Source organism: Roseburia sp. 831b (assembly GCF_001940165.2).
Taxonomy (GTDB): Bacteria; Bacillota; Clostridia; order Lachnospirales; family Lachnospiraceae; genus Roseburia.
On sequence record NZ_CP135162.1, the window covers coordinates 2,810,001 to 2,925,343 of the forward strand.

The 115,343-nt window shown below is 41.7% G+C and carries 113 protein-coding genes, 4 tRNA genes, 1 rRNA gene and 1 pseudogene (2 of these 119 cut by a window edge); 97 read left to right on the plus strand and 22 right to left on the minus strand.

What is annotated here, in order from left to right:
- The 7 genes from BIV16_RS12990 to BIV16_RS13020 all read left to right on the plus strand — a co-directional run.
- A 23S ribosomal RNA gene (locus BIV16_RS12990) occupies positions 1-1,096 on the plus strand; it begins 1,792 nt to the left of the window's first position.
- A gap of 67 nt (positions 1,097-1,163) precedes the next feature.
- Positions 1,164-1,236: transfer RNA gene (locus tag BIV16_RS12995), tRNA-Asn, on the plus strand.
- Between the two features lie 22 nt (positions 1,237-1,258).
- Positions 1,259-1,330: transfer RNA gene (locus BIV16_RS13000), tRNA-Glu, on the plus strand.
- An 11-nt stretch (positions 1,331-1,341) separates the two neighbouring features.
- Positions 1,342-1,412, plus strand: a tRNA-Cys gene (locus BIV16_RS13005).
- 315 nt (positions 1,413-1,727) lie between these two features.
- Positions 1,728-1,798, plus strand: a tRNA-Cys gene (locus tag BIV16_RS13010).
- A 388-nt stretch (positions 1,799-2,186) separates the two neighbouring features.
- Entirely contained in the window at positions 2,187-2,507 is a 321-nt protein-coding gene (locus tag BIV16_RS13015) for a PadR family transcriptional regulator (protein ID WP_075680250.1), read from the plus strand.
- A gap of 42 nt (positions 2,508-2,549) precedes the next feature.
- Positions 2,550-3,542, plus strand: coding sequence for a permease prefix domain 1-containing protein (locus BIV16_RS13020; protein WP_075680249.1), 993 nt, complete (start codon positions 2,550-2,552; stop codon positions 3,540-3,542).
- Between the two features lie 243 nt (positions 3,543-3,785).
- On the opposite strand, the gene BIV16_RS13025 is transcribed toward BIV16_RS13020, so the two are convergent.
- A complete protein-coding gene (locus tag BIV16_RS13025) occupies positions 3,786-4,418 on the minus strand; it encodes a hypothetical protein (RefSeq protein WP_075680248.1) in 633 nt (210 codons plus the stop codon).
- 314 nt (positions 4,419-4,732) lie between these two features.
- On the opposite strand from BIV16_RS13025, the gene nadA reads away from it, so the two are divergent.
- The 7 genes from nadA to trxA all read left to right on the plus strand — a co-directional run bounded on the left by nadA (position 4,733) and on the right by trxA (position 10,630).
- Positions 4,733-5,638: a quinolinate synthase NadA gene (gene nadA, locus BIV16_RS13030; RefSeq protein WP_075680247.1), complete on the plus strand. Its 906-nt coding sequence runs from the start codon at positions 4,733-4,735 to the stop codon at positions 5,636-5,638.
- 49 nt (positions 5,639-5,687) lie between these two features.
- Positions 5,688-6,989: an L-aspartate oxidase gene (locus tag BIV16_RS13035; RefSeq protein WP_075680246.1), complete on the plus strand. Its 1,302-nt coding sequence runs from the start codon at positions 5,688-5,690 to the stop codon at positions 6,987-6,989.
- 86 nt (positions 6,990-7,075) lie between these two features.
- Positions 7,076-7,930, plus strand: a complete 855-nt coding sequence (gene nadC, locus BIV16_RS13040) for a carboxylating nicotinate-nucleotide diphosphorylase (RefSeq protein WP_075680245.1) — start codon at positions 7,076-7,078, stop codon at positions 7,928-7,930.
- Positions 7,931-8,034: 104 nt separating this feature from the next.
- Complete coding sequence (locus BIV16_RS13045) at positions 8,035-8,586, plus strand: transcription repressor NadR (RefSeq protein ID WP_075680244.1); 552 nt, start codon at positions 8,035-8,037, stop codon at positions 8,584-8,586.
- A gap of 199 nt (positions 8,587-8,785) precedes the next feature.
- Positions 8,786-9,214 carry a MarR family winged helix-turn-helix transcriptional regulator gene (locus tag BIV16_RS13050; RefSeq protein ID WP_075680243.1) on the plus strand — a complete coding sequence of 143 codons (429 nt, stop codon included), beginning with the start codon at positions 8,786-8,788 and terminating at the stop codon, positions 9,212-9,214.
- Positions 9,215-9,355: 141 nt separating this feature from the next.
- Positions 9,356-10,231 (plus strand): NAD(P)/FAD-dependent oxidoreductase, encoded by an 876-nt coding sequence (locus BIV16_RS13055; protein ID WP_075680242.1) that lies wholly within the window; start codon positions 9,356-9,358, stop codon positions 10,229-10,231.
- Positions 10,232-10,321: 90 nt separating this feature from the next.
- Positions 10,322-10,630 (plus strand): thioredoxin, encoded by a 309-nt coding sequence (gene trxA / locus BIV16_RS13060; protein WP_075680241.1) that lies wholly within the window; start codon positions 10,322-10,324, stop codon positions 10,628-10,630.
- A 71-nt stretch (positions 10,631-10,701) separates the two neighbouring features.
- On the opposite strand, the gene BIV16_RS13065 is transcribed toward trxA, so the two are convergent.
- Positions 10,702-11,544: an AraC family transcriptional regulator gene (locus BIV16_RS13065; RefSeq protein WP_075680240.1), complete on the minus strand. Its 843-nt coding sequence runs from the start codon at positions 11,542-11,544 to the stop codon at positions 10,702-10,704.
- A 167-nt stretch (positions 11,545-11,711) separates the two neighbouring features.
- Here BIV16_RS13065 and BIV16_RS13070 point away from each other — a divergent pair, with 167 nt between their 5' ends.
- The 6 genes from BIV16_RS13070 to BIV16_RS13095 all read left to right on the plus strand — a co-directional run bounded on the left by BIV16_RS13070 (position 11,712) and on the right by BIV16_RS13095 (position 18,507).
- Entirely contained in the window at positions 11,712-13,484 is a 1,773-nt protein-coding gene (locus BIV16_RS13070) for an ABC transporter ATP-binding protein (RefSeq protein ID WP_075680239.1), read from the plus strand.
- Complete coding sequence (locus tag BIV16_RS13075) at positions 13,477-15,267, plus strand: ABC transporter ATP-binding protein (RefSeq protein WP_075680238.1); 1,791 nt, start codon at positions 13,477-13,479, stop codon at positions 15,265-15,267. Before BIV16_RS13070 ends, BIV16_RS13075 begins: the two co-directional genes overlap by 8 nt.
- A gap of 80 nt (positions 15,268-15,347) precedes the next feature.
- Positions 15,348-15,728 (plus strand): PadR family transcriptional regulator, encoded by a 381-nt coding sequence (locus tag BIV16_RS13080; RefSeq protein WP_075680237.1) that lies wholly within the window; start codon positions 15,348-15,350, stop codon positions 15,726-15,728.
- The gene (locus BIV16_RS13085) at positions 15,691-16,362 is read left to right on the plus strand and encodes a hypothetical protein (RefSeq protein ID WP_075680236.1); all 672 of its coding nucleotides are present in this window, start codon (positions 15,691-15,693) and stop codon (positions 16,360-16,362) included. The genes BIV16_RS13080 and BIV16_RS13085 overlap by 38 nt, the downstream gene beginning before the upstream one ends.
- A 247-nt stretch (positions 16,363-16,609) precedes the next feature.
- Positions 16,610-17,632 carry a DNA cytosine methyltransferase gene (locus BIV16_RS13090; RefSeq protein WP_075680235.1) on the plus strand — a complete coding sequence of 341 codons (1,023 nt, stop codon included), beginning with the start codon at positions 16,610-16,612 and terminating at the stop codon, positions 17,630-17,632.
- A complete protein-coding gene (locus BIV16_RS13095; protein WP_075680234.1) occupies positions 17,617-18,507 on the plus strand; it encodes an Eco47II family restriction endonuclease in 891 nt (296 codons plus the stop codon). The genes BIV16_RS13090 and BIV16_RS13095 overlap by 16 nt, the downstream gene beginning before the upstream one ends.
- A 64-nt stretch (positions 18,508-18,571) precedes the next feature.
- On the opposite strand, the gene tyrS is transcribed toward BIV16_RS13095, so the two are convergent.
- Positions 18,572-19,810, minus strand: coding sequence for a tyrosine--tRNA ligase (tyrS, locus tag BIV16_RS13100; RefSeq protein WP_075680233.1), 1,239 nt, complete (start codon positions 19,808-19,810; stop codon positions 18,572-18,574).
- A 914-nt stretch (positions 19,811-20,724) separates the two neighbouring features.
- Between tyrS and BIV16_RS13105 the strand changes: the two genes are divergently transcribed.
- From BIV16_RS13105 to BIV16_RS13140, 8 genes are all read left to right on the plus strand, one after another.
- Complete coding sequence (locus BIV16_RS13105; protein ID WP_075680232.1) at positions 20,725-21,609, plus strand: HAD family hydrolase; 885 nt, start codon at positions 20,725-20,727, stop codon at positions 21,607-21,609.
- Between the two features lie 211 nt (positions 21,610-21,820).
- Positions 21,821-22,969 carry an ABC transporter ATP-binding protein gene (locus BIV16_RS13110; RefSeq protein WP_075680231.1) on the plus strand — a complete coding sequence of 383 codons (1,149 nt, stop codon included), beginning with the start codon at positions 21,821-21,823 and terminating at the stop codon, positions 22,967-22,969.
- Positions 22,966-23,838, plus strand: coding sequence for a carbohydrate ABC transporter permease (locus BIV16_RS13115; protein WP_075680230.1), 873 nt, complete (start codon positions 22,966-22,968; stop codon positions 23,836-23,838). The genes BIV16_RS13110 and BIV16_RS13115 overlap by 4 nt, the downstream gene beginning before the upstream one ends.
- 83 nt (positions 23,839-23,921) lie before the next feature.
- Complete coding sequence (locus BIV16_RS13120; protein WP_242940362.1) at positions 23,922-24,761, plus strand: carbohydrate ABC transporter permease; 840 nt, start codon at positions 23,922-23,924, stop codon at positions 24,759-24,761.
- A gap of 49 nt (positions 24,762-24,810) precedes the next feature.
- Positions 24,811-26,229 carry an ABC transporter substrate-binding protein gene (locus BIV16_RS13125; protein ID WP_075680228.1) on the plus strand — a complete coding sequence of 473 codons (1,419 nt, stop codon included), beginning with the start codon at positions 24,811-24,813 and terminating at the stop codon, positions 26,227-26,229.
- Between the two features lie 290 nt (positions 26,230-26,519).
- The gene (locus BIV16_RS13130; RefSeq protein WP_075680227.1) at positions 26,520-27,569 is read left to right on the plus strand and encodes an alpha/beta fold hydrolase; all 1,050 of its coding nucleotides are present in this window, start codon (positions 26,520-26,522) and stop codon (positions 27,567-27,569) included.
- Complete coding sequence (locus BIV16_RS13135) at positions 27,523-28,821, plus strand: MFS transporter (protein WP_075680226.1); 1,299 nt, start codon at positions 27,523-27,525, stop codon at positions 28,819-28,821. The genes BIV16_RS13130 and BIV16_RS13135 overlap by 47 nt, the downstream gene beginning before the upstream one ends.
- 340 nt (positions 28,822-29,161) lie before the next feature.
- On the plus strand, positions 29,162-29,998 hold the full coding sequence (locus tag BIV16_RS13140) for an AIM24 family protein (protein WP_075680225.1): 837 nt from the start codon (positions 29,162-29,164) through the stop codon (positions 29,996-29,998).
- Between the two features lie 82 nt (positions 29,999-30,080).
- Here the strand turns inward: BIV16_RS13140 and BIV16_RS15775 are convergent, their stop codons facing one another.
- The gene (locus BIV16_RS15775) at positions 30,081-30,224 is read right to left on the minus strand and encodes a type II toxin-antitoxin system YoeB family toxin (RefSeq protein ID WP_278335603.1); all 144 of its coding nucleotides are present in this window, start codon (positions 30,222-30,224) and stop codon (positions 30,081-30,083) included.
- Between the two features lie 305 nt (positions 30,225-30,529).
- Here BIV16_RS15775 and BIV16_RS13145 point away from each other — a divergent pair, with 305 nt between their 5' ends.
- From BIV16_RS13145 to BIV16_RS13160, 4 genes are all read left to right on the plus strand, one after another.
- Entirely contained in the window at positions 30,530-31,498 is a 969-nt protein-coding gene (locus BIV16_RS13145; RefSeq protein WP_075680224.1) for an ion transporter, read from the plus strand.
- A 170-nt stretch (positions 31,499-31,668) separates the two neighbouring features.
- Positions 31,669-32,310 (plus strand): MerR family transcriptional regulator, encoded by a 642-nt coding sequence (locus tag BIV16_RS13150; protein WP_075680223.1) that lies wholly within the window; start codon positions 31,669-31,671, stop codon positions 32,308-32,310.
- Positions 32,291-32,614, plus strand: a complete 324-nt coding sequence (locus BIV16_RS13155; RefSeq protein WP_075680222.1) for a YbjQ family protein — start codon at positions 32,291-32,293, stop codon at positions 32,612-32,614. The genes BIV16_RS13150 and BIV16_RS13155 overlap by 20 nt, the downstream gene beginning before the upstream one ends.
- 246 nt (positions 32,615-32,860) lie before the next feature.
- Entirely contained in the window at positions 32,861-34,990 is a 2,130-nt protein-coding gene (locus BIV16_RS13160) for a hypothetical protein (protein WP_075680221.1), read from the plus strand.
- 71 nt (positions 34,991-35,061) lie between these two features.
- Here the strand turns inward: BIV16_RS13160 and BIV16_RS13165 are convergent, their stop codons facing one another.
- Both BIV16_RS13165 and BIV16_RS13170 read right to left on the minus strand, forming a co-directional pair.
- Positions 35,062-35,721, minus strand: a complete 660-nt coding sequence (locus tag BIV16_RS13165) for a phage head-tail adapter protein (protein WP_330546314.1) — start codon at positions 35,719-35,721, stop codon at positions 35,062-35,064.
- 55 nt (positions 35,722-35,776) lie between these two features.
- The gene (locus BIV16_RS13170; protein WP_075680220.1) at positions 35,777-36,223 is read right to left on the minus strand and encodes a GNAT family N-acetyltransferase; all 447 of its coding nucleotides are present in this window, start codon (positions 36,221-36,223) and stop codon (positions 35,777-35,779) included.
- A gap of 219 nt (positions 36,224-36,442) precedes the next feature.
- Between BIV16_RS13170 and BIV16_RS13175 the strand changes: the two genes are divergently transcribed.
- The 7 genes from BIV16_RS13175 (at position 36,443) to BIV16_RS13205 (ending at position 41,875) form a co-directional block, all read left to right on the plus strand.
- Positions 36,443-37,282, plus strand: a complete 840-nt coding sequence (locus BIV16_RS13175; RefSeq protein WP_143524730.1) for a hypothetical protein — start codon at positions 36,443-36,445, stop codon at positions 37,280-37,282.
- 7 nt (positions 37,283-37,289) lie between these two features.
- On the plus strand, positions 37,290-38,471 hold the full coding sequence (locus tag BIV16_RS13180; RefSeq protein ID WP_075680218.1) for an SLC13 family permease: 1,182 nt from the start codon (positions 37,290-37,292) through the stop codon (positions 38,469-38,471).
- Positions 38,472-38,572: 101 nt separating this feature from the next.
- Positions 38,573-39,370, plus strand: coding sequence for a glycerophosphodiester phosphodiesterase (locus tag BIV16_RS13185; protein WP_075680217.1), 798 nt, complete (start codon positions 38,573-38,575; stop codon positions 39,368-39,370).
- Positions 39,371-39,547: 177 nt separating this feature from the next.
- Positions 39,548-40,099: an NUDIX domain-containing protein gene (locus BIV16_RS13190; RefSeq protein WP_075680216.1), complete on the plus strand. Its 552-nt coding sequence runs from the start codon at positions 39,548-39,550 to the stop codon at positions 40,097-40,099.
- A complete protein-coding gene (locus BIV16_RS13195) occupies positions 40,096-40,530 on the plus strand; it encodes an N-acetyltransferase (protein WP_075680215.1) in 435 nt (144 codons plus the stop codon). The genes BIV16_RS13190 and BIV16_RS13195 overlap by 4 nt, the downstream gene beginning before the upstream one ends.
- Complete coding sequence (locus BIV16_RS13200) at positions 40,527-40,988, plus strand: GNAT family N-acetyltransferase (RefSeq protein WP_075680214.1); 462 nt, start codon at positions 40,527-40,529, stop codon at positions 40,986-40,988. Before BIV16_RS13195 ends, BIV16_RS13200 begins: the two co-directional genes overlap by 4 nt.
- A gap of 44 nt (positions 40,989-41,032) precedes the next feature.
- Entirely contained in the window at positions 41,033-41,875 is an 843-nt protein-coding gene (locus BIV16_RS13205; protein ID WP_075680213.1) for a M55 family metallopeptidase, read from the plus strand.
- A 70-nt stretch (positions 41,876-41,945) separates the two neighbouring features.
- Here the strand turns inward: BIV16_RS13205 and BIV16_RS13210 are convergent, their stop codons facing one another.
- Together BIV16_RS13210 and BIV16_RS13215 are read right to left on the minus strand one after the other, a co-directional pair.
- A complete protein-coding gene (locus BIV16_RS13210; RefSeq protein ID WP_075680212.1) occupies positions 41,946-43,055 on the minus strand; it encodes a serine/threonine-protein kinase in 1,110 nt (369 codons plus the stop codon).
- Positions 43,056-43,282: 227 nt separating this feature from the next.
- Complete coding sequence (locus tag BIV16_RS13215; RefSeq protein WP_075680211.1) at positions 43,283-44,557, minus strand: IS110 family transposase; 1,275 nt, start codon at positions 44,555-44,557, stop codon at positions 43,283-43,285.
- Positions 44,558-44,852: 295 nt separating this feature from the next.
- Here BIV16_RS13215 and BIV16_RS13220 point away from each other — a divergent pair, with 295 nt between their 5' ends.
- The 5 genes from BIV16_RS13220 to BIV16_RS13240 all read left to right on the plus strand — a co-directional run bounded on the left by BIV16_RS13220 (position 44,853) and on the right by BIV16_RS13240 (position 49,330).
- Positions 44,853-45,314 carry a hypothetical protein gene (locus BIV16_RS13220; RefSeq protein WP_075680210.1) on the plus strand — a complete coding sequence of 154 codons (462 nt, stop codon included), beginning with the start codon at positions 44,853-44,855 and terminating at the stop codon, positions 45,312-45,314.
- Between the two features lie 101 nt (positions 45,315-45,415).
- Entirely contained in the window at positions 45,416-46,345 is a 930-nt protein-coding gene (locus tag BIV16_RS13225) for a hypothetical protein (RefSeq protein ID WP_075680209.1), read from the plus strand.
- A 79-nt stretch (positions 46,346-46,424) separates the two neighbouring features.
- Positions 46,425-46,793: a hypothetical protein gene (locus tag BIV16_RS13230; protein ID WP_075680208.1), complete on the plus strand. Its 369-nt coding sequence runs from the start codon at positions 46,425-46,427 to the stop codon at positions 46,791-46,793.
- A gap of 312 nt (positions 46,794-47,105) precedes the next feature.
- The gene (locus BIV16_RS13235; RefSeq protein WP_075680207.1) at positions 47,106-47,630 is read left to right on the plus strand and encodes a GNAT family N-acetyltransferase; all 525 of its coding nucleotides are present in this window, start codon (positions 47,106-47,108) and stop codon (positions 47,628-47,630) included.
- A 125-nt stretch (positions 47,631-47,755) separates the two neighbouring features.
- Positions 47,756-49,330: an IS1182 family transposase gene (locus tag BIV16_RS13240; RefSeq protein WP_075679506.1), complete on the plus strand. Its 1,575-nt coding sequence runs from the start codon at positions 47,756-47,758 to the stop codon at positions 49,328-49,330.
- A 60-nt stretch (positions 49,331-49,390) separates the two neighbouring features.
- On the opposite strand, the gene BIV16_RS13245 is transcribed toward BIV16_RS13240, so the two are convergent.
- The gene (locus BIV16_RS13245) at positions 49,391-50,107 is read right to left on the minus strand and encodes a sugar O-acetyltransferase (protein ID WP_075680206.1); all 717 of its coding nucleotides are present in this window, start codon (positions 50,105-50,107) and stop codon (positions 49,391-49,393) included.
- Positions 50,108-50,354: 247 nt separating this feature from the next.
- On the opposite strand from BIV16_RS13245, the gene BIV16_RS13250 reads away from it, so the two are divergent.
- From BIV16_RS13250 to BIV16_RS13310, 13 genes are all read left to right on the plus strand, one after another.
- Positions 50,355-51,299: a substrate-binding domain-containing protein gene (locus tag BIV16_RS13250; protein ID WP_075680287.1), complete on the plus strand. Its 945-nt coding sequence runs from the start codon at positions 50,355-50,357 to the stop codon at positions 51,297-51,299.
- Positions 51,300-51,391: 92 nt separating this feature from the next.
- Positions 51,392-52,255, plus strand: coding sequence for a phosphate ABC transporter permease subunit PstC (gene pstC / locus BIV16_RS13255; protein WP_075680205.1), 864 nt, complete (start codon positions 51,392-51,394; stop codon positions 52,253-52,255).
- The gene (gene pstA, locus BIV16_RS13260; RefSeq protein ID WP_075680204.1) at positions 52,256-53,155 is read left to right on the plus strand and encodes a phosphate ABC transporter permease PstA; all 900 of its coding nucleotides are present in this window, start codon (positions 52,256-52,258) and stop codon (positions 53,153-53,155) included. It begins immediately after the preceding gene.
- A gap of 19 nt (positions 53,156-53,174) precedes the next feature.
- The gene (pstB, locus tag BIV16_RS13265; RefSeq protein WP_075680203.1) at positions 53,175-53,927 is read left to right on the plus strand and encodes a phosphate ABC transporter ATP-binding protein PstB; all 753 of its coding nucleotides are present in this window, start codon (positions 53,175-53,177) and stop codon (positions 53,925-53,927) included.
- A gap of 26 nt (positions 53,928-53,953) precedes the next feature.
- Positions 53,954-54,607, plus strand: a complete 654-nt coding sequence (gene phoU, locus BIV16_RS13270; protein WP_075680202.1) for a phosphate signaling complex protein PhoU — start codon at positions 53,954-53,956, stop codon at positions 54,605-54,607.
- A 211-nt stretch (positions 54,608-54,818) separates the two neighbouring features.
- Positions 54,819-56,579, plus strand: coding sequence for a Na/Pi cotransporter family protein (locus tag BIV16_RS13275; protein ID WP_075680201.1), 1,761 nt, complete (start codon positions 54,819-54,821; stop codon positions 56,577-56,579).
- Positions 56,580-56,656: 77 nt separating this feature from the next.
- Positions 56,657-57,331, plus strand: coding sequence for a response regulator transcription factor (locus tag BIV16_RS13280; RefSeq protein ID WP_075680200.1), 675 nt, complete (start codon positions 56,657-56,659; stop codon positions 57,329-57,331).
- Complete coding sequence (locus tag BIV16_RS13285) at positions 57,328-58,641, plus strand: sensor histidine kinase (RefSeq protein ID WP_075680199.1); 1,314 nt, start codon at positions 57,328-57,330, stop codon at positions 58,639-58,641. The genes BIV16_RS13280 and BIV16_RS13285 overlap by 4 nt, the downstream gene beginning before the upstream one ends.
- Before the next feature lie 265 nt (positions 58,642-58,906).
- Positions 58,907-62,203 (plus strand): DEAD/DEAH box helicase, encoded by a 3,297-nt coding sequence (locus tag BIV16_RS13290; RefSeq protein ID WP_075680198.1) that lies wholly within the window; start codon positions 58,907-58,909, stop codon positions 62,201-62,203.
- Positions 62,204-62,542: 339 nt separating this feature from the next.
- The gene (locus BIV16_RS13295) at positions 62,543-63,127 is read left to right on the plus strand and encodes a manganese efflux pump MntP (RefSeq protein ID WP_075680197.1); all 585 of its coding nucleotides are present in this window, start codon (positions 62,543-62,545) and stop codon (positions 63,125-63,127) included.
- Between the two features lie 11 nt (positions 63,128-63,138).
- Entirely contained in the window at positions 63,139-64,116 is a 978-nt protein-coding gene (locus BIV16_RS13300) for a calcium/sodium antiporter (protein ID WP_075680196.1), read from the plus strand.
- An 89-nt stretch (positions 64,117-64,205) separates the two neighbouring features.
- On the plus strand, positions 64,206-64,583 hold the full coding sequence (locus BIV16_RS13305) for a zinc ribbon domain-containing protein (RefSeq protein ID WP_075680195.1): 378 nt from the start codon (positions 64,206-64,208) through the stop codon (positions 64,581-64,583).
- Positions 64,584-64,972: 389 nt separating this feature from the next.
- The gene (locus tag BIV16_RS13310; protein ID WP_159435930.1) at positions 64,973-65,134 is read left to right on the plus strand and encodes a hypothetical protein; all 162 of its coding nucleotides are present in this window, start codon (positions 64,973-64,975) and stop codon (positions 65,132-65,134) included.
- A 26-nt stretch (positions 65,135-65,160) separates the two neighbouring features.
- Here the strand turns inward: BIV16_RS13310 and BIV16_RS13315 are convergent, their stop codons facing one another.
- From BIV16_RS13315 to BIV16_RS13335, 5 genes are all read right to left on the minus strand, one after another.
- Positions 65,161-66,672 (minus strand): recombinase family protein, encoded by a 1,512-nt coding sequence (locus BIV16_RS13315; protein WP_002575864.1) that lies wholly within the window; start codon positions 66,670-66,672, stop codon positions 65,161-65,163.
- Between the two features lie 94 nt (positions 66,673-66,766).
- Complete coding sequence (locus BIV16_RS13320) at positions 66,767-66,922, minus strand: hypothetical protein (protein ID WP_002575863.1); 156 nt, start codon at positions 66,920-66,922, stop codon at positions 66,767-66,769.
- Between the two features lie 40 nt (positions 66,923-66,962).
- Positions 66,963-67,907 (minus strand): MobV family relaxase, encoded by a 945-nt coding sequence (gene mobV, locus BIV16_RS13325; protein ID WP_002575862.1) that lies wholly within the window; start codon positions 67,905-67,907, stop codon positions 66,963-66,965.
- 173 nt (positions 67,908-68,080) lie between these two features.
- On the minus strand, positions 68,081-68,476 hold the full coding sequence (locus tag BIV16_RS13330) for a replication initiator protein A (RefSeq protein WP_002575861.1): 396 nt from the start codon (positions 68,474-68,476) through the stop codon (positions 68,081-68,083).
- Positions 68,477-68,587: 111 nt separating this feature from the next.
- Positions 68,588-69,001 carry a cysteine-rich VLP domain-containing protein gene (locus tag BIV16_RS13335; protein ID WP_002575860.1) on the minus strand — a complete coding sequence of 138 codons (414 nt, stop codon included), beginning with the start codon at positions 68,999-69,001 and terminating at the stop codon, positions 68,588-68,590.
- A gap of 228 nt (positions 69,002-69,229) precedes the next feature.
- Here BIV16_RS13335 and BIV16_RS13340 point away from each other — a divergent pair, with 228 nt between their 5' ends.
- Together BIV16_RS13340 and BIV16_RS13345 are read left to right on the plus strand one after the other, a co-directional pair.
- Positions 69,230-69,493, plus strand: a complete 264-nt coding sequence (locus tag BIV16_RS13340; RefSeq protein WP_075680194.1) for a hypothetical protein — start codon at positions 69,230-69,232, stop codon at positions 69,491-69,493.
- A 78-nt stretch (positions 69,494-69,571) separates the two neighbouring features.
- Positions 69,572-70,372, plus strand: coding sequence for a helix-turn-helix domain-containing protein (locus BIV16_RS13345; protein ID WP_002575858.1), 801 nt, complete (start codon positions 69,572-69,574; stop codon positions 70,370-70,372).
- Between the two features lie 80 nt (positions 70,373-70,452).
- Here BIV16_RS13345 and BIV16_RS13350 read toward each other — a convergent pair whose 3' ends face one another.
- A complete protein-coding gene (locus tag BIV16_RS13350; RefSeq protein WP_075680193.1) occupies positions 70,453-71,673 on the minus strand; it encodes an MFS transporter in 1,221 nt (406 codons plus the stop codon).
- A 1,272-nt stretch (positions 71,674-72,945) separates the two neighbouring features.
- Here BIV16_RS13350 and BIV16_RS13355 point away from each other — a divergent pair.
- The 7 genes from BIV16_RS13355 to BIV16_RS13385 all read left to right on the plus strand — a co-directional run bounded on the left by BIV16_RS13355 (position 72,946) and on the right by BIV16_RS13385 (position 78,397).
- A complete protein-coding gene (locus tag BIV16_RS13355) occupies positions 72,946-73,299 on the plus strand; it encodes a hypothetical protein (RefSeq protein WP_159435929.1) in 354 nt (117 codons plus the stop codon).
- A 7-nt stretch (positions 73,300-73,306) separates the two neighbouring features.
- Positions 73,307-74,326, plus strand: a complete 1,020-nt coding sequence (locus tag BIV16_RS13360) for an ATP-binding cassette domain-containing protein (RefSeq protein WP_075680190.1) — start codon at positions 73,307-73,309, stop codon at positions 74,324-74,326.
- Positions 74,327-74,580: 254 nt separating this feature from the next.
- On the plus strand, positions 74,581-74,799 hold the full coding sequence (locus tag BIV16_RS13365; protein ID WP_075680286.1) for a helix-turn-helix transcriptional regulator: 219 nt from the start codon (positions 74,581-74,583) through the stop codon (positions 74,797-74,799).
- Positions 74,796-75,602, plus strand: coding sequence for a DUF3169 family protein (locus BIV16_RS13370; protein ID WP_075680189.1), 807 nt, complete (start codon positions 74,796-74,798; stop codon positions 75,600-75,602). Before BIV16_RS13365 ends, BIV16_RS13370 begins: the two co-directional genes overlap by 4 nt.
- A 218-nt stretch (positions 75,603-75,820) precedes the next feature.
- Positions 75,821-76,645: a CPBP family intramembrane glutamic endopeptidase gene (locus tag BIV16_RS13375; RefSeq protein WP_075680188.1), complete on the plus strand. Its 825-nt coding sequence runs from the start codon at positions 75,821-75,823 to the stop codon at positions 76,643-76,645.
- Between the two features lie 124 nt (positions 76,646-76,769).
- Entirely contained in the window at positions 76,770-77,534 is a 765-nt protein-coding gene (locus BIV16_RS13380; protein ID WP_075680187.1) for a prolipoprotein diacylglyceryl transferase, read from the plus strand.
- 23 nt (positions 77,535-77,557) lie between these two features.
- Positions 77,558-78,397, plus strand: a complete 840-nt coding sequence (locus BIV16_RS13385; protein WP_075680186.1) for a DMT family transporter — start codon at positions 77,558-77,560, stop codon at positions 78,395-78,397.
- 1 nt (position 78,398) lies between these two features.
- Here BIV16_RS13385 and BIV16_RS13390 read toward each other — a convergent pair whose 3' ends face one another.
- A complete protein-coding gene (locus tag BIV16_RS13390; protein WP_075680185.1) occupies positions 78,399-78,845 on the minus strand; it encodes a metallophosphoesterase family protein in 447 nt (148 codons plus the stop codon).
- A gap of 492 nt (positions 78,846-79,337) precedes the next feature.
- On the opposite strand from BIV16_RS13390, the gene BIV16_RS13395 reads away from it, so the two are divergent.
- From BIV16_RS13395 to metG, 3 genes are read left to right on the plus strand one after another with little or no spacing between them, the layout of a single operon-like run.
- Positions 79,338-79,634 (plus strand): nucleotidyltransferase family protein, encoded by a 297-nt coding sequence (locus BIV16_RS13395; RefSeq protein ID WP_075680184.1) that lies wholly within the window; start codon positions 79,338-79,340, stop codon positions 79,632-79,634.
- A complete protein-coding gene (locus tag BIV16_RS13400) occupies positions 79,621-80,037 on the plus strand; it encodes an HI0074 family nucleotidyltransferase substrate-binding subunit (protein WP_075680183.1) in 417 nt (138 codons plus the stop codon). Before BIV16_RS13395 ends, BIV16_RS13400 begins: the two co-directional genes overlap by 14 nt.
- Before the next feature lie 30 nt (positions 80,038-80,067).
- Positions 80,068-82,068, plus strand: a complete 2,001-nt coding sequence (metG, locus tag BIV16_RS13405; protein WP_242940351.1) for a methionine--tRNA ligase — start codon at positions 80,068-80,070, stop codon at positions 82,066-82,068.
- Between the two features lie 162 nt (positions 82,069-82,230).
- Here the strand turns inward: metG and BIV16_RS13410 are convergent, their stop codons facing one another.
- Genes BIV16_RS13410 through BIV16_RS13420 form a run of 3 tightly spaced genes read right to left on the minus strand, consistent with a single transcriptional unit; the run spans position 82,231 to position 85,482 of the window.
- A complete protein-coding gene (locus BIV16_RS13410) occupies positions 82,231-83,394 on the minus strand; it encodes an ABC transporter permease (RefSeq protein WP_075680181.1) in 1,164 nt (387 codons plus the stop codon).
- On the minus strand, positions 83,381-84,529 hold the full coding sequence (locus BIV16_RS13415; RefSeq protein ID WP_075680180.1) for an ABC transporter permease: 1,149 nt from the start codon (positions 84,527-84,529) through the stop codon (positions 83,381-83,383). The genes BIV16_RS13410 and BIV16_RS13415 overlap by 14 nt, the downstream gene beginning before the upstream one ends.
- 11 nt (positions 84,530-84,540) lie before the next feature.
- Complete coding sequence (locus BIV16_RS13420) at positions 84,541-85,482, minus strand: ABC transporter ATP-binding protein (protein WP_075680179.1); 942 nt, start codon at positions 85,480-85,482, stop codon at positions 84,541-84,543.
- 235 nt (positions 85,483-85,717) lie between these two features.
- On the opposite strand from BIV16_RS13420, the gene BIV16_RS13425 reads away from it, so the two are divergent.
- From BIV16_RS13425 to BIV16_RS13435, 3 genes are read left to right on the plus strand one after another with little or no spacing between them, the layout of a single operon-like run.
- Entirely contained in the window at positions 85,718-86,803 is a 1,086-nt protein-coding gene (locus BIV16_RS13425; protein WP_075680178.1) for a sensor histidine kinase, read from the plus strand.
- Positions 86,784-87,416: a response regulator transcription factor gene (locus BIV16_RS13430; RefSeq protein WP_075680177.1), complete on the plus strand. Its 633-nt coding sequence runs from the start codon at positions 86,784-86,786 to the stop codon at positions 87,414-87,416. The genes BIV16_RS13425 and BIV16_RS13430 overlap by 20 nt, the downstream gene beginning before the upstream one ends.
- 8 nt (positions 87,417-87,424) lie before the next feature.
- Entirely contained in the window at positions 87,425-88,201 is a 777-nt protein-coding gene (locus BIV16_RS13435) for a TatD family hydrolase (protein ID WP_075680176.1), read from the plus strand.
- Here BIV16_RS13435 and BIV16_RS13440 read toward each other — a convergent pair.
- Together BIV16_RS13440 and BIV16_RS13445 are read right to left on the minus strand one after the other, a co-directional pair.
- On the minus strand, positions 88,181-89,011 hold the full coding sequence (locus tag BIV16_RS13440) for a TIGR03915 family putative DNA repair protein (RefSeq protein ID WP_075680175.1): 831 nt from the start codon (positions 89,009-89,011) through the stop codon (positions 88,181-88,183). The genes BIV16_RS13435 and BIV16_RS13440 overlap by 21 nt on opposite strands.
- Positions 88,969-90,309: a putative DNA modification/repair radical SAM protein gene (locus BIV16_RS13445; protein ID WP_075680174.1), complete on the minus strand. Its 1,341-nt coding sequence runs from the start codon at positions 90,307-90,309 to the stop codon at positions 88,969-88,971. Before BIV16_RS13445 ends, BIV16_RS13440 begins: the two co-directional genes overlap by 43 nt.
- Before the next feature lie 1,246 nt (positions 90,310-91,555).
- Here BIV16_RS13445 and fliB point away from each other — a divergent pair.
- The 19 genes and pseudogenes from fliB (at position 91,556) to BIV16_RS13540 (ending at position 109,518) form a co-directional block, all read left to right on the plus strand.
- Positions 91,556-92,827 (plus strand): flagellin lysine-N-methylase, encoded by a 1,272-nt coding sequence (gene fliB, locus BIV16_RS13450; protein ID WP_242940350.1) that lies wholly within the window; start codon positions 91,556-91,558, stop codon positions 92,825-92,827.
- A gap of 40 nt (positions 92,828-92,867) precedes the next feature.
- On the plus strand, positions 92,868-93,158 hold the full coding sequence (locus BIV16_RS13455) for a hypothetical protein (protein WP_330546318.1): 291 nt from the start codon (positions 92,868-92,870) through the stop codon (positions 93,156-93,158).
- Positions 93,159-93,307: 149 nt separating this feature from the next.
- Positions 93,308-94,030: pseudogene (locus tag BIV16_RS13460) on the plus strand (class I SAM-dependent methyltransferase).
- 120 nt (positions 94,031-94,150) lie between these two features.
- Positions 94,151-94,555: a serine/threonine protein phosphatase gene (locus BIV16_RS13465; protein WP_075680173.1), complete on the plus strand. Its 405-nt coding sequence runs from the start codon at positions 94,151-94,153 to the stop codon at positions 94,553-94,555.
- A gap of 14 nt (positions 94,556-94,569) precedes the next feature.
- Positions 94,570-95,442, plus strand: a complete 873-nt coding sequence (gene rsmA / locus BIV16_RS13470) for a 16S rRNA (adenine(1518)-N(6)/adenine(1519)-N(6))-dimethyltransferase RsmA (protein WP_075680172.1) — start codon at positions 94,570-94,572, stop codon at positions 95,440-95,442.
- Between the two features lie 51 nt (positions 95,443-95,493).
- Complete coding sequence (locus BIV16_RS13475) at positions 95,494-96,396, plus strand: hypothetical protein (RefSeq protein ID WP_075680171.1); 903 nt, start codon at positions 95,494-95,496, stop codon at positions 96,394-96,396.
- 197 nt (positions 96,397-96,593) lie between these two features.
- Positions 96,594-96,767: a helix-turn-helix domain-containing protein gene (locus BIV16_RS13480; protein ID WP_075680170.1), complete on the plus strand. Its 174-nt coding sequence runs from the start codon at positions 96,594-96,596 to the stop codon at positions 96,765-96,767.
- Positions 96,764-96,988, plus strand: coding sequence for a DUF3791 domain-containing protein (locus BIV16_RS13485; protein WP_075680169.1), 225 nt, complete (start codon positions 96,764-96,766; stop codon positions 96,986-96,988). The genes BIV16_RS13480 and BIV16_RS13485 overlap by 4 nt, the downstream gene beginning before the upstream one ends.
- Entirely contained in the window at positions 96,985-97,542 is a 558-nt protein-coding gene (locus BIV16_RS13490) for a DUF3990 domain-containing protein (protein WP_075680168.1), read from the plus strand. Before BIV16_RS13485 ends, BIV16_RS13490 begins: the two co-directional genes overlap by 4 nt.
- Complete coding sequence (locus tag BIV16_RS13495) at positions 97,542-97,781, plus strand: hypothetical protein (RefSeq protein ID WP_075680167.1); 240 nt, start codon at positions 97,542-97,544, stop codon at positions 97,779-97,781. The genes BIV16_RS13490 and BIV16_RS13495 overlap by 1 nt, the downstream gene beginning before the upstream one ends.
- Before the next feature lie 68 nt (positions 97,782-97,849).
- The gene (locus BIV16_RS13500; protein WP_075680166.1) at positions 97,850-98,863 is read left to right on the plus strand and encodes a SpoIID/LytB domain-containing protein; all 1,014 of its coding nucleotides are present in this window, start codon (positions 97,850-97,852) and stop codon (positions 98,861-98,863) included.
- Between the two features lie 91 nt (positions 98,864-98,954).
- Positions 98,955-99,716 carry a M23 family metallopeptidase gene (locus BIV16_RS13505; RefSeq protein WP_075680284.1) on the plus strand — a complete coding sequence of 254 codons (762 nt, stop codon included), beginning with the start codon at positions 98,955-98,957 and terminating at the stop codon, positions 99,714-99,716.
- A 129-nt stretch (positions 99,717-99,845) separates the two neighbouring features.
- Positions 99,846-101,471 (plus strand): tetratricopeptide repeat-containing diguanylate cyclase, encoded by a 1,626-nt coding sequence (locus BIV16_RS13510; protein WP_075680165.1) that lies wholly within the window; start codon positions 99,846-99,848, stop codon positions 101,469-101,471.
- Between the two features lie 287 nt (positions 101,472-101,758).
- The gene (locus BIV16_RS13515; protein ID WP_075680164.1) at positions 101,759-102,163 is read left to right on the plus strand and encodes a MerR family transcriptional regulator; all 405 of its coding nucleotides are present in this window, start codon (positions 101,759-101,761) and stop codon (positions 102,161-102,163) included.
- Complete coding sequence (locus tag BIV16_RS13520; RefSeq protein ID WP_159435928.1) at positions 102,072-102,572, plus strand: hypothetical protein; 501 nt, start codon at positions 102,072-102,074, stop codon at positions 102,570-102,572. The genes BIV16_RS13515 and BIV16_RS13520 overlap by 92 nt, the downstream gene beginning before the upstream one ends.
- 73 nt (positions 102,573-102,645) lie before the next feature.
- Positions 102,646-104,202: a methyl-accepting chemotaxis protein gene (locus tag BIV16_RS13525; protein WP_083625147.1), complete on the plus strand. Its 1,557-nt coding sequence runs from the start codon at positions 102,646-102,648 to the stop codon at positions 104,200-104,202.
- Between the two features lie 318 nt (positions 104,203-104,520).
- Positions 104,521-106,062, plus strand: coding sequence for a DEAD/DEAH box helicase (locus tag BIV16_RS13530; RefSeq protein ID WP_083625168.1), 1,542 nt, complete (start codon positions 104,521-104,523; stop codon positions 106,060-106,062).
- Positions 106,063-106,304: 242 nt separating this feature from the next.
- The gene (locus BIV16_RS13535) at positions 106,305-106,997 is read left to right on the plus strand and encodes a response regulator transcription factor (protein WP_075680160.1); all 693 of its coding nucleotides are present in this window, start codon (positions 106,305-106,307) and stop codon (positions 106,995-106,997) included.
- Positions 106,998-107,013: 16 nt separating this feature from the next.
- Complete coding sequence (locus tag BIV16_RS13540) at positions 107,014-109,518, plus strand: sensor histidine kinase (RefSeq protein WP_075680159.1); 2,505 nt, start codon at positions 107,014-107,016, stop codon at positions 109,516-109,518.
- Here the strand turns inward: BIV16_RS13540 and BIV16_RS13545 are convergent.
- Positions 109,511-110,350: a MerR family transcriptional regulator gene (locus BIV16_RS13545; RefSeq protein WP_075680158.1), complete on the minus strand. Its 840-nt coding sequence runs from the start codon at positions 110,348-110,350 to the stop codon at positions 109,511-109,513. The two genes, BIV16_RS13540 and BIV16_RS13545, sit on opposite strands and share 8 nt — an antisense overlap.
- A 337-nt stretch (positions 110,351-110,687) precedes the next feature.
- Here BIV16_RS13545 and BIV16_RS13550 point away from each other — a divergent pair, with 337 nt between their 5' ends.
- The 6 genes from BIV16_RS13550 to BIV16_RS13575 all read left to right on the plus strand — a co-directional run.
- Complete coding sequence (locus BIV16_RS13550) at positions 110,688-111,782, plus strand: ABC transporter substrate-binding protein (protein WP_075680157.1); 1,095 nt, start codon at positions 110,688-110,690, stop codon at positions 111,780-111,782.
- 21 nt (positions 111,783-111,803) lie between these two features.
- Positions 111,804-112,691, plus strand: a complete 888-nt coding sequence (locus tag BIV16_RS13555; protein ID WP_075680156.1) for an ABC transporter permease — start codon at positions 111,804-111,806, stop codon at positions 112,689-112,691.
- 13 nt (positions 112,692-112,704) lie between these two features.
- Positions 112,705-113,487 (plus strand): ABC transporter permease, encoded by a 783-nt coding sequence (locus tag BIV16_RS13560; RefSeq protein WP_075680155.1) that lies wholly within the window; start codon positions 112,705-112,707, stop codon positions 113,485-113,487.
- Positions 113,488-113,489: 2 nt separating this feature from the next.
- Entirely contained in the window at positions 113,490-114,548 is a 1,059-nt protein-coding gene (locus BIV16_RS13565; protein ID WP_075680154.1) for an ABC transporter ATP-binding protein, read from the plus strand.
- 66 nt (positions 114,549-114,614) lie between these two features.
- Entirely contained in the window at positions 114,615-114,962 is a 348-nt protein-coding gene (locus tag BIV16_RS13570) for a P-II family nitrogen regulator (RefSeq protein ID WP_075680153.1), read from the plus strand.
- Positions 114,963-114,981: 19 nt separating this feature from the next.
- Positions 114,982-115,343 carry the 5' portion of an ABC transporter ATP-binding protein gene (locus BIV16_RS13575; RefSeq protein ID WP_075680283.1) on the plus strand. It continues 766 nt past the right edge of the window, so only the first 362 of its 1,128 coding nucleotides appear in the window; the start codon lies at positions 114,982-114,984; its stop codon lies off the right edge, out of view.

Here is a 115,343-nt window from a genome sequence, read left to right on the forward strand (position 1 = left end):
CGAAACCGAAAGGTGATGTATATGGGCTGACGCCTGCCCGGTGCTGGAAGGTTAAGAGGAGAGGTTAGAGCAATCGAAGCTTTGAATTTAAGCCCCAGTAAACGGCGGCCGTAACTATAACGGTCCTAAGGTAGCGAAATTCCTTGTCGGGTAAGTTCCGACCCGCACGAAAGGCGTAATGATTTGAGCACTGTCTCGACAATACATCCGGTGAAATTGAAGTACCAGTGAAGATGCTGGTTACCCGCGCCAGGACGGAAAGACCCCATGGAGCTTTACTCCAGTTTGGTACTGGGATTCGGTACTGCATGTACAGGATAGGTGGGAGACTAAGAAACTTGAACGCCAGTTTGAGTGGAGTCGCTGTTGGGATACCACCCTTGCAGTATTGGGTTTCTAACCTGTCACCGTGATCCGGTGAAGGGACAATGCCAGGCGGGGAGTTTGACTGGGGCGGTCGCCTCCGAAAGGGTATCGGAGGCGCTCAAAGGTTCCCTCAGAATGGTCGGAAACCATTTTAAGAGTGCAAAGGCAGAAGGGAGCTTGACTGCGACACCGACGGGTGGAGCAGGTAGGAAACTAGGACTTAGTGATCCGGTGGCATAAAGTGGGATTGCCATCGCTCAACGGATAAAAGCTACCCTGGGGATAACAGGCTTATCACTCCCAAGAGTTCACATCGACGGAGTGGTTTGGCACCTCGATGTCGGCTCATCGCATCCTGGGGCTGTAGCAGGTCCCAAGGGTTGGGCTGTTCGCCCATTAAAGCGGTACGCGAGCTGGGTTCAGAACGTCGTGAGACAGTTCGGTCCCTATCCGGCGCGGGCGGAGGATATTTGAGAGGAGCTGTCCTTAGTACGAGAGGACCGGGATGGACGAACCACTGGTGTATCTGCTGTCGACCAACGGCATGGCAGAGTAGCCAAGTTCGGAAGGGATAAACGCTGAAGGCATCTAAGCGTGAAGCCCCCCTCAAGATGAGATATCCCTCCTTCGGGAGTAAGACCCCTTGAAGACTACAAGGTAGATAGGGCAGAGATGGAAGCATGGCAACATGTGCAGTTGACTGTCACTAATAGGTCGAGGGCTTGACCAAAAAGTTTCTTAGAAATCTGTATGAAGTTTTGAAGGTACAACAGAAATGTTGATTACTTTCAATTTATTCCTCGATAGCTCAGTTGGTAGAGCACGCGGCTGTTAACCGCGCTGTCGTAGGTTCGAGTCCTACTCGGGGAGTTTTTTTATGCTCAAAATTTATGGCTCCGTGGTCAAGCGGTTAAGACATCGCCCTTTCACGGCGGTAACACGGGTTCGATTCCCGTCGGAGTCACTTATATATATGGCGACATAGCCAAGTGGTAAGGCACGGGTCTGCAACACCCTTATCATCGGTTCAAATCCGATTGTCGCCTCTAGAAAGACTGAGTTTTAACTTGGTCTTTTTTTGTAATAGGAACAATATTTCCTATTGCGGAAAAAATGCTCTGCAATCATTCCACATATTTTAAGAAAAAGAGGTTATTATCCACATAAAAATTATGAAAAGTGGGAAAATGTGTGATAAAAGAAGTGTGATGTGCATATAATATCAAAGAAAAAAATTTGAAAGACGAGTTGAATGTACAATAAAAAATAAATTACAAAAAGAGTATTGACGAATAGAATACGTTTTGTTAGAATCATCTTTAGACAGTATATTTTATAAAATGATATACTAAAATGAATACGGCGACATAGCCAAGTGGTAAGGCACGGGTCTGCAACACCCTTATCATCGGTTCAAATCCGATTGTCGCCTCTGGAAAGACTGAGTTTGAACTCAGTCTTTTTTTGCTTTATAAAATGAACACTATAACAAAACGAAGATGCAAAGAGAAGAAGTTATGAGGATAATTTGCAAGGAAGATTTGTGATAATTGGCCGGCATATGATAAAAATATAGCGCTCACCGAATACAATTCATTTTCCGATGTGGGGGTGGAGTATTCAGGAAAGCGTGATTGCGTAGAACATGGTGCAATTTTGGAAAATGGATAACATGTCTGGAAAAAGTACTTGACCTGTCGTAGTAATTATGATATAACTACTACGACAGATGTAGTACGACAGTTGTTTTAAAAATTTATTTTTATATTGCACAGCGAAAGACTGGGTTTAGAATATCTAAGAAAAAGGAGGGAAAGGGTGTGTTAAGCAGCGACGTTATGCGTGGCTATAATGATCTTATGATTTTATCATTACTTATGGAAAAAGATTCCTACGGGTATGAAATTTCAAAGGAAATCCGAGATAAATCAGATGAAAAATATAGTATGAAAGAGACGACATTATATTCCGCTTTTTCCCGGTTAGAAAAAGCTGAGTACATTCAATCTTATTTTGGAACAGAAACAAATGGAAAAAGAAGAACATATTATTCGATTACACAAAATGGACGTGAATTTTTCAAAAGCAAATGTGAGGAGTGGAATTTGGTAAAGGAAATTGTTGATAGTTTTGTTTTGTAGATGAATGCGAAGAATGGGAATTGAAAAAAGGAGGAGTTTAGGATGGAGACAATATTCAATTATTTGGAAAATATGTTTTTGCAATTACCACAAACACCGGAAGTTTTGCGTGCAAAGCAGGAACTTGGTAACATGATGGAAGATAAGTTTCAGGAATTGATAGCGGAAGGCAGGAAAGAAAATGAAGCAGTCGGAATTGTGATTTCTGAATTTGGAAACCTTGAAGAATTAGCAGAAGAGTTGGGAATTTCACAGGTTGTAAATCATCAGAATGTAGAACGGGATACATCCCGTTATGTGGATAGGGAAGAGGCGGAAGCATTTATTGAAATGTCAAGGAGAACATCCATATGGGTATCATTTGGCGTTATGTTATGCATTTTGTCACCGTGTGCGCTTATTTATATAGGTACACTTCAGGATTATTCGAAAAATGGTATTTCAGATGGCATGATTGTTTTGTTTGGATTAATTCCGTTACTCCTACTCGTTGCAATTGCGGTTGTGATGTTTTGCTGGAATGGCATGAAGATGGAAAAATATGAATACATGAAAAAAGAAAACTTTCAGATGGATGCTGCTTTTAAAGAGGGTTTGAAACAAAGACAGGAGCAGGAGAAGCCAAAGGCAACCTTGAAACTTATTATTGGAATTTTACTTTGCATTTTTTCTGTAATGCCCTTCTTAGTTGTTGGAGCAATGTTTGATGATGATTTGTATGCTGCATATGCACTTATTTTTCTTTTGGTTATGGTTTCTGTTTCTATCTGGTTTTTCATTGCAGGTGGCAGTACCGTGAATTCGCTAAAGATATTACTTCAAGAAGAGGAGTTTTCAAAAGAAGGAAAAAAGAGTCAGAAATTAATGGATGTTATCGGTGGAATTTATTGGCCAATTGCAACCGTAATTTATTTGGGTTGGAGCTTTTGGACAATGGATTGGGGATTCACCTGGATTGTATGGCCGATTGCCGGAATTCTGTATGGCGTAATTGCATCTATCTGTAATATTGTTCAAAAGAGTGTGTCACAATAAAAGATAAATTATTTATCAAGATAGAAAAGAGGATAATCCTTTCTAAGGAAATCAAGTAACAGAAAAAATATTTTTATAAATAGGAGACAAAAAGTCCCCGATTTGTACTAGCAGCAATTGTTAGATGTCTAATCTAACTTTTTCTATGGCACGAATCGGGGACTTTTTTAAATCTGTGAATCTAAATCAGAATCAAATACGAAACTTGAATAAATGATTGAATCAGAATCTCTTTTAAATCAATTACTGATTCTGAGTAGGCTGCTGATTCTGGTCAGGCTGCTGATTCTGGTTAGGCTGTTGAGCCTGGTTAAAGTTGTTAGGCTGCTGGTTGAATCCCTGAGCCTGGTTAAAGTTGTTAGGCTGCTGGTTAAATCCCTGAGCCTGGTTAAAGTTGTTAGGCTGCTGGTTGAATCCCTGAGCCTGATTGAAGTTGTTAGGCTGCTGGTTGAATCCCTGAGCCTGATTAAAGTTTGGAGCCTGGTTTACAATACCAAGAGCCCAGTCAGCAAATTTTCCAGCGAGAGGAATATTTGCGTCGTTTCCCTTCATATTTGCAAACAAACCAACAAGACAGAAAATGAAAACAATTAAATCAATCAAAGAATTGATGATGTTTAAAATGGTGCTCCATACACTGCTGATAAATGGAATGTTATACGCAAAGTCTGTAATGTTTAAAATACTAGAAATGAAAGAAGCAATCAGACAAAGACAAAGAGCCTGAATAACCTGACGTGTTGCCCATTCATTTTTTTCTACGAGAAGCACGACACCTAACAGTAAAAATAACAGGGTGCTATATCCCATAAATGCAAGGATAAATCCAACAACTCCATAGAATGATACGCGTAAACCTAATTTTCCCTTTTCCATAACAAAATCCTCCTAAGTTTAAAATATTATAACTACAAATGTCAGCCTATCAGAAAAATTATATCGTTTTCAGATTATAAAAGCAAGCAATCTTTAAAAGTTTGTAAAAAACCGGGCATTTGTCAATGGAAGAAAGAGAAAAACCGATATATTTTTCATTGTAAAAGAAAACGGAAAATCCCACAAATCCAGAAGGAATGGATGTAATTTCAGACAAAATACAACTGATTTTACATGTGTCTTGTCACATGACAAGATAAGTGATATAATACAAAACATGTAATTTCAAAGGAACCATTTTGAGGAGAGAATGTATGACGATAGCAGAAGAAATACAGAAGTTGAAGAAAGAGAAAAATGCAGTAATTCTCGCACATTATTATGTGCCGGATGAGGTGCAGGAGATTGCAGATTATGTCGGGGATTCCTTTTATTTAAGCAAGGCTGCGACAGAGGTGTCAGCGGATACGCTTGTTTTTTGCGGGGTATCTTTTATGGGAGAGAGCGCAAAGATTTTAAATCCACAGAAGACAGTTCTAATGCCGGATGCAGCCGCAGATTGTGCGATGGCACATATGGTTGATGTGGAAAAGATTGAGAAGATGAGAGCGCAGTACGATGACCTTGCGGTTGTCTGTTATATCAATTCCACTGCCGAGATTAAGGTGCATGCGGATGTCTGTGTGACATCTTCTAATGCAGTGAAGATTGTGAAAAAACTGCCAAACAAAAATATTTTCTTTATTCCAGACGGAAATCTGGGACGTTACGTGGCAGAGCAGGTGCCGGAAAAAAATATTATGTTAAATGATGGTTACTGCCCAATTCACAATGCTATGACAAAGGAAGAGATTTTAAAGGCAAAAAAGGAACACCCAAATGCCAGTTTTCTGGTTCACCCGGAATGTACCAAAGATATTTTGGAAGAGGCTGATTATATTGGAAGTACAGCGGGGATTATTGACCACGCAACAAATGCGAAAGCGGAAGAATTTATCATTGGAACGGAGATTGGTGTTTTCTATGAATTAAAGAAAAAGAATCCGGAAAAAAAATTTTACACCATTTCTAACCACCAGATTTGTAACGATATGAAACTCGTTACCTTAGAAAAAGTAAAGGAAGTTCTAGAAACGGGAGCCAATGAGGTGAACGTATCCGAGGAGGTTCGCACAGCAGCGATGAAACCATTAGAGCGGATGCTAGAACTTGGAAAATAAATAAAAAGAGAAATGCTTTACCAAGAGTAAAGAAGAAAGTTGTGAGAATATGAAAACTGATATTTTAATCGTAGGAAGCGGATGCTCCGGTTTATATTGTGCATTACAGCTTCCAAGAGACAAACAAATTACCGTTATTACCAAAGCAGACCTAGAGAGCAATGATTCTTTTTTAGCGCAGGGCGGAATGTGTATGTTGAAAGATGAGTCCGACTATGACAGCTATTTTGAGGATACGATGAAGGCAGGTCATTATGAGAATGACAAAAAATCAGTTGAAATCATGATTCGTTCTTCCCAGGATGTCGTTCGTGATTTGTTATCCTATGGAGTTGATTTTAAAAGAGAGGAAAACGGTGAGTTAGCTTTTACCAGAGAGGGCGCTCACTCCCAGAAAAGAATTGTATTTCATGAGGATATTACAGGAAAAGAAATCACAAGCCATCTGTTAGAGCAGGTGAAAAAATTACCAAACGTCACATTAATGGAGTACACAACCTTATTGGATATTGTGGAAAAAGAGAACACCTGCTATGGTGCAGTGTTGAGAATGCAGGATGGAAGCATTGAATTAGTGGAAGCGGATGATACTGTACTTGCATCAGGTGGAATTGGCGGACTTTACAGACATTCTACGAATTTCCGCCATTTGACCGGGGATGCACTTGCGATTGCAGCACGTCATGGTGTAGAATTAAAAAATATCAATTATGTTCAGATTCATCCAACCACACTTTATTCAGAGAAAAAGGAAGATCGAAGCTTTTTGATTTCAGAATCTGTGCGTGGAGAAGGTGCGAAACTTTACGATAAAAATATGAATCGTTTCGTCAATGAACTTTTGCCAAGAGATCTTTTGACAGAGGCAATTCATGAGCAAATGAAAAAAGACCATACCGATTATGTATGGGAGGATTTGCGTACGATTCCAGCGGACGAACTGAAGAGTCATTTTCCTAACATTGTAGAACATTGCCGCGAGATGGGTTATGACGTGACAAAAGAGTGCATCCCGGTTGTTCCGGCACAGCATTATTTTATGGGTGGAATCAAGGTAAATCATCGCAGCAAGACAAGTATGAACCAGCTTTATGCAGTTGGTGAGACAGCATGCAACGGTGTACACGGACGAAACCGTCTGGCAAGCAATTCATTGCTGGAGAGCCTTGTTTTTGCAAAAAGAGCGGCACAGGACATGGTTGCAAAACAATCCGCCTGTCGCCATGACAGCAGTGTGTTTGAACAGGTTGATTTGAGTAAGTACCAGAATAAAGAAGAGCTGGCAAAAGAATACGAAAAGACAGTCTGGGATGAGATGGAGAAAGCGGAACAGCAGTCAAAATTAGCATAAATCTTGCATTTGATGACATGCATGAGATATGTGAAAGAAAGTGCTGAAATGAAAAATAAGAATATCAAATAGAAAGAGGAAACAGTATGTACGATCAGGTTACGTTAAAATTAAATGTAGATCCACTTATCATGAGTGCATTAAGAGAGGATATCACGAGCGAGGATGTCTCGACAAACAGTGTGATGCCGCATCCACAGGCAGGGGAAGTAGACCTTATCTGTAAGGAAGACGGAATCATTTGCGGTCTCCAGGTATTTGAGCGGGTGTTTACGCTGTTAGATGAGACGACAGAGGTAGAATTTTTTGTAAAAGATGGAGATGAGGTAAAAAAAGGACAGCTGATGGCAAAGGTACACGGTGACATCCGTACCCTTCTTTGCGGAGAGCGTACAGCCCTTAATTATTTACAGAGAATGAGCGGAATTGCAACCTATACACATTCTGTCGCTGCACTTTTAAAAGGAAGCAAGACAAAACTTTTAGATACCAGAAAAACAACGCCAAACAATCGTATTTTTGAAAAATATGCGGTTCGCATCGGTGGTGGAAACAATCATCGTTACAACCTTTCCGATGGTGTGTTGTTAAAGGATAACCACATCGGAGCTGCCGGTGGCGTGAAGGAAGCAGTCACAATGGCAAAAGAGTATGCACCTTTTGTCCGTAAAATCGAGGTCGAGGTTGAGACGCTTGAGATGGTAAAAGATGCAGTAGAAGCCGGTGCAGATATCATCATGTTAGATAACATGAGCCACGAGCAGATGCAGGAGGCGATGCACATCATTGATGGAAAAGCAGAAGTGGAAGTTTCCGGTAATGTCACAAAGGAAAATATCAGCCGCTTGACAGACCTTGGAGTGGACTTTATTTCAAGTGGAGCATTGACACATTCCGCACCGATTTTAGATATTTCCTTAAAAAATCTTCATGCAGTCTAGACGTTTTTGGAAGAGAGCGATATAGTATTATTTAGAGAGGTTTTAGGCGCGTAATGCTGAAAGCAGCATTACCAAGAGCATGAGAATAAAAGAAAGGAACAAACATGAGCGGGGAAACAAGAAGAAAGCAGATTGTGCAGTTACTTTCACAGAGTGAAAAACCGATTCCTGGTGTAACACTTGCTGAGAAATTTCAGGTCAGCAGACAGGTGATTGTACAGGACATCGCATTAATTCGTGCAAACGGCGTTGATATTTTTTCCACAAACAGAGGTTATCTGGTGCACCAGCAGACACAACAGGTCAGCCGTGTATTTAAAGTTATGCACGAGGATGAAGATGTGGAGGACGAACTGAGTACCATCGTAGATTATGGCGGACAGGTAAAAGATGTTTTTGTATACCATAAAGTGTATGGAGTTGTGCGCGCAGAACTGAATATCAAGTCGCGTATTGACATTGTCAATTATTTGAAAGAAATCAGATCCGGAAAATCTTCGTTGCTCAAAAATGTAACATCAGGGTATCATTACCATACGATTTTGGCGGAGACGGAGACTTTGCTGGATTTAATTCAGGAAAAATTACAAGAAAAAGGTTATCTGGCGAAATTGCAGGATTATGAGCCGGTTGATTTTTGGAGTAAGGCAGAATAGGGTAAGCGAGGCTTACCCTGTTTTTTGGACTTTATAGGATTTGGGGGCAAAAAGCAGCTTACAATTTTCTAATGTTCCCACAAAGTTACAAAAACAGTTGACAAAAGTAAGAGCATACGTTATTATGAATTCACAATCAATTGAGTTCAATTAAATTTAACACATTTAAAGTGAGAGATTCAAAAGGGAGGGGAAGAAGATGGATTCGTATGAGAAACTCAAATTAGAAAATCAGCTTTGTTTTCCATTTTACGCAATCTCGCGCGAAATTATCAAGAAATACAAGCCAGTGTTAGATCCATTTCACCTGACCTATACGCAATACATCACAATGCTGGTGCTTTGGGAGAAGGAAAGTATCACTTTCAAGGAACTGGGACAGAAATTGCATCTGGATTCCGGGACAATGACGCCGGTTGTGAAGAAGTTAGAACAGATGAAATTGATTCACAAATATAGAACCAGGGAAGATGACCGTGTTGTGATGGTAGAGCTGACCGAGCAGGGACGCAGTCTAAAAGAAGAAATTGTAAAAGTTCCAGAGGCAATGTCCTGTCAGATGCAGCTAGAACCGGAGGAAGCATTACAGTTAAGGAAATTGCTGGATAAGATGTTGCAGCAGTTTTGAGAAAAAGAAGTGGGAAATTCGAAAAGTGGATTTCCTTTTTCTGGGAAAAATCGGTTGAGTTCAATTAAATTTATGTAAATTTGAAGATAGCTGGTATCTTTTTTATAAAAATAGGAATGATACAAACAGGAGGAATGCGAAATGGGTGAGCGTTATGATATTGCAATTATTGGAACCGGACCGGCTGGATTATCAGCAGCTATCACAGCGAAAATTCGAAACAAGAAGATTTTGCTGATTGGAAGTAAGGATTTGAGCCCGAAAGTGCAGAAGGCACATACCATTAAAAATTATCTCGGCCTGCCGGATATTGGCGGTGAGGAGTTGGGAAAGCGTTTTGCGGAACATCTGGAAAACATGCAGATTGAAATCATGGATGAGATGGTGACGGCGATTTACCAGATGGGAGATTCCTATCAGCTTCAGATTGCCGGGAATTTTTATGAAACTACATCTGTAATTCTGGCAACCGGTGTCAATTTTGGAAAGCCGTATCCGGGTGAAAATGAACTCTTAGGAAGAGGGGTCAGCTATTGCGCAACCTGTGATGCGCCGTTATATAAAGGAAAAACGGCAGCAGTGGTCGGTTTTTCCGCAAAGGAAGAGGCAGAAGCAGCGTTTCTTGCTGAGGTGGCGGATAAGGTTTATTACCTGCCGATGTATAATGGGGAGGTAAAGTTACCGGGAAATATTGAGGTGCTTCATGAGAAGCCGCTTGAAATCAAAGGTGGCATGAAGGTGGAGGCATTTGTGACCGAGCAGCAGGAGTTAGCAGTTGACGGAGTGTTTTTGCTGCGTGAATGTGTTTCACCGGACAAGCTGGTTCCGGGATTAAAGCTAGATGGCAATCATGTCGAAGTAGATAGAAAGATGGCATGCAATTTAAAAGGATGTTTTGCATGCGGAGACATCACAGGTGCGCCGTACCAGTACATCAAGGCAGCAGGCGAAGGAAATGTGGCAGCACTTTCTGCAGTGGCATATGTGAGTGAATGCAAACGAGAGAGTGCAGACTAGAGCAGCAATGAAAAAGGATATCGTGTGAAAAATTCACATGTTGTATACCAATTTGATATGCGCAAAGAAGCGCAGGAATGGAGGATTATTATGGTAAAGAAAGTAAACGAAGCAGAATTTAAGGCAGAAGCATTAACAGGTACAACAGTAGTTGATTTTTCGGCAACATGGTGTGGACCATGCCAGATGTTAGCACCGGTGTTAGAGGAAATATCCGACAGCCAGGGCGATGTGAAGTTCTACAACATTGATGTAGACCAGAATCCGGGAATCACCCGCGAGTACGGCATCATGAACATCCCGGCAGTGTACTTACTGAAAGACGGACAGGTTGTCGATAAGCAGATTGGTTTCCTGCCAAAAGAGCAGTTAGAAGCATGGATTAATCAGGCAAAATAGGAAGAATCCCCGCACAATTTTTCACGGAATCCTGCGTGAACCGGATGTGAAAGTTGTGCGGGGATTTTTTGTTACACTTCCTTTTTAATCTTCGATGGGGAAACCCCATATTTTTTCTTAAAAAGCTTGCTGAAATGGTAGACGTCATCGTAGCCAACGGAGGATGCGACTTCCTGGATGCTGCCGTTCCAGCCGTTTTCTAACAGTTCTTTCGCTTTTTCCAGCCGGATGTTGATTAAGTGGCGGATTGGGGTATCGCCGGTCTCGCTTTTAAATATCTTTGAGATGTAAAACGGGCTTAGATACATATTCTCTGCGATGCGGTCTAAGGAAATTTTTTCTGCGTAATGATCCTCAAAATAATTGACAATCTGCTCGACCACGTATTTTTTGTTGGTGGAGTCGAAGGAACATCCGGGAGCGGAGCCTTCCGGTTTAAACTGTTCGCGCAGGATGATGAGCAGCATCTGCATGAGGTAGGACTGCAGCATAAAGTAGCGTCCTTCCTGATAAGTCATGTTCTCTAAGGACATGGAAGTGCAGATTTTAAAAAGCTTCTGGCGGAGTTCACCGGTCGTGTGCAGGATGAAATTGCCCGATGGGAGCGGAATCATATTTTTCTCATACCCGCGGAACTGCACATCGGAAAATCCCACGAAAAACTCAGTGGCGGGATGTCCCGGCGAGGTGACGAGAGACTGGTGTTTGCAGCCGGGATTTAAAATAATCAAATCGCCTTCGCTGACCTCATAATAGTTATCGTCAATCAGGTAAGTACCATTTCCCGATAAAATAAAATCCATCTCAATATGGTCGTGGCTGTGATAAGACAGCTCATCGTGCGTCCTCGTCGCAGACCAGATAAATAGAAAGGTTGGATTAAAGTTCTCAATTAAATCATTCCGACAGCGCATAGTGGCGTCCTTTCCAAGTAAAAATTCTAATTCTATTGTATCTTTTTCCAAAAGAAAAGTAAAACAAAATGTGACATCAAAGGGGCAAGATAGTACATTTCTTTTTTGGCAAAACATTTTATACTAGGGTACACAACAAAATTTGGTGCGAACGAGGAGGTATGAAAATGACACCAATGAAATGGTTTTTTTCTTTTTTGAAAAAATACAGAGGGTTGATGGTTCTGGGAATGGTTTTGACTACAATATTAGCTGTATTGTTGGTTGTCAATCCATATTTGTCCGGACAGATTGTCGATCAGGTTATTCAGGGGCAAAATTATGACCTGCTGATGCCGATGGTTGCCTGTCTGTTGGGCGTGACGATTGTGCTCGGAATCTTACGTTTCTTCTATCAGCTTGTCTTTGAGACAGCGTCACAGGGCGTGCTCTACGATATGCGTGACAAAGTCTACCGGAAGCTGTTAGAGGAGGATTTCGCATTTTACAACAAAAAGCGGACGGGTGATCTGATGAGCCGTCAGACAGGGGACATGGACGCTATCCGGCATTTTGTGGCGTATGTTATTTATAATGTCTATCAGTATTCGTTGATGTTTTTGTTTGCGCTCATCATGATTTTTACGGTGAATGTGAAGCTTGCGCTCTGCATGGTGGCGGTGCTTCCGTTTACGGCGCTGTGCACGTATTTTCAGTCGAAGGATGTTTATCCGGCGTTCCAGCGCAACCGGGACTGCTTTTCGTCCCTGAATGCGTTTGTGCAGGAAAATGTCAGCGGAAACCGCGTGGTAAAGGCATTTGCGAGTGAACAGTATGAGATTGAGCGTTTTGAAAAAGAAAATGATAAATTCCGCGATGCGCAGGTGGCGGCATCGAGAGTTTGGATGAAATATGTGCCGATTTTTGAAGTGCTTTCCTATGCGCTGACGGTGATTCTGATTTTATACGGCGGCTACATGGTGATTCAGGGCGAGATTACATTGGGACAGCTTGTAACGGTCAACGGTTATCTCTGGATGCTGAATACGCCGCTCCGTATGGCGGGATGGCTGGTCAATGACATCGGCAATTTTGTGACCTCGGTTGAAAAAATCTACCATACATACAGCGAGGAACCGGATGTCAAAACACCGGTGCGTGAACACAAACGGCAGCAGTTAAAGGGTGCCGTTGAGTTTCGGGATGTTTCGTACCGTGCGGATGATGAGGACATCATTCAGGATATTAATTTTAAAGTAGAGCCGGGAGAAACGGTAGGAATTATCGGTTCCACCGGAGCAGGAAAATCTACGGTGATGAATCTGCTCTGCCGTTTTTATGATGCAACGGAGGGGCAGGTATTGGTGGATGGCACGGATGTGCGGGAGATGGATTTGTATGCACTTCGCGATAATATTGGAATGGCGATGCAGGATGTGTTCCTTTTCTCGGACACAATCGAGGGAAATATCGCATACGGAAGGTCGGACAGCAGCTTTGAGGAGGTGCGCCAGGCAGCCATCAAGGCGGACGCAAACCACTTTATCAAGCAGCTCCCGGAAGGGTACGATACGATTGTCGGCGAGCGTGGCGTTGGTCTTTCCGGTGGACAGAAACAGCGTATTTCGCTGGCGCGTGCTCTTTTGAAAAATCCATCCATCTTAATTTTGGATGATACGACTTCGGCGGTGGATATGGAGACGGAGAGCTACATTCAGGAGCAGCTTGGCAGAATTGAAAAGGATTGTACGATTTTCATTATTGCATACCGGATTTCTTCTATTAAAGATGCAGATAAAATACTCGTGATGGACAACGGCAGAATCGTGGAGCAGGGAACGCACGAGGAGCTTGTAAAAGCGAACGGTTACTATGCTTCGGCGTTCCATCACCAGTATGGAGAAGTGCCGGAGGAAATCAAGAACGGAAGTTACAAGAAAGGGGGAAAACAGAATGGCTAGAAACCGTTATGATGTGGACGAAGTATTAGAGGACAGCTTCGACATCAACCAGTTAAAACGCTTAGCGTCCTACATTGCGCCCTACAAAAAGAAAATGGCAGGCGTTATTGTTCTGATGCTTCTTTCCTCGGCAGCGACAATGCTGATACCGATTTTTTTACAGAATGTAATGGATACCTGTATCCCGGAAAAAGATATGAAAATGATTGTAGTTTATAGCCTGCTGACGCTGCTCATCGCGTTTTTCTCTGCATGGGCATTGCGCATAAAAATAAAGACAATGAGCGTGGTGGGACAGGATATTGTTCACCAGATTCGTTCCGATATTTTTGCACACTTGCAGGAACTGCCGTTTTCTTACTACGATGACCGCCCACATGGCAAGATTCAGGTGCGTGTCGTCAACTACGTCAATAGTTTAAGCGACCTGCTCAGCAACGGTATTGTAAATACTTTTACCGATATGTGTAACCTTGTTTTCATTCTGATATTCATGCTGTATTTAGACCCAAGGCTCACGTTAATCTGCCTTTGCGGTCTGCCGTTTCTTGTGCTTGTCATTGTCTTCATCAAGAAAAAACAGCGTGTGGCATGGCAGATTCAGAGCAATAAGCAGTCAAACTTAAATGCCTACATCGCCGAGAGTATCAACGGAATCCAGGTAACGCAGTCTTTTGTGCGTGAGGAGGAGAATACCGGAATTTTCAACCATTTGAGTAAAAATTACCGGAAATCCTGGATGCGTGCGGTTACATACAATTTTACAATGGGACCGAGCGTGGATATTATTTCCACATTAACTACAATCGCAGTTTATATTCTTGGTGTGCGCTGGATTTTAGCACCGGACGGAAACCTGACCGTCGGTGTGCTGGTAGCGTTTACAGCATACATTGGAAGATTCTGGACACCGATTAACACATTGGCGGGATTTTATAATACGCTTTTGACCGCAATCTCTTATTTGGAGCGAATCTTTGAGACGATTGATGAGCCTGTTCTGGTAAAAGATGCACCGGACGCAAAAGAAATGCCGGAAATTAAAGGAGAAGTCCGGTTTGAGCATGTGACATTCGGCTACGAAGAGGGGCAGAGTATTTTAAAAGACATCAATTTTACGGCGGAAGCAGGAAAAACCTACGCGATTGTCGGACCGACCGGAGCAGGAAAGACCACGATTGTCAATCTGATAAGCCGGTTTTACAACGTAAACAGTGGAAAAATCCTCATCGACGGAGTGGATATTGCAGGCGTCACGCTTCATTCACTCAGAACCCAGATGGGAATTATGATGCAGGACAGCTTCATTTTCTCCGGAACCATATTAGACAATATCCGTTATGGAAAACAGGATGCCACGGAGGAAGAAGTGATTGCAGCAGCAAAAACGGTGTGTGCCCACGATTTTATCATGAGCATGGAGAATGGTTACCACACGCAGGTCAACGAGCGTGGAAGCCGTCTGTCCGCCGGACAAAGACAGTTAATCTCGTTTGCGAGAGCATTGCTTGCCGACCCGAAAATCCTGATTTTAGATGAGGCGACTTCAAGTATCGATACGGAGACGGAACTTCTTTTACAGAAAGGATTAAACGAGTTGTTGAAGGGAAGAACTTCTTTTATCATCGCGCATCGTCTTTCCACGATTCGCAACGCGGATTGCATCATGTACGTGGATAAAGGCAGCATCTTAGAGCGCGGAAATCATGATGAGCTGATTGAGAAAAAGGGCGAATATTATGACCTCTATATGTCACAGTTTGATTTTCTGGCTGCGGAGTAAAAATAGATTGACAAATTCACTATCTTGCAATACAATATAGCAAAAGCTACTTTGTATTGCAAGATAGAGGAGGAAGAAACGTGATACCATCACAAATGCTGAAAGGGACACTGGAAGGCTGCATTTTAAAGGTTATCAGCGAGAAGGAGACATACGGATACGAGATATCTGAAAAGCTGCGTGCATACGGTTTTTCGGACATTTCGGAGGGAACGATTTACCCGCTTTTGCTCCGGCTTGAGAAAAATGGGTTGATTACGGCGGAGCACCGCCAGTCACCAGTTGGACCGAAGCGCAAATATTTTTCTATTTCCCCGGAGGGAAAAGTGGAATTGGAACAGTTTTATGTGAGCTGGCAGGAGCTGTCCGGAGCAATCAATCGTATTTTTACAGAAACAAAGATGGAATTGGAGGGCATGGAACATGATGCGAAAAACAAGAATGTTACAGAAGGAAAATAATCGTCTGGATGAGCAGATTTTAGAAGAGAACCAGGAAAAATTTACAGATATGATCTGTTATCTGAGGGGGTCTGATTTAACCGATTATGATGTGGAATCGGTTCGTCATGACCTGACAGAGATGGTGCTGGCGGCGCAGGAGCGCGGCGAGGGAATTGATGCAGTAATTGGAGAGGATTATAAGGAATTTTGTGACAGTGTGATTGAGACACTTCCGAAGAAGACACCGAAGCAGAAACTGGTGGAAAAATTGGATATGATTTGTCTATGCCTTTCTATTTTGTTTGCGATTAATATTGTGCTGTCGAGAGATACTATTGAGATGATAAAAAATGCAATCGTGGGCGGGCAGGTCAATCTGAATATTGCCATCAGTGCTTGGACGGCGTTATCAATTGTAGTGATTATCTTGGTGGCAAATTTGATTGTAAATACGATTGTAAAAAATGCCATGGAAAAGGAGAAGATGCAAAAAAGAGGTGCGGAAATAGCGGGTGTTATCGTGGTCACACTTTTACTTTTCGTATTTGCGTGGGTTGGAAAAGGAACTTTGTTTACGGTGAATATCTTTGTGGCGTGTGCGGTGACGGTTGCGCTGTTTGGGCTGCATAAGGGGTTGGAGAATATTGTATAGAAACATCCTAAGAAGTTTTAAAGCATAGGAAGATAAAGGAAAATTCCATATCTTCCTTTTTTAGTGGAAAAACAAAATGGATAATCATACTTTTTTATGATATTCTATAATAGGATTGACATTTTTTAATTTGTTAAGATAGAAAGGTGTTCATAATGACGGTTAATTATGAAAAAAAACGAGTCCTAAAAAACGGACACCCTAAAAGATATAATGAAAAGACAATAGGCAGAAAAAGAGGTATATTATGTTTACGACAATTGAATTATTTGCAGGTGCCGGAGGCTTGGCATTGGGTGTTGAAAAAGCAGGATTTCATACGATTGGACTGATTGAATTTGATAAGGATGCGTGCGATACATTGCGTACGAATAGACCTGAATGGAATGTAATATGTGATGATATTGCAAACATTTCTGGGCAGAATCTGGAAAAATTATTTAACATAAAAAAAGGAGAATTAGATCTTCTGTCAGGCGGAGCACCATGTCAGGCTTTTTCCTATGCAGGTAAAAGACTTGGACTTGAAGATGCAAGAGGAACACTATTTTATCATTATGCGGTTTTTCTTGAAAAGCTACAACCGAAGATGTTTTTATTTGAAAATGTAAGAGGATTACTCACTCATGATGGTGGAAAGACTTACAGCACCATTCTAGATATTTTTGAAAAAGCAGGATATGAAATTCAAAAGGAAGTCTTAAATGCTTGGAACTATGGTGTAGCGCAGAAAAGAGAACGATTAATGACAGTTGGCATTCGAAAGGATCTTGCTGGTAAAATAAAATACTCGTTTCCAACGCCACATGAGTACAAGCCAATACTAAGGGATATTTTGCAGGATGTTCCTGAAAGTGTAGGTGTTCCATATGGTGAGAGTAAAAGAAAAATATTTGAATTAGTACCACCAGGGGGATATTGGAGAGACATTGATCCGGAAATTGCAAAATCATATATGAAGAGCTGTTGGGATATGCAAGGTGGCAGAACAGGAATATTGAGGAGAATGAGCATGGATGAGCCTTCGCTGACGGTATTGACATCTCCATCCCAAAAGCAGACAGAACGTTGTCATCCATTGGAAGCAAGACCATTTACAGTAAGAGAAAATGCGAGATGTCAAAGCTTTCCGGATGATTGGCAATTCTGCGGAAAGGTTATGTCACAGTATAAGCAGGTAGGAAATGCGGTACCGGTTAATTTGGCATATGAAGTTGCAAAGGAAATTTACAATGCACTGGAGGAAGGAAAGGAATGGATTGGAAAATAAAATTTATAACGGAAGAAGACTTTATAGAACACGTTAGGGCAACTATTGAGAAGTATGGAGATAAACTGGAGTCATTTGATATTAAGCGCTTTAATAAGAATATCATTGATCCAATTAAATTAATTTTTGATAAAACAGTATATCGTTCAACATGGGATGAGATTGTAAGTAATGAAATTTTTAGACAAAGAGATAAGGCAAATAATAATGATATTGGGTATTTTCATCAAAGAATATTCCAGTATATTGCAAACTGCCACGTTCCCGAAAATGGAAAAGAAGGTGGATGGGATGTAATATACAACAATCCAGATGGAATTAAGCTGCCAGATGGAGATGTGGTTCATAATGTTTATGTTGAAATGAAGAATAAGCATAATACAATGAATTCTGCATCCGCAGGTAAAACGTATATAAAGATGCAGAATCAGTTACTGAAAGATGATGATTGTGCCTGCTTTCTTGTAGAAGCAATTGCTCAAAAATCGCAGAATATCAAATGGGAAACAACGGTTGACAAAAATAAGGTTTCTCATAGACGAATAAGACGAGTAAGTTTAGATCAGTTTTATGCGATAGTAACTGGTGAGGAAGATGCATTCTATCAAATTTGTATGGTGTTGCCTGAAATCATTGAAAATGTAGTCAATAGTGGAGAAGGTATTAAGGTTCCAGAAGATACAGTATTAGATGAACTTAAGAATATTGCTATTCAGATTGGAGAAGACTCTGAGAAGATGACAATGGCTATGGCTGTATACATGTTAGGATTTAATACATATAACGGATTTAGGGATTATCTGAAAGAAGAATCAAGTGTTGAGAGTGATGCACTTAAAAGACTATATATGTATGCGAAAATGGTGAATAAATAAAAATTGAATTAACAAAAGAGCAGCTACTTTTTTATAACTGCTCTTTTCCTATTTTTAATCGAACCTATTTCACAAGAATCTTCACAAATTTCTTCTTACCACGTTTTAAGACAAGACCTTCGCCTGCAAAATCAGATGCAGTGTAGGATGCTTTTACGTCGGTTACTTTTTCATCGGCGAGGGAAACACCGCCCTGTTCTACGGCACGGCGTGCATCGGAACGGGAAGGAGCCAGCTCGGTTTTTACTAATAAAGCAAGGATGTCAAGGGAACCTGCAACCGGGCTGTCTGCAAAGTCAGCTTCGGTAAGCTCTACGGTTGGCATGTTGGAGGAATCTCCGCCACCTGCAAATAAAGCGTGGGAAGCTTCTTTTGCTTTTTCCGCTTCTTCTTCGCCGTGAACCATCTTGGTCAGTTCATATGCTAAGATTTCTTTTGCCTGATTCAGCTGTGCGCCTTCCCAGTTTTCCATAGCATCGATTTCTTCTAATGGAAGGAAGGTGAGCATACGGATACATTTTAAAACGTCTGCGTCGGCAACATTTCTCCAGTACTGGAAGAACTCGAATGGGGAAGTCTTGTTCGGGTCAAGCCAAACAGCGTTTCCGGCAGTTTTTCCCATTTTCTTGCCCTGGGAGTCTGTTAAAAGTGTGATGGTCATTGCATGCGCATCTTTTCCGAGTTTTCTACGAATCAATTCGGTACCGCCGAGCATGTTGCTCCACTGGTCATCTCCACCGAACTCCATGTTACAGCCGTATTTCTGGTATAACATGTAGAAGTCGTAACTCTGCATAATCATGTAGTTGAATTCAAGGAAGGAAAGACCTTTTTCCATTCTCTGTTTGTAACATTCTGCACGAAGCATGTTGTTGACACTGAAGCAGGCACCTACTTCGCGGAGTAATTCCACATAGTTGAGTTTTAACAGCCAGTCAGCGTTGTTGACCATAAGAGCCTTGTCATCGCTAAAGTCGATGAAACGCTCCATCTGGCGTTTGAAACATTCTGCGTTGTGGTCGATGTCTTCTTTTGTCAGCATTTTTCTCATGTCGGTTCTTCCGGATGGGTCACCAATCATGGTTGTTCCGCCACCAATCAAAGCAATTGGTTTGTTGCCTGCCATCTGAAGACGCTTCATTAAAGTGAGCGCCATAAAATGTCCGGCAGTCAAAGAATCAGCGGTACAGTCAAAACCAATGTAGAAAGTAGCTTTTCCTGCGTTAATCATGTTCTTGATTTCTTCTTCGTTTGTCACCTGGGCAATCAGGCCACGGGCAACTAATTCATCGTATAATGTCATTGTAGTTCTCCTTTATATAAATGATTTTAAAATGTTTTCGTAGTTGTCATTTTGAGAGGATGCAAAAGTCTTTTGCAAATCGTATCATGGGAATCGCCTTTGTATCCATCAAAAAAACCCCCGTCCTTCTATCAAAACGATAGAAAAGGACGAGGGTATAAACTCGTGTTACCACCTTTATTCGCAGACCATTCACACAATCTGCCTCATTGAGTGTCTGTCAACACTCCAGCGCTCATAACGTGCGCCACTCCGTTGCAGCCTACTTACTCCATACATCTAACTACAAATGTAAAAGAATGTTCGGTACAAAGCTCAGGGATGTATTCACGATAAGTTTCCCATGCACCTCTCATCAGCCGGTTGCTTTCTGTCTGTTTCACTTATTGCTACTTTTTCCCGTCAAAGCTGTTTCGCATATAGCAGTCATGACTTAAAGACATTATAAGCATCTGAAAAATCATTTGTCAAGGAAAAGTTCTGGAGAGTGGGACAATTCTGTCGGGTGATGCCGGTAGTAAAAGAGTGTGCAAAGTTTATTTAATTAACAAATTATATAAAGCTAAGGCTATTTTGTTCCGATGTACGAATATAAGAAAATCTAAGTATGCCTTATAAAGGTATTTTGAAGTGACGTGAACGGCGTTCAACGAGTCGTCCATGACTCGTGAAGCCTTGTTCTGCCGTCCGTGGCAGAACAGCACTGAAAATTGATAGGCATACTAAGATTTTTTAATATTCTCCCAAAGTTACAAAAATAACCTTATCTTTATGTAATTTGTCATTTACAAAACTCCAAGCAATCTTTTACCACCGGCATCACCCGGCAGAATTGTCACCTTTCGCAATCTGAAATTGTGTCTTTACGTTTTCTGTGTTACGATATAGGAAGACTTTGGAAAGGATATAGAAAAATGAAGGTAGTATTTTTAGATATAGACGGAACATTGGTGGATTACAACGGAAATGTGCCGGAGTCCACAAAGAAGGCGATTTTGCAGGCAAAGGCAAATGGACATAAAATGGTGCTTTGTACCGGACGAAGCAGATTTCAGATTCCAAAGAAATTATGGGATCTTGGAATGGATGGTGTGATTGCAGGCGCAGGAGCATTTGTAGAGGTATTTGACAGTGCAGCAGAAAAAGGAATTTCTGCAACTGATGAAACTGTCCCAAATGATTCAAAAATTACAACAACAGGCACAATTCTTTGTCAGATGGTGATAGATGCCGAGCATGCCAAAAGTTCTTACGATTATTTAGAGGGAAACGGCGTCCTCTACTGCTATCAGGGCGAGGATGGAATCGTTTTAAATCAACGCAGCTACGACGGAATGATGGAGATTGACCGTTTGAATGGAATGAGCGAGGAGATGATGGAGAGTCTGCATGGCGTGATTCATCTGACAGAGACACCGTGGGATGTTCCGAATCTGGAGAAAATCATTTTTTATGATGCACCGTTTACATTGGAACAGGTAAAAGCGGACATGCTGCCATATTTTGATACGGTTGCGCTAAGCCTGAGCGGTACCGAGGGTGTGTGCGGTGAGATTGGACTTAACAATATCCACAAAGCGACTGGAATCAAACTTTTCTTAGAGCATGTAGGAGTTGGACGTGAAGATTCCATCGCCATCGGGGACGGACCAAACGATCTTCAGATGATGGAGTACGCCGGAGTCGGTGTTGCAATGGGGAATGCAAAAGAAGAGGTAAAAAAATTAGCTGATATGGTGACAACGGATGTGACGGATGACGGAATCTATCATGCTTTTGAGAAATTAGGATTGTTGTAAAAAATAAGAAAGTGTCGGAGTGCCCGGCTGTGGTTTGAAAAGAAACTGCAGCCGGGCTTTTTTGTTTTATAAGAACTGCTTTTGCCACCCAATTCCTTATACAGAACCATACAAAACATTTACATCCATTTTACGGACAAATGTGGTGTATTTTACAGAGAGAGGGTAAAGTAGGGTTCATGTTTGAGAGATAGATTTGGAGGAAAAAGAATTGGCAGAACTGACCTTACATAATGTTTGTAAAAAGTATCAAGCGGATGCCTATGCAGTGGAAGATTTTTCTTTAGAGACAAAAGGAAAAGAATTTATTGTGTTTGTGGGTCCATCGGGATGTGGAAAATCAACGGTACTTCGCATGATAGCAGGACTGGAAGATATCACAAGCGGGGAGCTTTGGATGAATGGAAATCTGATGAACTATACCGAGCCAAAAGAGCGTAACGTTTCTATGGTTTTTCAGAATTATGCGTTGTATCCGAATATGACCGTGTATGACAACATGGCGTTTTCCTTACAGATACGGGGTGAAAAGAAAAAAGAAATCCGCGGCAAAGTCCTTGAAGTGGCAAAAATGTTAGAGATTGATGGACTTTTAGAGCGAAGACCAGCAGCACTTTCGGGCGGACAGAAGCAAAGAGTCGCAATCGGAAGCGCTATTTTGCGGGAGCCGGACTTTTTCCTGATGGATGAGCCGCTGTCAAATCTGGATGCAAAATTAAGAACACAGATGAGGACAGAGATTGCAAAGCTTTATCACAAATTGAATGCAAGCGTGATTTATGTGACGCATGACCAGACGGAGGCGATGACGCTTGGAACCAAAATTGTGGTGCTAAAGGATGGAAAAATCTTGCAGGTGGATACGCCAAAGAATCTGTATGAACACCCGGCAAATCGTTTTGTTGCGGGGTTCATTGGTTCCCCATCTATGAATTTTGCAAAAGTTCAGGTTGCGCTTCATGATAATGCAATTTACATCGATGCGGATGGTTTTCAAATTCCAACAGGTGAAAAATTAGCGGAGTATTTCAGGAGAATTGGGTATTGGGGAGAGTACGTGACGCTTGGAATCCGCCCGGAATGTATTCATCTGTGGGAGAAGACATTAGAAGAAATGGGAGAAGGTAAGGACGGTCTTTATACCGAGCCATTTGAGGTGGAGGTAGAAGCAACCGAGCTTCTTGGCTCTGAGCAGAATGTTTTTTTCCGGATGGGACAAGAAAAATGGTGCGCAAGAATGGATGCAGCGCGAACTTTTTTAAAGGGAGAAAAAATCAAAATCTGTCTGGAACGGGAAAAAATGCAGTTCTTTGATTTGAATACAGAGAAAAATATTTTGCAGGAGGGAAATGTGAGATGAATCGTAGAAAAAAAGGAGCTGGATTCTGGCAGGGATACCTGTTTTTGTTACCGAGTTTGATTATTTTTGGCGTGTTTTTATTCTATCCGTTTGTAAAAACCATCTACTTAAGTCTTTTTAAGACGAATAAAATGGGGCAGGCAAAATTATTTGTCGGATTTGGAAATTACGCGGAGCTATTGACGTCAAAGTCGTTTTACAACAGCCTGTTTGTGACGGTGGAATTTGTAGCAATTGTTGTAATCGGAAGTATGTTATTAGGACTTTTAGGGGCAATGTTGTGTAACAAAGCGTTTCCGGGAATCCGCGTTTTCTCGACGGCTTACGCACTGCCAATGGCAATCGCATCCAGTTCTGCAGCCATGATTTTTAAAATTATGTTAGACCCGACGATTGGAATTGTAAATAAGCTGTTAAAGCTGAACATCAACTGGATTCAGGACCCGAAATATGCGCTGATTTGTGTGGCGGTACTGACGGCATGGTTAAACAGCGGGATTAATTTTTTATACTTTTCAGCAGGACTTAGCAACATCGATGAGAGCATTTACGAAAGAGCCGCCGTGGATGGGGCAAACAGCGCGCAGATGTTTTTCCGATTGACACTGCCGGGACTTGGACCAATCCTTTTTTATACGATTGTGGTCAATATTATTCAGGCATTCCAGTCCTTCGGACAGGTCAAGATTTTGACGCAGGGCGGACCGGGAGAATCTACAAATCTGATTGTCTATTCGATTTACCGCGATGCCTTTTTCAATTACCGGTTTGGAAGTGCAGCAGCACAGTCAGTCGTTTTATTTATCATCATTATGATACTGACGCTCATCATGTTCCGAATTGAGAAGAAGGGAGTTTCGTATTCATGAGTACAGTGACATTAGATTGGAAAAAAACGGGCATCGCCATGCAGGAGCTATCCCCGGAAGAATTAAAAGATTTGCACCGGGCGATGAGTAAAATGGGCGAGCGAAAAAGAGTACGCCGAAAAGCCATTCTGCTTTGTGCGAATCTTGTGGTGGCATTTGTCATACTTTTGCCGCTCCTGTACGCAGTAAGCGTCGCTTTTATGCCCTCCTCGGATTTGTATACCATGGAAATGAACCTGATACCGTCGCATCCGACGCTTGAAAATTTCAGACAGGCATTGACGAAAATACCGTTGCTGCGGTTTGTCGTGAATTCCTTTTTGGTAGCTGGACTTATCACCGTGGGACAGATTATTTCATGTTCGCTGGCAGCGTTTGCATTTTCGTTCTTGGATTTTAAGGGAAAAAATGTACTTTTCATGCTGGTTATGGCGACGATGATGATTCCGGGAGAGGCAACGATTATCTCAAATTATCTGACGGTCAGCAGCTGGGGCTGGCTGGATTCCTATAAGGTTTTGATTATTCCGTATCTGACAAGTGCGATGGGAATTTTCTTATTCCGGCAGTTTTATCTGAGTTTTCCAAAATCGTTATATGAAGCAGCGAAGTTAGACGGCTGCGGAAATATCCGATTTATTCTTACGATTTTGATGCCGCTTACCAAATCCGGTATCGGTGCCATGGTAGTTTACACATTTATCAACGCATGGAATATGTACATGTGGCCGCTTTTAGTAAACGGCTCGAATGAAATGCGGACCGTGCAAATCGGAATCAGCATGTTAAACAGCGTGGACGCACAGTCCATCACGATGATGATTGCGGGAGTTGTAATGATTATCCTGCCGTCCATCTCAATTTTTATTATCGGACAGAAACAGTTAATTCGTGGTATGTTCTCCGGTGCGGTAAAAGGTTAGCACCAGAGTTTCATATAAAAAACAGTACTCAAAAAAAGGAGAGAACAAAATGAAAAAGAAAGTGGTTTCCGTAATGCTTACAGTAGCTATGGCAGCGTCCATGCTTGTAGGTTGTGGTAGCACAGGAACAACAGACACAGGAGCAGTTGACAACGCAGCAGGAGAGGAGACAGATGCAGGAGTCTCTGAGAATGAAAAAAATCCGACAGCACAGCCGTTAGACACATCTAACTTAGACGGAACAACGATTACATTCTGGCATTCTATGGGCGGTGTCAATGGAGAGGCATTACAGACACTTGTAGATAAGTTCAATGCAGAAAATGAATATGGAATTACCGTAGATGCACAGTATCAGGGCGAATATGATGATACGATTAACAAATTAAAAAGTGCACAGATTGGAAATATGGGAGCAGACCTGGTACAGATTTATGATATCGGAACACGTTTCATGATTGATTCCGGCTGGATTGTTCCGATGCAGGAATTGATGGATCAGGCAGGATTTGACAGTTCCGTCATCGAGCCAAACATCGCAGCATACTACACCGTAGATGACGAGCTTTACTCTATGCCATTTAACTCTTCCACACCAATCATGTATTACAACAAGGATATGTTTGACGCAGCAGGCATCACAGAGATTCCGACAAGCTTAGAGCAGATTGCCAAAATCAGCGACAAACTGACAACAGACGGTGGCGCAGAAGAGACGATTTCTCTTGGCATCTACGGCTGGTTCTTTGAGCAGTTTGTATGCAAACAGGGCGCAGCTTACGTTGACAATGGAAACGGACGTGAAGCAGCAGCAACCGCAGTAGATTTTGATAAAAACGGTTCCGCACTTGCGATTGCAAAAGAATGGAAAGCCTTAAGTGATGCAGGCGTTGCACCAAACGTAGGACGTGGCGGTGACAGCGGCATCACAGATTTTACAGCAGGAAAATCAGCCATTACATTAGGCTCTACTGCATCTTTGAAACAGATTTTAGAGGATGTAAACGGCAGTTTTGAAGTCGGAACAGCTTACTTCCCAAGCGTAACCGACAGTGACAAAGGCGGTGTATCCATTGGTGGTGCTTCCCTTTGGGCATTGAACAACAATGATGCAACAAAACAGGCAGCAACCTGGTTATTTGTACAGTACTTAGTATCCCCGGAATCTCAGGCATACTGGAACGCACAGACAGGTTACTTCCCGGTTACGACAGAAGCAGCATCCGAAGATGTTTATATCGAAAATATGAAACAGTATCCACAGTTCCAGACCGCGATTGACCAGCTTCATGATTCCGCACCGGAATACGCAGGTGCATTACTCAGTGTTTTCCCGGAGGCAAGACAGATTGTGGAGACAGAAATTGAAAACATGGTAAACGGCCAGCAGACACCGGAAGAAGCAGTGGATGCGATGGCAAAACAGATTAATTCTTCCATCGAAGATTACAATTTATTAAACGAATAAGCTTCCTCCAAAAGAGGCTGTTGCACTCTGATGCGCAGTCTCTTTTTTTGTATGAAATAGTCATAAGATAGTTAATCCTTGATTTATTGCAAAATGGAACAAAAGCAGGACCATTTTGTGCCATCTTAATCTTCATACAAAAAAATTACCCGCATTTTACAAACGCACGAGTCAGATTTTACAGGCAAAAAGTAAAGTAAAAGTGTTCTTGGATGAGGAAGAACTTCTTTATATGAGAAAACAGATGATGGTTGGAAACAAATGAATCATGATGTGAAAGCAGGGAAAACATGGACGAAAAATTCGCAGAGAATTGTAAAGTTAAAACAGGAATTTTCCGGAATGCAGCAGGCGGACTGAATTATTACTGTTCTTATATTCCGAAAAATCCAATCGCAAATGTAGTGATTTGCCACGGCTTTTGCGAGTTCGCGGAAAAATATGACGAAGTGGTGGAAGCTTTTTTGAAAAAAGGATATGCCGTCTACTTACCGGAACATCGTGGACACGGATATTCACAGAGGGAATGTAGCGACTGGGATAAGGTGTATATTCGTTCCTACGATGATTATGTGCAGGATTTGTATTGTTTCATTCAAAGAAAAGTTGTGCTGAAACAACGCAAAACCTTTTTGTTTGCACATTCCATGGGCGGCGCCATCGGGGCACTTTTTTTAGAAAAATATCCGACGATTTTTGATGCGGCGGTTTTTTCTGCTCCAATGTTTGGAATACGGACCGGAAAATGTCCGCAGCCGATTGCACACCTGATTGCAAGGATGGCATGCCTTGTGGGACAGGGGACAGCGTATGCAGCAGGGCAGCATGGTTTTGATGGAAAAGAAGATTTCAAAAACAGCAGTTGTACATCCGAGGAAAGCTATCAGCGTATTTTTAAATTGCGAAAAGAATGCGTGGCATATCAGACGTATGGTGGAACTTATCAATGGCTGTTGGCTGGAATACTTGCCACGAAACAGTTGTTAAAGCGGAAAAATATGAAGAAAATACGGATTCCGGTACTGATTTTTCAGGCAGAGTGGGATCACATGGTAAAAAATCGTGCGCATCTGAAATTTCTAATCGGAACAAAACAGACTTCGTTATTGCGCATAGAGGGAAGCAAACATGAAATTTTTCACGCAGGCGAAGCGCAAAGAAAGGTTTATTACGAGCAAATGTTTTCCTTCTGGGATGAGCAGCTTCGGGAGGAAACAGCCGTAATGACGGAGCCATCTTTGGAATGGCAGAAAAAGAATGATAGGGTGATAACAAGAAAGGTATGGCAGAGAAATGAAACAAAAATTAACGAAACTCGAAAAGTATTGGATCTTATATGATGTTGGAAATTCCGCATTCACATTGCTGGTTTCAACGATAATTCCAATTTATTTTAAAAATATGGCATCGGCAGCAGGTGTATCTGCCGCAAATTCAACCGCATATTTAAGTTATGCAATCTCAATTTCCACCATGATTGTCGCAGTGTTAGGACCGATTTTAGGAACGCTCGGCGACAATAAAAACCACAAGAAACCATTATTTACATTTTTCTTTATGATGGGTGTGCTTGGCTGTGCATCTCTTTCGATTCCGAAGGCATGGCTGGCATTTTTGGTGCTGTTTGTTCTTGCAAAAGTCGGATTCTCCGGCAGCCTGATTTTCTACGACGCAATGCTTGTGGATGTTACCACGGAGGAACGCATGGATGAAGTGTCCTCCCACGGTTTTGCATGGGGCTATATCGGAAGCTGTGTGCCGTTTGTGATAAGTCTGGTGTTTGTCTTAGAGTCTGATAAAATCGGCATTTCCGGTAGTCTTGCGATGACGATTGCATTTCTTGTCAATGCGCTTTGGTGGGGACTTGTGACGATTCCACTTTTGAAACATTATGAACAGAAATTTTATGTGGAAAATTCGAAAGCAGAAAAAGAGAGCCTGGCAAAGAAATTAGGGGAAGCCGGCGCCCGTCTGTTTGGTGTTTTCGGTGAGTTGAAGGAAAATAAAAAGGTATTATTGTTCTTATGTTCCTTTTTCTTCTATATAGATGGAGTTTACACCATCATCGAGATGGCAACATCTTATGGAAAAGATGTGGGAATCAATGACACCAGTCTTTTGCTTGCACTGCTCTTGACACAGATTGTAGCGTTTCCTTGTGCTATTCTTTTTGGAAAACTGACACAGAAATTTGAGACATCCCGTCTTATTATGGTTTGCATCATTGCATATTTTGCAGTTGCAGTTTATGCCATTCAGTTAGATGCCGCATGGAAATTCTGGATGATGGCAACTTTTGTAGGTGTGTTCCAGGGCGCAATCCAGGCATTATCCCGCTCCTATTATGCGAAAATTGTGCCAAAGGAAAAATCGACAGAATATTTTGGAATCTTCGATATTTTTGGAAAAGGAGCTTCCTTCATGGGAACGATGATGATGGGTGTTACCACACAGATTTTCCATACTTCAAAAGCAGGTGTTATCGCGATTGCGGCAATGTTTGTGGTAGGTCTTGTGCTATTCATTGCGCAGGTAAAACAGGAAGATGTGGTTGACATAAAATGTGGCATGATGGGAAGTGCCAATGAATAGGTTTATTCGAAAAGTTATGAAAATTGGATATAAAATGAAGTAGCGGAAAAGCAGCTTACATTTTTCTTGCTGGCAAATTGTACAAAGTCACAGAAAGAGACTTGCCTTTGTGCAATTTGCCAGTAACTAATTTGTGGGCTGCCTTTTGACACCCCAATCTTTATAGGAAATTGCTGTGCAGGATTCTTTTTTCAGTTACCAGGAAATGATTTTGAAAAATACTCAACTACATTTATAGTTATAAGTGCAGCAGTTATGCGCAGGAACCTTGAAGAGAAAAGATGACTTATGTTATAGTAAAGGGAGTTACGAAAATTAATTTTTATTGGGAGGGAATAAGATGAAAATCTTAAATTTACAGAATGAAAACAGAAAATTTGTGAAATCCGTGGGGAATTTTCATGTTCTTGAGTATATGCAGGATGCCAGTGTATCGATTGCAAATGCTCAGACAGAGTATTATATGAGTCAAATGAACATCAGAAGACGCCAGATTGTAATTGATATCGACAAGGATCACCCGGCAATTATTCAATCCGGCGCAATGCAGTGGATGGGCGGCAATGTGCAGGCAACATCCGGTGTAAAAGGGGTAGGAGATTTTCTTGGAAAAGCGATAAAGGGTGCAATGACAAAAGAAACAGCTGTAAAACCGGAATATGTCGGAGAGGGATGCCTGGTTTTAGAACCTACCTATAAATATATTGTTCTGGCAGATGTATCGCAATGGGGACCTGCCGGTATGACAATTGAGGATGGAATGTTTCTTGCATGCGACGGAAATGTAAAAAATAAAGTTGTAACCAGAAAAAATCTCTCTTCCACAATGCTTGGAGGGGAAGGATTTTTTAACCTTAGCCTGTATGGCAACGGTGTGGTAGCATTGGAATCTAATGTTCCGGAAGAGGAATTAATTGAGGTTGTATTGGAAAATGATGAATTGAAGATTGATGGAAACCTTGCAGTATGCTGGTCTTCAAATCTGGAATTCACGGTAGAGAGAACGACAAAAACGCTGGTAGGTTCCGCTGTGAGTGGAGAAGGGCTTGTCAATGTTTACCGTGGAACAGGAAGAGTTTTGATGTGTCCAGTAGCGTCCACAGCATCTTATTTTGAAGCAACAAATAATATGGAAGCAAAAGCTGCGGCTCGAACCAGCAATACGTTGGGCAAGTAGAATTTTTACCAGGAAAATGAAAAAATATGAGTAATGATAAACTTGAGAAAAAGTTATTTTATGGAATTGTTATATACAAATTCTAATCTTCATAGTGATACATGCAAGAATATATAATGGGATTCTGGTTAGTATCATAATTATAGGTAAGCCGGTGTTCCTCTGTGATGCGCCGGCTGCATACCTTTCTATGTTTCAACGGTTCAGGTTTACCAATTTTGGTCAAATATAAGCGCCAAATGGAAAATTGTCCAATCTACTAAGAAAAATAGGATGTTATGTAAACTAAAATTGAAAGTTTGGGCAAATGGAAACAGAAAGTTTATGATTACCCAATATAGGAAAGAAAAACGCCTAAAATTGTATAAATTTTTTTAAAATAAGTTATAATTATCCAAATACATATTTATGTAAACCAGATTCGAGAGGATTTCGCGTGATTTTGGATAAGAAATGAAAAATGAATCTTTAATTATCCAATATGATATGGCAAATTAAGAAATCAAGAACAACCGTGGAAAGGTAGAAAATATGCAGTCCGTTGACAGTCATAAAACTTTAAAAGAAAGAATATTCAACATCATTCAGATTGGGGACAAGAGCAACCGGATCAGCCGGGGGTTTGATATTTTTATTACGATTACGATTTTATTGAATATTGCCGTCACATTTTTGCAGACGTTTGAGCAGTTAAGTAATTTAAGAGGATTCTTTGACGTGGTGGAATATGTGACGATTCTTATTTTCTGCGGAGAATATCTGCTCCGTATCTGGACGGCGGATTATCTTTATCCAGAGAAAAGAAAAACGTGCGCAAGGCTTCGTTTCCTGATTTCCTTTGACGGAGTTGTAGATTTTTTAACAATTGTGCCTGTTTTCTTTTTGTCCGGTTTTGTCATTTTCCGCATGCTTCGCGTGGCACGAATTTTTCATTTGTTCCGGCTCAATGCGAAGTACGATTCGTTTAATGTCATTACGACCGTTCTTTATGAAAAAAGAAATCAGATTATTTCCTCAGTTTTCATTGTTGTAATTTTAATGCTGGCGAGCAGCCTTTGCATGTACAGCGTAGAGCATGATGCGCAGCCGGATGTTTTTCGAAATGCATTCAGCGGTATCTGGTGGAGTATGTCGACGCTGCTTACGGTTGGCTACGGGGATATTTATCCAATTACAACATTAGGCAGAATTATGGCAATCTGCATCGCATATCTTGGCGTCGGAGCGGTGGCAATCCCGACCGGTATCATCAGTGCAGGTTTTGTGGAGCAGTATCAGCGAAAAAGTAATCTTTCCAATTTAAGAGAGACGGACATCAAAGAGGTTGCAGAAATTTTTGTAGACAAGCGTTACGCGGCGAAAACGGTGGAAGAGGTCGAAGAGAACGAGCAGCTTACCATCTTTTTGATTTTGCGGGATGATCTTTCGATTTTGCCACAGAAGGACACGGTTTTAAAACTAAACGACATCATTGTGATTCGTGGAGAGAACGAAAATTAAATTTTTTCAGGCTTCATGGGGTGAAGTTGGAACTTTTTTCAAAAATTTTCACTTTTTCCTTGACCTTCCACCTTGTGGAAGCTGTATAAACAAGGTACATCGAAACGCAGGACACGCAAATTTGATGAAGCAAGTCAGAAAAGTTTGCAGCGTAAAAATGGAGGAGTAACATGAAAATCAAGCAGGTGGAAGAGCTGGTTGGTATCACCAGCAAAAACATTCGATTTTACGAAAGCCAGGGGCTTCTCACACCGGAGCGTGCGGAGAACGGATATCGTGAATATCATCAGAAAAACATCGATACCTTAAAAAAGATTAAGCTTTTGCGAAAGCTGGGTGTGTCGGTGGAAGAAATCAAGGCGGTATTAGATTATGATATGTCGCTTGACGAATGTTTAGAGAGGCACAAGGATACCTTAAAAAAAGAATGTGCGAATTTGGCCAACATGCAGAAACTTGCAGATGCAATCCTTCAGAATCAGAATACGCTCGACAAGTTAAACACAGATGAGTGGCTTGATGAGATGGAAAAAATGGAGAAGGAAGGAGTGGATTTTGTGAACGTAAGCAAAATTGACGTACACAGAAAGAAAAAGCTGGGTGCTGCAATCGGTGGAATTTTCATGATTGTTTTAATGGCATTTGTCATGGGAATTTTGCTGTGGGGCAATAGCCAGGAACCAATTCCCACCGCATTGCTTGTGTTACTGATTGGATTCCCAATTCTATTTATCATTTGCACGGTGGTTGCGTTGAGAAGCAGATTAAAAGAAATCGAAGGAGGAGAAGAAGATGAAGCTGCTAAGTATTGAATATATTCCAGGAAAGGAAATTGAAGCATTAGGAATGGTAAAAGGAACGGTCGTGCAGACTAAAAACATCGGCCGTGATTTTATGGCAGGTATGAAAACACTGGTAGGTGGGGAGATTGTAGGTTATACCGAGATGTTAAACGAAGCCCGCCAGATTGCCGTAAAGCGCATGGTTGACGAGGCAAAAGAGCTCGGGGCGGACGCCGTTATCGGTGTAATGTACGGTTCTTCCCAGGTGATGTCCGGGGCTGCAGAGGTGATTGCATACGGTACCGCAGTCAAAATCCTAGGAGACGCAAAATAGAATATGTCAGGATGCCAATCGGATAATCTTAGCTTAAATAACAGGTGGGATGAAAGGATATAGAATATTCTTTTATCCCATCTGTTATTTAAAGAGTAAGTTGTCCGATTGACCTCCTAACATTTACACAAAATACAGACCACATTCAAAAAACCATCACATAAGCCTTGTATCTTATAGCCATAAGATAAATAAAAACAGCCGGCAACAAATCCGGCAGGTTTGGAAAGGCAAGGATTATGAATTATGAAGAATAAGATCATTATGGGAATGCTTACCGTTGCTGTTACAACAGCAAGTTTTAATCTGGTAGCATGTGGTACGACAGAAGAAAGTACAAACGTAGTTACATTAAAAGATACAGAAGTGGTTGGTACGGTTGAAAGTGTAGATGACGATACCATCACATTGACATTAGGAAGTGTCGTAGAAATGAATAACGCCGGTATGGGAGGCGGAATGGGCGGTGGCCAGGATATGGGCAACCCGCCGGATATGCCAGGTGGCGACTCATCAGGTAATACAAATGGTGGAGATACACAAAATAGTGATGCATCCGGTCAGGCATCGGATAGTGATACACAAAATAGTGATTCTTTAGACCAAGGTGCACCAAGTGGTGGAGCACCGAGTGGAGAGGCACCAAGCGGAGAAGCACCGAGTGGAAATGCACCAGGTGGAGAAGCACCAAGTGGAAATGCACCAGGTCAGGATGCATCATCCGATGAGAATACAGACAGTACAGAAGATGGCAATACACAAAGCGATAGCACAGAAAGTGACAATACAGAAAACGCATCTGGGCAGGACAAGGGAAGTACATCCGATGACAATACAGATAACTCCGTATTTGTGGCATCCGAGACAACAGCAACTTTTACAGTAAGCGACACCTCTGTATTAGAGGACACCAGCATGGATGATATTTCAGAAGGAACTATTCTGGAAGTAACATTAGATGAAAACGGAGAGATTGAAAGTATTTCCGTCTTAGATATTTCGGAATACGGTGCAGCTTCCCAGGATGGTCAAATGGCAAACGGAGCACCGGGCAGCAGTTCGGCATCCGATATTACATACACTGCGGTCAATGAGATTACAGAAGATACACAGTTAGACGGTGAAACCATTTCTTCCGATGGAACCGATGAAAGTGCTGTTTTAGTATCAGATGGCGCAACAGCAACACTTAGCAATCTGACGGTTGACCGGACATCATCGGACAGTACCGGTGGTGATAATTCCAGCTTTTACGGAGTTGGTGCAGCACTTCTTACCACAAATGGAACTACATATGTAAATAAATCTACAATCACAACAGATTCGGCAGGTGGCGCAGGTGTTTTTTCCTACGGTGATGGTGTAACTTATGTGGCAGACAGCACTATCACCACAAAACAGGATACGTCTGGTGGTATTCATGCAGCAGGTGGAGGAACACTCTACGCAAGGGATTTGAATGTTGAGACAAATGGCGAATCTTCCGCAGCAATCCGAAGCGACCGTGGTGGCGGAACCATGGTAGTAGATGGCGGAAGCTATACTTCAAACGGAACAGGTTCTCCGGCAGTTTATTGTACCGCAGACATTACCGTAAATGACGCCAAGTTAAATGCGACAAATTCCGAAGGAATCTGTATTGAAGGTTTGAATACGTTACGTTTGTTTGGATGTGACCTGACATCTAATATGCCGGATAACGAGCAGAACGATAACACCTGGTCTGTTATTTTATACCAGAGTATGTCAGGCGATTCCGAGGTCGGAAACAGTGAATTTTATATGGTAGGCGGAACACTTACATCTCAGAATGGAGGACTGTTCTACACGACAAATACGGGAAGCAGTATTTTATTGTCCGATGTCGATATCAACTACTCCGATGACGATGATTTCTTTTTACAGGTAACCGGGAACACGAATCAGAGAGGCTGGGGAACTGCCGGAGAAAACGGTGCGCAGTGCATTTTTACCGGAGATAATCAGGAAATGCAAGGAACCATTGTTTACGACAGTATCAGTACCCTTGATTTCTATATGACAAACGGAAGCACCCTCACAGGTAACTTTGTCGATGACGAAACTTATGCCGGAAATGGCGGAGACGGATACTGTAACGTATATCTCAGTGATGATTCCACCTGGGTTGTAACTGCGGATTCTGAAATTGATGATTTATACAATGCAGGAACTATTGTGGATGAAAATGGTGATACTGTTTCAATTGTAGGAACAGATGGAACAGTATATGTAAAAGGAACAAGTTCCTACACTATTACCGTAAAATCCTATTCTACCGAGGATAAGAGCAGTGAGGCACTGCAGACACCATCTTACGGTGACTACGAGGTGGATAAACCATCTGAATTGGTTTAAGCAGAGGAAAATGAAAACGCATGGATGTATCGTTGAAAGGTACATCCATGCGTTTTCTCATCCCCTAAATTTTATAAATGTATCCTATTTTTTATCCGAATACACGCTTCGGTATGCATAATCCAGTGTCTTGAAAAAGGCATTTGAATTAATCCGCGAATATCCTTATTACACCAATAATCAATCAGCCAGATTGCATTTTCGTCTGTGCTTACAACATGCAAAGATTTTAAAAGTTCTTTTTTCTCATCCGATATGTTCTGCTTCAGGTCGTTGTAAGATAATCCCCGAAGAATCCGCTCCGTGCTATTTTTTACATCAAAAATATACGAATAGAGTTCCTGTAAATCAAGCTGTTTGGAAAAATCTGCAATCTGCTGTTTTACAAGTTCGTTTCCGGTTGTAATGATAGGAGAATGGATGCGTTCCTGATAATTGCCAGAAAAAAATACCTGCTCGTCTCCGCTTATCAAGGTATGTGCAACAATATCTTCTATGCGGAAAATATGCCAGATGGAATAAGCAATCGTTTTGCAATGATAACCGTTTGCATTTATAAAAGGAATTGCATGAAATTCTTCCCGACATAGCTCATCATGAAAAGATACCAAGGTTGCCATCAATTCGTTTCGCAAATCAAATAAGGTATGGATGCCATCTTCGAAAGTGTCTTTCCTTTTCAGCTGTGTTTGCATTGTCTTGTTAAGTGCAGACCATTCTTTGTTCATCATCAAATCCCCCTGCTAAACCTTGATTTTTCTATTTCCCCACTTAGGAGGAAAAATGTTACCGTCTTAATTTGACGATATATTCCGTCGTGCCTTCCTCGAATTCCTTTTCCCCGGTCAGACAAAAGCCATGTCTCTGGTAAAAAGCGATGGCGCGTGTGTTCTTTTCCAGTGCCCATAAGTGGTCAGCGCCAAATTCCCGGATGGCATAAGTAATGAGTTCATGGCCAATGCCCTCGCTCTGGAAACAAGGTTCCACATATAATTTACAGATTTCGGTGCCCTGTATCTGCAGAAAGCCCTTTATCAGACCATCATCGAAAACGTAAAGTTGATTTAAAATTTCCTCTTTTTTCAAATAATGATCGATGAGGGAAACAACCTGCAATTCCCCAAAAGAAAAAGATGGATCCTTGAAAATTGGAAAATAATTGATTCTGTTGTTAAAAATATAGATTTCTGCGATTCTGGATAAATCCGTGGTGGCTGCTTTTCGAATGTTCATTTTGGTCTCCGTTCTGTGTGCATGATGTATGAAAAATATCGAAATTGTGTAGTTTTTTGATTTTATGATAATAAAGCAGCTGCTTGCCTGTCAATCATTATTTCTTGCACCGCACATAGGACACAAAAAATTAAGAGAATCTTTCTTGTACAAACAAAGCAGAAATGATACCATTTGTAGAGATAGGTGAATGTGTCAAAAGAAAGGCATGGTAAAAAAATGAAGAACGCAAAATTATATCGTGCAGGCGCTGTATGCTTACTGATTGCAGTGCTGGCAGGAAGTATCATAAACCAGAATCTGAAAAAGGAGAGACAGATTGCCCGGATTACAGCGGCAGTGGATGAAATTGGAACCTTAATCAACATTTGTTATGAGACAAAGATTACAGACGAGAGTGAGACCGATGGAAAAACGGGGATTGACACAGAAGTCTGGGCAGATTTTGAAAGTGGAAAATGGGTTGCTGTCTACGCAAAAGAGGATGCGGATACCAAGGAAATCTATCAGTCCAGGCTGTATGATGGAACGAACAGCTATTCGACGACAGAAAAAAATAGTGGATGGGAAAAAGAGGAAACGGCAGCAGAGACGACACCGAATCTGTCTAATTTAAAAGAATTTTATTTTAATGAAGATGACTTAACCAACGTAAAAGTAAAAAAAGAAGACGGACTTACCACGATTCAGGCATCCCTGACGGAAAAAGCATTGGAAGATGCTTACCAGAGCGGGATTTCTTCGGCAGAACAAAGTTATAAATATTATGTAAACCAAGACGCAGATTCCAAGGATGCAGCAGCATTATTGGTGGAATCGGCAAAACAGACGCAGATGTTGGGCATTGATGTGACTTATACCATCGACGCAAATGGTGTGCTGGTTCAAAGCATACTGACGCAGCAGTATCAAAGTCCTGAAATTTTAAGCAACGACGGAGAACATTCCTTAGGAGCGTTGACATCACATACGGTAACATATGAGAAAAGAGTGTTAAGCTACAACAGTTCCGATGCGGCTCAAACGATAAAGGACTACATAAAATCGTTAGAGGATTAAAAGGAACATGAAACAGGCAGTTTTTACGTTTATCAAAAAAGAGACCGTGCTGGTGGTTGCGACAATACTAGCAATTATTTCAGCATTTTGGGTAAGACCGGATAAAGCATATTTTTCTTATATTGACTGGAGAGTACTTGGCATTTTATTAAGCCTGATGTATATTATGGCAGGCTTTCAAAAGCATGGTGTTTTTCAAAAAATTGGGAAATGGTTATTGCAAAAGACAAGAAATACAGTGCAACTTGCCGCAGTTCTGGTATTTCTTTGCTTTTTCTTTAGCATGTTTATCACAAATGATGTGGCATTACTGACATTTGTTCCGTTTGCGATGCTGATTTTAAAAAGTTGTAAGCAGGAAAAATTGTTAATACCGGTGATTGTATTGCAGACCCTTGCAGCAAATCTTGGAAGCATGTTAACGCCGATTGGAAATCCGCAAAATCTGTATTTGTACCAGTTTGGCGGTTTTTCCGTAGGGGAATTTGTGCAGGTGATGCTGCCCTATACGGTAACATCCGGGATTTTACTTTTGGCAGGCGTGTTATTGCTGGGGCGCCAGAAAGAAACAATTACAGTTGTAATTGAAAATGAGGAAGAGGTATCTCAGAAAAAAGAGTTACAAGGAAAGCAGTTCATGACAGGAGGCAAATCACAGAGGATATCTTCTAAATGCAAGATAACGATTTACACGATTTTTTTCCTGCTAAGCCTTCTTGTGGTGGGAAGAATGATTCCATGGTATCTGGTTTTGGCACTCATTTTTCTTGCGGTGCTTGTACTCGACCGGGATGTGCTAAAGAACGTGGACTATTGCTTGTTGCTGACGTTTATCAGCTTTTTCATTTTTACAGGAAACATGGGAAGGATTCCGTCCATCCAGAGTGGGTTGCAGCAGATGGTGGCAGGACACGAGCAGTTGATAGGCATTCTGGCAAGCCAGGTCATCAGTAATGTGCCAGCAACGTTGTTGCTATCAGGATTTACCGACAATCTGAAAGGGCTTTTGGTGGGGGTCAATCTTGGCGGACTTGGCACACTGATTGCATCGATGGCAAGTCTGATTTCCTATAAAATCTATGCGCATCAGTATAATGAGAAAAAGGAACGCTATTTTCTTTGGTTTACAGTGGCAAATATTATTTTCCTGTTGGTGCTTTTGCTGGCAGCATTTATATTGTCCCGATAAGTTTTACCTATTCTTTACAAAACCTTTTCCAATTATTTTACATAGAAACGTTATGATAATGCAGTAAATAGCGTAAAGTATAAAAAAAGGTGGAAGAAAAAATGGAGAGAACATTAGTTTGGGCACACCGTGGAGCAAGCGGATATGCCCCGGAAAATACAATGGAAGCCTTTCGAAAGGCTTACGAAATGGAAGCAGACGGCATCGAGTTAGATGTTCAGATGACAAAAGATGGTGAACTGGTCGTAATCCATGACGAGACAATTGATCGTGTCAGCAACGGAACCGGCTGGGTGAAAGATTATACATTTGCAAAATTGCGTAAATTTAATTTCAATAAGACACATCCGGAATATATTCATGCGGAGATACCAACATTAGAAGAAGTTTATGAGTGGATAAAGACGACAAATATGACCATCAATGTGGAAATCAAGAGCGGTGTTGTCTTTTACCCGGAGATTGAGGAACGAGTGCTCGATTTGACAGAGCGAATGGGATTAAAAGACCGCGTGATTTATTCTTCGTTCAATCACTATACGGTACAGAAAATCAAGGAATTAGACCAAACCGCAGAGACCGGAATGCTTTACAGTGATGGAATTATTTCGCCAATCAGCTACTGTTCCTATGTAGTTGGTGCAGATGCTCTCCATCCGGCGCTTTACAACCTGCAATATCCAAATTTTATCCAGGATTGTAAAAAGGCCAAAAAGAAACTTCATGTCTGGACAGTAAATGAGGAAAAATACATGCGGATGCTCTGCGAGAACCAGGTAGAAGCCATGATTACCAACTACCCGGACCGTGGAATCGAGATTGCAAAAGAATACCGCAATGGGAAAATTCTACCAGAACTCATCCGTGTGCTGGAGCGTGAAAAAGCAGCAAATGAATAAATAAGAAGAAATAGGAAAAAGAAGGGACAACAAGCTATGTCGTTTGGAATAAGAACGACATGACAGCGTTGTCCCTTTTTTCGTTAAGGTCTGGATAGGTTGAGGTTATAGGAAAAAACAGATATAATAAAACTATAATGGAAAAAAAAGTTTGCAAAATTAAGGGAGCAGCGAAAAATGAGCAGGAACGCAGAACTAAGATTAGACTTAAAGGATACGCAGTGGGACTATGAATATACAGACAACGATAGAAATATCGCGCGGGCAATTGTATATGACGAAGATGGCTGGTTTTATTTTGTAAGAGTCCAGAGAGATGATGATTTTGGAAAAGCTACTTTAATTGAAACATCAGGCGGAGGAGTCGAGGCCGGTGAGGATTTGAACTCTGCGATTAAGCGTGAGCTAAAGGAAGAACTAGGTGTACAAGTGGAAGTAATCTGTAAAATCGGGGTAGTCAGTGATTACTATAACCGGATTCACAGACACAACATCAACAATTATTTCTTATGCAAAATTCAATCATTTGGGGAGAAAAATCTGACAGAGGACGAAATCCAGCGTTTTCATTTATCAACATTAAAGCTGACATATGAGCAAGCTGTCCACGAATATAAAATGAGGTCAAACACGAGACTTGGAACGCTTATTGCAAACAGAGAACTACCGGTGTTGCAGCGTGCAAAAGAAATCATGGATATGAAAATAGAAAATGGATGTTTATTATGATTAGAAAATTACAGAAAACGGATATAGATAGGGTCGCGGCAATATGGCTGGACAGCAATCTAAAAGCGCACGATTTCATTCCGGCGCAATATTGGAAAGATAATTTTGAACTGGTAAAAGAACTATTGTTGCAGGCAGAGGTTTATGTGTATGAGAGCGGGCAGGAAATACAGGGCTTCATAGGCTTAAGTGAAGAATACATAGAAGGCATTTTTGTTGCAGGCGAGGTACAGTCGCAGGGAATCGGAAAATGTTTGCTCGATTTTATAAAAGATAAAAAAGAAACGTTATGTTTAAATGTGTACCAGAAAAATATGCGTGCAATACGTTTTTACCAAAGAGAAGGTTTTGAAATTCAAGGTGAAAGCCTCGACGAGGATACGAATGAAAAAGACTATGTCATGATATGGGAAGGAAAAAGGAACGCATGAATATAAAAATACGACCGGTAAAACGGCAGGATTACGATAGATTTTCAAATATTATGGATCAGGTTCAGCAGCTTCACGTGAATTGGAGACCGGATGTATACAAGCCAGCGAATCCATTGATTACAAAAGAAATGTTTGAAGAGATTTTAAAAGAGGATAACTGGTATGTGGCGGAAGATAGCGAACGTGTGGTAGGTGTCCTGGAAGTGCTAAGACGCCATGTGGAGAGTCCTTCGCAGGTAACAAAAGATGTTCTGTTTATCAGTACAATGGCAGTGGATGAAGCTTACCGTGGAAAAGGTATTGGGCATAAATTTTTCGAGAAGGTGAAGCAACTCAAAGAAGAAAAAGGCTGTGATACGATTGAATTACAGGTAAATGCCAGGAATCAAAGAGCGTATGAAATGTATAAGAAATATGGTTTTACGGAGAAGTCAATCAATATGGAATTGAAATAAACATGTTATGAAGTAACGATGTGATGCAGATGAAGGAGTAAAAGATGAGACAGTTGATTGTAATTGCAGATATGGAGGGGGCAAGCGGAATTTTTGAGTCAAACAAAGAAGCTTGTCTGCATGAGGAAATATATCCACAAAACACATTGTGGCGTTCTTATGGAAGGGCGTGTATTACGAGTGATGTTCTGGCGGTGTGTAAGGCTGCCATGGAAATGGGAATAGATGACATACTGTTATATGATATGCATTTTGCGGGATGCGGCGAATTCAATGTTGAGTTGGAAAAGCTGCCATCCATTGTCCGTGTTTTTGACCTTCCTGACAGAGAAATGCATTGGCACAGAATCAGAGGGCAAGCAGGGATAGAACCATACGGAATTGTGACCGTTGGACAGCATGCCAGAAATGGTGAAAAAAATGCATATTTTCCACATACCATTCATACGCCACCGCTGGAATCATTTTATGTAAACGGTATTCACATTGCGGAAATCGGGGAGAGCGTCATGTGTTTTTCTGGTGTTCCGTATATCGCCAATATTGGATGTGCGGCATCACACAAAGAGGCACGGGAACTGTCGCCAAATGTGTCATGCATAACGGTAAAAGATAAAGCAAAAAATTGGGAACCGGAAAAAGAAGAAACGTTTCCTATTATCTATGATGGCATGATAAATGCTTTTCGCGATTATCAAAATAAAACAGCTTATCCGTATGCAGACCATTACAGTTGCGAACTCAATTTAACAGAGGGATATTTCTTTGAGGCACCTGCTGATTTCCCGTGGAAAGGTACTTTTCAGAAAAGAAGTGCAAAATGGGAGGCACATGATATTCTAACAGCGCTAAGTCTGTTCTGGGAGGTTCATGCGTATATAAGGTAAAAAAAATCCATATTCTCACCAAAGCGGTGGGAACATGGATTTTTTTTGTGTGTTATGATAAAGTTGTATTTTAACCTGGAAAGCAGACTGACTCGATAATAAAGAGCAGAATCATAAGTAAAAACATGCCTGCGATATCGAGTAAGATAATACCAAGATAATGTATGATAGGCTGCTTACTTTTACATAAAGGAAAAATATTCTGGATATTCAGATAATTAAATCCACAAAAAACAGGGAACATAAAAACAAGAAACATAAATATTCTGTTCAGCCAAAGCAATGTACCGTATGTATTTTCAACCTCTACAGATGAGCATATAAATATCATGAAAAGATATACCATGGAAGAAAGAACCATTTTCCAAGGCGTCATAGAACGAAAGCCGGGCGGAAGAAATCTTGATTTGTCAACAGGCAGAACTTTTTTAGACAATTCGCTACTAATGATGGAACGTTTATGTTCTGTATAGGGAAGAACAGATTTTTTACCCGTCATTTCCAGAATTGCTTTTTTTAGTTCTGCAACTGACTGATATCTTGCAGCTGGAGACAGCTGTGTGCATCGATTAATAATTAACTGGTAAACATTGATAAAACTACTGTTTGCGCCGGAAAGACTTTCCATCATTTCCTTTAATACAATTCCAAGGGAATAAATATCAGTCAGTGGAGAGGAGGAACCGAACCCGTATTGTTCTGGAGCAGCATAGCCTGGAGTGCCAAGAAGGACCGTGTCGGATGGAGCATCACTAGAAAACTGTTTTGCAGCATTAAAATCTAAAAGTACAGCATAATTATAACTTGTAATTATAATATTGGATGGTTTTATGTCACGATGGATAATAGGTGGATTCATAGCGTGCAAAGATTCTAGAATGTTGAACAGCATGAGCATATAATCTTTGATATCCGATATAAAAAGATCGGAGTGATCTATTTTTTCCTGTAGGGAGGTTCCGCTGATGTATTCTTCGATGACGACAAGTGTGTTGTTTTGCTCGTAAAAGTCGATAATGCGGGGAATACCGGCGATAGGATTCTGATATAGATGCTCGTAGACGTGAATATTGTAGACGTCCAGAATTTTTTGTACATAAACCTGGTTGGTAAATTCGGATTGTACGAGATATACTTTATGTTCTTCGTTTAAGGTGGAGATAATTTTGTAATCGTCCATGGTTTGCTTGCAGCCCTTTCGTGAAAATATATCGTTACGTGCTTGAAATAGCACAATAAATTTTAGTTATCAATACTAGTATAACAGAATGGAGACCAGCGCGCAAAAACAGCGCAAGATAGGAGCATAGTGTGAAAGAAAGTAGAGGACAGCCATAAATGGGCGCACTTTACTAAGCTGTCTAAATCAGGCAACTTTTTAGAGTGTTATAGATATAGTGAATTAGATTAAGAAGCTAATGGTTCATCAGGAGGAAGTATTCCCTCCCGTTGCAATAGTTTCTTGGCTTGCTTGATAGCTTTTGCCTTTTGTTTTTCAACAAGAGCTACAGGCATATCGATTTTGTAAAGATCGCTCGGATTCCACTGCTCACCAGTAGACAGCATCTGGTAGATGGCAGTAAGAATCATACGGGCAATAGCGATAATGGCTCTTTTCTTGCCACGACGTTTAACAAGTGATTCATATTTCTTTTTGTAGTAAGGAGATTTGTCAGATTTTACGGCTGCATGAGCACACTGTACTAATGCAGGTTTGAGGTAGACACCGGCACGTGTAATCCGAACAGATTTCTTCTTACCAGCAGATTCATTGCTGCCTGGTGTAAGACCAGCCCAGCAACATAAACGTTTGGAACTTGAGAACTGAGACATATCAGTACCGATTTCGGAGATGATAGTGATTGCACTATCACGTTTGACACCCGGAATGGTACAGAGGAACTGGACAGCATTTTCAAAATCAGGATTAGAAGAAATCATATTTTCTATCATTTTATCAACATCGTTGATTTCTGCTGTGATATAATCCATATGTGTGCGGACGAGGCGCACACGGTATTTTTGGGCATCAGTCATCTGATATCCTTCGACGGATTCTATAACAGCATCTTCTTTGGATTTGAGGCTCCGAAGAAGCTTAGATGCGATTTCTTCGTGGTTAATGGATGTACCCGATTGTTCAAGCAGATAGTCGATAATGGACATGGATGACTTCCCAAAGATATCGGAAACAACAGAATCTAATGCAACATTACAGACAGTAAGAGCATTCTGATATCGATTCTTTTCACTTGAACGGCAGGAAACAAGCTTGTAACGATAGCGAGTGTATTCCCTGAGAATACGGACTATCTTACAAGGGATATAGCTGCCTTTGACAAGTCCGAGACGGAATAAATCCCCAATCCATTTAGAATCTTTGGTATCATCTTTGTTGCCTTTCACAGCCTTTACCCACTTGGGATTGGCAATGACAACATTGATCTCATCTTCCAGAAGATTAAAGACAGGAACCCAGTATTTACCTGTGGATTCCATACAGACATCATGGCAATCATTGTCGAGAAGCCATTGCTTGAATTCAAGAATTGAATTGTTAAAGGTGGAAAAGCGCTTCTTTTGGTAAGAAGGCTCAATGCCACCAGTGGTTTTTACAATTGTGGCAACGAGAAAAGATTTGTGAACATCGATACCACAACAGGTTTGATAAGTAACTTTCATAGTCAGACTCCTTTCGTGAATGATAAGAAGCCATTGACTGAACTGCCACACAATTAAACTAAGGTGCTTAAACAATTCTTAGTGTACGGATTCATGATGCCACTTATTTGTGCTTGAAAAGGCAGAACTTACACTGATTATTATGCTGTCTAAAACGAAGAAAGTTATTACAACTCCTCCTCCCGTGCTTTGTAGTGTAGCTTCTTGCAAACTATTTTACAGCACAGTGTAGAGAGTTGGAACACTTTCATTACTATTTGTGCCGCCAGCCGAAGGCGGCGGAATGGAGATTATTATGAATGAAAAAAAGACAAAAGAGCTTGTAGATATTCTTGGAAAGACACATATTTCAGAATTTGATAAATATTGCAGAGAGCAAAAAGACAGTATTCTTCCAGAGGAGCAGGCATTTGGCAAATACATAAAGGGATTGCTCAAGGAAAGAAAACTCACACAACAAATTGTGTTTTTAAAAGCTGACATACCGGAAAAATATGGTTATAAACTTCTGTCCGGGGAAAAGCACACAAACAAAAGAGATATTATTTTGAGAATCTGTTATGCGGCAGAATTAACGTTAGAGGAGACACAGAGAGCATTGGAAAAATATAAAATGCCACAGCTTTATGCGAAAATTCCAAGAGATGCATTGCTGATGCTCATTTTTCAGGAACGCCCAGGTGGAATCATTGAGGTAAATGAGTTGTTGATGGAAAAGGGAATGAACATGTTACAAACAAGTGGTGTACAAGAGTAAAAAATTCAAAATTTCTTGCAAATTCACCCCTTTGCGGGGGCAACGGTGAATAAAATGCAATGCTATAATAGTCCTACAAATAACAGAGGAGGACTTAGTATATGAAAAAAAGAACAAAGTTATTGGCACTTGTACTTAGCGTTGTGACCATGTCGTCGATGCTGTTTGGCTGTGGGACAAGTGCCACCCCAAAAAAGAATATTGTTGCAGGGGGAGATACAACAGAGACCGGAGAAGCCAAAACAGAGGGAAGCACGGGCAGTGATACTGACGCTGTGCAGACTTCATCGGATGTGAGCATAGAAGAGAAGGTACTTGTTGATCAGGATGGTATCAAGATTACGGCTACCGAGTATGTGACAGACGGCATCATGGGTGATGGAATTAAATTACTTGTTGAGAATAACTCTGATACGGATTATACAATCGGGTGTGATGCACTTATTGTAAATGATTACATGATAACAGATTTATTCAGTGCAGATGTGGCAGCAGGAAAAAAATCAAATGAAATTATGTACCTTTCCTCATCAGAGTTAAAAGCGGCAGGAATTGATACCGTTGGAAAGGTGGAAATGTATTTCCATGCTTATGATTCCAATTGGGACAATCTTTTCCAAAATGTTTACGCTGAGATTGAAACGTCAGAATTTGCCAACATGGATACTACACCTAATGATGAAGGTATGGAACTATACAATGAAAATGGAGTTCGAATTGTAGGAAAAACGGTAGATGAGAATTCATTTTGGGGAACTGCATTTTTGCTTTATATTGAAAACACATCTGGAAAAAATGTAGGCATTAGCGTAGATAATATGTCTGTCAATGGGTACATGATGACACCATATTTTTCTACAACTGTGTATGACGGAAAGAAAGCCATAGACGATATTACGATTTTGTCTAGTGAATTAGAGGATAATGGAATTGAATCGATTGATCAGGTAGAACTCAAATTCCACATTTACAATGCGGATAGTTATGATACCATTGCGGATTCTGACACGATTACATTTTCAGCAAAGTAGTGTAAATATTGTTTGCATATAGATATCGTGTTTATGCGCAAATTTGAACTATAAAAATAGCACGAGAAAGGAATTTAATATGAAAGTTTGGAAATTAGTTTCAGGTATATTATCAATTATCTTATTTGTTATTGTCACATTTCAGTCATGTGCAGCAGGTCTATCAAATGCATTGGAAGCCAATGGAGAGGTTTCCGGAACAGCAGGAGTCATGGTAGCGGTTCTAATGTTAGCAGGTGGTATCGTTTCCATTGCATCGCGAAAAGCGAAAGGAAAAGGTGGAAATATTGCACTGATTGTTCTTTTTGGTCTGGCAGCACTGGTTGGATTTGCCAATTATGGAAGTTACTCAGATTTAGCAGTTTGGTCAGGATGGTGTCTGATAAATGCAGTTCTTGCAGTAGTAGCAATTCTGACAGGAAAGAAAAACAATAAGGATGAAGAGTAAGAGATTCATTACAATACATAATAGAATGACAAAATCATAAAATCACAATATAACACTTCACATGGTCGTAGTATGGTAACAAAACCAAAGGCTGCCATGGTGGAGTGTTTTTTATTTTATAGGATTCAGGTGTCAAAATGGCACATGATATTTTGGGGCAAATGTATACCAGAGAAGTGAATATTTTTCAAAAACTTTCGGTATGATGTAGCCATGCTACAAGATTAGGGATGGTAAATACAGAGATGTTAGTGTATATTGGAAGCAGTACGATTTTTAGTGAAAAAAGAAGCGCGAAGAAGGGAGCCTGGAATGAACATCGAATTAGTAAAATTAACACCAGAGTACAAGACGCAATTATTTGATATGTTAACAGAATGGAAAGCAGATATCGAGCAAAATCACACCAATCAGTCGCCATGGATGATTTTTCGGAATGATTTTCATGATTTTGATTATTATCTTGAAAATTTGGAGATAAAAGAAGGCGCAGCGAACGGCTGGGTGCCGGACACCACACTTTTTTGCCTGGATAAAGACCGGAATATATTTGTTGGCGCAGTCAATATTCGTCATTATTTAAATGAGGGACTTTTAAGAAGTGGTGGACACATCGGAGATGGCATCCGCCCAAGCGAAAGAAGAAAAGGATATGCGACGGCAATGATTGGTCTTGCGCTAAAGGAATGTAAAAAGTTAGGAATTGATAGAGTTTTAATGTGTTGTGACAAAGAAAATGTCGGTTCCGCAAAATCCATTCAGAAAAATGGCGGAGTCCTCGAAAATGAGATTGAAGAGGACGGAACCATTGAACAACGGTATTGGATTCAGCTATAACAAGAAATGAAAACAGAAAATATAAGAGAAGGGGCTGTGAAAAAAGAATAGTCCCGCATAAAAAAGAAAGACCAAGAGTTTTGCAATGAACTCAAGGTCTTTCTTTGTGTTATAATTAACTTACCATGAAAATTAATAACATAATCTATTCTAACCCAAAACAGGCAGTTTTGCCAATACTAATTCAAGATTATCTGGACATTTGTGATCCGGTGCTGACATTTGACAGATTTATGGGAGAAATCGAACTGGAGAAATATCTGAAAAATATTCCGCAACATCATACAGGAAGACTCAGATATGACCCGGTCAGCATGCTGAAGACAGTTTTGTTCGGATTTATGGAGAACGGCTATATATCATTGCGTGAGCTGGAGGATCAGTGCAAAGTCAATCTCCGCTTCATGTATCTCATGGATCATCAAACACCTTCTTACCGCACCTTCGGCTACTTCATTAACGAAGTAATTGCTGATTCCATTGAAGATATATTTCAGGACATAAACAAAAAAATCTTCGAGACAGAACATGTGGACCTCCAACATCTATATATCGATGGCTCCAAATTTGAAGCAAATGCGAATAAATACTCCTGGGTATGGAAAAAATCAACAGAAAAATCCAGATACCGCCTCTTTGATAAAATCACAACACTCTTTCAGGAAATCAATGAGGAACTGTCATGTACCGGTATAAAGTTTTGTATCAATAGTGAATATGCACCAGAGTATCTGAAAGAAGCCGCAGAACAGTATGCAAAAGCCTGGCAGATGGATAAAACGATGTTTGTTCATGGCAGGGGACATCGAAAAACCACGCAGCAGCGCCATTATGAGAAACTCAGTGAGTATGCTGCCAAGCTGGAAGAATACGTGGAAAAAATCAGGATCTGTGGAGAAGACCGCAACAGCTACTCAAAAACAGATCATTCGGCTACTTTTATGCGAATCAAGACAGACTACATGGGAAATGACCAGCTGCTTCCGGCTTATAATGTACAGGTCGGTGTTGCAGATGAGTACATTGCTGTTGTTGATGTAAATCAGTACCGCTCAGATATGGATTGTTTTGTTCCGCTGATGAACAAATTTTATACTACATATGGCTTCTATCCGAAGTATCCAGTAGCGGATGCCGGATATGGTTCTTACAACAATTACATCTTTTGTGAGCAGCATGGAATGGAAAAATATATGAAGTTTCCCATGTTCAAGAAAGAGACTACTGACAAAAAGTATCAAGAAGATCCATTTCGTGCAGTAAATTTCCCAATCGGGAAAGACGGAATCATGCGTTGCCCAAATGGGAAAAAATTTTATCTTCAGTACCGTAAAAACGTAAAGGGAAACAAGTATGGACGCCAGGAAGAAATATACCAGTGTGAAGACTGTTCTGGATGTCCATACGCTGAACACTGTAAAAAGACAGATAAAAACCGCACCGTTCGGATTAACCGTGAACTTACAGCGATGCATCAGGAAGTGATTGGAAATCTCGAAAGTATCCAGGGAGCACTTCTGAGGATGAACAGATCCATCCAGGCAGAGGGCACATTTGGTATCATAAAAAACGACCGTTGGTACAAAAGAATTGTCCGAAGAGGAATAAAATCTGTCCTGCTTGAAGTATTTCTTGTTTCTATTGGACACAATCTTTATAAATATCACAATAAACATGAAAAAAATGTAACAGCCGCATAGGATTCCATAATAGCCTTTCTTATGGGGTAAGGGGAATTATACACGTTTTATGAAATATAACTACTGTTGTATCCATAATAAAAAGGACGCATGAAAAAACTTTCGTTTTTTCACACGCCCTTTTCTTGCCGAAAGAGGCATTTCATTTTTTACATAAGTATCCCACACATGCATGCGGTCATTCTCGTCAATTTCGCGAAGCACTTTTGCTGGAACACCGGCCACAATACTGTTTGGTGGAACATCGCGGTTTACGACCGCACCAGCGGCTACGATGCTGTTTTTTCCAATGGTGACGCCACCACAAATTGTGACACTCGAACAAATCCAGCAGCCATCTTCGATGGTGATAGGAGCGGAATACTCCAAATCGTGATTACCGTCCGGGTAATCGGCAGGAAGACGTTCCTCGGAGAGAAACGGATGGTTCGGGGTTGCAAGCGTTACGTTAGCGCCAATCCAGACACCATTTCCAAGCGTAATCGGTGCCACATCAAGAAAAGTACAATTGTAGTTAACAAAACACCCCTTACCTACAAAGATATTGACGCCATATTCACAGTAAAATGGCGCAAAAACCCCCAGTTCTTTTCCTTTAGCGGACGGTATCAATTTTTCCAAAGCACGCTGCTTTGATTTCGTACGCTTTACAGGAATTCGATTAAACCGGTCACAGCGGGACATTCCGGCTAGATGCTGCTTTACAATATCTGCACTGCCTGCATTGTAAAGCTTTCCGGCTATCATACGGTCCCAATCACTTATATTCTGATACATTTCAATACATCCATTTTTCTATGATTATAAGGGGTGAAAGCAAAAGTTTCAACCAATATCCTGCAAATAAAAATGCGTATTCCTCCCAATCTTTACTTTCATTTTACAAATATTTTACCAAGCCGCATATTTGAATTTTACATGGCACCGCTAAAGTGTATCTTGTCAAAAGGAAAACAAATTGTCGTAAAGAAAACGGGCGGAAGTGTCCGTGTTGAGGAGACAGAATTTGGAGGATGAAAAGAGAATGAAAAAATTAATGTGTATGTTAGTGACAGGAATGTTGGCAGTCGGAATGTTGACTGGATGCGGCTCAAGTGCAGCAGATACAACAACAGACAAGCAGACAGAAGCTGCAGCAACAGATGCAGGTACAGATGAAAAAGACGCAGCAAGCGATTTTGATGCAGACGAGTACATTAGTGTAGTATCCAGAGAAGATGGTTCCGGTACAAGAGGAGCATTCATCGAACTTTTCGGAGTAGAAGAAAAAGACGCTGATGGAAATAAAATTGATAACACAACAGAGGAAGCAAATATTACAAACAGTACAGAAGTAATGCTTACAACAGTAGCTGGAAATGATTACGCAATCGGATATGTTTCCCTTGGTTCTTTAAACGACACTGTAAAAGCAGTTAAGATTGACGGTGCAGAAGCTTCCGTTGAGAACATCAAAAACGGTTCCTACACCATCCAGAGACCATTTAACATTGCAACAAACGGAAAAGTAAGCGACGTTGCACAGGACTTCATCAATTACATCATGAGTGCAGATGGACAGAAAGTAATCGAAGATAACGGATACATCTCCGTAGATGATTCAGCAGCAGCATTTGAGACATCCGGTGCAGAAGGAAAAATTGTCATTGCTGGTTCTTCTTCCGTAACACCTGTTATGGAAAAATTAGTAGAAGCTTACAAGAAAGTAAACACAGGTGCTGATATTGAGATTCAGGAAAGTGATTCTACAACAGGTATGACAGCAGCAATCGACGGAACATGTGACATCGGAATGGCTTCCCGTGAATTAAAAGATTCTGAAACAGAAGCTGGTCTTACAGCAACATCTATCGCATTAGACGGAATCGCAGTTATCGTAAACCAGAACAACCCAGTGGAAGACCTTTCCAGCGATACTGTAAAAGGAATCTATGTAGGCGACATCACAGAATGGTCAGCAGTACAGTAAAGAAAAAAGTAAAAAATAAATGTTAACACTGCGAGGAAAACCGGAGAAAATCTCTCCGGTACTTCGCAGTCATACGCATATTTGGAGAATATATGAAACGAAACAGTATAAAAGAAAAATTAATGGAAATTGTCTTTCTATTGACAGCTGTAGTTTCCATTGTGGCAGTAGGATTAATTTGTTTCTTCCTATTTATAAATGGATTCCCGGCATTCAAAGAAATTGGTGTCTGGAAGTTCCTGTCGGGAACAAAATGGAAACCAACAAATGGTATCTTTGGAATTTTTCCAATGATTTTAGGAAGCATTTACGTGACAGGCGGTGCGTTGATCATCGGTGTTCCGATTGGGATTTTGATGGCAATCTTTTTAGCACGTTTTTGTCCGAAAAAACTGTATAAAATTTTGAAACCGGTCGTAGATCTTTTGGCAGGAATTCCATCCATTGTATATGGATTCTTTGGATTGATTGTGTTAGTACCGTTCATCAGAGAACATTTCAAAGGAGATGGAAACAGCATTTTAACGGCCTCTATTCTGCTTGGAATCATGATTCTTCCAACCATTATCGGAGTGTCGGAATCCGCAATCCGCGCCGTAGAAAATACCTATTACGAAGGTGCACTTGCATTAGGAGCAACGCATGAGAGAAGCGTTTTCACCGTCATTGTTCCGGCAGCAAAATCAGGAATTATGGCAGCGGTTGTGCTTGGCATCGGACGTGCAATCGGTGAGACGATGGCAGTTATGATGGTAGCCGGAAACCAGGCGCGTGTGCCGGACAGCATTTTCAAGGGAGTTCGAACTCTAACTACAAACATAGTTATGGAAATGGGATATGCGACAGATTTACATAGACAGGCGTTGATTGCAACCGGTGTTGTGCTCTTTGTCTTTATTTTAATCATTAATATTTCATTCTCTGTTTTAAAAAGAAGAGGAAAGGAGGGAAATTAAATGTCAGTGAAAAGTGGAAAAACAAAAGAAAATCATGCAATTAATAAAGTGACATTAAAAGATCGTTTGTCTGCATACCGCAAACATCCGGGTTCCTTCCTTCTTTTAATATTGGTACTGCTCGCAGCAGTATTGACCGTTGGCGTGTTATTTTACCTGGTCGGTTATATTTTGATTCATGGAATTCCATACCTTTCACCGAAGCTTTTTGCATGGGAATACAATTCCGAAAACGTATCCATGCTGCCGGCGATGATTAATACATTGACGATGACATTCTTTGCGTTGCTTCTCTCTGTTCCATTTGGTGTCGGAGCAGCAATTTACCTCGTGGAATATGCAAAAAAGGGAAACAAGTTAGTCAACATTGTGCGTGTCACAGCAGAAACACTTTCCGGTATACCATCTATCATCTACGGATTGTTCGGAATGTTGTTCTTCGTAACAGCCTTAAAGTGGGGCTATTCCATGATTGCAGGTGCAGCAACGCTCGCCATTATGGTATTGCCAACCGTGATGAGGACAACCGAGGAAGCACTTCTTTGTGTGCCAGATTCTTTCCGGGAAGGAAGTTTTGGACTTGGAGCCGGAAAACTTCGTACCATTTTTAAAATTGTACTTCCGGCAGCCGTTCCGGGAATTCTCTCCGGTATCATTCTTGCAATCGGACGTATTGTAGGAGAGACAGCAGCATTGATTTACACATCAGGAACCGTCGCAAATGTTGCGGGTCTTTTGGATTCCGGTAGAACGTTATCCGTACATATGTACTCTCTTTCCAGAGAGGGTATGCATACGAATGAAGCAAATGCAACCGCAGTGGTATTACTGATTATCGTATTCCTGATTAATGGTCTGTCTTCTTTGATTGCAAAGAAGTTTGAGGCACCAAGGCAGTAAAAAGAAAGGTAAGAATTATATGTCAGAGAAATTTAAAATATCAAACTTAGATCTCTATTATAGTGATTTTCATGCGCTAAAAGGAATCAACATGAGTATTCCATCCAATGAGATTACAGCGTTTATCGGATCATCCGGCTGCGGAAAGTCCACATTTTTAAAAAGTTTAAACCGTATGAATGATTTGGTTGAAGGATGCCGCATCACAGGCGAAGTACTTTTGGATGGCGAGGACATTTACAAAGGAATGGATGTTAACCTTCTTCGAAAAAGAGTCGGCATGGTATTCCAGAAACCGAACCCATTCCCAATGAGCATTTACGATAATATTGCCTACGGTCCAAGAACACACGGAATCCGTTCCAAGGCAAAACTGGATGAAATTGTAGAAAAATCACTTCGTGATGCCGCTATCTGGGATGAGGTGAAGGATCGTTTGAAAAAGAGTGCGCTTGGAATGTCCGGTGGACAGCAGCAGCGTCTTTGTATTGCGAGAGCGCTTGCAGTAGAACCGGAAGTGATTCTGATGGATGAGCCGACATCCGCACTTGACCCGATTTCAACTTCGAAAATCGAGGATCTGGCAATTGAGCTTAAGAAAAAATATACCATCATTATGGTAACGCACAACATGCAGCAGGCAGTCCGTGTGTCCGACCAGACCGTCTTTTTCCTGTTAGGAGAGGTAATCGAGAGTGGAAAGACAGAGAAGCTGTTCTCCATTCCACAGGATAAACGGACAGAAGATTATATTACAGGTCGTTTTGGTTGATAATAATGGAAGAGAGGAAAAAGAGTATGAGAAATCGATTTGACAGACAGCTCGCAGAGCTGAACAATGAATTGATTGAGATGGGAAGTCTGATTGAACAGGCGATTGAGATGGGAATTTCCGCACTGGTAAAGCAGGATGTGGAAAAGGCAAAGAAAGCAATCGCATTTGACAATGAGATTGACCATCAGGAAAAAGAGATTGAAAATCTTTGCATGAAACTGCTGTTGCAGCAGCAGCCGGTTGCAAAAGACCTTCGTCTGATTTCCGCAGCATTAAAAATGATTACTGACATGGAGCGAATCGGCGACCATGCGGCTGATATTTCAGAGATGACGATTCTGATGGCAGATGCAACCTACGATGCAGCAAGCCTTGATATGAGTGTCATCAAGGAAATGGCAAAAGAGACGACAAACATGGTAATCAAAAGTGTCGAGGCGTTCGTCAACAAGGACTTAGACCTTGCAAGATACGTGCTTGGCCGTGACGATATCGTAGATGATTTGTTCATTCAGTTCAAACATCACTTAATCCAGATGATCAATGAGAATGTCAAAAATGGAGAGCAGGCAACAGATATGTTGATGGTTGCAAAATATTTTGAACGAATCGGTGACCATGCGACCAACATTGCAGAATGGGTCATTTACTCCATTACAGGCGAGCATGAGGACTAAAGAAAAACAATTTTTCCATCCTGGTTTCTCTTTTAAAAAGAAACAATTTGTTGTTTTGTAAAATGGATTTTACATAGATTTTACATAAAATTCTTATTTCTTTTACATAGTCTCAGTATAGTAAATTGCAAAGTGAGAAAAAATGCGGTATAACGGTTATAGAAGCTTTTTTTCACGATGACCAGTTGATTGTATGTAAAAGGAGAACAGGATGGATATTTTTGGAATACTGACACTTGTAGGTGGACTTGCGCTGTTTCTATATGGAATGAGCGTGATGGGTGCTGGACTTGAGAAAATGTCAGGAGGAAAGCTAGAGCGTATTCTAGAGCAGCTTACTTCGAACCCGCTCAAGGCAGTATTGCTTGGAGCAGGTGTAACCGCGGTGATTCAGTCATCATCTGCGACAACGGTTATGGTAGTTGGTTTTGTAAATTCCGGCATCATGAAATTGTCACAGGCGATTGGAATTATTATGGGTGCCAATGTTGGTACAACCGTAACGTCATGGTTGTTAAGCCTTACCGGTATTCAAAGCAGCAGTGTATGGATTAGTCTGTTGAAGCCATCCTCTTTTTCTCCGGTTTTGGCGATGATTGGTGTCATCCTATATATGTCCGGCAAAAGCGACAAGAAAAAGGATATCGGTGAGATTTTAGTCGGTTTTGCTGTCTTGATGTTTGGTATGGAGACGATGAGTGGAGCGGTAGAGCCTCTTGCAGATGTACCGGAATTCACGAACCTGTTATTAATGTTCAATAACCCAATTTTAGGTATTCTGGCAGGTGCCGCATTAACCGCCATCATCCAGAGTTCCTCAGCATCCGTTGGTATCTTGCAGGCATTGTCCGTGACAGGCGGATTCACATACGGATCTGTCATTCCGATTATTTTAGGACAGAACATCGGAACCTGTGTGACAGCGATGATTTCCGCAATCGGTGCAAATAAAGGAGCAAAGCGTACAGCATTTGTACATTTATATTTTAACCTGATTGGTACGGTTATTTTCCTGACCTTATTCTACTTAGGAAATGCCATTTTTAATTTCGCATTTACCAGCGAAGTGGTCGGTGTGACCGGAATCGCATTGGTTCATAGTGTATTTAACTTATTTACAACCGTAGTTTTATTGCCGTTTACAAAGGGACTCGAAAAATTAGCTTACTTGACGATTCCAGAGACCGAAGAAGAAAAGAAACAGTCGAACGATGTATTTGATGTGTTAGATGACAGATTCCTGACATCACCGGCGTTTGGAATTGAACAGTGCCGCACACTGGTGGTGCAGATGGCACAGCTAACCAGGGACAGTTTTTTACAGGCGATGGACGTGCTTGCTTCCTACGATGAAAATAAGGCACAGGAGGTTGCAGAAAAAGAGACAAGGGTGGATACTTATGATGATAAGGTAAGTGCCTACCTGACAAGATTAAGCAGCGAAAATCTTTCTTACGAGGACAGTCTGCGTGTGACAACACTGATGCACTGTATCACAGATTTTGAGCGTATTTCCGACCATGCCTTAAATGTGGTGGAAAGCGCAAAACAGATGAAAAAGGACGACAGCGCTTTTTCGAAGAAGGCAAGAGAAGAAATGAAAGTGTACTGTGCTGCAATTGAGGACATCCTGACCCGCACGACAAAGGCATTTGAGACAAATGATGAGACACTTGCGCGTACCGTTGAACCGCTTGAGGAAGTCATTGACCGTCTGAATAAGAAAGTGAAAAAGCATCATATGAAACGTCTCCGCAAAGGAAAATGTACGATTGAACTTGGTCTGGTGTTGTCGGATGTTGCAATGAATTTTGAGAGAGTGGCAGACCATTGTTCCAATATTGCGGTATGTCTGATTCAGCTTCGGGATACGCAGGTTGAGCAGCATAGTTTTACGGAGCAGCTTGGAGAGGAGGAGTCTGAGCAGTTTGCCCTGCAGGTAAAAGCATTCAAAAAGAAATATGATTTATAAGAAATAGATGGAGAGAGGGTTGTTACAGAAGTGGCAATCCTTTTTCTGAAATAAAGTCAGAAAGAGAGGGAGAGACAGTGGCAGATATTTTTGTGGTAGAGGATGATGTCAACATCCGGGAGATAGAGCGCTACGCATTGAAGAACAGTGGCTATGAAGTGGAAGAGTTTGAGTGTGGAGCGACATTGTTTGAACGTCTGGAGCAAAAAGTACCGGATCTTATGATTTTAGATATCATGCTGCCGGGTGAGGATGGTTTGGAAATCCTGACAAAAGTGCGTGCAAATGAGCGTACGGCGCAGGTTCCGATTATCATGGTAACAGCAAAAACTTCCGAATTAGATAAGGTAAAAGGCTTAGACCTTGGAGCGGATGATTATCTGACAAAGCCGTTCGGTGTGATGGAGCTGATTTCAAGAGTGCGTGCCTTGCTTCGCCGTGCACAGGCAAAACCACAGGTGGCATCCAAACTTACATATGGGGATATCGTTGTGGATAACGATCGCCATGCAGCGTATGTTTGTGGAGAAGTCTGTGAGCTGACGTACAAAGAATTTGAACTTTTAAAATATCTGATTTTAAACAAGGGAATTGTGTTATCCAGAAATAAGATTATGGATCAGGTATGGGGATTTGATTACGAAGGAGAAAGCCGTACGGTCGACATGCATATTAAGACGCTCCGTCAGAAGCTAGGCGAGAGTGGAAGCTGTATCAAAACCGTCCGTAACGTAGGGTATATGATATCATGAAAAAAAGACTAAACCAAAGATTTGTCATCATAGCTGCAACTGCAATTGTAGTTACGGCGGTGTGTGCGATGTTTCTGTTTTTTCATTTTCTGACGGAACAGATTTATGAAGATTTAAGGGCGAATGCGCATGTAATTGAGACGTTCGAGCCAGAACAGCTTGAGCAGAAACTGAATTATGATTTGAGTGAAGATGGACTGCGCATCACGATTGTAGCATCGGACGGAAGTGTTGACTATGACAGTGCCCAGGATGCTGCAACGATGGAAAATCACGCCAAAAGACCAGAGATTAAGGAGGCGTTGCAAAACGGTGAGGGAACTTCCATGCGCCGCTCAAAGACTTCTTCCGTGCATACATTTTACTATGCGACGAAAATGGATAACGGCGAGGTACTTCGAATCGGAAAAGAAAGCGGAAGCATTTACCGTTATCTGACAAGCTTGCTGATTTTGATTGTGATTATAAGTATTCTGATTTTGCTGGTATGTATCTGGTTTTCCCATATCCTGACAAGAAGGCTGGTGGAGCCGATTGAAAAGTTAGCAGACAATCTTGTTATGGTAGACGACAGTGCAGTCTATGAGGAGATGCGCCCGTTTATTTCCACCATCAAAAAGCAGCATATGGATATTTTAAATCATGCGAGAATGCGCCAGGAATTTACCGCCAATGTATCGCATGAGCTAAAAACGCCGCTTACGGCAATTTCCGGTTATGCGGAACTGATTGAAAGCGGGATGACGAATGAGGAGGACACCAGACATTTTGCAGGAGAGATTCATCAAAGTGCAGAACGTCTTCAGGTGTTAATCAATGATACGATTAAGCTTTCTGAGTTAGACGACTCTAACTTAGAGCTGGAGTTAGAGCCGGTTGATTTGTATGAATGTGCAAAAAAATGCTTAGAATCGCTTAAGATTCCGGCTTCCAAAAATGAGGTTGAACTGATACAAGAGGGTACCTCCGTGCCAATGAGTGCAAATAAGACGTTGATTGACGAGCTTTTATACAACCTTTGCAGCAACGCCATACGCTATAACAAAAAAGGTGGAAAGGTGACGGTGACGACGGCGGTTGAGGACGGCAGACCAATGCTTTTGGTGGCAGATACCGGAATCGGAATTCCAAAAGAACATCAGAGCCGTGTGTTTGAACGCTTTTACCGGGTGGATAAGAGCCGTTCGAAATCGACCGGAGGAACCGGACTTGGTCTTGCGATTGTCAAACATATCGTGGCGCAGCACGGAGCCCAGATTAGCTTGACGAGTGAAGAGGGCGTGGGAACCGAAGTAAAAGTAGTGTTCTAGTACGAAAGAATGAGTTTTTGTCTCACTTTTCTTTGGAAATTGTCGGAATTTGTCAAATTGTACAAAAAATTTAGAAAAAAGGAATGGGATTTTTCCGCGTTGAATGGAAAAATTCCATTCCTTTTTGCAGTTTCTGTGTTAAAATTGAAAGATAGCCTATTTCGACGATTAAGGGTGAGAGAAATGGGAAAAAGAGATTGAGTATATACTTCCATGCTGTGGAAATTATATGGTATTACAACGAATGAAGGAGGATTGGGTGACGATGTTTAGTTTATCGGACATCCGGGAGGAAGCCTTTCCGGCAACTTTTCGAAAAGGCAAAGATTATTATGAAAAAGGCGCAGTAAGGGAATTTTCCTATGAGATTTATACGGTGGAAGATTTGCCTGTGGCAGATTTGACAGCACGCGTAGATGGAAGTACAGGGAACAGTTATCAGGTAAATGCAACCGTGGATGAGGAGTTTGGCGATATTCAGTCGTTTTCCTGCGAATGTGATGCATTTTATCATTATAATGGGTTGTGTAAACATTGCGTTGCGGCGTTAATCATGTATATCAACAGACGTACGCCAAAAGATATTTTAATGGCACGTGGCGCAAAATCACTCAGTGAAAGAGAAGAAAGCGGTGAGATTGATGCACCGCATGAGACCACAAATGGTTTGAAAAATGTGCTGAATCAGTATGCACTCCGGGCAAATACGGTTTACCTTTTGCCAGAGACCATTTATGGAAAGGTGGAGGTAGAACCGTATTTTGAGATGGATTACGGTTATGCCAGAGTAGAATTTAAGGTTGGAATTGACCACAAATATGTGTTGAAAAATATATCGTCCTTTTTGCAGTCCATTCACCAGAACGAGAGAGTTCATTATGGCAAAAAACTAGACTTTTATCACAATATGCATGCATTTTCAAAGCAGGCGCAGAAGGTCATTTCCTTTTTAAAACAGATGGATGACGATAAGAAACGTCAGAGCCAGTATCATGCGTATTATGCGTATTCCGGCGGCTACGAGAGAACCATGGAGTTGGATGCACTGGGGATTGACCGCTTTTTTGCAGCGATGGGAACGGAACCATTTTTTGCAACGCTAGGTTCCTGTCCGGAGGAGCGTTATCAGATTTCGGAGGAGTACAGAGTGCCGAAGCTCACACTCCGTGGTGGAAGTGACGGAGCGTATGTCATTTTGGAGGATTTGAATCTGATTAACGGTCAGGAGCATTACTATTTTTATGAGGATGGCATCATTTATCGAAGCAAACCAGAATTAAAAGGAAAAGTTTCGGATTTCTTCGACTTTTTAACCAGACAGATTGGAAATGAGTGCTTCATCGGAACAGAAGAACTTCCAATGTTCTGCCGTGATTTACTGCCATTGGTTCGTGAAACTTTTGACGTAAATGCAGAAGGTTTTGATGAAAGTCTTTATGTTCCGCCGAAGCCGGAATTTGAGCTTTACTTAGACCGCAAGAAAAATGACCTTGTCGGCGCAAAACTCATGGCGGTTTACGGTGATTCCAAGTACAATGTACTGCTGAAAATCCAGCCGGGCGAGGTGCGCGATGTCTCTGAGGAACTCCGCATGAAAAGTCTGGTAGAGCCATATTTCAATCAGATGGATCAAAACCAGAGCCTGTTTATGCTGGCAAAAGACGAGGATATGCTTTACCAGCTTGTCTCCGGGGGGCTGCAGCGTCTCAGCCGATACATGACAATCTATACGTCACAGGGATTCCAGGCACTTAAGGTGGTTGGTTCTCCAAGCGTTTCCGTTGGCGTCAACTTAAAGAGCGACCTTCTGGAGCTAAACATTGAATCCGGGGAAATGTCAAGCGACGAGCTTGCCTATCTTTTGTCCAAATATGACCGGAAAAAGAAATATATCCGCCTGAAAAACGGCGATTTCTTAGATGTGGCAGAGGACGGTGTCAGTCTTCTTGCTGAGATTAGCGAAGATTTGCACCTAAGCGAGACGAATCTGAAAAAAGGAAAAGTGATTGTACCAAAATACCGCGCGATGTATCTTGACGCGTCATTAAAGAACATGAATCTTCTGACAGTTGAAAAGAATAAGGAGTTTAAGGCGATGGTCCGCAACATGAAAACCATCGAGGACAGTGATTACGAGGTGTCAGATTCCTTAAAAGGCATTATGCGAAGCTATCAGAAAAATGGTTTTATGTGGTTAAAGACGCTGCGTGAAAACGGTTTTGGCGGAATCTTAGCCGATGATATGGGTCTTGGTAAGACCTTGCAGGTCATCAGTCTTCTTTTGGCGGAGGAGGAAGAGTACAAGGCGGGGGAAAAAGAGAAGAAACGTTCGTTGATTGTCTGCCCGGCATCTCTTGTATACAACTGGCAGAAAGAGGTTGAGCGGTTTGCACCGTCTTTGGAGACAGTCATGGTAACCGGCAGCGCAAGCGAGCGAAAAGACATTATTAAAGGCACAAAAGAGGGACAGGTGTTAATTACATCCTATGACCTTTTAAAACGTGATGTAGAGCATTATAAGGATCTTGTTTTTGCAATTCAGGTTATCGATGAGGCACAGTACATCAAGAATGCAGGCACACAGGCTGCCAAAGGCGTCAAACAGATTACCGCAGCATTTAAGCTGGCATTGACCGGAACACCGATTGAGAACCGCTTAAGTGAGCTTTGGAGTATTTTTGATTACTTAATGCCAGGATTTTTATATACGTACCAGAAGTTTAGGGAAGAGATTGAGATTCCGATTATGACGAATCAGGATGAAAATAAGATGGAGCGTTTGCAGCGTATGATTCGTCCGTTTATCCTGCGCCGTCTCAAAGGTGATGTATTAAAAGACCTTCCTGAGAAGCTGGAAGAAAATGTATTCGCAAAACTCGAAGGTGAGCAGAAAGAACTTTACCAGGCACACGTACAGCATATGCACCAGATGCTCGACAATAAATCGGATGCAGAATTTAAGTCCGAGAAGTTCCAGATTCTTGCAGAACTTACCAAGCTTCGCCAGCTTTGCTGTGACCCGGCATTGCTGTTTGAAGACTACCCGGGTGGGTCCGCAAAGAGCGATATGTGTATGGAATTAATTGAAAACGCTGTCAATGGTGGTCATAAGGTATTGCTGTTCTCACAGTTTACGACGATGTTAGACCGTCTGTGTGACCGCTTAGGAAAATCAGGAATTTCTTATTACAAACTGACAGGTTCTGTCAACAAAGAGAAACGTATGCAGATGGTAGAGAACTTTAACAAAGATGATACATCTGTATTCTGTATCTCCCTAAAAGCAGGAGGAACCGGTTTGAATCTGACGGCAGCAGACATTGTCATTCACTATGATCCATGGTGGAACGTTGCAGTCCAGAACCAGGCGACAGACCGTGCACACCGAATCGGACAAAAGAACATTGTCACTGTATATAAGCTCGTTTCCGAGGGAACGATAGAAGAGAAGATTGTTCAGATTCAGGAAAAGAAAAAACATCTTGCCGAGCAGGTCTTAGAGGGCGATGGGATGGATTCCGTATCCTTCACAAAAGAAGAGATTATGCAGCTCCTTGGATAAATTTTTGCAGAAGTAAGATTGTGCAAAAAAAGATACAAAAAGATGGCAGAATTTAATTGACAATGATTCTCAAATAACGTATAGTTAAGAAACATTGAATATACACCTGTGGGTGTATACAAAAGCTGCCACATGGCTGGCAGCCATCATATTCCGTGAGGGAGTAGTTCGCGTAAAACGTGATTTGTCAACATACCGGCGACCGATGGAAGTTTCTATCAGGGGACCTGGCAAATCTTAAAGAATGAGACTCATGTATGCATTGAGGACAGGGAGACTGGATTTTTTGCATACATCGAGTCTCTTTTTTCATGTAGACAAAGGAAAAGGAGAAAAAATATGTCGCTATTTATTGTATTATTTTTAATGGGAGTCGGGCTTTCCATGGACGCATTTGCGGTATCCGTCTGTAAGGGCCTTGCGATGCGCAAGGTAAACAAAAAACAGGCAATTGTCATCGGTTTATTTTTCGGAGGATTTCAGGCATTGATGCCACTGCTTGGCTGGTCACTGGGCATTCAGTTTGAGCAGTATATCACAAGTATTGACCATTGGATTGCCTTTATTTTACTTGGATTTATTGGTGGAAAAATGATTGTGGAAGCAGTAAAACCAGATGATGAATCCGTAGAAGTAAAAGAGATGGACCCACCACTCAACATCAAGGAAATGTTTGTGCTTGCGATTGCAACCAGCATTGATGCGCTGGCGGTTGGTATTACATTTGCATTTTTGGATTACCCAATTGTGGAATCAATTATTATTATCGGCATAACTACATTTGTAATTTCAATCATCGGTGTTTATATTGGTAACTTCTTCGGCAGCAAATATAAGCAGAAAGCGGAACTTGCCGGCGGTATCATTTTAGTACTGCTCGGTGTTAAAATTTTATTAGAGCATCTTGGTGTGCTCGCATTTTAGGAGGAAAGACGATGTTACAAATTGGAAAAGCAATTCTTTTTTTGGTAATCGGATTTGTATTTTTGATTAAGGGAGCAGACTTTTTCGTGGAAGGAAGTTCTTCTGTTGCAAAGAAGCTGCGCGTGCCATCCATTATTATCGGTCTTACGATTGTGGCAATGGGGACAAGCCTGCCGGAATGTGCGGTCAGTGTGACGGCTTCCATCACCAACAACAATTCACTGGCAATCAGTAATGCGGTTGGCTCTAATATTTTTAACCTGATGGTGGTATGTGGGTTCTGTGCCGTGTTTACGCCACTTACCGTTACTGCAAGCACAATGAAAAAAGAATTTCCATTTTCCGTCATCTGTGCGTTGCTGTTATTGGTTCTTGGATTCTTTGGAATGACGCTGGGACATATCGATGGTGTGATTCTGATTGTATTCTTCGCAGGATTTTTATTCTGGATGATTAAATCTGCACAAAAAGCCCGCTCTATTAACCCGGAAGCGGAATTGGATGACGAAATTGTTGTGGATGAAGCAGAAGATATCAAAATTCTTCCGGTTTGGCGCTGCATCATTTACATTATCGGTGGAGCAATTGCGATTGCAATCGGTGGAGATCTGGTTGTCGACGGCGCATCTGTTGTGGCAGCAGCATTAGGACTCAGCCAGACCTTGATTGGGCTTACCGTCGTTGCACTCGGAACCAGCCTGCCAGAGCTTGTAACCTCCATCGTCGCTGCAAAGAAAGATGAAGTCGATATGGCGCTTGGTAATGTGATCGGTTCCAATATCTTTAATATTCTTTTTGTGCTCGGTATTGCGGCGACAATCAGTCCGGTCGAATTCATCACAGAAAATATCATTGATATTGTGATTCTGGTTGCCATGAGCATTCTCGTCTGGCTTTTCGCATGGTCCAAAAAGAAAATTGTGCGCTGGGAAGGCGTCACCATGCTTGCAATTTATGCCGCTTATGTGGTTTATATTTGTATTCGTTAGGAAAAAGCGGTAAAATAGATAGGTAAACAATTGTTATGCGCCACAAAATGGCGCACCGGGGAATTGAAGTTGATAAGGAGGAAATTAAAATGTCAGTATTGGATGATGTAAAAGATTCTTTATTTACAGCGGGAAAAGAGGTTTCCCAGAAAGCAAAAGATGTTTCGGAAATTGCGAAACTTCGTCTCGACTTAAAGTCCAAACAGGATTTCGTAGAAAATCAGTACAAAGAACTGGGAAGAGCTTATTACCAGGCACATAAAGATGCAGAGGAAATGAGCCCGCAGGAGGCAGAACAGTTTGCAAACATCACAGAGGCATTAGAGGAAATTAACAGAATGCACGCAGAGATTTTAGCAATCAAAGGTGCATTAGAATGTCCAAAGTGCGGCAACAAGATGCCAGAAGGAGCTACATTTTGCAGCAAATGCGGTACAAAATTAGACGATATGTTTGAAGAAGAATAAAGTCTTTTGGGCGTAGGATTCGAGAAAGAAGCGCATACGCCCAAAATGAAGAGATATAACATGAATTATGTAAACTAAATGGGCGTGGGAGATTGCGACGTAATCCTCCACGCCCCGTTTTTTGCGTATAGAGGGGCGTAGCAAGGAGTTGGACAAGGGCTGCGCCCATAATTGAAAGTGGGATGAAAAATATGGGGTGGGACTTACAAGAGTTTTGCATATAGTGGTAAAAGTGTACGGAACACGCATTGTAAACCATTAAGAAGGGTGGTAAAATAGTAAGGTTATATAAAAATTTACTAAAAAAATATTTGCATAATAACATTTAAATTACAAAGGCCGGGTAATATTTTGGAAAAAATAAGTATTTATGATGGAAGGAAGAAGAGATGGTAGAACAATCAATTTTTATCAATAATAATGAGCTGAGAAATTGGATAAATAATGCATATGATTTAGGGATAGATAAAGTTGAAAAAACGGAATTAGGAAGTGCAAATTGTTATTATTTATATTCGAAAGTACAGTTTACAAGGGACTACACAGGGTAGGTATCTGACGGGAGGGGTGCCGCCAGTCAGATTTTCCATGTGATGTTCAAGCTGTCGCTTGTGGCGGCTATGGTGGTGATCATCAAATCCACCACACGCCGCTTGTCATCAAAAGATACATTCTCCCAGGTATCGAGGTAGCCGGAAATCTGGCTGACCTGTTCCGGGCTGATGGCCTCCACAGTCAACTCCGCTATCCTTGCCAGAAGTTCCTGCTTGCGCCCGTCCAGTTCCGCTATCTTCACATTCACATAGGAGAACAGGACATTGTTTGCCCCCGTCAGACTGTCCACCAGCTTTTCAATCTCGCTGTCTACATGGGCAAGTTCCACTTGCAGGGCGGTGATTTTCGGGTTTGCCTTTGCCGCTTTCTTTTTTCCTGTCAGCGTCTTGTAGCTTGCCAGCTTCTTTACCATCTGCTGATAAACAACCGCTTCCAGTTCCGAAGTGATGATTTTCCCACAGCCAGGACAGCTTTTATTGTCCAGCCGTTTCGTGCAGCGGAGATACTGTTTGCCGGAGGGATTGTAGATACTCATAAGAGCATACCCGCAATTCCCGCACTTGATTTTTCCTGCCAGCCATGTGTGGGTGGCTTTCCGGGCAGACTGGATTTTCATGTTGTTCATCAGCTTCTTGCGGCAGGTCAGCCAGGTGTCGGAGGGGACGATACCCTCATGGGGAGCCAGTACCAGCATTTGGTCTTTTAAGTCGTTTTTCTTGCTGGCCTTTACATCTCGCCCTTGATACAGATAGCAGCCGTTCATGCCCGTAAAATCGGCAACGTCATTGACAATGACTGTACCTTGACTTTTGAAAAATTCGTACACATCAAGGTCTGCCTGCACATAGACAGGATTGCGTAACATCTGCGCCAGCGTGGGGCGTATCAGCTCTTTGCCATGGAACAAAATCCCCTGTTCGGCAAAGTACCGGGTAATGTCCCCGTAGGAAGTTGTGGGCTGGGCGTACATCTCAAACATCAGCCGGATATTGGCCGCTTCCTCCGGGTTTACCACCAGCTTCTTTGTGTTGATACCGTCCATCTTGATAGGCTCCGTATGGAAGCCGTAAGGGGCTTTCCCGCCCATCTTAAAGCCCCGCTGACTGCGGGAGTAGTAAGCGTCCGTTACCCGCTTCTGTATCGTTTCCCGTTCAAGCTGGGCGAACACGATACAGATATTCAGCATGGCCCGTCCCATCGGCGTGGAGGTATCAAACTTTTCCGTAGAGGACACAAACTCCACATTGTACTGCTGGAACAGCTCCATCATGTTGGCAAAGTCCAGAATGGAACGGCTGATACGGTCGAGCTTGTAAACCACGACCTTTGCAATCAAGCCCCGCTTGATGTCCCGCACCAGTTCTTGAAACTTCGGACGGTCTGTGTTCTTGCCGCTGTACCCTTTGTCTGTGTATTCCTTGCAGTTACCGCCTTTCAACTCGTATTTGCAAAATTCAATCTGGCTTTCAATGGAAATGCTGTCCTTTTTGTCTACCGATTGTCTTGCATAGATTGCGTCTATCCGATTGTTCATATTGTCGCTCCTTTTCTTAAAAAAGAAACGGAGCTGCTGACAGTTCTATTATACCGCCAGCAGCCCCGCAAATCAATGATGGGTTTGGAAAACCTTATGTCCCGGCTTCCTCACTCTCCCGCTTGTCGGCGTACTTGCGGAACACCTCATAAAGCTGCTGTTCCAGTTCCCGGCGTTTGGCTGCTTCCTGTTCCGGCGTGAACACCGGGGAGAGATTTTCCAGTGTGATTTCCTTTCCCTGAAAAGTCACGATTTCGATTTCCTTTTTGTATCTGATATTACTTATAAGATCACCTTTCCTTTCCATGCTGCCGCTGTTGCCGTTTCAGTTCCGCTAAAATCTCCGGCGGGATACGGTCAACCAGCCGCCGCATATCGTCCAGTTCGCTTTTTAACTTCGCCCGTTCCATCGTGTCATTCATCTTGCCTTTTTCGCTGGCCTTTGCCCTGACTTCCAGCTTTTCATTTTCCGCTAACAAGTCATTGATTGTGACCTTGTATTTTTTCAGTTGCCCGGAGAAGTTCTCCATCTGCGGAAACCACTTTTTCAGCATGGAGAGGGCTTCCTCTTTCTTCTTTCCGGCGTTCAGCGGGGTAATGCCGGAGAGAACCGCTTCAATGGCCCTCGCCTGTTTGGAGAGGTTGACCGCCTGTTTGAACAGCCGGGTGGGGATATGCTTCCGGCCCGTCTTGCTGGCGCTTTCCCCACGCTCCAGGTCGGGGTACTGCTCCACCATACAGGCGTGAAAATCGTCCTGCCACTTCGTCAGATTGGCCCGGTTGCCGATAATTTCTTTGGCGCACAGGCGGTTGTCCTTTGTCAGCGGCACAAAGACCAAGTGCAGATGGGGCGTTTTTTCATCCATGTGTACCATAGCCGAAACGATGTTCTCCCGGCCCACCCGGTCAATGAGGAAGTCCGCCGCCCTCTGGAAGTAGGCCGCTATCTCCTTTGGGGACTTGCCCTTGAAAAACTCCGGGCTGGCGGTAATCAGCGTGTCCACAAACCGAGTGCTGTCCTTGCGGGTGCGGCATCTGGCCTGCTCGATGCGGCTCTGAATGAAATGGTAGTAGCGGCCATCCGGCTTGACGATGTGGAAATTGTACTTGCTCCGGCTGGTGTCAATGTCCGGGTTGCTGGCGTACTGCTCCTTTTTCCGTTCATGGTGGGCTTCCAGCGGCCCCGCCGGGTGGCCCTTGTGCTTCTCAAATCGCAAAATTGCGTGTTGTGCCATTGAACTCCTTTCCCCATTCCATTCCTTTCCGGCGGGTTTTCCCGCCGAAAATATCTCTGATAGGATTGGAATGGAATGAATGTAAATAGATGGTTTTAATCTCTGTATTTCTATATACCGTCAGATTTCCGTACTTCAAGAGGATTGATTTTCGTACTCGCCAAGTACGGTTTTCAGCCCTCCGGCGTACCATAACCGGATTTCTTGAAGTCGGTGTTTGGAACCGCTTCATAGGATTTCGGGTAAATGCGGTTGGGTTTTCCACAGCCCTGTTTCTGGATTTCCACCAGCCCCGCATACTGCAACTCCCGCAGGGTGTTGACCGCTTTCTGCCGCCCGCAGCGGAGCAAAGCGACCACCTCGCAGATGGGGTAGTACAGGTAGACCCGCCCGTACTCGTCCGCCCAGCCGTTCTTCCGGGACAACTCCGCCCGGCGCAGGACAAAGGCATACAGCACCTTCGCTTCGTTGCTCAAGGGCTGGAATGTGGGTGCTTCAAAAAGGAAATTGGGGAGCCGGGTGAAACTGAACGCCTTTTCCGGCTGGTGAATATAAATCGTGTTTGTCATAGCGTGTTTTGTGGACGGTTAGAGGCCCGTTTTCCGGGGCGAATGATAAATGATACCAGCCGCCCCGGTTGAGGGCTTGCGGAGCCTTGCAAATCAAGGCTTTTCCCGCTCTTAACTGTCCACAGCAGACCTCCTTTTCCGTTCACTTTCTGTTTTCTGCCGCCTGTGAACTCTGGCGGCGCAGTCCGGGCAGTATTTGCCCCGGTTGGACTTCGGGACGAACACACCGCCGCACTCCGCACAGCGTTTCAAGTCCCTGTCCCGGTAAATCTCCGCTTCCAGCGTCCTGTCCAGCGGCAAGACCGCCCAGCGGAACCACTTGCAGCAGACGGAGAACGAAATCATCTGCGGACAGGCGCAGGTGTCGCCATCGTCCAGCGCAAGGCAGTTTCCGTCCTCGCAGTTGCAGCACTCCCGGCGTATCAGGCCGCTGGCTCGTCTCTTCTGGGGCGGGGTTATGCGGTAGGGGGAGCCGTCCGGCCTGTGTTCCAGCGGCGGCAGGTGTTGATAGGGTCTTTTGCTCATGCGTCCCTCCGTTTTCTTTGGCGTGTTCTGTTTCCAAGGTGCTTGTCCATCGATGAACTATCCCAAGTCTACACCTTTTTGACCGCCTGTGCCGTATATCCAAGAGGTAGGAAATCAGCCTGAAAAACTCCCTATTTCCACGCTCTCGGATTTGTGATATAATCAAAAAAAGATAAAAGACAAATTCAGGTTTCTGGTCTTCTTGCACAAAATAAAGGAGGAGCTATTATGCAAATTGTTTATATTCCAAGCGAATCAATGTCTGTTCAAGGTAAAAAAGATGAAATCTATAAAAGTTATGGGAAAGACTGGAATATTAGAGAACAGGGAGGAGGTAACGGAAATTGGTTGTTGACCAGAAAAAGTGATGTGCTTGTAGATGGAAAAAGTTATCGTACTTTTGTACTTGAACACTACGGTAAATCCAAGCTGACAGCGAAGCTTGTTGATAAATTTCGTGAAGATGTAGCAAATGGTAAAATAAAACTGTAAATGCCTATGCCGTTATGCTATGAGCATAGTACATAGCATAACGGCTTCTCTTTCGTTGAGCTAGCAAGGAGGGTGAATATGTCTTTATCCATACAAGAGCGATTAAAAGACCTACGTGTGGAGCGTGGCTTGACGCTGGGGCAGCTTGCGGAGCAGACCGGGCTTTCCAAGTCTGCGCTGGGCAGTTACGAAACGGAAGACTTCAAGGACATCAGCCACTATGCCCTTATCCGGCTGGCGAAGTTTTACGGTGTGACCGCTGATTATCTGCTGGGGCTGTCTGAAATGAAAAATCACCCAAACGCCGATCTTGCAGACCTGCGTTTGAGTGATGAAATGATTGACCTGCTGAAAAGCGGGAGGATAGACAATACCCTGCTGTGTGAGCTGGCGGCGCACCCGGATTTCCCCCGGCTGATGGCTGACCTTGAAATCTATGTGAACGGAACGGCACTGAAACAGGCGCAGGGTGCAAACGCCATAGTGGACACGATGAGCGCAACTGTTATAAAAAAGCATAATCCTGGCATGAGTGATACGCAGTTAAGACAGCTTATCACCGCCCATATTGATGAGGACGAGTTTTGCCGCTATGTGATACAACGGGACATAAACGGGATTGCCCTTGCTCTGCGGGAAACACACAAGGACGATTTTTTCAGCGTCCCAGAGGATAACCCGCTAAAAGAAATGCTGGAAACTGCTGGTGAAATCGTCAGCCAGGACAGCGACACGGAACAAGCGTACTTGGCGTTTATCTGCAAACGGCTCAAGCTGAATTTTAGGAAGCTGTCAGTAGAAGAACGGAAGTGGCTGAAAAAGATTGCGGAAAAATCCGACTTGCTGAAGAATCCAAAACCGCAGAGAGGACGAAGATAAAAAATGCCTGAACGGCGGTTCTGGTTTTTCAGAACCACCATCCAGGCATTTTGTTTAGTAATAGAAAAAGGTGCAGTTGATTATTGCGTATTGTCAATCTCTCTCAAACCGGGTAGTAAAAATACGGCAAGCGCAACGATGATAATGCCAATTCCGCAAATGACAAACCATTTCTCAACTCCCAGCCGCTCCGCCAGAGGCCCGGAAATGACAAGGCCAAACGGCATGGCGAGGGAAGCGGCGCTTGTCAGTAGAGAAAAAACTCTCCCCAGATATTCTGGTTTGACCGTTTCTTGAAAAATCGCATTTTGCACACCGTAAAATGGAGCGGAAATTCCCATAACAGTACAGCACACAACAAAGACAAGAAATGCGTCTGGCGGCAAAAGCCCGGAGAGCATAATGCTAACGCCCATCAGGAGAACGGAAAGACCGATGGTGTACCGCCGTTTCTTAAAACCGCCCCAAATGCTCAGAATGACTCCGCCAAGCAGCATACCAACCGCAAAAGCAATTTCAGCGGCAGAGGCATGGGCCGGTGTTCCTTTGAAGTATGACATACAGATGAGAGGAAAAAGCGTACTGATTGGCATATAAAAGAACATATAAATTACACCAATCCAGAGCAGAGCAAAGAGGCCCCTGTTTTGCTTTAATACCACATACCCCTCTTTCATATCCTGTAAAAACTGTTGTCTTTTCGTTTCTGGACATAGTTCAGGCGTTGGTATGGACGAAATCGCAACAGTCACACAGGCAAGGATTGCACCCACAATATCTAACAATATAATTGCATTAAGAGGCCAAACAGCATATAAAAACGCTGCGGCAGCTGGACTGATAATCGCACTTACTGCTTGCATGGTCTGCGTGTAACCAGCGCATTTTGTAAGTTCCTCTTTTGGCACAATCATAGGTGTTGCTGCGCTGAATGCTGGAGAATGAAAAGCAGTTCCCGCACTTCGGATTAACAGGACAACCATAATAGACCATACGGGCAATTCCATGTAAAACGCCACCAGCGCCAGAATACCGCCAGCGGCGGCAATTATCAAATCCGCACCAATCATTACGCTTTTACGGCTGTGCCGGTCAACAAAAGCACCTGCAAACGGGCCTAAACAGGCTTGCGGCAAAAATCCAATCAGTGTTGCCGCCGTCAATATGATTGCAGAATTAGTTTTCGCAACCAAATAAAAGATAATGGCCATTTGCAAAATACCGCTGCTAATAAAGGATATTGCTTGTCCGGCAAGAAGTGTAAAATAAGTTTTTCTCCATGAATTGTTGTTTTGGGTCATAATGCGAACCTCCTTTTTTATTGCATTGTTCCTTTGTTTCTGCAATAAAAAGCAGGCGTTGTCCCACAGAGAGGGCAGACGCCTGCATAACAACAAAGCACGAAAAAACACCACGATACAGTTCAAAGACTGCTCGTGTCAAACCTACGTGTTCCTTTGCATACGCACGCAAAAAAAGCCCACCATCATGTGGAAAGGTACTTCTACTTTTTATTGCTTATTAGCGTACTCAAATTAACACACGTAAGCCTCCTTCCAATCTCAAACTGTAGCACAGTATAACACACATCCGATAGACTTGTCAACCATTTTTAACCTTGTTTTCCATCTTGTTTTTCCATCTCTTACGGGCAGTAGCAAAGCCAGGCGAGCCAGTCAACGGTCAAGATGAACGGCGCTTTCAGCGCCGCCGTTGACAGTCTCGCCCGTCTTTGCTACTGGGTAATCAAGGCGGGAAAGCCATTTTAGGGCTTTCCCGCCCATTTCAATTTTGGGAGAAGAAAGGCCCCAAAATGAACGAGTGCGGCCAAACACTTTTAGGGATTGGCCACCTTGTCCACCCATCCAGCGGGGCGGCGGGGAACGGTCAAGGCCGGGCGTCAGCCCATTCATTTCAGCCTTGACGGTTTCCTGCCGTCCTGCTACTTTTCCCGGAGTGTGGCCACACATCTGGTCACGGTGTCCAGAGCTTTGGGACTTTTTGTCCCATAGGCCGGGGGCGGAGGACGAGGGACGGGGGCTTTCATAATACGCCCTGTCTGCTGCTGAAATCAGCCCTTTGTTTCCGGCTTACCAGCCCCAAACAAAGCCCTGCTTTCCTGCCGCGTCAAATGCCCTTGCCCTCCCCGGCGGCAACGGTATTTTCAGGGCAACGCCGACAGAGCGTATAACACACTACACTTTGCTCCGCAAAGTCGTGTGCCAAATGGGGCGCTGCCCCCTTTGGAAACCCCCGCAACAAACAGGTGCTATGCACCCAGCCGGGAGCATAGCGCCGTTTGTTGTCAGCAGCCCGTTTCACGGTCTGCGTGTAGTTCCTTGTAAACTGACCTAACTCAAACGAAAGATATTTTTTAAAAGAATTCCAAGAAAAGATTACTTATGAGAACTTAGAAGAGGAAATAAAGATTTGCAAATATCTTAATGAAAATGGGATAACGACTTCTTCGTTTATTTGCAACCGTGAGGGTAAATACATATCGAGTTTTAGAGATAGATACATTCATTCATGTACAGAAACATATCATAGGTAATTCCTACAACATGTTTGAAATGCCTAATGATTTAATGATCAAATCAGCAAGATTGTTAGGAAGAATAAATAAAGTGTTAAGCGGATATAAAATTGATAGATATCATTTTGGAGATAAATGGCTGAAAGAATGGTCCAATGAAAAGGAGATTGAAAAACTCAAGAAGTTGCTAGATGAAAGAAGTGCAGAAATAGACACAAATTCTACGATATATAAGCAGATTTGTGAAGATTTTGAATTTAAAATTAATAGGTTAAAAATGATGGATGGTTATGCAGAGCGTTTTTTGGGAACATATAAATGCAGTAGTCATGAAGGATGCGTCCTTAGAGCAGTCAGAGGCAAGCAATTCTTGCTACGCAGCAAGAAGTAATATATATGTGAATTATCTGGATATAAAGGCAAAAAAGAACGAATTTGCTGCAAAAGAATTTTTGAAACAAAAAGAAGGATATTTATTGAGAAGTATCAAGAGGATGTTTCAATTAAAATTTTATCTATCTTCTACACAATTGATTGTAAGTTCGTTGTTTCAGATTGGTGGTTTTATTATAGGTGGACTTGCCGTTATGGCCGGGAAAATTACGCTGGGCGTATTTTATTATCTTCTACAATATTTTTCAATGATGCTAAATACGGTCGAAGAATTTTTGAATATTGGAACAAATTATCAGAGCTATAAAGCTTCGATGACAAGGTTAGGAGAAGTGCTGGGAATTGAAAAAGAATCGAATGGAGAAATAAAACTCGAACATATAGATCAAATTGAATTGAAAAATATTAATTATTGCTATGAGAAGGAAGATGGGAATCTATATTCAGAAAATATCAACATGCTTTTTGAATCAGGTAAACTTTATAATATTCTAGGTGAGAACGGTGTTGGTAAGACAACACTTATTTTAATGATGCTCGGAATCTATAAAGACGGAAATCAGAAAGGAAGTATCCTCTACAATGGAATAGAATGTGGAAAGATAGATATGAATTTTGTACGCAAAAATAAGATATCTATTATGATGCAAAATAATATTTCGTTTGAAGGAACCGTAGAGGAGTATATAAAATCAAGTCTTTCGGAAGAAGAATATAAGAAAGAATTGAAAAACGATAGATACGAGGAAGTGTTTTTTAATGCGCAATTCAACTTATTAGATATTTTGAAAAAGAAATTTGATTGTCTTTCTGGAGGAGAAAAACAATTAGTGAATTTATTTGTATGTCTGGCGAAACATGCTTCTGTATTTTTTCTTGATGAGCCAACAGCAAATATTTATTCAGGTCTTAAAGAGGGGATTCTTTCTCTGCTACAATGTAAGGCAAAAGAAAACAAGATAATAATTATGATAACTCACGGTAAGGACATGGTTTCAAAAAGTGTCTCTTATGTTGTTCAATAAAAGGGTAGAAAAAAAAGAAGGAATACATCATTAAGCAATATATACAATGTACTTTATGATGTATTCCTTCTTTTTTCGTATTTATTTGCAAAGTTTTCAGAAGTCAACACAATATTTTTATAAAAGATGAAAAATACTCTTGACAACTATCCTTGTCATCTATATACTAAGTCCTATAAGAGATGACAAGAAAACTTGTCAGAATGACAAGAATGGTTTTCGTAAAGACAAAATCGAAGAAAGGATGTGGTGAAATGCCATTATATAATCACCTGAAGGAATATCGAGCCAAAATCAATGTCAATCAGCAGGAAATGGGAAAACTGGTTGGCGTGTCGCGGCAGACCATCAGTCAGATTGAACGAGGCGATTATTCGCCATCGGTCACACTTGCATTAAAAATCGCACAGGTTTTTCAAGTGAAGGTAGAAGATATATTCAGTTATGTAGAAGATGAGGAGGAAGAACAATGAGCCAGAATAAGACAGATGAGATAAAGAAAGAGGATTCCAAGGCAGGTAAAATATTTGCCATTGTGATTGTGATTTCCGGAATTCTAGGCGGAATTGGAGGAGGACTTTCCAGTCACCTTTCGGAGAGCGGAAGCGCGAATGGATTTTTCCATGCATGTCAGACTGCTTTCTATGCAATAGCACCGTTTGCAAGTCTTGCGATAAATGTTGTTGTGCTGATTTACACATCCATTGTATTAGGAAAAAGCAAAAAAGCCTTCCGTATGTGGGATGGAGAAGCGGAAGATGTCATCGAGAAGATTGAGTATCACTTATCCATTGTATTAACGTTGTTATCTGTAAACATGGTGTGTGGCTATTTCTTCTTTGGCATTGGAATTATTGCAACGGATTTCGATGATCCATACAATGTGCTGTCATTCGTCCGGTTCGCAGCGACATTTTTCGGACTCATTATGACATTGATTGTGACGGTGATTGGACAAAAAGAGACGGTTAATTTTGAAAAAATCATGAACCCGGAGAAAAAAGGCAGCGTCTACGATATGCGTTTTGCAAAAAAATGGGAAGAAAGCTGTGACGAGGCAGAACGGCTTGCCATTTACAAGGCAGCCTATACTGCATACAAATGGACCAATACCTTTATGGTTTTCCTGTGGCTATTCTGCCTGATTGGCATGATGAACTGGAATTTCGGGGCAGTACCGCTTGTTGTGATTTTTATGACACAGATGGTATCTACACTTTCCTACTGCATTAAGAGTATCCAGCTGGCAAAAAATCCGGGCGGAAATGACAAATAAAGCATGGAGTCGGAAAATTGCTGAATGTAACTAAGAAATAAGGTATCAAGCCGGGAAAATGCAGGATACAATTAACAAATAAAGCATTCAGTGTGGGAAAGGACAGGAAGAACGAATAAATATAACTACAAACATAGTTGATAAAAAGATTTTTTCCTACGGTTCTAAAATGTTAGGTATCTAAAATAAAATGAAAAATAGAAAAGGAGTAGTTAGTTATGAAGAATTTTTTTGTGGCACTTGGGAAGGCGATATTATACTTCCTCGTTTATTTCGGATTGCAGATGGCAGTCTCAATCGCATTCAGTATGTTTTATTCAATCAGCATGTACGCAAGGCTTGCAGCAACCGGTGATGTGACAGACACGGCGGAGATTACCAGGATGATTACAGAAAAAATCCTGGAACAGTCGATGACAATGACGCTGATTTCCGGCATCCTGGCACTTCTTACGTACTGGATTGTGTTCCTGATTCGCAAGAAAAAATTTGCGCAGGAAGTAAAGCTTCGCAAGATTCCGGCAAAGGGAATTTTAGCAGTTCTTCTTATGGGTATTACCTTTAACATTGTGATTTCTACACTGCTTGCAACGATTCCGTTTCCGGATGCCTGGATGGAGACTTATCAGCAGAATTCCAGTGTTTTAACTGGTGGAAATGAGATAATTTCCTTTCTTGCAACTGTTTTTATGGCACCTGTTTTAGAGGAAATTGTATTCCGTGGTCTGATTTATGATCGCCTGAAAAAAGGAATGCCGGCGGTTGTGGCTGCTATTATTTCCTCCCTTGCGTTTGGACTCATGCATGGAACCATTATCTGGATGATGTACGCATTTGTGCTTGGAGTTGTTCTGGTAATCGTATTTGAACGTTTCCATTCCCTTCTTGCAAATATGTTCTTGCATTTTGGATTTAATCTTACCGGAATGTGCTTAAATCATGCACAAGGAATGTCTGAAGTGGCAGGATGGATTCTGACAGGAGTTTGTGTGATTGGTTTTATCGCATCCATCGTCTGGATGGTTCGTATGACAAAAGAATAAGCAAAAATTGGCTGGCACGTTTTTAAAGTGTCAGCTATTTTTTCATAGAAAAATATGTTATCATGGATATATTCTATGAAAAAAGAAACGGAACTGCGGATTCGCAGTTGGAAAGGTTGAAGATATGCATAACGATATACAGATTGGACCAATTACCATACACATGTACGGAGTCATGATTGCAATTGGACTTGTCATGGCGCTGTTTGTTTCGGAGAAGCGAGCAGAGAAACGTGGATTGAACGATAACGACATGATTTTCCACTTATTTTTAGGTGCCATCATAGGAGGAGCACTGGGTACGAGAATCCTTTATTATCTGGTCAGTATTCCGGAGATTTTAAAAGATCCGTCCATTCTTTGGAATTTCTCAAACGGGTATGTGGTATACGGCGGAATCATCGGCGGAATCCTTGTCTGCATGGTTTGCTGTAAAATGAAAAAAGTAAATTTTCTGACCTATTTTGACCTTATTATGCCTCAGGTTGCGCTGGCACAGGGATTTGGTCGCATCGGCTGCTTTTTTGCAGGCTGCTGTTATGGAAGAGAGACAACATCCCGTTTTTCGATTGAATATTGGAATTCCAACCTTGCACCAAACGGAGTGAAACTCATTCCGACACAGTTGATGTCAAGTGCAGGTGATTTTGTAATATTTGCCCTTTTACTGCTCTTTGCGCGGAAAAATACGACAAAAGGAAGAGTGGGAGCCCTTTACTTAATTCTTTATAGTATCGGTCGTTTCATTATCGAAATGTTCCGTGATGACTACCGTGGAAGTGTCGGAGCACTTTCGACCTCCCAGTTTATCTCGATTGGAATGTTTATCATTGGACTTGTTCTGTTTTTCTGGAAGAGAAAAGCAGTGCAGGTACAGGAAAATTTGTAGTCATAAGAAAAGAGGTAAGTGACGTGACTACACAACAAAAGGGGATTCTTTATACGATACTTTCCGCAGTCTGTTTTTCCACAGGCGGACTGCTGATAAAATTAAATACCTGGTCATCCATGACCATCTGTGGACTCCGTTCTATCTGGGCGTTTTTGATTTTTCTGATTTACATGATTGTAACGAAGCACCCGGTTCGCTTTAACGGAAAGGTTTTGATTGGCGTGCTTGCAAATACGCTGATGAGCATTAGCTTTATCATGGCAAATAAGATGACAACCGCAGCAAATGCCATTATCCTGCAGTTTACGCTGCCAATCGATATTATGCTGTTGATGTGGATTTTTGCAAAAAAGAAACCGGATAAAGTGTCGGTGATTTCCGCATCAATTTCTTTTCTTGGAATTCTGTTTTTCTTTCTGGAAAGTCTTTCAACCGGTGGGATGGCAGGAAATATCTTAGCGATTGCTTCGGGATTTTTCTATGCAATCGTATTTTTGATAAAGAAGATTCCAGGAGCGGATTTTGAATCATCCGCATTGATTTCTTTTGCGCTCAATTTTGTGATTGGGATTCCATTTTATCTGCAGGAAACCAATTTTGGCGCCGTGAATGTCAGCACTGGAATATTACAGGGCGTGGTGCAGATTGGACTCGCCTATATGTTTTTAAATGCTGCCCTTGACAAGGTGCCGCCAGTGGGAGCGTCCCTTCTTTCCATGATTGAACCAATTTTAAATCCGATTCTGGTTGCGGTATTTTATGGAGAGACGATTGGACCAGTCAGTCTGGTTGGGGCGGTCATTGTGCTTTCGTCTGCGCTTTATTATAATTGTGCCAGCACGTCGATAGAGAAAAGTTAACTCAAAGAATGACTCTGCGAATTTCGTAAGAGTCTTTTTTTAATTCTAAAATCGCAAGGCTGTTGGAATCATAGCGCGCCTGCGCAGCACTGCCAGGGTTTAAGAAAACTTTTTCAAAACGGTCATAGCAGGTATATTGGTGCGTATGCCCGAAAATAAGAAAGTCTGCGTCTGTTAAGTCGAAAGGAAAATCCGCTTTCTGGTGAGCCACGTAAAAGGTGCGTCCGCCAAGTTCAATAGATAAAAAAGTTGGCAGGGACTTGGCCCACTCACCGTAATCACAGTTGCCACGGACGAAGGAGCATGGAATAGAGAGTGCCTGAAACTTTTCATAACAGGATTTGGTGTTAATGTCACCGGCATGGATGATGTGGTCGCAAGCGTTTAGCTCCTGCAGCCAATCCTCACGGAAAATGCCATGTGTGTCTGATAAGATACCGATTTTCATAAAATAGAAAGTCCTTTCTTAAAAATTTATAGTTATTATAACATAGGGAGGATGGTTTTTGAAAAAGTGAAATTAGGGGATTAAGAATGCTTGACTTTCCGTATGTTCCGTGCTAACCTTAACAAGATATAGATAAGTAAACACGAGGAAAAAGAGAGTACATCCCTTAGAACTTTACAGAGAAGTTTTTGAATGAGATGCATCCGCATACATTCGCTGAGAGAAAACGGGCAAAGAGAGATGGAAGATGGCTTTGGAGTGGCAGAGCTGAACGAAAAGCACTACATTTACAAACGTAGTTGAATTTCGATAAGTTTTGACAGGACCGCCTGTTATAGCGGTAGAACGTAACAACAAATGTTGCGTCAATGAGGCTTTCTCTGCAAAGAGAAGGTAAAGAGAAGTGGTACCACGGGTAGCAGCTCGTCTTCTGGAATCACCTGTTCATCAGGTTGTTCCGGGAGGCGGGCTTTTTTAGTTTAGGAGGCAGATATGACGCAGGATACCGGATTGAAGGCGCAGGTTATAGAAGAAATTCGTGAGCTTGCGAAGAAGTATCAATTGGAAAAAGTAATTCTTTTTGGTTCAAGAGCAAGAGGAACCTTTCAAAAGACAAGCGATATTGATTTGGCGGTATCAGGCGGAGACAAGACGATGTTCTCCCTGGATGTTGAGGAAGAGACGTCAACACTTCTGACGTATGATGTCGTTGATCTGGATGCTGCCATTCAGGATAACTTAAGAGCTGCGATAGAAAAGGAGGGAATTCTTCTTTATGAAAAAGTATGAGAATTATGTTTCGAATCTGAATATTCTTGTAAAGGCAGAAAAGGAAGACCTGGAAAATGAGTTTATCATTAGCGGTATCATTGATAAGTTTATGTTACAGTTTGAACTTGGCTGGAAGGTGATGAAGGAATTTCTAAAATATGAAGGCAGTCAGGTTGCTAACACAGGTTCGCCAAGAGAAATTATCAAAGCTGCCTATCGTATTTATGCAGACTGCATGGAGGAGGATGTGTGGATAGAAATGCTGAAAAGCCGAAATAATATGACACACATCTACGATGGAAATGCAGCAAAACGGCTGGTAGATGATATTTTGCACAAATTTGTGCCAGCATTTGTCAGATTACAAAACGGTCTGATTGCCAGATATGGTGACCACATCTATGAAATTGATAATCAATAATATGGATTAATAAAGAAAGGTAAGGAAAAAATGAGTAACAAGGGAAAATTTTATATGACAACAGCGATTGCCTATACATCAGGCAAACCGCATATCGGAAATACTTACGAAATCGTGCTTGCAGATGCAATTGCAAGATACAAAAGATTAGAAGGTTATGATGTTTACCTTCAGACCGGAACCGATGAACACGGTCAGAAAATCCAGGAAAAGGCAGAAAAAGCCGGTATTACACCAAAAGAGTATGTAGATAATGTTTCTGGAGAAGTAAAAAGAATCTGGGATTTGATGAACACTTCCTATAACAACTTCATCCGCACAACAGATGAGGACCACGAGAAACAGGTCAAGAAAATTTTCAAGAAATTATACGATCAGGGCGACATCTACAAGGGCGCTTATGAAGGCATGTACTGTACGCCATGTGAATCTTTCTGGACAGAGTCACAGTTAGTAGATGGAAAATGTCCGGACTGCGGACGTGAAGTACAGCCGGCAAAAGAGGAAGCATATTTCTTTAAAATGAGCAAATATGCGGATCGTCTGATTGATTACATCAACACACATCCAGAGTTCATTCAGCCGGTATCCCGTAAAAATGAGATGATGAATAACTTCCTTCTTCCAGGATTGCAGGATCTTTGTGTATCCAGAACCTCTTTTAGCTGGGGAATTCCGGTAGATTTTGATCCAAAGCATGTTGTTTATGTATGGTTAGATGCTCTTACCAACTACATCACCAAAATCGGATATGATGCAGATGGAAATTCCTCTGAATTATTCAAGAAAAACTGGCCAGCAGACCTTCATTTGATTGGAAAAGATATTGTTCGTTTCCATACTATTTATTGGCCAATTTTCCTGATGGCATTGGATCTTCCATTACCAAAACAGGTATTTGGACACCCATGGTTGCTTCAGGGCGGCGATAAGATGAGTAAATCCAAAGGAAACGTTATCTACGCAGATGATATGGTTGATTTATTTGGTGTAGATGCAACACGTTACTTCGTATTGCATGAGATGCCATTTGAAAACGACGGTGTCATCACCTGGGAGTTAGTAATCGAGCGTTTCAACTCCGATCTTGCAAACGTGCTTGGAAACCTGGTAAACAGAACCGTTTCTATGACAAACAAATATTTTGACGGCGTGATTACAAAGACCGGTGTGACAGACACCATGGATGAAGATTTGAAGGCAGTTGTAACAGGAACAAGAGATAAGGTTGCGAAGAAAATGGAGACACTTCGTGTCGCAGATGCAATCTCTGAAGTATTCGCATTGTTCAAACGCTGCAACAAATACATCGATGAGACAACACCTTGGGTTCTTGCAAAAGACGAGGCAAAGAAAGACCGCCTGAGCGAAGTACTTTACAACTTAGTAGAATCTTTAACAATCGGTGCAAGCCTTTTACACAGCTTTTTACCAGAGACCGCAGAAAAAATTGTGGCACAGCTTCATACAGAATTAAGAGAGTTTGATGTCTTAGATCAGTTTGGTCTTGCAAAATCAGGAGAAAAAGTAACAGATAAGCCGGAAATCTTATTTGCACGTTTAGACTTAAAAGAGGTTATGCCAAAAGTTGAGGCAATCCAGGCTGCACAGAAGGCAGAGTTTGAAGCAGAACAGCGAGCAAATGGGGAAGAAGTTTCTGAAGGAGCAAAAGAAGAAGAAAACGTCATTGACATTGAGCCAAAGGACGAGATTGAATATGATGATTTCATGAAAATGCAGTTCCAGGTTGGCGAAATCATCGCCTGCGAAGCAGTAGAGAAATCCAAGAAATTACTTTGTTCCCAGGTTAAAATCGGAAGCCAGGTAAAACAGATTGTTTCCGGCATCCGTAAGCACTACACTCCAGAAGAGATGGTAGGAAAAAAAGTAATGGTTCTTGTAAACTTAAAACCTGCAAAATTAGCCGGAGTACTTTCTGAGGGAATGTTGCTTTGCGCTGAGGATGAAAATGGAGAACTTGCTTTGATGGTTCCAGAGAAGAAAATGCCAAGCGGAGCAGAAATCTGCTAAGAAAAGGATATAGTTTCTTAAATGGTATTTTGTTCCAGATTGTAAGAGAAAAAGTAAGCTTGAATAAGAAAGCTGTAAATAAGAAAAAGGGCTGGAGTACTAGCAGATTGCATAGTGCTCCAGTCTTTTTTGACGGGTAGCTTTTTTTGAGAGCCAACTTTTTTACCTGTGCTGCTTGTGCAATTTTGTCGTAACCAGAGCTGCAACAAACAGTGCAATCGCAAATAAAATCTGAATGCCGATGCCCTGCCAGTAGACAGCAGAATCAAAAGCAAGGTCGCTAAAGCCGCCAAGCATGTCGTTGTTCTTCGTGTACCAGTAAGCTGGCAGAAAACGGGATGCTGCGATAATATTGTCTGCTAACATGGACTGAGGAACAAAGATACCGCATAGAAAGCACATTCCAAGTCCGACAACGTTTGAAACCATGGTGATTACATTTGTCTTCGGGGAAAAGGCACTGGTAAAAAGTGTCATAGCCACACAAAACAAAAGAAATACAAAACTGTTTAACATACCGTAAAGAGAGTTTGTTTTTAAAAAGGCTTTTTGGTAACAAACCAGTCCAAGCAAAAGAAAGGCTGCCCAGGCAATCAGGCTATAAAGAGTGGCGCTAAGCGCAATCTGCCCATTCCGGTTGTGAAAGGAAAGTGACGAGCAAAGGGTCCGCTCTTTCAATTCGTTTTGATTCATAATAACCAGAAGCGGTGATAATCCTGAGACAATTAAGGAAAACAAAACGTATGGAAGGTAACGGTAAAAATAGAAAACATACATATTTTTATCTGTGCAGTCTTTCGATTCGAACTGTACAGTTTTGACACTTGTTGCGGCTGCAATACCGAGATTGGTTTTGGAAATAGCATCCTCCAAGGAATAACCACCGGCAAGATATAGCTGGAGTGATTTCAGGTAAGAAGTAATCTGCTGATCAATAAAGTGTCCGTTTGCGCTGTCCGGTATTTTCACATTTGTCAGGATACCATCTGTTTTTTCAGCGGTAAGTGCTGTCTCAAATCCTGCCGGGATGGTAAGGATATAGTCGACATAACGGTAATAAAGGTTATCCTGTAAGGTTTCCGGGTCGTCCGGCAAGGAGACCAGATGATGGATAGAACCAAGATAATCCGTCAACGCAGCACTTGCGTCAGAATCGTCATGGTCGATGATGCAGACATTCAAAGAGGATGACTGAAAGTTTGAAGTAAAATTTTTATCTGCGTTAAGTGTCATTAATAGGCAGACAATTGCAAATATGATAAAGTATAAGCATATCGATGGAATTCGTTTTCGCGCTATTTTGAAAAAGGCATTAAAGACTTGCATATTTGTTCCTCCTGACTAAGATAAATCCGCCAACAAATAATACAGCGGAAAGAATGAGCAAGGAAAAAATGTTTTGCCAGTATCGGTCATACGAGCTGTAAATGGTCAGCGAATAGAAGCAGTCCGAAATTCTTGCAGCAGGATTGATTTTATTGACAAATGGTGCATATTTTTCCAGATAAATGCGGATATTTCCCATCATAAGTCCACTTAAGAAGCAGCAGAACAACGTTCCGCCCATCAAAATTCCATCTTTGGCATAGCGGCTCATGTGACCGATACTTCCGATGAAAAATCCCAGTGAAACGCCAGTAAGACATCCGGCAAAAATACCCAGCATGGAATATCCAAACTGATTTCCAAAATTAACTTTTAAGATAAATTGTAAGTAGAACAGACAGATTGTGACGCAGGCTGCCTGAACCAAAACATTAGCAGCAAGACCTCCAAGAAGGCTGATAAATTTATGCACAGGTGAAATATTTTTTCTTGCACCCAGGTCAGAAAGATTTGCCTGATTTTCAATTGCAATTGCATTTCCGGCCATGCAGGCGTAGAGACAGGTCATCGCAATCAGATTAAAAAAATAAGTGACAGCCTGGTCAAGTGTGCCATCGGAATAGGAGGTTTCACGGTTATAGGAAACATCTTTGGAAAAAAGGTCTACGACAGCACTCATATTTTCCGGATGTTCCTTGGCAATGTCGTAGATAGCATTGTAGTGCATCTGAAAGGTCTGTACGAAGGAGTTTAGAATGCTCTGCTGTAATTTGGCAGACGGCATCTCAGAAGAGATGGTAAGAGAAATTTCATCTCCACCGTAAAGAATCCCGTCTACTTCTTTTTGCTCTAAAAGATGAAGAGCATTTTCATTGGTTGTATAGGTAGCTTCTAAAAACTGGTCTTCGCCAGGTTCGCTCATCGTGTCTATGATAGATTGAAATTCGGCTGCCCGTTCAGATTCATCCAGGACGACAGCAACGGGAATGGCATCGAACGCCTCGTCCGAGTCAAGATTTCCGAATGCAAAATAGAAGAAAGTTCCTAAAATGATTGGAAAAGCGAGACACCAGAACAGTTGCGATTTGTTTCGGAAAAGCTCGATGAGTGCATATTTAAAAGAATGAAAAAACATACGTGACCTCCTTAATCCCTTAATTCTTTTCCGGTAATTTCCAAAAAGACATCATTCAATGTAGGCAGCTCTGAGTAGACACGGCCAAAGGAAAGATTCCTTTGCTGTAAGGTGTCCAGGATACGAAGCAGGTTGTGTTTGCCACCGCTGCAAAGAATGGTAAGGGTATGATTTTCAAAATTGACATCGTAGACATGTTTGATGGAGCGAATGCAAGCAAGATCCTCCTTGGAGATGTCTAGAATCTCAATGGTAATGGTTTCACTTTTCTTAATCATCTGCTTGAGTTCCTCTTTTGTGCCGAGTGCTAAATTCCGTCCTTTATCCATGATGGCAATCCGGGTGCAGATTTGTTCGACTTCTTCCATATAATGGGAGGTGTAAATAATCGTTGCCCCCTGGCGGTTTAGTTCCTGAATGCCTTCTAGAATCTTATTCCGGCTTTGCGGGTCAACGGCAACGGTCGGTTCATCAAGAATAATTAATTTTGGTTTGTGTGCAATACCGCATGCAATATTAAGACGGCGTAGAAGACCACCGGATAATTTTTTCGGGTAAAATTTTTGGAAATCTTCAAGTCCTACAAAGGATATCGCATCCTCAATATATTGTTTGCGAAGCTTTTTATCACGGATGTAAAGACCGCAGAAGTAATCAATATTTTCATAGACGGTCAAATCGTCGAAAACGGCAACGTTTTGCATGACAACACCAATCTGGCGTTTTAGGTCGTAGCTGTTTGGATGCATTTCTTTTCCAAAAACTTCGATGGTTCCCTTATCGAAGGATAATAAGGATAAGATGCAATTGATTGTGGTTGTTTTTCCGGAACCGTTAGGACCAAGAAGTCCAAAGATTTCGCCTTCCTCAATCTCTAAGTTAAAATGGTCAAGCGCCACAAGATCTTTGTAACGCTTCACAAGATTCTCCACTTTGACAACGGGTGTATTCATAACAAACCTCCTATATAGTGTGATGCCGGGCAGATTTTTGAACAGGTCTGCTAGATGCGGCAAGCTTTTCTTTTTCTAAATTCAGTATAGAGGATAACGTGCAGTCTGATAAGTGAACAGCGTCAGAAGATAATATGACATTTGTCATGAGAATGGTAATTTTAGGGTGAAAATCAAGGGAAGGACTTGCAAAAAGGGATAGTAAATGTTTTGATAGATAAGTAGGGGGTGAAGAATGCGTCAGCTTATCGATAAAGTGTTTCTCTATATCCTGGGAATTATTATGATGACAACAATGGACAGCTTTGCGGAGCCGGTACAGATTTTGTTGCTTGCATTTATCTGGACAGGATTGGGGAGCTATGTTAAAAATGAAAAAATGGTATACGTGCTGTTGTGCAGTTATGTTTTACTGTGTTTCGGTGATGCGAATTATATTTATTTTTTGCCACTTATTGTATATGAGAGCGGAATAAGGAAGCAACGATGTGGTTATTTTGCGCTTTTTACCGTGTTTTATGGCGTGTCTGCCTATGAAGTGTGGCAGATAATCCTTTGGTTTCTTTCGGCGGCGCTGTCAGTGTATCTTGCTGAGCAGACTTCAAAGATTCAGGAGCTTCAGGAAGAAAAGATCTGGCTGCGAGATACAAGTGTGGAACTAAATCTTGCGCTCAAAGAGAAAAACCAGAATCTGATGGAACGGCAGGATTATGAGATTCATCTTGCGACTCTGCGGGAACGAAATCGAATCGCAAGGGAAATTCATGATAACGTAGGGCATATGTTGTCACGTTCTATTTTACAGATAGGTGCGCTTACGACAATTTATAAGGAAGAACCGGTGCATGGGCAGCTGCTGAGTGTAAATGACACGCTGAATACGGCAATGAATAATATCCGGGAAAGTGTGCATGATTTGCATGATGATGCGATTGATTTAAGGCAGGCGATGACAGAGATTGCAAAACCGATGCAAGACAATTACGAGGTAAAACTTGATTACGATATGTCTAAGGTAGTGCCAAATCCCGTAAAGTATTGCTTTCTTACGATTGTAAAAGAGGCAATGTCAAACATTGTAAAACATAGTGATGCAGATATGATTACGATTCTCGTGCGGGAGCATCCGGCATTTTACCAGCTTGCCATTGAGGACAATGGAAGTAAGGAGCCAAAGAACCTGGAAGGCGGAATCGGACTTGGAAATATGCAGGAACGTGTCAATGCTTTACATGGAAATTTTCATGTGAAGTATGAGCAGGGATTTAAGATAAATGTATCTGTAAAAAAGGAGAGGGAACATGAAAGTTTTAGTGATTGATGATGATAGTCTGGTGGCAATTTCGTTAAAAACAATTTTAGAGGCAGATGCTGATATCGAAGTGGCTGCAATTGGTCATAATGGAAAAGAAGCAGTCGCATTTTATGAGAAATACAAACCGGATGTTTTGCTCATGGATATCCGAATGGAGGAAATGAGCGGATTAGAAGCCGCAGAACAGATTTTAAAGCGGAATTTAGATGCAAAAATTCTGTTTTTGACGACATTTTCGGATGATGAATATATAGTAAAAGCGCTAAGTATTGGTGCAAAAGGATATATTTTAAAACAGGATTTTGAAGGAATCGTGCCAGCATTAAAGGCGGTTCATGGAGGACAGAGTGTGTTTGGCGGGGAGATTGTGACAAAGATTCCCGTATTAAAACAAAGCAAGGCGGAGTTTGATTACGCACAGTATGAGATTAGTGAAAAAGAGCAAGGCATCATTGAACTTGTGGCGGAGGGATTCAGCAACCGGGAGATTTCGGAGAAACTTTTCTTAAGTGAGGGAACCGTCAGAAATTACATCAGCAGTGTATTAGAAAAGTTAAATCTTCGGGATCGTACGCAGTTGGCTGTATTTTATTATAAAAATGTAAGAAACGAAAGGTAAGAGGAAGTATGATATTTGAAACACATGCTCATTATGATGATGAGTGTTTTACGGAGGATCAGGATGCGTTAATCAAAAGTATGCCGGAAAAAGGAATTGGCAGGATTATCAATGTCGGGTCTTCGATAGAATCAACCAAAACAACGCTTGAACTTGCAAAAAAATATGATTATGTTTATGCAGCAGTCGGGGTACATCCAAGTGATATAGATGGACTTAACGAAGATACTTTTGCATGGTTAAAGGAGCAGACAGCCTGGGAAAAGACCGTTGCAATCGGGGAAATCGGTCTGGATTATTATTGGGATAAAGAGCCGGAAGTACAGGAAAGACAGCGAGAGTGGTTTCGCCGTCAGATGGAACTTGCAAGGGAAGTAAATCTTCCAGTGATTATTCATTCCAGGGATGCAGCCGAAGATACCATGCGCCTTATGAAAGAAATCCACGCACAGGAGATACCGGGTGTCATTCACTGTTATTCCTATTCCAAGGAAATGGCACAGGAGTTTATCAAAATGGGATATTACATCGGTGTCGGCGGTGTTGTCACTTTTAAAAATGCAAAGAAATTAAAGGAGACTGTCGAGGCAATTCCGTTGGAGAGAATTCTGTTAGAGACAGATTGCCCGTACATGGCACCGGAACCACACCGCGGAACGAGAAACGATTCTTCTAATATTCCGTATGTGATTGCAAAAATTGCTGAGCTAAAACAAGTGTCGGAAGCCGAGGTAGAAAGAGTCACAGAGCAAAATGCAAGGACTCTATTTCGCAAGGTGCGATAGTTCTACGGTGTCCTTCCAAAATCGTTTTGGAATATTTTGAGCCTGAAGCTTTGGATTCTCCCTGGCTTCGATGGCAATATGCTCAAAGAAGGTCAGCCAGAGTTCCTGGTACAAGGATTCTTTTTCGGAGAGCTGCGTCAGAATCTCCTGATTTAGGTCAGAGGCATCCGTCAAGGCATAGTAGGTTCCAGATTTATGAATGGCGGCAAGTTTCCGGGTCTCATCATAGATTAGGAAGTTCTCCTGTGGCAGGCGGTCAGTAAAATGCTCTGCAAGAATCGGCAGGCAGTGATTTTGTGGGTGTATTACTGAAAATAGTACACCGTTTGCCAGCTCCTGAAACCGGAGGAATCCCAACAGATGGTGTGCCTCATTGTGTGTGGCACGGGATAAATCAAACACACGGTGAATGTATGGATTCCCTAAATAGTGAAGGACAGAGGCACCAAAAGGAATATCAGAGCCCTGCGGTTTCTTTAAGGCGTAACAGATGGTAAAGTAGACCGCATTTGCTTTATCCATAGACTTCTTTTTCCCGGAGGTGTCAACGGCAAGAATGGCGGAGACAATCGTCTCGTAGAACTCTTCGCCTAGTTTTTCATATAAGGTATGGCGAACCTTTGCGGCTTTTTCAAAGGAGACCGGTACCGGAATGTATTCCGTAAAAAGTTGATAGTTTGCATCGGGATGGCAGGATAGACCAATATCCTGCTCCTTTAAGGTATCGCGATGGGCAACTTTAAACGCGAAAGCGTCATACACACCGGTTAAGATCCCATCAATGCTGTTTTCGCAGACGAAGATATACATAAAGAATCCTCCATACTTGTGTCAAAAAGGCTTAATTGCTGATAACCACTGTTTCGAATTTCTTTTGGAATCATGGTTTTGTCTCCGATTAGGTTGCGGCAGATATAATCCTCTTCTAATTTGGTGTGATACATCATGTGACCGGAGCAGGTGATAAAATAAAGTGCCCGTTTTAAGACCACACCAATCTTTTTTAAATCAGAGAAATCGAGCCGGCTCATGCGTCTTGCTTTCACAATTCGCTGGGCTGATTTGGCACCAATGCCAGGGACACGAAGAAGTGTGCGATAATCAGCTTTGTTGATTTCTACCGGAAAAAGTTCCAAATGGCGCAGCGCCCAGTCACATTTCGGATCTAAGTAAATATTAAAATCAGGTCGGTCCTCGGAGAGCAGTTCATTCACCTTGAAATGATAATAGCGAAGCAAAAAGTCAGCCTGATAGAGCCGGTGTTCACGAAGAAGTGGTGGACCGCCAGGTAGAACCGGCAGATTTGCGTTATGGTTGACGTTGACAAACGCAGAGTAAAAGACACGTTTTAAATCAAAATTCTGGTAAAGTCCTTCTGCAACACTCATAATCTGGTAATCTGTTTCGGGTGTGGCGCCAATAATCATCTGGGTACTTTGACCTGCAGGAACAAATTTCGGTGTCTTTTGGTAGAGCATCAGTTCATTTTTATTCTCCGTGATACCATTTTGAATCATACGCATTGGCTTTAGAATGGTATGTCTTGATTTGTGTGGGGCAAGCTGCCTTAGACTGCCGGTGGTTGGCAGCTCCAAGTTAATGCTCATGCGGTCGGCTAAAAATCCGGTTTTTTCAATCAAAAGAGGATCTGCACCCGGAATCGCCTTCACATGGATATAGCCGTTAAAATGGTGTCTGACGCGCAGCTGATAAAGCGTCTGATAAATCAGATCCATCGTGTAATTGGGACTAATCAGAATGCCGGAACTTAAGAATAGCCCCTCGATATAATTTCTTCTGTAAAATTCCATTGTAATCTCACAAACTTCATCTGGGGTAAAAGAAGCACGTGGAATGTCGGAATTACAGTTGTTCTGGCAATAGGAGCAGTTGAAAATACATTCATTGGTGAAAAGAATCTTTAATAAGGAAACACAGCGTCCATCTGCAGAAAAAGTATGACAGATTCCGGCGGCAATGGAATTCCCCATGCCATCCTTCGTACCGGAACGGTCCACACCGCTTGACGTACAAGCAACATCATATTTTGCTGCATCGGTTAAGATTGCTAATTTTTCCATCAGGGAAAGATTCTGTTGAATGTTCATCTGAAATCTCCTCGTGTTTTTCTTGTCGAAGTTTTGCAAAAGTCTTACAAAATAATTTACTAAAAAGTTTAAAAGTAATTTCTTTTAAGAGTTATCAAAACAAGAACATCTGTTCGGAATAATCATAACACACTAATATATAAAAAGCAATACAAAATCGAATGTTTGTTCGAAAACTTCAAAACATCAAAAAGAAAAATGCGGGTGGATAAAGGTAGCCGTTACATTCCCTGCATTTTTGATGATTATTTGTTATAGGCATTTTGGCGAGCAAAATATTATGATTATTTTATTTTGACTAATAGATTTTCATGCTATATGCAGATGTCGTGTCACTTTGTTTTTGTATGCACAGTGATTTACATGCTGTATGCACAGTGATTTACATGCCTAATTGACGTTTTATAAATTCAGGCATGCGCATTCGAGTGCTTTTTTTTCTTTTATGCGTGCCTGATGCCCTATTTCTAGGAAAAGGCATGCATTTTATATGGATGCATTTGCACTTTTACAGTGCTTATAGACATTTTCGTGTTCGTAGGCATGTATTTTCTGTGTTCAAGTTACATGCCAAACAAGCAAATAATTGCTAAAGGCACAGCAAATTCCTTCCAACACCAGTGTGGCGCGCGTGCCAAACAGGCAAATAATTGCTAAAGGCACAGCAAATTCCTCCCAACATCAGCGCAGCGCGCGTGCGAAACAAGCAAGTAATTACCCAAGGCACAGCGAATTCCTCTAAACACCTTCGCAGCGCGCGTGCCTAACATCCCAATCCATGTCAAAGGCATGATTATAAAAAAGAATTCTGCAAGCAGGATTTTCCGCCTGTAGCGGGTCGCATTTGTGACACTATTCAACTCTGCCGCAGTGCAATCCTCGTGGAGCATTTTTATGTAATAGGAACGAAATTTCCTATTATATAAAGAGAGTTATCATATTCCTTACGGTATGCAGTGCGAAAGGAGGAGCCGGGAATTAACAGTAACATCAAGAATATATGCTACATCTTGGCAGATGCCCCGGATGAAAGGTTATTCCAATACAGTCGGCGGTCAAATAAAAAATAGTTCCCTATCGCGACAGAAAGAAACAAGATTGCGCAGTTAAAAGAAATCAGAAGGTGCGATAGAAAGAAGCCAGAATCGGTTGATTTTTCAAGCATCATTTTGTATGATATTTTGTAATATCGTTCTTTTGCACCACAAAAGAACAAATATGGATTACAGGAAGTTATGGGAGTAGAATGAAAAAAGAGATAAAACCGGATTTTTACAAGAAATTCCAATGTATTGCCGGAGAATGTGAAATTACCTGCTGTCAGGAGTGGAAGATAGCGGTGGATGAGGATATCCGGAAGAGATGGGAGAATATTACGCCAGGCTCCACAGAAAAACTAACCGATTATATAGAAGAAAAAGAAGGCACATCCGTGATTCGGTTAAAAGAGAATCACAAATGTCCGTTCCTAAACAAAGAAAAATTATGTAAACTTGTGATGGAGTATGGAGAGGAGACACTTTCGAAGACGTGTCAGCTTTTTCCGCGACAGATTCATGAATTTTCGGACCGGACGGAATATGCGCTTGTGACCTGCTGTCCGGAGGTGGTGGACATGCTTTCAAAGGAAAAACCATTCGAGAGCGCCGACCTGTTGGAGAAGGAAAAATCACTCGATGGCATCGGCCTGTTGGAGAAAGAAAAACCATTCGAGAGCGCCGACCTGCTGAAACAGGAGAATGACCTTCAACGCTCTACCGAAAAACAAGATTTCTTAGCTCAAATCCGCTACCTGATCTGTTCCATCTTAGAAAATGAGGCTTACTCTGTAGAAAAGGCACTCAAAATGTCCTTTTATGTGCTGCTTGACATTTTGGAAAAAGCAGGCATGCCGAATCGGAATGCACGCAGACAAAAGCGGGTATCGCTGGATGACTACGGAATTAACTACAAATGTATTTCGTTGGAAGCATACCAGGAAGAGGCGTTGCAGGAATTGTCGGATGCCATGGATGCGATGGAACAGGATGCACTTGCAACGCTCGAGGAACGCAATGAACTGTTTTTGGATTTGGCAGAAAATTACCGCAAGGAGGGGCTTTACACTGCGTATTTAGAGCCAATTGCGCAGCTTGCGGAATCATATAGCGAGAACGGATATGACGAGGCTCTTTTGGACAAGAATGAGTCGTTTGAAAAAGAATTTGTAAAATATGAGACACTTCTTCGCAGATACTTTTTGCAGGAGATTTACGCAGATTTTCTGCTCCCGGAATCCAATTTACAGGACCTTGTTGTTGCATTTCAGTGGATTGGCATAGAATATGCTGCAATCCACCAGGCGCTCTTTTTGCGTTTCCAGCTGGAAAAAGAGGAGCTGCCATACAAGACGGTGCGCAACTATCTTGTTGTGATTGCCCGCATGATGGGGTATGATGAGGATGATATCACAGAATATTTGCAGAACAGTTTCCAAAACCTGATTTGGGAATGGGGCTATTTTGCACTGATTGTATAGAACAGCAATTGCGCAAAACCAGCGCAAGAATGGAGAATAGATGGAAGAATTAAAAGAAAAGCTTGCACTGCTTACCGAAAATGCATTGCAAAAAATAATCATCAGCAAGCCGGTCGACAAGGCGTCTGAGATTCGCAAGATTGTGGTTGAGCAGAAGAAGGCGTATTATCAGGCTGCGCGCTACACGGAGAAACAGGTTTTTCATGACAATGTGGAAAAAGAAGCACTTGCCACTTATTTATATGAAAAAATGATACACGATTTTTTACAGCTGAATGCATTTGATGAAGAAAAAGAATACATGCTGATGCTTTCGAAGAAGGGAAAATGACCCTTAAGGCGAAGAAAAAAGAGAAAGGTGCCGCAAAGGTTGAGACCGAGCATAATCGGAAGAAGCGCTATATTTTAGAGGAGGGCAAGGTCATTCCTCCGCTCGTAGATATGGGGATTTTTACAAAAGAAGGAAAAATAGTGCGCTCCATGTATGACAAGTTCCGCCAGATTAACCGTTTTCTTGAAATTGTAGATGATGGCGTGAAAGAATATACAAAAGATGAAATTCACATCATTGATTTTGGCTGTGGAAAGTCCTACCTGACGTTCATTCTGTACTACTATTTTACGGAAATCAAGCATTTATAGGCACAGGTAGTCGGTCTTGATTTGAAAAAAGATGTCATCGCAAAATGTAATGAGACGGCAAAAAAATATGGTTATGACGGACTTCGCTTTGAGTTAGGCGATATCAACGGATATCAGACACCGTTTGAGGTGGATATGGTGGTGACTTTGCATGCATGTGATGTGGCGACAGATTTTGCACTGTACAATGCGATAAACTGGAAGGCAGGCATGATTTTTTCCGTGCCATGCTGCCAGCACGAGCTCAATAAGCAGATGAAAACGGAGGATTTTGCCCTGCTGACAAGATATGGAATTATCAAGGAACGTTTTGCGGCGCTCACAACAGATGCAATCCGTGCAAATCTTTTGGAATACTGCGGGTACCGCACGCAGATGTTAGAATTTATCGATTTTGAGCAGACGCCGAAGAACCTGTTAATCCGCGCCGTGCGAAAACCGGTTGTGCCATCTTCTGTCAGGAAAAAATATCTTGCAGAGGTACACCAGGTGATGGAGGAATTCCAGGTTGATCCGATGCTATATCGCCTGTTAAAAGAGGACGGAAGAATTTCTTGCTAGAAAAAGTAAGTCATGCTAAAATTTTAAGAGGATTTATCACAAAATCATAAGAAAAAAGACACAAACGGAACACAATTTTTTTACAAAATAGAACATGTTCCGAAGAAAGGTAATAGAGGAATGGAAGATATTTTTACACAGTTTCCGGATAAGGAAACATTTGATGCATACTGGAACAAGAATTACGTGCCGCTGACCTATGAGGATGTACGTGAAGAATTTGAAAATTATGTCAAAGAGGTGGAAGGGCATGTTTACCTTTCCGATTATGAGGAAAACGGATGCGTTTCCAAGGCTGATTTTTTGGAAAATTTATCGCAGGATGCGCAGTTTATGTTTCAGGATACACTGACCGAGATTTTTTACGAGAAAAATCCGACGCTGTACGAAGTTGCGTTTGCGTTGTATGAAGAGGCGCAGATGAATGGTGCAGGGGATCAGAATGTTGCAAAGACTTTTCATGAGACTTATCAGAATCTGTATCGCGACTTCATGAACCAGTTATTCGATGAGAAGCTTGCCTAGCAGGAGGAAAAAGGATGGCATCATTAGGAATCCCGCAGAATACCATTGAGGTTCTGCAAAAATATCATTTTAATTTTCAAAAAAAATTCGGACAGAACTTTTTGATTGATACGCATGTATTGGAAAAAATCATTGAGTCAGCGGAAATCACCAAAGAGGACCTCGTGTTAGAAGTAGGACCGGGAATCGGAACCATGACACAATATCTGTGTGAAAATGCAAGAGAAGTAATCGCGGTGGAAATCGACAAGAACCTGATTCCAATTTTAGCGGATACGTTAAGTGAGTACGATAACGTTACCGTCATCAACGAAGATATTTTAAAGGTTGACATAAAGAAACTTGCCGAAGAGCGAAATGGTGGAAAACCAATCAAGGTGGTAGCAAACCTGCCATATTACATCACGACGCCAATCATCATGGGACTTTTTGAAAGTCATGTTCCGATTGACAGCATCACAATTATGGTGCAAAAAGAGGTTGCGGACCGTATGCAGGTTGGACCGGGAACCAAAGAATATGGCGCACTTTCCCTTGCGGTACAGTATTATGCAAAACCGGAGATTGTGGCAAATGTTCCACCGAACTGTTTTATGCCACGGCCAAATGTAGGAAGTGCCGTGATTCGCCTGACCAGACATGAGCAGGTTCCGGTGCAGGTTGAGGATGAAAAATTAATGTTTCGTCTGATTCGTGCTTCCTTTAACCAGAGAAGAAAGACGCTGGTCAACGGATTAAACAATTCCCCTGAGATTCATCTTCCAAAAGAAGTGATTCAGGAAAGCATTGAGGAGCTGGGATTCCCGGCAACCATTCGAGGGGAAGCACTTACATTAGAACAGTTTGCGCAGTTAAGTAATATAATAGGTAGCAAACTGAAAGCTTAGATATAAATGTCCCATAAATAGGACAAATGCAAAAAAGAGAGGGAAATAGACATGGATGAAAATCAGAATGTAACAACAGAAGAGCAGAATTTGAATGAGCAGAGTGTTCCACAGCAGGATGTTGCAGCGGATAGTCAGCCGGTTTACCAGCAGAATGAGCAGCAGCAGAATACACAGTACCAGCAGAATGGCGGACAGCAGGGGAACCCATATCAGCAGAACGCGCAGTATGGATACAATACACAGCAGCAAAATGCACAGTACGGACAGAATGCGCAGTATGGACAGAACGCTGGACAGCAGGGGAACCCATATCAGCAGAACGCACAGTACGGATACAATACACAGCAGCAGAACGCACAGTACGGATATAATACACAACAGCAGAATGCACAGTATCAGCAGAATGCACAGTATCAGCAGAATGCACAGTACGGACAGAACATGTACAATCAGGCATACCAGAATCCACCAGTTTACATGAACGCGAATGGTGCGATGCCTCAGTCACAAAAACCAGTAAAAGATGCGTTTTGTAATATCCTTCTTGTGTTGAATCCACTTCTTCTTCTGGTTGGATTTATGACAATGTTTGGAATGGTAAAGACGATGACAGGTTCTATGATGTATGGACTTTACCGAACAACTTCTCCATACTTAGTTGTTTATGTCGCTGGAATTATTCTTATGCTGTTGTTAGGTGTTGCAGCGATTGTATTTCTGATTCTTGATATCGTGCGGGTACATAAGAGTGGCGCACCAATCACCGGATTAATTCTGTTTGCAATCTTTTTAAGACAGGGTTATTATATCTGGAGAGCACATGTTTTAAAAAGAAATATGACATTCCCGATTGTATACACCGTTATTTATGCGCTGTTAACGATTGCGTATACGGTTTACAGTTGTGGAATATTAGCGAATCTTGTGAATTATGTGACTTATATGATGTAATAAAGAGCATAATTAGAATAGAAGAGTCTGTTGAACCAGTTGATGATTGGATACGGCAGACTCTTTTTTTATTATGCTCAATAGGGTGTAGTTATAAGGTGAATTAACAATTGACGCAATGCGTAGAATTGGTATATGATACTTATAAGAGGTGAAGTGTATTGATATCAGAAGACGTAAGAGAATTAAGGACTTGTATGGGGATGAATCGTAGAGAATTTTGCGACTATTTTTCCATTCCATATCGTACAATGTCCGATTGGGAGGCAGGAAAACGTAAGATGCCAGAATATTTGCTTAAATTAATGGAATATAAGGCGAGAGTTGAAAATTTGATTAATGAAGATAATTCTATGGAGGAAATCAAATGAGTGCACGGGAAAAGGAAGTCCTAAATATGCAGCTTACATTAATTCCATTGCTTGCAGATAAATGGAAGAAAAGCTACAGAGAACTGTCAAAATTATTTCATAATTATGATGTCCTTAATTATATTGATGCGTGTTATGAAAACTACAACTCCACAGGCAACCAGGGTATTATTGATGATTTGAAAGAATACATTGAAATGCAAGGGGGAAAGGTTGAGTGAAGAAATTATATCATGGATCTGTAAGTGACTTTGATGTGATTGATTTATCACAGGGTAAAGGGTATAAGGATTTTGGAAAAGGATTTTATGCAACGGCGGTAAAAGAGCACGCTGAAAGGCTTGCAATCAGAAATAAAGGTATTTTAATAAAACGGCAGAAAGTACTGAGGGAAAGAAACCCGAAATTGAAATTAGAACAACCGATGGCATATTGTTATAATCTTTTATATGATGACGAGGTTGAAAATTTAAAAACGAAAGTTTTTAGAACAGCGGATGCAGAATGGTTGAGATTTATTGTTGCGAACAGGAAAAGTCCAGTCTCAGTTCATGATTTTGACATTGTGATTGGTCCCACGGCAGATGCGCAGACTACAACGATTATAAATGAAAATATGGAAGAGTTGGAACAATCGAATTTTAGTGAGGAGGTTTGCAACAAAGTGATAACCGAACTTCAACCGGAAAATTTACCGAAACAATATTTTTTCGGTACGAATAAGGCACTCAAAACTTTAGAATTTGACAGGGTAAAAAGGAAGGTGATTCCGTGATGGTTAGAAGTACAGACATAAAAAAAGTTGTTAGAATTACAGCTGCTTATTTGGTTGAACAACTGATGCAGTATAAGGGGTGTACAAGGGATTGTGCGGTAGAAATGCTTATGCAAACATCAGTGTACGAGGCACTTATGGATTTTGAGACGGAACTGTATTTAGAATCCAAAGAAGCTGTATGGGATATTTTGAAGGAAGAACTATCCGGGAATCCATATAAGATGTTGCAGATTTAAAATAAAAATTTCCAGGAATCGAAAATCTCCTTTGTTCATATACTGAATGGACAAGGAGATTTTTTATTGTGAAAAAAAGAAAAGAAAATGGCTTGGAACGTTTATTGTCAATTACAATTGTAGTTATAATGCTGCCACTTCTTGTGACCGTAATCTGGCAGAGCATGGAGAGTGAACGCCTGCTAGGGCTCATGTCGGAGCCGCAGACAACGGAGGAAGTGGCGGAGCCGGAACAAGGAGAGTTAGGGCAGGCGGAGTCCGAGCAAGTAGATTCCGGGCAGGTGGAAGCTGAACAGGTGGAGGCATTGTTGCCCGGAATCGTGGCAAAGGAAATGGAAACGGACGCGCCCGTGGAGGCGCTAAAGGCGCAGTGTGTTATTGCACGGACCAATGTTTATCTGGCGAGAGAATCTGGAAAAAATGACCCGGATGGTTTTACGACCGCGCAGATGAAAGAAATATTTGGCGAAAAGGAATATCAGGAGCAGTACCGGCAGTTAGAGCAGATGGTACACAGCACAAAAAATCAGGTGCTCACCTGGCAGGATGATTACATAGACGCAGAGTACCATGCAATCAGTGCCGGAATGACCCGTTCCATTGTAGAGGCAGCACCCCAGGCAGATTTCCCATACCTCACACAAGTTTTATGTAAACCTGATTTGAGCGCCCGGCGTTATTTAAGTGTTCATTATTGGAAAGAGAAAGATTTTTTGAAAAAATGTAAGGAGACATTTCCGGAAGCAGGTTGGGAAGAAGGGGAGAAAGTTCACATCAACCAGGAGAATGTTCCAAATCAGTTGTGTATTCTCACAAGAGATGCGGGCGATTATGTTTTGACGATACAGGTTGCGGGGCAGGAGTTGTCAGGAGAGGAATTTCGCGAAAAAATGGGGCTCAATTCCGCATGTTTTTCGATAGAGGAAGAGGAAGGAACCGTGCGGATTGTGACAAAAGGCCTCGGACATGGATATGGACTAAGCCAGAATACGGCAATACAGATGGCAAAAGACGGGGAGTCTTATCAGGATATTTTAACTTATTTTTTTCCGGGAACACAGCTAACGGACTGTATAAAGTAAAAAAAAGCGGAAACACTATAGTTAACAGTGAAAGATGTAGAGAATGTCTTTATGTTTCACTAAAAAAGAAAAGACTATGGGTGGTGACGCTATGAAAAAGAAGAGAGCAGCCGCTTTTTGGCGGAAAAAACAGTATGTGATTGCAGGAACCTTAATCATATTAGCCGTGATTGGTCTTACCTGGTTTTACACAGGGGAGCAGACCAAGGAGCGCGCCAGAAAAGAGCAGGAACTTGCAAAGCAGGCAAAAGAGTTAGAAGAGCAGGTAGCATTGACACAGGAAGAGACAGAAGAGCAGGTTGAGGCGGTGTCGTCTTTTGTGGCTCCGGAAGTGGAGAATGAAAAGGCAGAAGTCGCAGCCTTGGAAGAAGCAGAGCAGCAGGAAGAAGAAAAAGAGGAACCGGCAAAAGAAACTACAAATGTAGCTGAAACATTACATTTTTCTGCGGAAGATGGATTGTCATGGCCGATGCAAGGGGATGTAATTTTAAATTACAGCATGAACCAGACGGTATATTTTGCAACACTAGACCAGTACAAGTATAATCCGGGCGTTGTGATTGCCGGAAATGTAAATGACAAGGTTTATGCGGTCGCAAAGGGACAGATTACGCACATTGCAAACAACGAGGAGACTGGATGCACGATGACAATGGACCTTGGAGATGGCTACACCGCAACCTACGGACAGCTAAAGGAACTGAATTTTAAAGAAGGGGATTACGTGGAAGAAGGACAGGTCGTCGGTTATGTCAGCGAGCCAACCAAATATTTTGCGGTAGAAGGCAGCAACCTGTATTTTGAAATTGACAAAGACGGTGTTCCACAAGACCCCGTCACGATGTTCCAGTAACGAGGATAAAAATGGAAAAACGTGATTTTGACCGCAGGGAAATTTCTTGAATTGTCGTAAATTTTCGCTTATACTAATGGGAGTTGCTCAGCACGGAATGTCAGAAAGAAAGAAGAGGATTTGCTAACGATGGATTTTAGAGAGTATGGCAATAAGGTAAGAGAATGGATTCAGAATGTTCTCGACAATCGGGGAATTAATGCAGAGCTGACTTTGAAAAATTGTACGGAAATCGAAAACTATGCGGTTGAGAACAACGACATGAAGTTACTGGGATTTGCCTGTTATCATATGGGCGAAACCTATTATGTGCTCAACGATGCAGAGCGTTTATTTAAATATATGACAAGAGCCCTGTCCTGTCTGGATAGCACAGGACAGTGGGAGCTTGTGGCAAGAGCCTATAATATTATGGCAATCACATCGTCAAATCGTGGAAATGCACCGATTGCGATGGATTATTATCTGACAGGACTTAGTTACTGTAAAAAATACCAGTTAGAACTGGTAGAGCTGATTATCAATTCCAACATTGGCAATCTATACATGAACTGTGGACAGTACAAAGAGGCGCAGACATACTTTGAAAATGCTTATCAATACATCCGGCGGAATCTGCCAAATGAAGAGTATGAGAGTTATCTTGAGAGCATGTATGTGAATCTTGGAAAATGCTACATGAAGCGAAATTTGCTTGATAAGGCATACCAGTATGTGGAGCGCATAGAAAAAGAGTGTGCGAAGCATCTTTTTGGAACCGAGTTAGTGGAGCTGAACTGCTATAAAGCACGGCTGTTCCAGGAGATGGGAAGGACTGCAAAACGAGACGAATGTATCGATATCATACATAAGAATATTGGAAAACACATTGCAATCATGGATTTGTTTGATGATCTTTATGAGTACTGTGAGCTTTTGCTTGAAATAGACAAAGATAAGGAATTTTGGAATATAACCGGAATTCTGGAGAGTCTTGCAATGCAGGCGAAGCTGGTTAATCTTCAACGGAGAATGATTTCCTTGAAAATCCGTTATTACCGTAAAAACAATCAGAACGAAGAATACCTTACGGCAGCGGGGCAGTACTATACGATGACGGCAGTCCTGGAAAAAGAGAACCAATATATGGTAATCAACATGCTCAATGTCAGAAGCTCTTTAGAGCGCGCAAATGAGAGAAGACGCCAGATGGAGCAGGAAAATGAACTGCTGTTAAGGAAATCAGAGACCGATCCGCTTACCGGTATTGCAAATCGTTTCCGGCTAAATCAGGTGGCAGACGAGGCATTCCAGAAAGCGTTTACAGATGGAAACAGTCTTGCAATGGAAATCCTGGATGTTGACTATTTCAAACAATATAATGATAATTACGGGCATCAGGAAGGGGATAACTGTATTATTGCGATTGCGGAAGAATTGAGAAAATTACAGAATGAGCAGATTTTCTGTGCAAGATACGGCGGGGATGAGTTCGTGGTAATTTATCAGGGAATGTCGCTAGAGGAAGTGTTTGAAAAATCAAAAGAGCTGCGTGGCAATATCATGGAACGAAAGATTGCACACGAATACTCCAAGGCTCTTCCGATTGTCACAATCTCTCAGGGAATCTGCTGGGCGGTGCCACGAAATGAAAACAAATCATGGGATTATCTGCATGTGGCAGACACCATGCTATATCAGGTGAAAAGGAAAAAACGGAATGGAATCTGTGTAGGAACCATAGGTGCAACCGATGTTTTAAGAATGGAATGTTAAAGTAACCAAAGAGAAAATGCAGCATAGAATATCATGTAATGATACAACAATCCGCAATCGATTCCTCACAGTTATACCAAAGCATGCCATGACCGGTCAGCAGGGAAAAATACGACTTAAAAAATACTCTTTTTTCGATTGCTTTTTATAAGTGTCATCAGATTTTAAGGTGGCAGCTCCGGAGAAAAATCCGGAGTACATAGGAAAAAGAAGGAGAAATTTTAAAAATGTTTCAATAAGTAGAATCCGTAATAAAAAGGGCGGATATTGTTTTACGGAGAGAGGATATGAAGATACAATACACGATTCATGATGTTGCGGCACTGCTTGGAATCTCGGCAGATGCCATACGTTTATATGAAAAAGAAGACCTTGTAACGCCAAAGCGTAACCCACAGAACAGTTACCGTTATTATGGTTTTGAGGAAATTCAACGCATCATGGCAATCTCGCTTTACCGGAAACTGGGAGTTGGAATTGCACAGATACGCAAACTCTTGTCAGAACCGTCGTTTGGGGGCGTCAATAATCGATTTGACAATTTCATCGAAGAAAATGAAAAGGAGATTGTGCGGTTGCAAAACAGAACAGCTTCGTTTCATGAAGCAGCATCTGGAAAATCTTGCAGAGGGATTGGGAGCGTATTCGATAAGAGAGCTGCCGGACAGCTATATCGTGTTTCATCAGGATAATACATTTCTGGGCTATCAGGAGATTCAGAAAATCATTATCTCACCAATTTTTTCTTTTGGAAATTTCTGTTATCTGGCAGAAAAGACGGAAGGTAGTATATATAAAAGCCGTACGCTTGAATTTATCGTCCGTGCTCCGATGATTGAATTGACAGACTGGCGGGATGAGGCATCACATTTTCCGGTGCATGAGGCTTGTGAATGTGTTTATACGGTAAAGACAGCTTCGGAATGTGAGCGTGATTTATGGGATTTACAGGGAATGTTTGACTTCGCAGCAGAACGACAGCTTGTTCTAGAGGGCAGGGCGTATATTTTTTATGTTTTCAGCCTGATAAATGAGAACGCAATTGAAGATTATTACGAAGTTTATCTGCCAATTTGCGAAGGTGGGGGAAAAATTTCGTAAAATACAATTGACCCTAGACCGACTCCATACTTTATACTTTACGTAATGTGAAGATTATAGAAATGGAGGCTGTATGATGGAAAGTATAAATTTAACGCTAGAACAGAAGTCGCGAAAACGCGCAAATTATGCTCTTACAATAACAATTCTGGTAGTAACAGGATTGTTATCGATTATGTTTCTTGGACAAATTTTGCAAGGAATTAACAAGGTGACATGTCTGGTGGTTGCAGGTGCGAATGCAATTGTCGCAGTGACCTGCGTTGTCAGCTACCTGAAAAATCCATTAAGTGAGAAGTTTCATTACATTGCATTTGCTGCATTTATGATTGCATACGAAATGTCATGCCTTTCCTGCAGCTATTTTCTATATTATATTTTTATTTATCCGGTGCTGATCAGCATGATTATGTATTATGATATTCGCATCGAACTGCGTGCCGGAATGATAGCATTTGCATGCTGTATCATCAATGGGTTAAATTCCTATTATATACTTGGCAACACCGGAGTCCAGGAAAAAAATCAGATTTTTATGACCTGTGTGCTCGCGTTTATTCTCGGAACAAGCACTTCAATTGCAGCGAAGGTTGCAAATCTGCATTCTCAGGAGACAAAAGAGGAATTTGCTTCAAACCAGAAAAAACAGGAATACATGATGGAATCCATAGTTAAGGTTGGCCATGCGGTCAATGAATCCACGCAATCCATTCATGCATTAGTCGAGGAACTGACGGAGTCTACGGATTCTGTTAATTCGGCAATGTCAGACGTGGCGGTCAGTATGGAAAATACATCTTCAAGCATACAGGAACAGGCAGAGGTTGCAGGACACCTCCAGCAGATTATTGATGAGACAATGACTGCTGCAGACGAGCTGGAGGAGATTTCACGCTCCACGAGGGCAAATGTAAAAACAGGACAGTCACTTGTTGGCGAAATTGTAGGACGAACAGAGCAGATTGAGCAGGAAAATGCGATGGTGAAAAATAACATGTCACAACTTCAGACGCACACCAAGGATATGCAGAAAATCATTGGCATCATCCAGCAAATTTCTTCTCAGACCAATCTGCTTGCGTTGAATGCGTCCATTGAGGCGGCACGTGCAGGCGAGGCGGGAAAAGGCTTTGCTGTTGTAGCAGAGGAAATACGTGTCCTTTCGGAGCAGACCAAGCAGTCTACGGAAAATATTGAGGACATTATTTCGAAATTAGACCACAATGCAGCAGATACAATTTCCTCAATGGATAATGTCATGGAGAAAATTGGCGGTCAGGTGTCTATGATACACGATATTGAAGAAAATTTTAGCAGCATTCGTGAGGGCATGACAGAATTAAAACATAATTCTATCAGCTTAAGTGAGAATGTCAGAATGTTAAAAACAGCAAATGAGACACTGGTTGACAGTACCAATAACCTTTCCTCCACCAGCGAGGAAGTCAGTGCGTCAGCGGAGGAGACAAATGCAATGTGTGCGGACAATGCGGAACGGTTTAAGGTTATTAACAATGTTTTGAATGATTTGACTGCGGATACCTCCAGAATGGATGGGTTCATTGACGAATATAACCGGATACACACAGAAAATGTAAAGAAAGCCGCTATTGTAGAAACAGAAGCATAGAGACTCTATGATGACAGAAAGTAGTAAAACCATACAAGCAGATGCAGTAGTGTAATGGATAAGAAACATGCTGGAGGTATTGACAGACTTAGGAGTAAAGTATTATAATATATGTCACTGTGTGAAAATGTGCGTAGTTTTGTGACAATGTTGAAAAAGGGCGCGAGACATTAGCGCCCTTTCAGTATGCTTAGGAGAGATACTTAAGCATACCGTATAGAACGGTATATTGCCCTATACGGTAGTAAGAAAGGAAATTATAGAGTGAGATTTGACGAATTAAATTTATACCCAGAAGTGTTACGAGCAATTGAAGATATGGGATTCGAGGAAGCCAGCCCGATTCAGGCACAGGCAATCCCGGTTGTGATGTCCGGTGTAGATGTGATTGGACAGGCGCAGACCGGAACCGGTAAGACAGCGGCTTTCGGTATTCCGATTTTGCATAAAGTAGATCCATCTAATAAGAAGACACAGGTGATTGTGCTTTCTCCAACCAGAGAGCTTGCAATCCAGTCTGCGGAAGAAATCCGTAAACTTGCAAAATATATGCACGGTGTGAAAGTTCTTCCGGTATATGGTGGACAGGAAATCAACAAACAGATTCGCTCCTTAAAAGGCGGCGCACAGATTATCATCGGTACACCGGGACGAATCATGGATCACTTAAGAAGAAAGACCATCAAATGTGAAAATGTCAACACCATCGTATTAGACGAAGCCGATGAGATGTTGAACATGGGATTTGTGGATGATATCAAGACCATTTTAGAATATATCCCGGCCGAATCACGTCAGACAGTTCTTTTTTCTGCAACCATGTCAAAGCCGATCTTAGAGATTACAAAGAAATTCCAGCATGATGCAGTGACCATCAAGGTCGTAAAGAAAGAACTTACCGTTCCAAAAATTGAACAGTATTACTATGATGTCAAAAGAAAAGATAAAATCGAAGTCTTAACACGTTTGTTAGACTTTTACAATCCAAAGCTTTCTGTTGTATTCTGTAATACCAAGAAAATGGTAGACGAACTTGCAACCGAATTACAGGGACGCGGTTATTTTGCAGAAGGACTTCACGGCGATATGAAACAGGCACAGCGTGACCGTGTCATGAAAAAGTTCCGTTCTGGAAAGACCGAGATTTTGATTGCAACAGACGTTGCAGCCAGAGGAATCGACGTCGATGATATCGAGGCAGTATTTAACTACGATATTCCGCAGGATGATGAATACTATGTACATCGTATCGGACGTACCGGACGTGCAGGACGTACCGGACGTGCTTTCACTTTTGTAAAAGGAAAAGAAGTGTACAAATTAAAGGACATCATGCGTTACTGCAAGACAAAGATTTTAGCACAGCCAATCCCGTCTACGACAGACGTTGCAAATGTAAAGGCAGAGAATGTCTTAAACGAAATCAGCCGCATTATCGAAGAAGAAGATTTAAGCCGCATGATTGATATTATTGAAGAGCAGGTCAACAACTCCGATTACACTGCAATGGATATTGCAGCCGCATTTTTAAAACAGGCAACCGGCGGAATCGAGGTATCCGTTGAGAAAAAATCATCCGGGGATGACTTTGATTTTGACAATACCGGTGCAGAGGAAGAAGGAATGGTTCGTCTTTTCATCAACGTTGGTAGAAAAGACCGCATCAAGCCGGGCGACATCTTAGGCGCTATCGCAGGCGAATCCGGAATGCCAGGAAAATTAGTCGGCGCTATCGATATGTATGACAAATACACCTTTGTAGAGGTCCCTCGTGAATACGGAAGAGAAGTACTTGAGGCAATGAAGAATTCCAAGATTAAAGGAAGATCCGTAAACATGGAGCCGGCAAACCAGAAATAAGAAGTTTTTCAATGAGCTAAAAATGAAAAACTTCATCAAATCTTAATATTTTAACTAATAGTAACTTCATAAAAGTTTCGTTACAATGTAACTATGATGAATCATGACATTGTAGCGGAACTTTTTTTATAGGAGAAAGCTGCTTTTTGACATCTTAAGCTTTATAATAATAGAAAAAGAATTCAACTACAATGATAGGCGAATCGCCGTAAGTATCTTCGAAGAAGGGGAGTTATAAGAACATGTATCGTATTTTAGTTTGTGATGATGAGAAAGATATTGTGTCTGCGCTGAGTATTTACCTGACAGCAGACGGTTATCAGGTATTTGAGGCTTACAATGGAAAGCAGGCACTTGCAATTATGGAGGAAGAAGATATTCATCTTGTTTTGATGGATATCATGATGCCGGAGATGAACGGAATTTCTGCGATGGTAAAAATCCGGGAAAAAAGCAATGTGCCGGTCATTCTTTTGACTGCAAAAAGTGAGGATACCGATAAGGTGTTAGGACTTACCGTTGGAGCGGATGATTATATCACGAAACCGTTTAACCCGGTAGAACTCCAGGCGAGAGTGAAATCACAGCTAAGACGCTACATGCTTCTTGGAGGTGGTGAAATCCGGCAGGATGCCATTGTGAATGGCGGAATTGAACTGGATGACCGTACCAAGATAGTGAAACTGGATGGAGAAGAAGTGTCTTTGACCAGGACAGAATATGAGATTTTAAAGCTTTTGATGGAACATCCGGGGCAGGTCTTTTCCCCAAATGAAATCTACGAGGCGGTATGGAAAGACAATCCATACGGAACGGAGAACACGGTAGCGGTTCACATTCGCCATCTCCGTGAAAAAATTGAGATTAACCCGGCAGAGCCACGTTATCTGAAGGTAGTATGGGGACGGGGCTATAAGATGGAAGAAGCAAGATAAAAAGAAGGAGATATCGATGAAGAAATTAAGAGGCTCTTTTCTGGCAAAAGCGGTGGCATGGGTCGTATTGATTACCAGTACCGTAATATTTCTTTTTTCTGTAATTGCAGCGGTTGTCTGCCAGGAAAATGGAATTTATAGCAAACAAAAACAAGACGTTTTACAGGATGTTTATAAGGATATCGCACAGCGCTATGCGTACCGGGCGATGGACTATCTTGACGATACGGGCAAATTGGGCAACGAGATGTATTTTTCGGATACCAATTTTAAATACGGAATCATCAAAGCGTCAGAGGCGGATGCAAAAAAAATGGATTTGAATGCGGAGTCTACCTATCTGCAGCGCAATTTTACAGAAACTGTGACAGAGGATTCCTACTGGACATTTCCAATTGAAATGGGAAAAGACACACAGTTTCACTATGGAGATTCTATTTTTGATACCGCAGGTTATGTCTGGAATGATACCGATTCGATATACTGGGTTTCCATTGACCGAATCATTTATGAAATGCAAAGTGGTATCTTTTACTATGAGTGCGAAGGAACCTATTATCCGGTTCAAAGCGTCGAAATTCCGATTGCAACGGAGGAAAATGATTTTATCACTCTAAGGCTTACTTATGTGCCAAAGGAAGAAAAGTATCAGGTTGGAGTCGAACAAAATACAACTACAACTGTAAATTCGAAAGAAACTGCAACTACAACCGTAGATTCAGGAAAACAGACAACAAACCAGCAGGAATTGCAGGAGGTGATAAATCAGATTACCCAAAAAGGGAACATCGGCCTAAGTGAACTGGACGGTACATTGTTAGGATATGAGAACTGGGATGCGGTTCTGCTGGATGGAGATACCTACGGATTTGGCGAGGGAGTCACGCAGACGATTTGGGCATCCGACAATCATAAGGCAAAAAATGTATCCTACAAGGTAGAAGATAATGGTTCCGATCTTTATGTGCGCTCCCAGCAAAAGAAGACCGCTTACACGGTATTAGTTCAGAAGCCACAGGAACCACTGAAAAATGAGTGCGACTGGAAAAATGGCGATTTGTTTGTGCAGGCACAGATTCTTGTAAGTTATGGCTATCGTTTTGCGTATCTGTTTTTCGTAATTCTTGCAGTTTCTGCAGTTTTTATGCTTGCATCCTTTGTTTTCTTAATGTGTGCAGCAGGTCACCGGAAAGAGACAGACGAAATTATGTTAACCTGGTTGGATCGGATTCCAACAGACCTATATACGGGAATTGTATTTATCATAGAAAGCCTGATTCTGGCAGCCATGATAGAGATAAGTTACAGAATATACGATGGATTCTTCTGGAGTTTCTGGTTCTTCGCTGGTGCGTTTGCAGCAGGAATCCTTGGAATGATGTATCTGCTTAGCATCGCTGTGCGCATTAAGACGAAAACGATATGCGAAAACACAATCCTTGGAAAAATCATCCGTGTATGCTGGCGTTATGGTAAAAATACCATAGTGCAGATTCCAATGGTTGGAAAAGCAGCAGTGATTTATGCGGGGCTTTCCATCCTGGAGCTGATTGTGATAGCAATAACCGGTTATGCACCGGACGCAGAAGTGTTCTTTTGGCTGATTGGGAAAGTGCTTTTGGCGGTATTCCTGTTAAGAGTCGTGTCTGAGTTACGAAAATTACAGGATGCCGGAAAACATATCGCTGCAGGCGAAGTCGATTACAAGGTGGACACCACAAAGATGCTTTCAGACTTCAAGGAACACGGCGAAAACCTCAATCATATTGGCGATGGAATCTCAAAGGCAGTCGATGAGCGAATGAAAAGCGAGCGCTTTAAGACCGAACTGATTACAAATGTTTCACACGATATCAAGACGCCATTGACGTCCATTATCAATTATGTAGATTTACTGCAAAAAGAGGAATTAAACAATCCCACAGCGCAGGAATATTTAGAAGTGCTAGACAGACAGTCCTCCCGTTTGAAGAAACTGATTGAGGATTTAATTGAAGCATCAAAGGCTTCTACCGGAAATCTGTCCGTACAGATGGAACGCTGTGAAGCGGGTGTCTTTCTGGTGCAGACAGTCGGAGAATTTAAAGAAAAGACGGATGCGGTAAACCTAGAGTTAATCATCAAAAAGCCGGAAGAACCGGTTTACATCATGGCGGATGGCAGGCATTTCTGGCGTATCATTGACAATATGATGAACAACATCTGCAAGTATGCACAGCCGGGAACCAGAGTATACATTAACTTAGAGCAGGCATTTGGAACATTAACCATCACCTTCCGCAATACCTCCAGGGCACCGCTTAATATCAGCAGTGAAGAACTGATGGAACGTTTTGTCCGTGGAGACAGTTCCAGAAATACAGAAGGAAACGGACTTGGACTAAACATTGCCAAAAGCCTTACAGAGCTGATGCAGGGTACTTTCAAGCTGATTGTAGATGGAGACTTGTTTAAGGTGGTACTGACCTTCCCGGTCGCACCGGCACCACAGCAGCCACCGGCACCACAGCAGCCTATTTAATGCGCACCTGCATTTTATAAAAAATTTCACGCTGACCGTTTTCACTGTTCGGGTACTCTGCCACGACTTCACATAGATAGTCGCCAAGAGGCTCGTAGTGATTGCGGTCCAGCTCTTCAAAAAGCTGTTTCGCATATGTTTTTTCCATATCAAATTCGCGGCAGCACATTGACATGTAGGTCCCGGCAGGGACCTTTTCTGTTTTCAAATCGAGGTGAGCGTTCTGGTCTACGAACAGAAAGATTTCATCACTGAAAAAAGTGCGGTTTGGCTGAGTGATGCTGTCATGGCGCATCATAGTTCCAACATTTGAAAAATAAGAAATCGGAAAATTCTGTTCCATCAAAAAATCTTTAAACATCCGAAGATAATATTCATAGTCATAATAAGTATAAGAAAACAGGTTGGCACCGGTCTGGTAAACATAAATCTGCCGTTCTGGAATATATTCATAAAAAATTTTCCCAATTTGTGGAAGTGTCATATAACGGTTAAAGTTATTGATGCTTCGTAAAATCGCATCCTGGCTGATTTTTAATTTTTCCATTTCTTTTTCAATATAATCATAACGGTCCTGCAAGACAGAAGGCATGGTGTTTAAGTTGACGGCATTCAGTCTGTCATGAATTTCTTTTAGTGGAATCCCCATTTCCTTATAAGAAAGAATCATGTCGAGTGTGGCAGACTGCCCAATGGAATAATAACGATACCCGGTTTCCTCGTTGATATAGATAGGCTTTAACAAATCCATCTTATCGTAAAGGCGGAGCGTCTGTTCGGAGACATGATTTAGTTTTGCCATCTGACCAATTGATAATTGCTGTAATTCCATAAAATTCCCAAACCCTTTCAGAAATTATGTGTGTAAAGACAGAATAAAACGGTTACCTTTTTACGATAAAAACTTTATACCTGGTATAAGGTTTGAAATCCTCTAAAAAGTTAGCTACATTGTAGATTGCTTTAACACTTTTGTCAATTAACTTGTCAGAGCAGACAAAGTTTTTTTCAGAAAATAGAAATTATTGTCAAATATTTTGGATTGACATTATAGTTGGTATAAGGTATTTAATTAGGATAACAACAAAAACAAAAGAAATTTCCAAAAGGTAGCAAAGGAGCTTGTCGAAAGATAAGCTCCTTTTTCGCATGAAAAAGGAGGTAATCTTATGAAAAAAATGAATCTAAAAAAAGCATTGGCAACAACAATGGCAGCAGTACTTACACTTCCAACATTTGCCGGATGTGGTGGTTCTGGCAGTGAAAGCGGTTCCAGTAAAGAATTAAATCTTCTGGTGTGGGAAGGATATGCGGACGCCTCCTTTGCAGACAAGTTCGAAGAACAGTATGGATGTAAAGTGAATGCAACTTACTTTACCACAAGTGATGACCTGGTCGCAAAATTAAAAGCCGGTGGCGGTGATACCTACGATTTGATTTCTCCTTCCGGTGATATGGCAGGATACCTGGTACAGAATGATATGGTAGAACCAATCGATACCACAGCATTAACCTATTGGGACGACATCAGCGACAGCGTCAAGTTAAAGGACGTGGAAAAAGATGGAAATGTTTACGGTGTTCCATATCTTTGGGGACCGGATTACTTAATCTACGATGCAGATGTTGTGACAGAGGAACCAACTTCCTGGAGCATCTTCTGGGATGAAAAATATGCAGGACGTATTAGTTTATACGATGACATCAGTAACATTTACATGATTGGTCAGATGGATCACATCGATGCCGACGATGAATCTGCACTTTACAATATGTCCGAAGAGCAGCTGGAAGATGCAAAGACAAGATTGAGTGAGATTAACAGCAGCGTTCGTAAATATTGGGTATCAGCCGGTGAGCTGAATGACCTTTTTGCAAATAAGGAAGTCGATATTGCAGTTGGCTGGCCGCTTACCGTAAAAGAATTAAATGACCAGGGCAGAAACTTAAAATGGACAATTCCAGAAGAAGGATGTACCGGATGGATGGATCGTTTGATGATTGTAAAAGATGCAAAACATCAGGATTTGGCAATGGATTGGCTGAATTATGTGACAAGTCCGGAGGGACAGGCATTAAGTGCAGCAGCAACTTATTACACCATCGTAAATAAAGATGCATTAGAGTACATGGATGATGATTTGATTGAAGCAACCAATGCGGATTCCCTGGACGAATTTTTCTCAAAAATCAACTTCTGGCAGTATGTTGAAAACCGCGACAGATATAACGAAGTCTGGGTTGAGGTTAAAACTGCAAATTAGCAGAAAGGCAGGACCTGGTTTATGAAAAAAAGGGTAAATAAAAAATTCCTGAAATACGGAATCATCGCACCGGTAACAATCTGGTTGGTTTTATTTTTGGTATTGCCGTATTTCAATCTTTTCCTATATAGTTTCTGGAAAAATGGTCCATTCGATGTCATAAGAGAGTTTACATTGGAAAACTATATAAAGTTTTTTGCATCGGATGGTGGCAGTGGCGGACAGTACACGATTTTACTGGATACGTTGAAAACATCACTGATTGTAACTCTAATTACAGTTGTAATTAGTTTTCCACTGGCATATTTCATCAACTTTATCGTGCAAAAGGCAAAACATAAGCAGACGATTTATATGATGGCGATTATCCCTCTTTGGGTCAGCTACATCATGAGAGCCTATGCATGGAAGATTATTTTAGGAACAAACGGCGTACTCAATTCATTCCTTATGTGGCTGGGGGTAACAGACCACCCGCTGGATGTATTCCTATATAGTAATGTTTCCGTCATCATTGCAATGGTTCACATTTATACACCATATGTCTTGATGCCGATTTACACCGCATTAGAACAGATTCCAAGAAACCTGATTGAAGCATCGAAAGATCTTGGCTGCAACGGATTTAGAACCCTTTGCAAAGTGATTATGCCACTGGCACTTCCGGGAATCATTACCGGAGCAACCTATTCTTTTGCATTATCGATGGGAGATTTCCTGGCACCTTCGTTGTTAGGAGGTTCCACAACCTCAACTAAGATTGCAAATATTGTGCAGATGCAGTTTGGTACCTCAAACAACTGGCCATACGGAGCAGCCATCGGAATCATTATTTTACTGTTTGTTTTGGTTCTCCTGGAGATTACAAGTCATATGGAAAAAAGAACTTCAAAATTAAGCGAGAATTAGGAGGGGAAAAGATATGGTAAAAAAAAGACAGATAAGTAATATCCTGATCGCAATTCTTGCAATCCTGATTCTTGTATTTTTGTATCTTCCAATTGCGATAGTTGTGATTTATTCCTTCAATGCGGACACGGTAAACTGTTTTCCGATGAATGGTTTTTCTCTGAAATGGTTCCGTGTCATGGCGGAGAATAAGAATTTGATTCAGGCACTGGGGCATTCCTTACAGATAGCTGTGGTATCAACGCTGGTGGCGTGTCTGTTAGGCGTGCCGGGAGCTTATGCGATGTATCGTTATCATTTTCCCGGAAAAGAAATATTGAACAGGATTGTCATGTTACCTCTTATCTTGCCAGGTATCTTAACTGGTATTGCGATGCTTACTTTTTTTAAGGCATTAGGGGTAAATCAGGGAATGTTAGCAGTGGTGTTAGGCCATTCGACGTTCTTGATTGCGACAGTTCTTCCGCAGGTTTACGACAGACTAAAACGAATGGATCACAACATCATTGAAGCGGCAGAAGATTTAGGGGCGACCGGAATCCAGACATTTGTGCATGTTATTTTACCAAATGTAAAAACAGCCATCGTCAGTTCAGCATTGCTATCCTTTACCTTATCCATGGATGAAATCCCGGTAACCTACTTCTTAAATGGTGTGTTTTCAACATTGCCAATCCAGATTTGGGGTATGACGAGAAATGGTATTACACCGGAAGTAAATGCAATTTCCAGTATCATTTTTGCAGTTTCCCTGGTTGCCATCCTGATTTCAAATTTACTGAATAAGGAGAATTGATTATGGAAGAAAAAAAGACATTAATTTCATTAAAAAATATCAATAAAAGCTTTGGCAGTCAAAAAATTATAGAAGATTTAAGCCTGGATATCAAAGAAGGTGAGTTTTTAACATTGCTTGGCCCCTCAGGTTGTGGAAAGACAACATTGCTTCGGATAATCAACGGTTTTGAGACCCCGGACAGCGGAGCGGTTGTGCTAGATGGCGTTGAGCAGGGAGCAATTCCTCCGAATAAAAGACAGGTCAACACCGTATTTCAAAGTTATGCATTATTTCCTCACCTGACGGTTTGGGAAAATGTAGCGTTTTCCCTCCGCATGAAGAAGGTAGCGGAAAAAGAGATCAAAGAGCGGGTTGATGAGGTATTAGAGCTGACCAGTTTAGAGGCGTTAGCACAACGAAAACCGGCAAAATTGTCCGGTGGACAGCAGCAGAGGGTTGCAATCGCAAGAAGTCTTGTCAATAAACCAAAAGTGCTGTTGCTTGATGAGCCACTTGGTGCACTCGACTTAAAACTCCGAAAACAGATGCAGGTAGAGTTAAAGAAAATGCAAAGGAAGATGGGGATTACCTATGTGTATGTTACCCACGATCAGGAGGAGGCACTGACCATCAGTGACCGGATTGTGGTGTTAAACAAAGGACACATCGAGCAGATGGGGGAACCGTGGCAGATTTATCACGAACCAAAAACCGAGTTTGTCGCATCCTTCCTTGGAGAGTCCAATTTCTTTGAAGGACATTATGAAGGTGGAGTACATGGTGGATTTTTCCATTATAAGGAGACTGCTATCCCGGTTGCAAATCCGACCGAAGAGGAACCGGATTTGCTGTCGGTAAGACCAGAATATATCCAGATTCAAACAGAAAAGCCAGATGGATTCTCGTTCCAGGCATCGGTGGAGGACATCACGTACTTAGGACAGACGAACCGGATAGCACTTCGCCTGCAGGAAGGAAAAATGGTATATGCACTGAAAGATGCTGTTGATTTTTCAGATGGAGAAACCGTGTTTATCAGTTTTTGCCCGGATCAATGTAATTTCATTCACAGTGCATAGCAGGTTTTTGTTGATAAGTCAGAAAAAAAGAGTGCATGCTGTGGAAAAGAAAGGAAGGTAGACATTATGAAAAAAGTAGAGCTTATTATCCGTCCGGATAAGTTAGAGAAGTTAAAAGTAATTTTAAATGAATGTAATGTGGGAGGCATCACAGTCACAAGTGCCATGGGATGCGGTAATCAGAAAGGAAACGTAGATGTGTCCAGCTACAAAGGAATTGAGGTTGTCAACATGAATCTGATTCCTAAAATCAAGGCAGAGGTTGTCGTGAATGATGAGGAGGTAGAAAAGCTGCTTGGCTTAATCTACGAAAACTTATCTTCCGGAACTGTTGGTGATGGAAAAGTATTTATTACAACTGTGGATGAGGCAATGAGAATTCGAACCGGACAGCGTGGCAAGAAAGCGATTTAAGGAAAGGCAAGTGATGCATATGGAAAAACGAGGGGCAATTGAAATAAAAAATCTGGATAAGCATTTTGGTGAAAATCATGTGGTAAACGGCATTTCGTTATCGGTGAAACCGGGAGAGTTTCTATCGTTTTTAGGTCCATCCGGATGTGGAAAAACAACAATTCTTCGCATGATAGCCGGATTTGAGACATTAGACAGTGGGGATATCAGCATTGATGGTGAGAGTGTCATCCAGTTACCACCACACAAAAGACATGTAAACACGGTTTTTCAAAATTATGCCCTGTTTCCACATCTGAATGTATTTGATAATGTGGCATACGGGCTTCGTGCTAAAAAGAAGAAAAAAGAAGAGATTGAACAAGCTGTAAAAAAAGCGTT

Bases quoted from the DNA above. Each gene is read 5' to 3' on its own strand.
- BIV16_RS13020 (WP_075680249.1), top strand. From the start codon at position 2,550: ATGGAGACAATATTCAATTATTTGGAAAATATGTTTTTGCAATTACCA.
- BIV16_RS13025 (WP_075680248.1), bottom strand. From the start codon at position 4,418: ATGGAAAAGGGAAAATTAGGTTTACGCGTATCATTCTATGGAGTTGTT.
- nadA (WP_075680247.1), top strand. From the start codon at position 4,733: ATGACGATAGCAGAAGAAATACAGAAGTTGAAGAAAGAGAAAAATGCA.
- BIV16_RS13035 (WP_075680246.1), top strand. From the start codon at position 5,688: ATGAAAACTGATATTTTAATCGTAGGAAGCGGATGCTCCGGTTTATAT.
- nadC (WP_075680245.1), top strand. From the start codon at position 7,076: ATGTACGATCAGGTTACGTTAAAATTAAATGTAGATCCACTTATCATG.
- BIV16_RS13045 (WP_075680244.1), top strand. From the start codon at position 8,035: ATGAGCGGGGAAACAAGAAGAAAGCAGATTGTGCAGTTACTTTCACAG.
- BIV16_RS13050 (WP_075680243.1), top strand. From the start codon at position 8,786: ATGGATTCGTATGAGAAACTCAAATTAGAAAATCAGCTTTGTTTTCCA.
- BIV16_RS13055 (WP_075680242.1), top strand. From the start codon at position 9,356: ATGGGTGAGCGTTATGATATTGCAATTATTGGAACCGGACCGGCTGGA.
- trxA (WP_075680241.1), top strand. From the start codon at position 10,322: ATGGTAAAGAAAGTAAACGAAGCAGAATTTAAGGCAGAAGCATTAACA.
- BIV16_RS13065 (WP_075680240.1), bottom strand. From the start codon at position 11,544: ATGCGCTGTCGGAATGATTTAATTGAGAACTTTAATCCAACCTTTCTA.
- BIV16_RS13070 (WP_075680239.1), top strand. From the start codon at position 11,712: ATGACACCAATGAAATGGTTTTTTTCTTTTTTGAAAAAATACAGAGGG.
- BIV16_RS13075 (WP_075680238.1), top strand. From the start codon at position 13,477: ATGGCTAGAAACCGTTATGATGTGGACGAAGTATTAGAGGACAGCTTC.
- BIV16_RS13085 (WP_075680236.1), top strand. From the start codon at position 15,691: ATGATGCGAAAAACAAGAATGTTACAGAAGGAAAATAATCGTCTGGAT.
- BIV16_RS13090 (WP_075680235.1), top strand. From the start codon at position 16,610: ATGTTTACGACAATTGAATTATTTGCAGGTGCCGGAGGCTTGGCATTG.
- BIV16_RS13095 (WP_075680234.1), top strand. From the start codon at position 17,617: ATGGATTGGAAAATAAAATTTATAACGGAAGAAGACTTTATAGAACAC.
- tyrS (WP_075680233.1), bottom strand. From the start codon at position 19,810: ATGACATTATACGATGAATTAGTTGCCCGTGGCCTGATTGCCCAGGTG.
- BIV16_RS13105 (WP_075680232.1), top strand. From the start codon at position 20,725: ATGAAGGTAGTATTTTTAGATATAGACGGAACATTGGTGGATTACAAC.
- BIV16_RS13115 (WP_075680230.1), top strand. From the start codon at position 22,966: ATGAATCGTAGAAAAAAAGGAGCTGGATTCTGGCAGGGATACCTGTTT.
- BIV16_RS13120 (WP_242940362.1), top strand. From the start codon at position 23,922: ATGAGTAAAATGGGCGAGCGAAAAAGAGTACGCCGAAAAGCCATTCTG.
- BIV16_RS13125 (WP_075680228.1), top strand. From the start codon at position 24,811: ATGAAAAAGAAAGTGGTTTCCGTAATGCTTACAGTAGCTATGGCAGCG.
- BIV16_RS13130 (WP_075680227.1), top strand. From the start codon at position 26,520: ATGGACGAAAAATTCGCAGAGAATTGTAAAGTTAAAACAGGAATTTTC.
- BIV16_RS13135 (WP_075680226.1), top strand. From the start codon at position 27,523: ATGAAACAAAAATTAACGAAACTCGAAAAGTATTGGATCTTATATGAT.
- BIV16_RS13140 (WP_075680225.1), top strand. From the start codon at position 29,162: ATGAAAATCTTAAATTTACAGAATGAAAACAGAAAATTTGTGAAATCC.
- BIV16_RS13145 (WP_075680224.1), top strand. From the start codon at position 30,530: ATGCAGTCCGTTGACAGTCATAAAACTTTAAAAGAAAGAATATTCAAC.
- BIV16_RS13150 (WP_075680223.1), top strand. From the start codon at position 31,669: ATGAAAATCAAGCAGGTGGAAGAGCTGGTTGGTATCACCAGCAAAAAC.
- BIV16_RS13155 (WP_075680222.1), top strand. From the start codon at position 32,291: ATGAAGCTGCTAAGTATTGAATATATTCCAGGAAAGGAAATTGAAGCA.
- BIV16_RS13160 (WP_075680221.1), top strand. From the start codon at position 32,861: ATGAAGAATAAGATCATTATGGGAATGCTTACCGTTGCTGTTACAACA.
- BIV16_RS13165 (WP_330546314.1), bottom strand. From the start codon at position 35,721: ATGATGAACAAAGAATGGTCTGCACTTAACAAGACAATGCAAACACAG.
- BIV16_RS13170 (WP_075680220.1), bottom strand. From the start codon at position 36,223: ATGAACATTCGAAAAGCAGCCACCACGGATTTATCCAGAATCGCAGAA.
- BIV16_RS13175 (WP_143524730.1), top strand. From the start codon at position 36,443: ATGAAGAACGCAAAATTATATCGTGCAGGCGCTGTATGCTTACTGATT.
- BIV16_RS13180 (WP_075680218.1), top strand. From the start codon at position 37,290: ATGAAACAGGCAGTTTTTACGTTTATCAAAAAAGAGACCGTGCTGGTG.
- BIV16_RS13185 (WP_075680217.1), top strand. From the start codon at position 38,573: ATGGAGAGAACATTAGTTTGGGCACACCGTGGAGCAAGCGGATATGCC.
- BIV16_RS13190 (WP_075680216.1), top strand. From the start codon at position 39,548: ATGAGCAGGAACGCAGAACTAAGATTAGACTTAAAGGATACGCAGTGG.
- BIV16_RS13195 (WP_075680215.1), top strand. From the start codon at position 40,096: ATGATTAGAAAATTACAGAAAACGGATATAGATAGGGTCGCGGCAATA.
- BIV16_RS13200 (WP_075680214.1), top strand. From the start codon at position 40,527: ATGAATATAAAAATACGACCGGTAAAACGGCAGGATTACGATAGATTT.
- BIV16_RS13205 (WP_075680213.1), top strand. From the start codon at position 41,033: ATGAGACAGTTGATTGTAATTGCAGATATGGAGGGGGCAAGCGGAATT.
- BIV16_RS13210 (WP_075680212.1), bottom strand. From the start codon at position 43,055: ATGGACGATTACAAAATTATCTCCACCTTAAACGAAGAACATAAAGTA.
- BIV16_RS13215 (WP_075680211.1), bottom strand. From the start codon at position 44,557: ATGAAAGTTACTTATCAAACCTGTTGTGGTATCGATGTTCACAAATCT.
- BIV16_RS13220 (WP_075680210.1), top strand. From the start codon at position 44,853: ATGAATGAAAAAAAGACAAAAGAGCTTGTAGATATTCTTGGAAAGACA.
- BIV16_RS13225 (WP_075680209.1), top strand. From the start codon at position 45,416: ATGAAAAAAAGAACAAAGTTATTGGCACTTGTACTTAGCGTTGTGACC.
- BIV16_RS13230 (WP_075680208.1), top strand. From the start codon at position 46,425: ATGAAAGTTTGGAAATTAGTTTCAGGTATATTATCAATTATCTTATTT.
- BIV16_RS13235 (WP_075680207.1), top strand. From the start codon at position 47,106: ATGAACATCGAATTAGTAAAATTAACACCAGAGTACAAGACGCAATTA.
- BIV16_RS13240 (WP_075679506.1), top strand. From the start codon at position 47,756: ATGAAAATTAATAACATAATCTATTCTAACCCAAAACAGGCAGTTTTG.
- BIV16_RS13245 (WP_075680206.1), bottom strand. From the start codon at position 50,107: ATGTATCAGAATATAAGTGATTGGGACCGTATGATAGCCGGAAAGCTT.
- BIV16_RS13250 (WP_075680287.1), top strand. From the start codon at position 50,355: ATGAAAAAATTAATGTGTATGTTAGTGACAGGAATGTTGGCAGTCGGA.
- pstC (WP_075680205.1), top strand. From the start codon at position 51,392: ATGAAACGAAACAGTATAAAAGAAAAATTAATGGAAATTGTCTTTCTA.
- pstA (WP_075680204.1), top strand. From the start codon at position 52,256: ATGTCAGTGAAAAGTGGAAAAACAAAAGAAAATCATGCAATTAATAAA.
- pstB (WP_075680203.1), top strand. From the start codon at position 53,175: ATGTCAGAGAAATTTAAAATATCAAACTTAGATCTCTATTATAGTGAT.
- phoU (WP_075680202.1), top strand. From the start codon at position 53,954: ATGAGAAATCGATTTGACAGACAGCTCGCAGAGCTGAACAATGAATTG.
- BIV16_RS13275 (WP_075680201.1), top strand. From the start codon at position 54,819: ATGGATATTTTTGGAATACTGACACTTGTAGGTGGACTTGCGCTGTTT.
- BIV16_RS13285 (WP_075680199.1), top strand. From the start codon at position 57,328: ATGAAAAAAAGACTAAACCAAAGATTTGTCATCATAGCTGCAACTGCA.
- BIV16_RS13290 (WP_075680198.1), top strand. From the start codon at position 58,907: ATGTTTAGTTTATCGGACATCCGGGAGGAAGCCTTTCCGGCAACTTTT.
- BIV16_RS13295 (WP_075680197.1), top strand. From the start codon at position 62,543: ATGTCGCTATTTATTGTATTATTTTTAATGGGAGTCGGGCTTTCCATG.
- BIV16_RS13300 (WP_075680196.1), top strand. From the start codon at position 63,139: ATGTTACAAATTGGAAAAGCAATTCTTTTTTTGGTAATCGGATTTGTA.
- BIV16_RS13305 (WP_075680195.1), top strand. From the start codon at position 64,206: ATGTCAGTATTGGATGATGTAAAAGATTCTTTATTTACAGCGGGAAAA.
- BIV16_RS13310 (WP_159435930.1), top strand. From the start codon at position 64,973: ATGGTAGAACAATCAATTTTTATCAATAATAATGAGCTGAGAAATTGG.
- BIV16_RS13315 (WP_002575864.1), bottom strand. From the start codon at position 66,672: ATGAACAATCGGATAGACGCAATCTATGCAAGACAATCGGTAGACAAA.
- mobV (WP_002575862.1), bottom strand. From the start codon at position 67,907: ATGGCACAACACGCAATTTTGCGATTTGAGAAGCACAAGGGCCACCCG.
- BIV16_RS13330 (WP_002575861.1), bottom strand. From the start codon at position 68,476: ATGACAAACACGATTTATATTCACCAGCCGGAAAAGGCGTTCAGTTTC.
- BIV16_RS13335 (WP_002575860.1), bottom strand. From the start codon at position 69,001: ATGAGCAAAAGACCCTATCAACACCTGCCGCCGCTGGAACACAGGCCG.
- BIV16_RS13340 (WP_075680194.1), top strand. From the start codon at position 69,230: ATGCAAATTGTTTATATTCCAAGCGAATCAATGTCTGTTCAAGGTAAA.
- BIV16_RS13345 (WP_002575858.1), top strand. From the start codon at position 69,572: ATGTCTTTATCCATACAAGAGCGATTAAAAGACCTACGTGTGGAGCGT.
- BIV16_RS13350 (WP_075680193.1), bottom strand. From the start codon at position 71,673: ATGACCCAAAACAACAATTCATGGAGAAAAACTTATTTTACACTTCTT.
- BIV16_RS13355 (WP_159435929.1), top strand. From the start codon at position 72,946: ATGCCTAATGATTTAATGATCAAATCAGCAAGATTGTTAGGAAGAATA.
- BIV16_RS13365 (WP_075680286.1), top strand. From the start codon at position 74,581: ATGCCATTATATAATCACCTGAAGGAATATCGAGCCAAAATCAATGTC.
- BIV16_RS13370 (WP_075680189.1), top strand. From the start codon at position 74,796: ATGAGCCAGAATAAGACAGATGAGATAAAGAAAGAGGATTCCAAGGCA.
- BIV16_RS13375 (WP_075680188.1), top strand. From the start codon at position 75,821: ATGAAGAATTTTTTTGTGGCACTTGGGAAGGCGATATTATACTTCCTC.
- BIV16_RS13380 (WP_075680187.1), top strand. From the start codon at position 76,770: ATGCATAACGATATACAGATTGGACCAATTACCATACACATGTACGGA.
- BIV16_RS13390 (WP_075680185.1), bottom strand. From the start codon at position 78,845: ATGAAAATCGGTATCTTATCAGACACACATGGCATTTTCCGTGAGGAT.
- BIV16_RS13395 (WP_075680184.1), top strand. From the start codon at position 79,338: ATGACGCAGGATACCGGATTGAAGGCGCAGGTTATAGAAGAAATTCGT.
- BIV16_RS13400 (WP_075680183.1), top strand. From the start codon at position 79,621: ATGAAAAAGTATGAGAATTATGTTTCGAATCTGAATATTCTTGTAAAG.
- metG (WP_242940351.1), top strand. From the start codon at position 80,068: ATGAGTAACAAGGGAAAATTTTATATGACAACAGCGATTGCCTATACA.
- BIV16_RS13410 (WP_075680181.1), bottom strand. From the start codon at position 83,394: ATGCAAGTCTTTAATGCCTTTTTCAAAATAGCGCGAAAACGAATTCCA.
- BIV16_RS13415 (WP_075680180.1), bottom strand. From the start codon at position 84,529: ATGTTTTTTCATTCTTTTAAATATGCACTCATCGAGCTTTTCCGAAAC.
- BIV16_RS13420 (WP_075680179.1), bottom strand. From the start codon at position 85,482: ATGAATACACCCGTTGTCAAAGTGGAGAATCTTGTGAAGCGTTACAAA.
- BIV16_RS13425 (WP_075680178.1), top strand. From the start codon at position 85,718: ATGCGTCAGCTTATCGATAAAGTGTTTCTCTATATCCTGGGAATTATT.
- BIV16_RS13430 (WP_075680177.1), top strand. From the start codon at position 86,784: ATGAAAGTTTTAGTGATTGATGATGATAGTCTGGTGGCAATTTCGTTA.
- BIV16_RS13435 (WP_075680176.1), top strand. From the start codon at position 87,425: ATGATATTTGAAACACATGCTCATTATGATGATGAGTGTTTTACGGAG.
- BIV16_RS13440 (WP_075680175.1), bottom strand. From the start codon at position 89,011: ATGTATATCTTCGTCTGCGAAAACAGCATTGATGGGATCTTAACCGGT.
- BIV16_RS13445 (WP_075680174.1), bottom strand. From the start codon at position 90,309: ATGAACATTCAACAGAATCTTTCCCTGATGGAAAAATTAGCAATCTTA.
- fliB (WP_242940350.1), top strand. From the start codon at position 91,556: ATGAAAAAAGAGATAAAACCGGATTTTTACAAGAAATTCCAATGTATT.
- BIV16_RS13455 (WP_330546318.1), top strand. From the start codon at position 92,868: ATGGAAGAATTAAAAGAAAAGCTTGCACTGCTTACCGAAAATGCATTG.
- BIV16_RS13465 (WP_075680173.1), top strand. From the start codon at position 94,151: ATGGAAGATATTTTTACACAGTTTCCGGATAAGGAAACATTTGATGCA.
- rsmA (WP_075680172.1), top strand. From the start codon at position 94,570: ATGGCATCATTAGGAATCCCGCAGAATACCATTGAGGTTCTGCAAAAA.
- BIV16_RS13475 (WP_075680171.1), top strand. From the start codon at position 95,494: ATGGATGAAAATCAGAATGTAACAACAGAAGAGCAGAATTTGAATGAG.
- BIV16_RS13480 (WP_075680170.1), top strand. From the start codon at position 96,594: ATGGGGATGAATCGTAGAGAATTTTGCGACTATTTTTCCATTCCATAT.
- BIV16_RS13485 (WP_075680169.1), top strand. From the start codon at position 96,764: ATGAGTGCACGGGAAAAGGAAGTCCTAAATATGCAGCTTACATTAATT.
- BIV16_RS13495 (WP_075680167.1), top strand. From the start codon at position 97,542: ATGGTTAGAAGTACAGACATAAAAAAAGTTGTTAGAATTACAGCTGCT.
- BIV16_RS13505 (WP_075680284.1), top strand. From the start codon at position 98,955: ATGAAAAAGAAGAGAGCAGCCGCTTTTTGGCGGAAAAAACAGTATGTG.
- BIV16_RS13510 (WP_075680165.1), top strand. From the start codon at position 99,846: ATGGATTTTAGAGAGTATGGCAATAAGGTAAGAGAATGGATTCAGAAT.
- BIV16_RS13515 (WP_075680164.1), top strand. From the start codon at position 101,759: ATGAAGATACAATACACGATTCATGATGTTGCGGCACTGCTTGGAATC.
- BIV16_RS13520 (WP_159435928.1), top strand. From the start codon at position 102,072: ATGAAGCAGCATCTGGAAAATCTTGCAGAGGGATTGGGAGCGTATTCG.
- BIV16_RS13525 (WP_083625147.1), top strand. From the start codon at position 102,646: ATGATGGAAAGTATAAATTTAACGCTAGAACAGAAGTCGCGAAAACGC.
- BIV16_RS13530 (WP_083625168.1), top strand. From the start codon at position 104,521: ATGGGATTCGAGGAAGCCAGCCCGATTCAGGCACAGGCAATCCCGGTT.
- BIV16_RS13535 (WP_075680160.1), top strand. From the start codon at position 106,305: ATGTATCGTATTTTAGTTTGTGATGATGAGAAAGATATTGTGTCTGCG.
- BIV16_RS13540 (WP_075680159.1), top strand. From the start codon at position 107,014: ATGAAGAAATTAAGAGGCTCTTTTCTGGCAAAAGCGGTGGCATGGGTC.
- BIV16_RS13545 (WP_075680158.1), bottom strand. From the start codon at position 110,350: ATGGAATTACAGCAATTATCAATTGGTCAGATGGCAAAACTAAATCAT.
- BIV16_RS13550 (WP_075680157.1), top strand. From the start codon at position 110,688: ATGAAAAAAATGAATCTAAAAAAAGCATTGGCAACAACAATGGCAGCA.
- BIV16_RS13555 (WP_075680156.1), top strand. From the start codon at position 111,804: ATGAAAAAAAGGGTAAATAAAAAATTCCTGAAATACGGAATCATCGCA.
- BIV16_RS13560 (WP_075680155.1), top strand. From the start codon at position 112,705: ATGGTAAAAAAAAGACAGATAAGTAATATCCTGATCGCAATTCTTGCA.
- BIV16_RS13565 (WP_075680154.1), top strand. From the start codon at position 113,490: ATGGAAGAAAAAAAGACATTAATTTCATTAAAAAATATCAATAAAAGC.
- BIV16_RS13570 (WP_075680153.1), top strand. From the start codon at position 114,615: ATGAAAAAAGTAGAGCTTATTATCCGTCCGGATAAGTTAGAGAAGTTA.